The organism is Pantoea latae, from assembly GCF_002077695.1.
GTDB lineage: Bacteria > Pseudomonadota > Gammaproteobacteria > Enterobacterales > Enterobacteriaceae > Pantoea > Pantoea latae.
Map to the genome: position 1 here is coordinate 113,435 of NZ_MWUE01000007.1, position 101,905 is coordinate 215,339.

At 60.9% G+C, this 101,905-nt stretch carries 102 protein-coding genes and 1 tRNA gene (1 of these 103 only partly in view); 39 read left to right on the plus strand and 64 right to left on the minus strand.

Annotated features, from left to right (window positions below; translation table 11 throughout):
- On the minus strand, positions 1 to 831 hold the 5' end (the start) of the coding sequence (gene arcB / locus B2J69_RS04985; protein ID WP_081136976.1) for an aerobic respiration two-component sensor histidine kinase ArcB. The gene continues 1,512 nt to the left of window position 1, outside the view; the window shows 831 of its 2,343 coding nt (coding positions 1–831); the start codon lies at positions 829 to 831; its stop codon lies beyond the left edge, outside the window.
- Between the two features lie 848 nt (positions 832 to 1,679).
- Here arcB and gltB point away from each other — a divergent pair.
- Complete coding sequence (gene gltB, locus B2J69_RS04995; RefSeq protein WP_081136980.1) at positions 1,680 to 6,149, plus strand: glutamate synthase large subunit; 4,470 nt, start codon at positions 1,680 to 1,682, stop codon at positions 6,147 to 6,149.
- Positions 6,150 to 6,203: 54 nt separating this feature from the next.
- Positions 6,204 to 7,622: a glutamate synthase small subunit gene (locus B2J69_RS05000; protein WP_081136982.1), complete on the plus strand. Its 1,419-nt coding sequence runs from the start codon at positions 6,204 to 6,206 to the stop codon at positions 7,620 to 7,622.
- Positions 7,623 to 7,657: 35 nt separating this feature from the next.
- Here the strand turns inward: B2J69_RS05000 and B2J69_RS24470 are convergent, their stop codons facing one another.
- From B2J69_RS24470 to zapE, 7 genes are all read right to left on the minus strand, one after another.
- The gene (locus B2J69_RS24470; RefSeq protein ID WP_081136984.1) at positions 7,658 to 8,278 is read right to left on the minus strand and encodes an acyltransferase; all 621 of its coding nucleotides are present in this window, start codon (positions 8,276 to 8,278) and stop codon (positions 7,658 to 7,660) included.
- Positions 8,238 to 9,161 carry a glycosyltransferase gene (locus B2J69_RS05010; RefSeq protein WP_081136986.1) on the minus strand — a complete coding sequence of 308 codons (924 nt, stop codon included), beginning with the start codon at positions 9,159 to 9,161 and terminating at the stop codon, positions 8,238 to 8,240. The genes B2J69_RS24470 and B2J69_RS05010 overlap by 41 nt, the downstream gene beginning before the upstream one ends.
- A 205-nt stretch (positions 9,162 to 9,366) precedes the next feature.
- Positions 9,367 to 9,852, minus strand: a complete 486-nt coding sequence (sspB, locus tag B2J69_RS05015; protein WP_081136988.1) for a ClpXP protease specificity-enhancing factor — start codon at positions 9,850 to 9,852, stop codon at positions 9,367 to 9,369.
- A gap of 3 nt (positions 9,853 to 9,855) precedes the next feature.
- Entirely contained in the window at positions 9,856 to 10,497 is a 642-nt protein-coding gene (sspA, locus tag B2J69_RS05020; RefSeq protein WP_081136990.1) for a stringent starvation protein SspA, read from the minus strand.
- A gap of 327 nt (positions 10,498 to 10,824) precedes the next feature.
- The gene (rpsI, locus tag B2J69_RS05025; protein WP_031375459.1) at positions 10,825 to 11,217 is read right to left on the minus strand and encodes a 30S ribosomal protein S9; all 393 of its coding nucleotides are present in this window, start codon (positions 11,215 to 11,217) and stop codon (positions 10,825 to 10,827) included.
- 15 nt (positions 11,218 to 11,232) lie between these two features.
- Positions 11,233 to 11,661: a 50S ribosomal protein L13 gene (gene rplM / locus B2J69_RS05030; protein ID WP_081136992.1), complete on the minus strand. Its 429-nt coding sequence runs from the start codon at positions 11,659 to 11,661 to the stop codon at positions 11,233 to 11,235.
- A 228-nt stretch (positions 11,662 to 11,889) separates the two neighbouring features.
- Complete coding sequence (gene zapE, locus B2J69_RS05035) at positions 11,890 to 13,017, minus strand: cell division protein ZapE (protein ID WP_081136994.1); 1,128 nt, start codon at positions 13,015 to 13,017, stop codon at positions 11,890 to 11,892.
- Positions 13,018 to 13,192: 175 nt separating this feature from the next.
- Between zapE and zapG the strand changes: the two genes are divergently transcribed.
- The 3 genes from zapG to degS all read left to right on the plus strand — a co-directional run bounded on the left by zapG (position 13,193) and on the right by degS (position 16,235).
- Positions 13,193 to 13,594, plus strand: coding sequence for a Z-ring associated protein ZapG (zapG, locus tag B2J69_RS05040; RefSeq protein WP_033749631.1), 402 nt, complete (start codon positions 13,193 to 13,195; stop codon positions 13,592 to 13,594).
- A gap of 110 nt (positions 13,595 to 13,704) precedes the next feature.
- Positions 13,705 to 15,075, plus strand: coding sequence for a serine endoprotease DegQ (gene degQ / locus B2J69_RS05045; RefSeq protein WP_081136996.1), 1,371 nt, complete (start codon positions 13,705 to 13,707; stop codon positions 15,073 to 15,075).
- Positions 15,076 to 15,167: 92 nt separating this feature from the next.
- A complete protein-coding gene (degS, locus tag B2J69_RS05050) occupies positions 15,168 to 16,235 on the plus strand; it encodes an outer membrane-stress sensor serine endopeptidase DegS (RefSeq protein ID WP_081136998.1) in 1,068 nt (355 codons plus the stop codon).
- Between the two features lie 77 nt (positions 16,236 to 16,312).
- On the opposite strand, the gene epmA is transcribed toward degS, so the two are convergent.
- Positions 16,313 to 17,290: an elongation factor P--(R)-beta-lysine ligase gene (gene epmA, locus B2J69_RS05055; protein ID WP_081137000.1), complete on the minus strand. Its 978-nt coding sequence runs from the start codon at positions 17,288 to 17,290 to the stop codon at positions 16,313 to 16,315.
- A gap of 134 nt (positions 17,291 to 17,424) precedes the next feature.
- Between epmA and B2J69_RS05060 the strand changes: the two genes are divergently transcribed.
- Entirely contained in the window at positions 17,425 to 17,949 is a 525-nt protein-coding gene (locus B2J69_RS05060; RefSeq protein WP_081137002.1) for a lipocalin family protein, read from the plus strand.
- A gap of 33 nt (positions 17,950 to 17,982) precedes the next feature.
- On the opposite strand, the gene B2J69_RS05065 is transcribed toward B2J69_RS05060, so the two are convergent.
- From B2J69_RS05065 to efp, 3 genes are all read right to left on the minus strand, one after another.
- Complete coding sequence (locus B2J69_RS05065) at positions 17,983 to 18,117, minus strand: entericidin A/B family lipoprotein (protein WP_033749247.1); 135 nt, start codon at positions 18,115 to 18,117, stop codon at positions 17,983 to 17,985.
- Positions 18,118 to 18,220: 103 nt separating this feature from the next.
- Positions 18,221 to 18,352 carry an entericidin A/B family lipoprotein gene (locus B2J69_RS05070; RefSeq protein ID WP_081137004.1) on the minus strand — a complete coding sequence of 44 codons (132 nt, stop codon included), beginning with the start codon at positions 18,350 to 18,352 and terminating at the stop codon, positions 18,221 to 18,223.
- A 51-nt stretch (positions 18,353 to 18,403) separates the two neighbouring features.
- Entirely contained in the window at positions 18,404 to 18,970 is a 567-nt protein-coding gene (efp, locus tag B2J69_RS05075) for an elongation factor P (RefSeq protein ID WP_081137006.1), read from the minus strand.
- 41 nt (positions 18,971 to 19,011) lie between these two features.
- Between efp and epmB the strand changes: the two genes are divergently transcribed.
- Entirely contained in the window at positions 19,012 to 20,040 is a 1,029-nt protein-coding gene (epmB, locus tag B2J69_RS05080) for an EF-P beta-lysylation protein EpmB (protein ID WP_081137008.1), read from the plus strand.
- 55 nt (positions 20,041 to 20,095) lie between these two features.
- Here epmB and B2J69_RS05085 read toward each other — a convergent pair whose 3' ends face one another.
- The 4 genes from B2J69_RS05085 to B2J69_RS05100 form a co-directional block, all read right to left on the minus strand.
- Complete coding sequence (locus B2J69_RS05085) at positions 20,096 to 20,452, minus strand: DUF4156 domain-containing protein (protein ID WP_081137010.1); 357 nt, start codon at positions 20,450 to 20,452, stop codon at positions 20,096 to 20,098.
- Between the two features lie 194 nt (positions 20,453 to 20,646).
- Complete coding sequence (groL, locus tag B2J69_RS05090; protein ID WP_081137012.1) at positions 20,647 to 22,296, minus strand: chaperonin GroEL; 1,650 nt, start codon at positions 22,294 to 22,296, stop codon at positions 20,647 to 20,649.
- A gap of 45 nt (positions 22,297 to 22,341) precedes the next feature.
- Complete coding sequence (locus B2J69_RS05095) at positions 22,342 to 22,635, minus strand: co-chaperone GroES (RefSeq protein ID WP_021507766.1); 294 nt, start codon at positions 22,633 to 22,635, stop codon at positions 22,342 to 22,344.
- Between the two features lie 254 nt (positions 22,636 to 22,889).
- Complete coding sequence (locus tag B2J69_RS05100) at positions 22,890 to 23,348, minus strand: FxsA family protein (protein WP_081137014.1); 459 nt, start codon at positions 23,346 to 23,348, stop codon at positions 22,890 to 22,892.
- A 347-nt stretch (positions 23,349 to 23,695) separates the two neighbouring features.
- Here B2J69_RS05100 and aspA point away from each other — a divergent pair, with 347 nt between their 5' ends.
- The 6 genes from aspA to B2J69_RS05130 all read left to right on the plus strand — a co-directional run bounded on the left by aspA (position 23,696) and on the right by B2J69_RS05130 (position 29,411).
- Positions 23,696 to 25,132 (plus strand): aspartate ammonia-lyase, encoded by a 1,437-nt coding sequence (gene aspA / locus B2J69_RS05105; RefSeq protein ID WP_081137016.1) that lies wholly within the window; start codon positions 23,696 to 23,698, stop codon positions 25,130 to 25,132.
- 103 nt (positions 25,133 to 25,235) lie between these two features.
- Positions 25,236 to 26,537: an anaerobic C4-dicarboxylate transporter gene (locus B2J69_RS05110; protein ID WP_081137018.1), complete on the plus strand. Its 1,302-nt coding sequence runs from the start codon at positions 25,236 to 25,238 to the stop codon at positions 26,535 to 26,537.
- A gap of 76 nt (positions 26,538 to 26,613) precedes the next feature.
- The gene (gene cutA, locus B2J69_RS05115) at positions 26,614 to 26,928 is read left to right on the plus strand and encodes a divalent cation tolerance protein CutA (protein WP_081137020.1); all 315 of its coding nucleotides are present in this window, start codon (positions 26,614 to 26,616) and stop codon (positions 26,926 to 26,928) included.
- Positions 26,904 to 28,595, plus strand: a complete 1,692-nt coding sequence (locus B2J69_RS05120) for a protein-disulfide reductase DsbD (protein ID WP_081137022.1) — start codon at positions 26,904 to 26,906, stop codon at positions 28,593 to 28,595. The genes cutA and B2J69_RS05120 overlap by 25 nt, the downstream gene beginning before the upstream one ends.
- 54 nt (positions 28,596 to 28,649) lie before the next feature.
- Positions 28,650 to 29,228, plus strand: coding sequence for a division control transcriptional repressor DicD (dicD, locus tag B2J69_RS05125; RefSeq protein WP_081137024.1), 579 nt, complete (start codon positions 28,650 to 28,652; stop codon positions 29,226 to 29,228).
- 107 nt (positions 29,229 to 29,335) lie between these two features.
- Positions 29,336 to 29,411 (plus strand) — tRNA-Phe (locus B2J69_RS05130).
- 569 nt (positions 29,412 to 29,980) lie between these two features.
- Here B2J69_RS05130 and argE read toward each other — a convergent pair.
- From argE to B2J69_RS05160, 5 genes are all read right to left on the minus strand, one after another.
- The gene (gene argE / locus B2J69_RS05140; RefSeq protein WP_081137026.1) at positions 29,981 to 31,132 is read right to left on the minus strand and encodes an acetylornithine deacetylase; all 1,152 of its coding nucleotides are present in this window, start codon (positions 31,130 to 31,132) and stop codon (positions 29,981 to 29,983) included.
- Positions 31,125 to 31,799: a DUF1028 domain-containing protein gene (locus B2J69_RS05145; RefSeq protein WP_081137028.1), complete on the minus strand. Its 675-nt coding sequence runs from the start codon at positions 31,797 to 31,799 to the stop codon at positions 31,125 to 31,127. Before B2J69_RS05145 ends, argE begins: the two co-directional genes overlap by 8 nt.
- Positions 31,796 to 32,230, minus strand: a complete 435-nt coding sequence (locus B2J69_RS05150; protein WP_081137166.1) for a RidA family protein — start codon at positions 32,228 to 32,230, stop codon at positions 31,796 to 31,798. The genes B2J69_RS05145 and B2J69_RS05150 overlap by 4 nt, the downstream gene beginning before the upstream one ends.
- An 18-nt stretch (positions 32,231 to 32,248) precedes the next feature.
- A complete protein-coding gene (locus B2J69_RS05155; protein ID WP_081137030.1) occupies positions 32,249 to 33,514 on the minus strand; it encodes a flavin-containing monooxygenase in 1,266 nt (421 codons plus the stop codon).
- A gap of 144 nt (positions 33,515 to 33,658) precedes the next feature.
- Positions 33,659 to 34,579, minus strand: a complete 921-nt coding sequence (locus B2J69_RS05160) for a LysR substrate-binding domain-containing protein (RefSeq protein ID WP_081137168.1) — start codon at positions 34,577 to 34,579, stop codon at positions 33,659 to 33,661.
- Between the two features lie 463 nt (positions 34,580 to 35,042).
- Here B2J69_RS05160 and B2J69_RS05165 point away from each other — a divergent pair, with 463 nt between their 5' ends.
- From B2J69_RS05165 to B2J69_RS05180, 4 genes are all read left to right on the plus strand, one after another.
- The gene (locus B2J69_RS05165) at positions 35,043 to 36,563 is read left to right on the plus strand and encodes an amino acid ABC transporter permease/ATP-binding protein (RefSeq protein ID WP_081137032.1); all 1,521 of its coding nucleotides are present in this window, start codon (positions 35,043 to 35,045) and stop codon (positions 36,561 to 36,563) included.
- Positions 36,564 to 36,590: 27 nt separating this feature from the next.
- Entirely contained in the window at positions 36,591 to 37,463 is an 873-nt protein-coding gene (locus B2J69_RS05170) for a phytanoyl-CoA dioxygenase family protein (protein WP_081137033.1), read from the plus strand.
- Between the two features lie 19 nt (positions 37,464 to 37,482).
- Complete coding sequence (locus B2J69_RS05175; RefSeq protein ID WP_081137170.1) at positions 37,483 to 38,295, plus strand: ABC transporter substrate-binding protein; 813 nt, start codon at positions 37,483 to 37,485, stop codon at positions 38,293 to 38,295.
- A 62-nt stretch (positions 38,296 to 38,357) separates the two neighbouring features.
- Positions 38,358 to 39,089 (plus strand): class II aldolase and adducin N-terminal domain-containing protein, encoded by a 732-nt coding sequence (locus tag B2J69_RS05180; protein ID WP_081137034.1) that lies wholly within the window; start codon positions 38,358 to 38,360, stop codon positions 39,087 to 39,089.
- 4 nt (positions 39,090 to 39,093) lie between these two features.
- Here the strand turns inward: B2J69_RS05180 and fliR are convergent, their stop codons facing one another.
- The 14 genes from fliR to fliF form a co-directional block, all read right to left on the minus strand.
- Complete coding sequence (gene fliR / locus B2J69_RS05185; protein ID WP_081137035.1) at positions 39,094 to 39,879, minus strand: flagellar biosynthetic protein FliR; 786 nt, start codon at positions 39,877 to 39,879, stop codon at positions 39,094 to 39,096.
- The gene (fliQ, locus tag B2J69_RS05190; protein WP_081137036.1) at positions 39,879 to 40,148 is read right to left on the minus strand and encodes a flagellar biosynthesis protein FliQ; all 270 of its coding nucleotides are present in this window, start codon (positions 40,146 to 40,148) and stop codon (positions 39,879 to 39,881) included. Before fliQ ends, fliR begins: the two co-directional genes overlap by 1 nt.
- Positions 40,149 to 40,159: 11 nt before the next feature.
- Positions 40,160 to 40,882 carry a flagellar type III secretion system pore protein FliP gene (gene fliP / locus B2J69_RS05195; RefSeq protein ID WP_081137037.1) on the minus strand — a complete coding sequence of 241 codons (723 nt, stop codon included), beginning with the start codon at positions 40,880 to 40,882 and terminating at the stop codon, positions 40,160 to 40,162.
- Complete coding sequence (gene fliO, locus B2J69_RS05200; RefSeq protein WP_081137038.1) at positions 40,879 to 41,271, minus strand: flagellar biosynthetic protein FliO; 393 nt, start codon at positions 41,269 to 41,271, stop codon at positions 40,879 to 40,881. The genes fliP and fliO overlap by 4 nt, the downstream gene beginning before the upstream one ends.
- The gene (gene fliN / locus B2J69_RS05205; protein WP_081137039.1) at positions 41,268 to 41,666 is read right to left on the minus strand and encodes a flagellar motor switch protein FliN; all 399 of its coding nucleotides are present in this window, start codon (positions 41,664 to 41,666) and stop codon (positions 41,268 to 41,270) included. The genes fliO and fliN overlap by 4 nt, the downstream gene beginning before the upstream one ends.
- Entirely contained in the window at positions 41,667 to 42,665 is a 999-nt protein-coding gene (fliM, locus tag B2J69_RS05210; RefSeq protein WP_081137040.1) for a flagellar motor switch protein FliM, read from the minus strand.
- Between the two features lie 5 nt (positions 42,666 to 42,670).
- Positions 42,671 to 43,177, minus strand: coding sequence for a flagellar basal body-associated protein FliL (gene fliL, locus B2J69_RS05215; protein WP_081137041.1), 507 nt, complete (start codon positions 43,175 to 43,177; stop codon positions 42,671 to 42,673).
- A 143-nt stretch (positions 43,178 to 43,320) separates the two neighbouring features.
- On the minus strand, positions 43,321 to 44,514 hold the full coding sequence (locus B2J69_RS05220) for a flagellar hook-length control protein FliK (protein WP_081137042.1): 1,194 nt from the start codon (positions 44,512 to 44,514) through the stop codon (positions 43,321 to 43,323).
- On the minus strand, positions 44,514 to 44,960 hold the full coding sequence (fliJ, locus tag B2J69_RS05225; RefSeq protein WP_081137043.1) for a flagellar export protein FliJ: 447 nt from the start codon (positions 44,958 to 44,960) through the stop codon (positions 44,514 to 44,516). The genes B2J69_RS05220 and fliJ overlap by 1 nt, the downstream gene beginning before the upstream one ends.
- Complete coding sequence (gene fliI / locus B2J69_RS05230) at positions 44,957 to 46,342, minus strand: flagellar protein export ATPase FliI (RefSeq protein ID WP_081137045.1); 1,386 nt, start codon at positions 46,340 to 46,342, stop codon at positions 44,957 to 44,959. The genes fliJ and fliI overlap by 4 nt, the downstream gene beginning before the upstream one ends.
- The gene (locus B2J69_RS24475; RefSeq protein ID WP_330847870.1) at positions 46,339 to 46,902 is read right to left on the minus strand and encodes a flagellar assembly protein FliH; all 564 of its coding nucleotides are present in this window, start codon (positions 46,900 to 46,902) and stop codon (positions 46,339 to 46,341) included. The genes fliI and B2J69_RS24475 overlap by 4 nt, the downstream gene beginning before the upstream one ends.
- Entirely contained in the window at positions 46,811 to 47,044 is a 234-nt protein-coding gene (locus B2J69_RS24285; protein WP_236722687.1) for a FliH/SctL family protein, read from the minus strand. Before B2J69_RS24285 ends, B2J69_RS24475 begins: the two co-directional genes overlap by 92 nt.
- Complete coding sequence (fliG, locus tag B2J69_RS05240) at positions 47,031 to 48,017, minus strand: flagellar motor switch protein FliG (RefSeq protein WP_081137049.1); 987 nt, start codon at positions 48,015 to 48,017, stop codon at positions 47,031 to 47,033. The genes B2J69_RS24285 and fliG overlap by 14 nt, the downstream gene beginning before the upstream one ends.
- Positions 48,017 to 49,663 carry a flagellar basal-body MS-ring/collar protein FliF gene (fliF, locus tag B2J69_RS05245; protein ID WP_081137051.1) on the minus strand — a complete coding sequence of 549 codons (1,647 nt, stop codon included), beginning with the start codon at positions 49,661 to 49,663 and terminating at the stop codon, positions 48,017 to 48,019. Before fliF ends, fliG begins: the two co-directional genes overlap by 1 nt.
- Before the next feature lie 267 nt (positions 49,664 to 49,930).
- Here fliF and fliE point away from each other — a divergent pair, with 267 nt between their 5' ends.
- The 8 genes from fliE (at position 49,931) to B2J69_RS05285 (ending at position 57,073) form a co-directional block, all read left to right on the plus strand.
- Entirely contained in the window at positions 49,931 to 50,266 is a 336-nt protein-coding gene (fliE, locus tag B2J69_RS05250) for a flagellar hook-basal body complex protein FliE (RefSeq protein WP_081137053.1), read from the plus strand.
- A 127-nt stretch (positions 50,267 to 50,393) separates the two neighbouring features.
- Positions 50,394 to 51,248 (plus strand): CheR family methyltransferase, encoded by an 855-nt coding sequence (locus B2J69_RS05255; protein ID WP_081137056.1) that lies wholly within the window; start codon positions 50,394 to 50,396, stop codon positions 51,246 to 51,248.
- Entirely contained in the window at positions 51,245 to 52,288 is a 1,044-nt protein-coding gene (locus B2J69_RS05260; RefSeq protein WP_081137059.1) for a protein-glutamate methylesterase/protein-glutamine glutaminase, read from the plus strand. Before B2J69_RS05255 ends, B2J69_RS05260 begins: the two co-directional genes overlap by 4 nt.
- A gap of 42 nt (positions 52,289 to 52,330) precedes the next feature.
- A complete protein-coding gene (cheY, locus tag B2J69_RS05265; RefSeq protein WP_081137061.1) occupies positions 52,331 to 52,720 on the plus strand; it encodes a chemotaxis response regulator CheY in 390 nt (129 codons plus the stop codon).
- Between the two features lie 10 nt (positions 52,721 to 52,730).
- Entirely contained in the window at positions 52,731 to 53,366 is a 636-nt protein-coding gene (cheZ, locus tag B2J69_RS05270; protein ID WP_081137064.1) for a protein phosphatase CheZ, read from the plus strand.
- A gap of 70 nt (positions 53,367 to 53,436) precedes the next feature.
- Complete coding sequence (flhB, locus tag B2J69_RS05275) at positions 53,437 to 54,582, plus strand: flagellar biosynthesis protein FlhB (protein ID WP_081137066.1); 1,146 nt, start codon at positions 53,437 to 53,439, stop codon at positions 54,580 to 54,582.
- On the plus strand, positions 54,582 to 56,678 hold the full coding sequence (flhA, locus tag B2J69_RS05280; protein ID WP_081137069.1) for a flagellar biosynthesis protein FlhA: 2,097 nt from the start codon (positions 54,582 to 54,584) through the stop codon (positions 56,676 to 56,678). Before flhB ends, flhA begins: the two co-directional genes overlap by 1 nt.
- An 11-nt stretch (positions 56,679 to 56,689) precedes the next feature.
- A complete protein-coding gene (locus tag B2J69_RS05285; RefSeq protein WP_236722688.1) occupies positions 56,690 to 57,073 on the plus strand; it encodes a flagellar protein FlhE in 384 nt (127 codons plus the stop codon).
- A gap of 23 nt (positions 57,074 to 57,096) precedes the next feature.
- Here the strand turns inward: B2J69_RS05285 and fliT are convergent, their stop codons facing one another.
- From fliT to fliD, 3 genes are read right to left on the minus strand one after another with little or no spacing between them, the layout of a single operon-like run.
- Entirely contained in the window at positions 57,097 to 57,423 is a 327-nt protein-coding gene (gene fliT, locus B2J69_RS05290) for a flagellar protein FliT (protein ID WP_081137072.1), read from the minus strand.
- On the minus strand, positions 57,420 to 57,824 hold the full coding sequence (gene fliS / locus B2J69_RS05295; protein WP_081137074.1) for a flagellar export chaperone FliS: 405 nt from the start codon (positions 57,822 to 57,824) through the stop codon (positions 57,420 to 57,422). The genes fliT and fliS overlap by 4 nt, the downstream gene beginning before the upstream one ends.
- A gap of 43 nt (positions 57,825 to 57,867) precedes the next feature.
- A complete protein-coding gene (gene fliD, locus B2J69_RS05300) occupies positions 57,868 to 59,355 on the minus strand; it encodes a flagellar filament capping protein FliD (RefSeq protein WP_081137077.1) in 1,488 nt (495 codons plus the stop codon).
- A gap of 368 nt (positions 59,356 to 59,723) precedes the next feature.
- On the opposite strand from fliD, the gene B2J69_RS05305 reads away from it, so the two are divergent.
- Positions 59,724 to 60,539 (plus strand): flagellin N-terminal helical domain-containing protein, encoded by an 816-nt coding sequence (locus tag B2J69_RS05305; RefSeq protein ID WP_081137079.1) that lies wholly within the window; start codon positions 59,724 to 59,726, stop codon positions 60,537 to 60,539.
- 104 nt (positions 60,540 to 60,643) lie between these two features.
- On the opposite strand, the gene cheW is transcribed toward B2J69_RS05305, so the two are convergent.
- The 18 genes from cheW to flgB all read right to left on the minus strand — a co-directional run bounded on the left by cheW (position 60,644) and on the right by flgB (position 77,971).
- The gene (cheW, locus tag B2J69_RS05310; RefSeq protein ID WP_081137081.1) at positions 60,644 to 61,153 is read right to left on the minus strand and encodes a chemotaxis protein CheW; all 510 of its coding nucleotides are present in this window, start codon (positions 61,151 to 61,153) and stop codon (positions 60,644 to 60,646) included.
- 23 nt (positions 61,154 to 61,176) lie between these two features.
- Positions 61,177 to 63,108 (minus strand): chemotaxis protein CheA, encoded by a 1,932-nt coding sequence (gene cheA, locus B2J69_RS05315; protein ID WP_081137083.1) that lies wholly within the window; start codon positions 63,106 to 63,108, stop codon positions 61,177 to 61,179.
- Positions 63,095 to 64,081 carry a flagellar motor protein MotB gene (gene motB, locus B2J69_RS05320; RefSeq protein WP_081137085.1) on the minus strand — a complete coding sequence of 329 codons (987 nt, stop codon included), beginning with the start codon at positions 64,079 to 64,081 and terminating at the stop codon, positions 63,095 to 63,097. Before motB ends, cheA begins: the two co-directional genes overlap by 14 nt.
- Entirely contained in the window at positions 64,081 to 64,968 is an 888-nt protein-coding gene (gene motA / locus B2J69_RS05325; RefSeq protein WP_081137087.1) for a flagellar motor stator protein MotA, read from the minus strand. Before motA ends, motB begins: the two co-directional genes overlap by 1 nt.
- Before the next feature lie 118 nt (positions 64,969 to 65,086).
- The gene (flhD, locus tag B2J69_RS05330) at positions 65,087 to 65,542 is read right to left on the minus strand and encodes a flagellar transcriptional regulator FlhD (protein WP_081137089.1); all 456 of its coding nucleotides are present in this window, start codon (positions 65,540 to 65,542) and stop codon (positions 65,087 to 65,089) included.
- Between the two features lie 42 nt (positions 65,543 to 65,584).
- Positions 65,585 to 66,307, minus strand: a complete 723-nt coding sequence (locus tag B2J69_RS05335; protein WP_081137091.1) for an RNA polymerase sigma factor FliA — start codon at positions 66,305 to 66,307, stop codon at positions 65,585 to 65,587.
- 169 nt (positions 66,308 to 66,476) lie between these two features.
- Positions 66,477 to 68,156 (minus strand): methyl-accepting chemotaxis protein, encoded by a 1,680-nt coding sequence (locus B2J69_RS05340; protein ID WP_081137093.1) that lies wholly within the window; start codon positions 68,154 to 68,156, stop codon positions 66,477 to 66,479.
- Between the two features lie 39 nt (positions 68,157 to 68,195).
- Positions 68,196 to 69,119 carry a flagellar hook-associated protein FlgL gene (gene flgL, locus B2J69_RS05345; RefSeq protein ID WP_081137095.1) on the minus strand — a complete coding sequence of 308 codons (924 nt, stop codon included), beginning with the start codon at positions 69,117 to 69,119 and terminating at the stop codon, positions 68,196 to 68,198.
- A gap of 42 nt (positions 69,120 to 69,161) precedes the next feature.
- Complete coding sequence (flgK, locus tag B2J69_RS05350; RefSeq protein ID WP_081137097.1) at positions 69,162 to 70,805, minus strand: flagellar hook-associated protein FlgK; 1,644 nt, start codon at positions 70,803 to 70,805, stop codon at positions 69,162 to 69,164.
- Positions 70,806 to 70,908: 103 nt separating this feature from the next.
- Positions 70,909 to 71,823, minus strand: a complete 915-nt coding sequence (flgJ, locus tag B2J69_RS05355; RefSeq protein WP_407944733.1) for a flagellar assembly peptidoglycan hydrolase FlgJ — start codon at positions 71,821 to 71,823, stop codon at positions 70,909 to 70,911.
- Complete coding sequence (locus B2J69_RS05360) at positions 71,820 to 72,941, minus strand: flagellar basal body P-ring protein FlgI (protein WP_081137101.1); 1,122 nt, start codon at positions 72,939 to 72,941, stop codon at positions 71,820 to 71,822. Before B2J69_RS05360 ends, flgJ begins: the two co-directional genes overlap by 4 nt.
- A gap of 7 nt (positions 72,942 to 72,948) precedes the next feature.
- Positions 72,949 to 73,650 carry a flagellar basal body L-ring protein FlgH gene (locus B2J69_RS05365; RefSeq protein WP_081137103.1) on the minus strand — a complete coding sequence of 234 codons (702 nt, stop codon included), beginning with the start codon at positions 73,648 to 73,650 and terminating at the stop codon, positions 72,949 to 72,951.
- A gap of 32 nt (positions 73,651 to 73,682) precedes the next feature.
- On the minus strand, positions 73,683 to 74,465 hold the full coding sequence (gene flgG / locus B2J69_RS05370; RefSeq protein ID WP_081137105.1) for a flagellar basal-body rod protein FlgG: 783 nt from the start codon (positions 74,463 to 74,465) through the stop codon (positions 73,683 to 73,685).
- Positions 74,466 to 74,486: 21 nt separating this feature from the next.
- Positions 74,487 to 75,230, minus strand: coding sequence for a flagellar basal body rod protein FlgF (locus B2J69_RS05375; RefSeq protein ID WP_081137107.1), 744 nt, complete (start codon positions 75,228 to 75,230; stop codon positions 74,487 to 74,489).
- 12 nt (positions 75,231 to 75,242) lie between these two features.
- Positions 75,243 to 76,445, minus strand: a complete 1,203-nt coding sequence (flgE, locus tag B2J69_RS05380; RefSeq protein WP_081137109.1) for a flagellar hook protein FlgE — start codon at positions 76,443 to 76,445, stop codon at positions 75,243 to 75,245.
- A gap of 24 nt (positions 76,446 to 76,469) precedes the next feature.
- Positions 76,470 to 77,132, minus strand: coding sequence for a flagellar hook assembly protein FlgD (locus B2J69_RS05385; RefSeq protein WP_081137111.1), 663 nt, complete (start codon positions 77,130 to 77,132; stop codon positions 76,470 to 76,472).
- Between the two features lie 12 nt (positions 77,133 to 77,144).
- A complete protein-coding gene (gene flgC, locus B2J69_RS05390; protein WP_081137113.1) occupies positions 77,145 to 77,549 on the minus strand; it encodes a flagellar basal body rod protein FlgC in 405 nt (134 codons plus the stop codon).
- Between the two features lie 8 nt (positions 77,550 to 77,557).
- Positions 77,558 to 77,971, minus strand: coding sequence for a flagellar basal body rod protein FlgB (gene flgB, locus B2J69_RS05395; protein ID WP_081137115.1), 414 nt, complete (start codon positions 77,969 to 77,971; stop codon positions 77,558 to 77,560).
- Between the two features lie 236 nt (positions 77,972 to 78,207).
- Between flgB and flgA the strand changes: the two genes are divergently transcribed.
- The 8 genes from flgA to B2J69_RS05435 all read left to right on the plus strand — a co-directional run bounded on the left by flgA (position 78,208) and on the right by B2J69_RS05435 (position 88,205).
- Positions 78,208 to 78,942, plus strand: a complete 735-nt coding sequence (gene flgA, locus B2J69_RS05400; RefSeq protein WP_158083416.1) for a flagellar basal body P-ring formation chaperone FlgA — start codon at positions 78,208 to 78,210, stop codon at positions 78,940 to 78,942.
- A gap of 92 nt (positions 78,943 to 79,034) precedes the next feature.
- Positions 79,035 to 79,316 carry a flagellar biosynthesis anti-sigma factor FlgM gene (flgM, locus tag B2J69_RS05405; RefSeq protein ID WP_236722689.1) on the plus strand — a complete coding sequence of 94 codons (282 nt, stop codon included), beginning with the start codon at positions 79,035 to 79,037 and terminating at the stop codon, positions 79,314 to 79,316.
- 21 nt (positions 79,317 to 79,337) lie between these two features.
- The gene (locus B2J69_RS05410) at positions 79,338 to 79,781 is read left to right on the plus strand and encodes a flagella synthesis protein FlgN (protein WP_081137121.1); all 444 of its coding nucleotides are present in this window, start codon (positions 79,338 to 79,340) and stop codon (positions 79,779 to 79,781) included.
- A gap of 123 nt (positions 79,782 to 79,904) precedes the next feature.
- Entirely contained in the window at positions 79,905 to 80,948 is a 1,044-nt protein-coding gene (locus tag B2J69_RS05415; protein WP_081137123.1) for a methyl-accepting chemotaxis protein, read from the plus strand.
- A 294-nt stretch (positions 80,949 to 81,242) separates the two neighbouring features.
- The gene (gene flhD / locus B2J69_RS05420; protein WP_167376553.1) at positions 81,243 to 81,581 is read left to right on the plus strand and encodes a flagellar transcriptional regulator FlhD; all 339 of its coding nucleotides are present in this window, start codon (positions 81,243 to 81,245) and stop codon (positions 81,579 to 81,581) included.
- 10 nt (positions 81,582 to 81,591) lie between these two features.
- Positions 81,592 to 82,143 (plus strand): flagellar transcriptional regulator FlhC, encoded by a 552-nt coding sequence (gene flhC / locus B2J69_RS05425; RefSeq protein WP_081137128.1) that lies wholly within the window; start codon positions 81,592 to 81,594, stop codon positions 82,141 to 82,143.
- A 176-nt stretch (positions 82,144 to 82,319) separates the two neighbouring features.
- Positions 82,320 to 84,695, plus strand: coding sequence for an HAD family hydrolase (locus B2J69_RS05430; protein WP_081137130.1), 2,376 nt, complete (start codon positions 82,320 to 82,322; stop codon positions 84,693 to 84,695).
- A 9-nt stretch (positions 84,696 to 84,704) separates the two neighbouring features.
- Positions 84,705 to 88,205, plus strand: coding sequence for a glycosyltransferase family 2 protein (locus tag B2J69_RS05435; protein WP_081137132.1), 3,501 nt, complete (start codon positions 84,705 to 84,707; stop codon positions 88,203 to 88,205).
- Between the two features lie 15 nt (positions 88,206 to 88,220).
- Here B2J69_RS05435 and B2J69_RS05440 read toward each other — a convergent pair whose 3' ends face one another.
- The 7 genes from B2J69_RS05440 to B2J69_RS05475 all read right to left on the minus strand — a co-directional run bounded on the left by B2J69_RS05440 (position 88,221) and on the right by B2J69_RS05475 (position 95,625).
- Positions 88,221 to 89,066 (minus strand): LicD family protein, encoded by an 846-nt coding sequence (locus tag B2J69_RS05440; protein WP_081137134.1) that lies wholly within the window; start codon positions 89,064 to 89,066, stop codon positions 88,221 to 88,223.
- A 50-nt stretch (positions 89,067 to 89,116) separates the two neighbouring features.
- Complete coding sequence (locus tag B2J69_RS05445) at positions 89,117 to 90,319, minus strand: acyl-CoA reductase (RefSeq protein ID WP_081137136.1); 1,203 nt, start codon at positions 90,317 to 90,319, stop codon at positions 89,117 to 89,119.
- The gene (locus B2J69_RS05450; RefSeq protein ID WP_094078477.1) at positions 90,303 to 91,385 is read right to left on the minus strand and encodes a LuxE/PaaK family acyltransferase; all 1,083 of its coding nucleotides are present in this window, start codon (positions 91,383 to 91,385) and stop codon (positions 90,303 to 90,305) included. The genes B2J69_RS05445 and B2J69_RS05450 overlap by 17 nt, the downstream gene beginning before the upstream one ends.
- On the minus strand, positions 91,369 to 92,799 hold the full coding sequence (locus B2J69_RS05455; protein ID WP_236722690.1) for an AMP-binding protein: 1,431 nt from the start codon (positions 92,797 to 92,799) through the stop codon (positions 91,369 to 91,371). The genes B2J69_RS05450 and B2J69_RS05455 overlap by 17 nt, the downstream gene beginning before the upstream one ends.
- Before the next feature lie 24 nt (positions 92,800 to 92,823).
- A complete protein-coding gene (locus B2J69_RS05460) occupies positions 92,824 to 93,567 on the minus strand; it encodes an SDR family NAD(P)-dependent oxidoreductase (protein ID WP_081137140.1) in 744 nt (247 codons plus the stop codon).
- Positions 93,568 to 93,808: 241 nt separating this feature from the next.
- Positions 93,809 to 94,480, minus strand: coding sequence for a NeuD/PglB/VioB family sugar acetyltransferase (locus B2J69_RS05470; RefSeq protein WP_081137142.1), 672 nt, complete (start codon positions 94,478 to 94,480; stop codon positions 93,809 to 93,811).
- Positions 94,477 to 95,625 carry a DegT/DnrJ/EryC1/StrS family aminotransferase gene (locus tag B2J69_RS05475; protein ID WP_081137144.1) on the minus strand — a complete coding sequence of 383 codons (1,149 nt, stop codon included), beginning with the start codon at positions 95,623 to 95,625 and terminating at the stop codon, positions 94,477 to 94,479. The genes B2J69_RS05470 and B2J69_RS05475 overlap by 4 nt, the downstream gene beginning before the upstream one ends.
- A 426-nt stretch (positions 95,626 to 96,051) precedes the next feature.
- Between B2J69_RS05475 and B2J69_RS05480 the strand changes: the two genes are divergently transcribed.
- Together B2J69_RS05480 and B2J69_RS05485 are read left to right on the plus strand one after the other, a co-directional pair.
- A complete protein-coding gene (locus tag B2J69_RS05480) occupies positions 96,052 to 97,083 on the plus strand; it encodes a Gfo/Idh/MocA family protein (RefSeq protein WP_081137146.1) in 1,032 nt (343 codons plus the stop codon).
- A 21-nt stretch (positions 97,084 to 97,104) separates the two neighbouring features.
- Positions 97,105 to 97,989: a sugar phosphate isomerase/epimerase family protein gene (locus tag B2J69_RS05485; RefSeq protein WP_081137148.1), complete on the plus strand. Its 885-nt coding sequence runs from the start codon at positions 97,105 to 97,107 to the stop codon at positions 97,987 to 97,989.
- Here the strand turns inward: B2J69_RS05485 and B2J69_RS05490 are convergent.
- Positions 97,986 to 98,999: a Gfo/Idh/MocA family oxidoreductase gene (locus B2J69_RS05490; RefSeq protein WP_081137150.1), complete on the minus strand. Its 1,014-nt coding sequence runs from the start codon at positions 98,997 to 98,999 to the stop codon at positions 97,986 to 97,988. The two genes, B2J69_RS05485 and B2J69_RS05490, sit on opposite strands and share 4 nt — an antisense overlap.
- 98 nt (positions 99,000 to 99,097) lie before the next feature.
- On the opposite strand from B2J69_RS05490, the gene B2J69_RS05495 reads away from it, so the two are divergent.
- The 3 genes from B2J69_RS05495 (at position 99,098) to B2J69_RS05505 (ending at position 101,378) form a co-directional block, all read left to right on the plus strand.
- The gene (locus B2J69_RS05495; RefSeq protein WP_081137152.1) at positions 99,098 to 100,117 is read left to right on the plus strand and encodes a LacI family DNA-binding transcriptional regulator; all 1,020 of its coding nucleotides are present in this window, start codon (positions 99,098 to 99,100) and stop codon (positions 100,115 to 100,117) included.
- 89 nt (positions 100,118 to 100,206) lie between these two features.
- Positions 100,207 to 101,073 (plus strand): glutathione-dependent disulfide-bond oxidoreductase, encoded by an 867-nt coding sequence (gene yghU, locus B2J69_RS05500; RefSeq protein ID WP_081137154.1) that lies wholly within the window; start codon positions 100,207 to 100,209, stop codon positions 101,071 to 101,073.
- 11 nt (positions 101,074 to 101,084) lie between these two features.
- Complete coding sequence (locus B2J69_RS05505) at positions 101,085 to 101,378, plus strand: DUF1330 domain-containing protein (RefSeq protein WP_081137156.1); 294 nt, start codon at positions 101,085 to 101,087, stop codon at positions 101,376 to 101,378.
- The last annotated feature ends 527 nt before the right edge of the window (positions 101,379 to 101,905 follow it).

The following is a 101,905-nucleotide window of genomic DNA, read 5'->3' on the forward strand; positions in this document are numbered from 1 at the left end:
CTCCAGCGCGTCCTGATAGCGCTTACGCTCGGTAATATCGCGGCCGAAGCCCATTAGCCCGCTGCGTTTGCCAACGCGGTCGTAATAGGGCACTTTGCGGATCTCAAAGCAGGCCTTGCGCCCGTCTGGGTACTGCAGCCACTGCTCATAGGTGAGCGACACGTTGTGGCGGAACACCTTCTCGTCGGTCTCCAGCACTTTGGTCGCCGCATCTTCGTCGTAGATGTCGCGCGGCGTCAGGCCAATCAGCTGTTTTTCGCTTTTGCCGGTCAGCAGCTCCATGGCGCGGTTGCAGCCGGAGAACTGTTTGTCGATATTGCGGTAGAACACCAGATCGGGCGAGGCGTCGAGGAAAGAGCGCAGAAACGAGGATTGCTGCTCCAGTTCGATCTGCGCCTGCTCGCGGCGCGCCATCTCTTCGCGCAGCTTATCCATTACCTGCTCGCGCGCCTGCTCCGCTTTAATACGGTCGTTGATTTCCTGATTGAGCTGGGTGATGGTCTCTTTCATCTGCTGGTTTAGCTCGAGATCGCGGGTGCGCATCTCCTCCAGCTTGTCCACCAGCCTGGAAAGACGCTGACGCGACTCCTCAAGCTGATCGACCACCACCGAGAGAAAGTAGACCGCCCAGGGCGTAATCAGCAGGCCAAAGAACACCGAGCGCACCACGTCGATGCTCTCTACGTGGCCGCGCAGCACCATGGTCACCGCCATCTGCACCACCATCGCCAGCACCACCAGCGCCGACGCCAGCAGCAGCGAAAAGCGCACCAGTCCCAGCTTCACCATCAAATCAACATAATATTGCGCCAGCAGGCGGATCTGTTTCATACGAACTCCCTGGAAAAGAACAGGCTCATCATAGCGTAATTCCCTGCGCGATGGCGCTGCGCATGGCGGTAAAGCGCGCGTTGCGCCCCATAATGGTGCATCTGACCCCACGATCGCCGACGATAGCGGCCTGAGCGCTAAAAAACTTGACTAATTACGCCAGCTGAATAATCTGGAGGGCCGCCTGCTTATCGGCAAGTGGATGTTAAGCCCTCTCTTTTCTTTATCGGCAGCCTTTCGATGCCCCGGCCCTCCTTTTTCCTTATGAATTTAAATTCACTTTTCCTGCGTGAATAATCACCCCTTGCTTGATTAATTTTACTTATGACCACCCTCTGTTTGATTCAAATCTGCCGTTATAAGAAAAACAGATACATGATGTGCGGGTAATCTGCTATGCAGCATATCCTGCTGTTAAAGCCCCTCCAGCCAGCATTGTGCGGGGATATGACCGCATCATGACAGTGAGACAGTTCACATTTCCGGCGCTATGGGCAAATGGCTGATTGACAGTTTTTTACGGTTAAAAACCTTATTAATCATAATGATAACGCTGCAACACCGCTTAAAAAGACGACCAGGAACGCTATTTGACCTTATTCCGCTTTCCCGATAAGTTGGAAATCCGCTGGAAGCTTTCTGGATGGGTGCTCAGCCCGTCATATTTATGCAGTAACAGAGATTCCCCCTGTAACAAGACCTCGACGCTTGTGACAACGACGCCAACGGCCAGACAGATGGGGCGACACAGGAGTGCAGCGCATGATGCGCGCAGCCTGTCGCTTGATCCTTTCTGCGCCCGTAGCCCGACCAAAGGGAATCCACAGAGCCTGGGGAGGTTCACTGAAATGTTGTATGACAAATCCCTTGAAAAGGATAACTGTGGTTTCGGCCTCATCGCTCATATAGAAGGCGAACCAAGCCATAAGGTAGTGCGTACCGCAATCCACGCGCTGGCCCGTATGCAACACCGTGGCGCGATCCTTGCTGACGGCAAGACCGGCGACGGCTGTGGGCTGTTATTACAAAAACCTGACCGCTTTTTCCGCGTCGTCGCGGAAGAGAAAGGCTGGCGCCTGGCGAAAAATTACGCCGTGGGCATGCTGTTCCTCAGCCATGATGAGGAAGAGGCCCAGGCGAGCCGCCGCATTGTGGAAGAGGAAGTGGTCCGCGAAACCCTCTCTGTGGTCGGCTGGCGCGACGTGCCCGTCAATCAGGATGTGTTGGGAGAGATCGCCCTCTCCTCGATGCCGCGCATTCAGCAACTTTTTATCAACGCGCCGGCCGGCTGGCGCCCGCGCGATATGGAGCGTCGTCTCTATATGGCGCGCCGTCGCGCCGAGAAGCGTATGGAGCAGAGCGACGATAAAGCGTTCTACATCTGTAGCTTCTCCAACCAGGTCAATATCTACAAAGGCCTTTGCATGCCGGCCGACCTGCCGCGCTTCTATCTTGACCTTGCGGATCTGCGTCTGGAGTCGGCGATCTGCCTGTTCCACCAGCGCTTCTCCACCAATACCGTGCCGCGCTGGCCGCTGGCGCAGCCGTTCCGCTATATGGCGCACAACGGCGAGATCAACACCATTGCCGGTAACCGTCAGTGGGCGCGCGCCCGCGCCTATAAATTCAATACGCCGCTGATCCCCGATTTGCAGAACGCCGGTCCCTTCGTTAACGAAACCGGCTCCGACTCCAGCTCGATGGACAACATGCTGGAGCTGTTCCTGAACGGCGGTATGGATCTGGTGCGCGCGATGCGTCTGCTGGTGCCGCCCGCCTGGCAGAACAACCCGGATATGGATCCCGAGCTACGCGCCTTCTTCGACTTTAACTCCATGCATATGGAGCCGTGGGACGGCCCGGCGGGCATCGTGATGTCAGACGGCCGCTACGCCGCCTGTAACCTGGACCGTAACGGCCTGCGCCCGGCGCGCTACGTGATCACCAAAGATAAGCTGATCACCTGCGCCTCAGAAGTGGGCATCTGGGACTACCAGCCAGACGAGGTGGTGGAAAAAGGTCGCGTCGGCCCTGGCGAACTGATGGTGATCGACACCCGCATCGGCCGCATTCTGCACTCCGCAGAAACCGACCACGATCTCAAAAGCCGCCACCCCTATAAAGAGTGGATGGAGAAGAACGTTAAGCGGCTGGTGCCGTTCGAAGATCTGCCTGACAATCAGGTCGGCAGCCGCGAGCTGAACGATCCGCTGCTGGCGACTTATCAGAAGCAGTTTGGCTACAGCAGCGAAGAGCTGGACACCATTATCCGCGTGCTGGGCGAAAACGGCCAGGAGGCAGTCGGCTCGATGGGCGACGACACGCCGTTCGCCGTGCTCTCCAGCCGTCCGCGCATCATTTATGACTATTTCCGCCAGCAGTTCGCGCAGGTCACCAACCCGCCGATCGATCCGTTGCGCGAAAACCATGTGATGTCGCTGGCGACCAGCATCGGCCGCGAAATGAACGTCTTCTGCGAAGCGGAGGGTCAGGCGCACCGCGTCAGCTTTAAGTCCCCTATCCTGCTGTGGTCCGACTTTAATCAGCTGACCACGCTGGAAGGCGAATACTATCGCGCCGACACGCTTGATTGCACTTTCGATGCGGCGACACAGACGCTGGAGCAGGCGATGCACGCGCTGTGCGACGAAGCCGAGCGTATGGTGCGTAACGGCACCGTGCTGCTGGTGCTCTCCGATCGCGCCATTAGCGAAACCCGTCTGCCGGTGCCGGCGCCGATGATCGTCGGCGCGGTGCAGACGCGTCTGGTAGAGAAAAGCCTGCGCTGTGACGCCAACATCATTGTTGAAACCGCCAGCGCGCGCGATCCGCACCACTTCGCCGTGCTGCTCGGCTTCGGCGCGACCGCCATCTATCCCTACCTGGCGTATGAATCGCTGGCGAAGATGGTCGACAGCAACGTCATCGAGAAAGATTATCGCGCGGTGATGCTGAACTACCGTAACGGCATCAACAAAGGTCTCTACAAGATCATGTCCAAAATGGGCATCTCGACCATCGCCTCCTATCGCTGCTCGAAGCTGTTCGAAGCGGTGGGCCTGCACGCCGATGTGTCGGGTCTCTGCTTCCAGGGCGTGGTCAGCCGCATCAGCGGCGCCAACTTTGCCGATTTCCAGCAGGATCTGACCAATCTGGCGAAACGCGCCTGGCTGCAGCGTAAACCGCTGGACCAGGGCGGCCTGCTGAAGTACGTGCACGGCGGCGAGTATCACGCCTATAACCCGGATGTGGTGGGTACGCTGCAGCGCGCCGTCGAGAGCGGCGAATACAGCGACTACCAGGCCTACGCGAAGCTGGTGAACGAGCGTCCGGTGGCGACGCTGCGCGATCTGCTGGAGCTGCAGCCGGGCACCGAATCGATCCATATCGACGACGTCGAACCGGCCAGCGAGCTGTTTAAGCGTTTTGACACCGCGGCGATGTCTATCGGCGCGCTGAGCCCGGAGGCGCACGAGGCGCTGGCCGAAGCGATGAACTCGCTCGGCGGCTACTCGAACTCCGGCGAAGGCGGCGAAGATCCGGCGCGCTACGGCACCAATAAAGTGTCGCGCATCAAGCAGGTCGCGTCAGGCCGCTTCGGCGTCACGCCCGCCTATCTGGCGAACGCCGACGTGATCCAGATTAAAGTGGCGCAGGGCGCGAAGCCAGGCGAAGGCGGCCAGCTGCCGGGCGACAAAGTGACACCTTATATCGCGAAGCTGCGCTACTCGGTGCCGGGCGTGACGCTGATTTCGCCGCCGCCGCATCACGATATCTACTCGATCGAAGATCTGGCGCAGCTGATTTTCGACCTGAAGCAGGTTAACCCGAAGGCGATGATTTCAGTGAAGCTGGTGTCCGAGCCTGGCGTCGGCACCATCGCCACCGGCGTGGCGAAAGCCTATGCCGACCTGATCACTATCGCCGGCTACGACGGCGGCACCGGCGCCAGCCCGCTGAGTTCGGTGAAGTACGCGGGCTGTCCGTGGGAGCTGGGCCTGGTGGAAACCCAGCAGGCGCTGGTCTCCAACGGTCTGCGCCACAAGATCCGTCTGCAGGTGGACGGCGGCCTGAAAACCGGCCGCGACATTATCAAAGCGGCGATCCTCGGCGCGGAAAGCTTCGGCTTCGGCACCGGTCCAATGGTGGCGCTGGGCTGTAAATACCTGCGTATCTGTCACCTCAACAACTGTGCGACCGGCGTAGCGACCCAGGATGACAAGCTGCGTAAGAACCACTACCACGGCCTGCCGTTCAAAGTGACCAACTACTTTGAATTTATCGCCCGTGAAACCCGCGAGCTGATGGCGAACCTGGGCGTGAAACGCCTGACGGATCTGATCGGCCGCACCGAGCTGCTGAAAGAGCTGGACGGCTTCACCGCCAAGCAGCAGAACCTGGATCTCTCGGCGCTGCTGAAAACCGCGACGCCGATGCCGGGCAAAGCACTGCACTGCACCGAAGGCAGCAACCCGCCGTTCGATAAAGGCGAGCTGAACAAGGCGCTGCATAGCCAGGCGATGCCGTTTGTCGAAGCGCGACAGAGCAAGACGTTCTACTTCGACATCCGCAACACCGACCGCTCGGTAGGCGCGACGCTCTCTGGCGCGATCGCGGCGATCCACGGCGATCAGGGGCTGGCGGCGGATCCGATCCGCGCGCACTTCTCCGGCACCGCCGGGCAGAGCTTCGGCGTGTGGAACGCAGGCGGCGTCGAGCTGACGCTGACCGGCGACGCCAACGACTACGTCGGCAAGGGAATGGCTGGCGGCATGCTGGCGATCCGTCCGCCGGTCGGCTCGGCGTTCCGCAGCCATGAAGCGACCATCGCGGGCAACACCTGCCTCTACGGCGCGACGGGCGGCAAACTGTTCGCCGCTGGCCGTGCGGGCGAGCGTTTCGCGGTGCGCAACTCGGGCGCCATTACCGTGGTGGAAGGGATCGGCGACAACGGGTGTGAATATATGACCGGCGGCATCGTCTGCGTGCTGGGTCGCACCGGCGTGAACTTCGGCGCCGGCATGACGGGCGGCTTCGCCTACGTGCTGGATGAAGACGGCGAGTTCCGCAAGCGCGTCAACCCGGAGCTGGTAGAAGTGCTGAACGTCGACGAGCTGGCGATCCACGAAGAGCACCTGCGCGGCTTGATCACCGAGCATGTGCAGCACACCGGCTCCAGCCGTGGCGAAGAGATCCTCGCCAACTGGCCGCTCTGGTCGTCGCGCTTCGCCCTGGTTAAACCCAAGTCCAGCGATGTTAAGGCGTTGCTGGGTCACCGCAGTCGTTCCGCAGCCGAGCTGCGCGTGCAGGCACAGTAATAGTTCGTCCCGTCTGGCGCCGTGCGCCGGACGGGATAGCCGTAAGAGGTTACGATGAGTCAAAACGTATATCAATTTATCGACTTACAGCGCGTTGACCCGCCAAAGAAGCCGCTGAAAATCCGTAAAATTGAGTTTGTCGAAATTTATGAGCCCTTTTCTGACAGTCAGGTGAAGGCGCAGGCCGACCGCTGTCTCTCCTGCGGTAACCCTTACTGCGAGTGGAAGTGCCCGGTTCACAACTACATCCCTAACTGGCTGAAGCTGGCGAACGAAGGCCGCATTATCGAAGCAGCCGAGCTGTCGCATCAGACCAACAGCCTGCCGGAAGTGTGCGGCCGCGTCTGCCCGCAGGATCGCCTGTGCGAAGGCTCCTGCACCCTGAACGATGAGTTCGGCGCGGTGACCATCGGCAACATCGAGCGCTATATCAACGATAAAGCGATGGAGATGGGCTGGCGTCCGGATATGTCGCACGTCAAGCCGACCGGCAAGCGCGTGGCGATCATCGGCGCGGGCCCGGCGGGCCTCGCCTGCGCGGACGTGCTGACGCGCAACGGCGTGAAGGCGGTGGTCTACGATCGCCATCCGGAAATCGGCGGCCTGCTGACCTTCGGCATTCCGTCGTTCAAGCTGGAAAAAGAGGTGATGATCAAGCGTCGCGAACTCTTTACCGGAATGGGCATTGAGTTTCAGCTCAACACCGAAGTGGGCCGCGACGTGCAGATGAGCGACCTGGTAAACGCCTATGACGCGGTTTTCCTTGGCGTCGGCACCTATCAGTCGATGCGCGGCGGGCTGGAGAACGAGGATGCACCGGGCGTCTATGACGCGCTGCCGTTCCTGATCGCTAACACCAAGCACACCATGGGCTTTGCGCAGCAGGACGATCAGCCTTACATCTCAATGGAAGGCAAGCGCGTGGTGGTACTGGGCGGCGGCGACACCGCGATGGACTGCGTGCGCACCTCGATCCGTCAGGGCGCGACGCACGTGACCTGCGCCTATCGTCGCGATGAAGCCAACATGCCTGGCTCAAAACGCGAAGTAAAAAACGCGCGCGAAGAGGGCGTAGAGTTTCAGTTCAACGTGCAGCCGCTGGGCGTGGAAATCAACGCCAACGGCCGCGTCAGCGGCGTGAAAGTGGCGCGCACCGAGATGGGCCAGCCCGACGCGGCAGGCCGTCGTCGCGCGGAGATCGTGCCGGGATCCGAGCATGTGCTGCCCGCCGATGCGGTGGTGATGGCGTTTGGTTTCCGTCCGCACAAAATGGAGTGGCTGGCTGACTTCAGCGTTGAGCTGGACGATCAGGGACGCATTATCGCGCCGGAGCGCGCCGAGAGCGCCCATCAGACCAGCAACCCGAAAATCTTCGCCGGCGGCGATGCGGTACGCGGCTCTGACCTGGTGGTGACGGCGATCGCCGAAGGACGTAAAGCGGCCGAAGGCATCATGGACTATCTGGAAGTGTAATCCTTATGGCTCCGGCTACGGCCGGAGCCATACTCTTATCGCAACCACTTCACGACCTGCGCCGGATGGCCAGTCGCCAGCGCATAGTCAGGCACGTCGCGGCTGACCACGCTGCCCGCGCCAATCACCGCATGGGCGCCAATCGTTACGCCCTTCAGGATAATCGCGTTCATCCCAATCCAGGCGTGCTCACGAACCCGCACCGGCGCAGTCACAATGCGCGCCGCCTCATCCGTTTCGCCGCGCCCTACCAGCGGATGGCCGCTGCTGTCCATCAGCGTCACGTTTGGCCCGAATGTCACATGATCCTCAATCGTCACCTGCTGGTAGGCCACGATGGCCGTGCCCTGTAGCACTACGCCGTCGCCGATAACCAGCCGCCCTGCCCGCTCCGCGTTGCGTTTGACCAGCGTCAGCTTGACCCGACCGCAGTGAAATGCCAGCCGGTCGCATGACTCCATATAGACGTTGGCGCCAATCTGGATACCCTCGGCGAAGTCAGCCAGATGGGTCGGCAGCTGGCGATACGCCTCATCCCTGACCCAGGTAAAAGTGATATCGGGCGCGCCGGAAATTGTCGCCGAGGCACCGATCCGCACGCAGCGCTGGCCTGCCTCACTCTCCGCTGCGATAGAGATGTTTTCGTATGAAGGCATGATTCTCTCTCCGGCTCTGGTCGGCGTATAACGCTATCACTTTATTTAAGGAAAACTTACTTTCGCCCAGATCACAGCCATAAAAAGCAGTTTGCCACAGCTGATATTTAGCATGAATTTTTTTACCGGCATTTTCCGATTCGCCCTTATGATCGGCGACCAGTTTTTTATGAGGCACATGCAGCGAGCAAATATCGGGATCGACCACGAAACGATTATTTTGCAGAAATAATCTGACACCCAGATCGACATCTTCACCGCCCCAGCCGTTAAACGCCTCATCAAATAGTCCAGCTTTGAGCAGCGCCTCTTTTTCCGCCGAAACGTGGCAGGTCCAGAATATATCGAACGGCGCGGGCCAGGCGGAAATATTATAGCCAAACTCATCATACTGTTTCTGACGAATATCTACGGCGTGACATTCGCGGCACTGTGCAATCGCCGCGCGCACATCTTCGCCGTTGCCGAAAGCGTTCAGGTTCTGCGTCAGCGCCTCTGGCGCTTCAAAGCCCCAGACGTAGCCGATACAGGCGACGGGTGCGGTGCTGTGACGATGCAGCTGCAGATGGCGCGCCAGCGCATCCTGCTGAAGAAGGACGCCAGCGTCGATAAAGACAATATAGCGTCCCTCGGCTGCGGCGACGCCGATGTTTCGCGCTTTACCCGCGCGAAAGCCATTATCATTCTGCCAGTAGTAACGAATATTTAGCTGTTCGCTAAAACGCTGACAAAGTGCGGCGGTATCGTCACGGCCGCCGTCATCGACAACAATAACTTCAAAGCGATCTTTTTTAATCGTCTGCCGAGTGAGTGCGCGCAAAGTGTTTTCCAGCAGTGCGCACCGATTAAATGTTGGGATCACAACGCTTATTTCATCGTACATAATCACATCCCTGTCGGTTATTCCAATGATTAGCCTGTTAACTAAATTTATTTAATTAACGCGGAAACGTTAGATTTTTTTAACCTTGAGTTCAATGCCTGTATCGGGCTGAGGAGGTAATTCGCGGGCTTTATTGATCGCTGTCAAAGAACAGGACGGAAAAGAAAATGCCAGCGCGCTTTCACGGGCTGGCATCGGCCTGGGCTTATTTCACCACGCGCAGTGACGGGCGATGGCCGCGCGGCGGCGGATCGTCATCCGGCGATGGATCCTCTTCGGTGGCGTCGTCAGGACGATCGCCGTCGATCACCGACATCACCGGATCGGCTGGCGCCTCTTCCGCACCCTGCGCGCCCAGCTCGTAGGCCGGTTCCGGCTCGAACATGGTGCCCGCGCCGTTTTCACGCGCGTAGATCGCCAAAATAGCGGCCATCGGCACGGAGACCTGACGCGGCACGCCGCCGAAACGCGCGTTGAAGCGCACTTCGTCATTGCCCAGCTCCAGGTTGCCGACCGCGCGCGGCGCGATGTTCAGCACGATCTGACCGTCGCGCGCGTACTCCAGCGGCACCTGCACGCCCTGCAGATTAATGTCGACCACCAGATGCGGCGTCAGCTGGTTGTCGAGCAGCCAGTCGTAGAAGGCGCGCAGCAGGTAGGGACGACGGGCTGAGAGTTGCGACATTTCCATAGCTTAGCCTCGGGCTTGCAGGCGCATTTCGCGTTCCGCTTCCGTCAGCGACGCGAGGAAAGAGTCACGCTCGAATACGCGATTCATATAGCCTTTCAGTTCTTTCGAGCCGGCACCGGCCAGGTCGATGCCCATAGAGGGCAGACGCCACAGCAGCGGCGCCAGATAGCAGTCTACCAGGCTGAACTCTTCGCTCATAAAGAACGGCGTGCGCGCAAACAGCGGCGCGATGGCCAGCAGCTCTTCGCGCAGCTGTTTGCGCGCGGCGTCAGCTTCCTGACCGCTGCTCTTTTCAATGCGGTGCATCAGGCTGTACCAGTCCTGCTCGATGCGGTGCATCATCAGACGGCTTTCGCCGCGCGCAACCGGGTAAACCGGCATCAGCGGCGGATGCGGGAAGCGCTCGTCGAGGTACTCCATGATGATGCGGGATTCATACAGCGTCAGTTCACGATCTACCAGCGTCGGCACAGTGCGATACGGGTTGAGGTCAATCAGATCCTGCGGCAGGTTATCCATTTCGACCTGCTCGATCTCCACACTCACGCCTTTTTCAGCCAGTACGATGCGTACCTGATGGCTGAAAATGTCAGTGGGACCAGAAAACAGCGTCATTACCGAACGTTTGTTGGCAGCGACAGCCATGAAAACCTCCAAGTTTGTTCACAAAAAGTTACTGCGAATAGCCAACCACACGGCGACTCACCTGCTCAATCGTTCGCTCACAGCCTGCGCTAGCGTTGTCGCTCTGACATCCTGACAGAGGAGCGGCATCACACGCCGACATATGGGCGCAAAGTGACACAGAGTTTACCAGATTTTGGGCAGCTTGTGGGCGGGGATTCGAGATTTGCGGGGATTTTGCGAGCAGCGCAGAGAATTTACGCGCCGTGCGGCACGCGGCGCGCGCAAATAAAAAACCCGCCGGAGCGGGTTTTTCGTGCCAATCGCAGCAGCCGAAGCCGCAAACAATTAACGCTTGGAGAACTGCGGACGACGGCGTGCTTTACGCAGACCGACTTTCTTACGTTCAACCTGACGTGCGTCACGGGTAACGAAGCCCGCTTTACGCAGTTCAGCACGCAGAGATTCGTCGTACTCCATCAGAGCGCGGGTGATGCCGTGACGGATCGCACCTGCCTGACCAGAAATACCACCACCTTTAACGGTGACGTACAGATCGAATTTACCAACCAGGTCCAGCAGTTCCAGCGGCTGACGAACGACCATGCGTGCCGTTTCGCGACCGAAGTACTGTTCCAGAGAACGTTGGTTGATTACGATGTTGCCACTGCCCGGCTTGATGAATACGCGAGCGGTAGAGCTTTTGCGGCGACCAGTGCCGTAGTTTTGAGTTTCAGCCATTGCCTGTAATCCCGATTAAATGTCAAGAACTTGCGGTTGCTGTGCCGCATGGGTGTGCTCGTTGCCCGCGTAAACTTTCAGCTTACGGAACATTGCACGGCCCAGCGGGCCCTTCGGCAGCATGCCTTTAACCGCGATTTCAATCACACGCTCAGGACGGCGAGCAATCATCTCTTCAAAGGTCGCCTGTTTGATACCACCGATGTGGCCAGTGTGGTGATAGTAAATCTTGTCAGAACGCTTGTTGCCGGTAACGGCGACTTTGTCAGCGTTCAGAACGATGATGTAATCACCAGTATCAACGTGCGGAGTGTATTCCGCTTTATGCTTACCACGCAGACGGCGCGCCAGTTCAGTCGCCAGGCGACCCAAGGTTTTGCCAGTTGCGTCAACAACATACCAGTCACGCTGTACGGTTTCTGGTTTAGCTGTAAAAGTTTTCATCGAAAAGCTTACCCAAATTAAGTTACACGTTGGTGAAAACCCAAACGCTTAAGTAAACGGTTGAGGCTCACACGACCATTTTGACCAGCAAGCCCACCCCTTCGGATAGAGTTACCGGAGCACAACGGATTCGGGAAATAAATCCAGTTGCTGTAACGTGGGGTCGCAAGATTATAGAGAAGTCGATTGCAAAAATCGAACCCTATTTGATCTTTTTCTTGCGCGCCCTTAAGGCAGATGCGGCAGGCGCAGATACTCTTCGCTCTGCATCTCCTGCAGGCGCGACAGGCAGCGCTGGTACTCGAATTTCAGCCGCGTGCCCTGGTAAATTTCAAACAGCGAGGTTTCCGCCGCGACCACCAGTTTGACGTGGCGCTCGTAGAACTCATCCACCAGCGCGAGAAAGCGCCGCGCCTGATCTTCGGTTTTGTAAATCATCACCGGCACGTCGTAGAGCAGCACGCTGTGAAAGCGGCGCGACAGCTCGATATAGTCGTGCTGGCTGCGCCCTTCCCCGCACAGCGTCAGGAAGTCGATCGCCAGCACCCCTTCGCTGACGCCCAGCGTCGCCATCTGACGATGGTTGATCTCCAGCACCGGCGCGTCATCGCGCGCGCTGCCCGCCAGCGCCTTAAACATGCGCTCCATTTCGGCGTGCGTCGCCTCGTTAAGCGGCGCGTTCCACAGGTGCGCCGAAGTCAGGGTGCGCAGGCGGTAGTCGATGCCGGCATCGACGTTCATCACGTCACAGTGCTGTTTGATCTGCTCGATGGCCGGCAGAAAGCGCGCGCGCTGCAGCCCGTTGCGGTAGAGATCGTCCGGCGGAATGTTTGATGTCGCCACCAGCGTGATGCCGCGCGCGAACAGCGCCTCCATTAGCGTGCCGAGCAGCATGGCGTCGGTAATGTCGGAGACGAAAAACTCATCGAAGCAGAGAATGTCCGTTTCCGCTTTAAAGCGGTCGGCGATGGTCAGCAGCGGATCGCTCTGGCCCTGCAGCTGGGTCAGCTCTTCATGCACGCGCAGCATAAAGCGATGGAAATGGAGACGCAGCTTGCGGTTGCCAGGAATAGACTGAAAAAACAAGTCCATGACCCAGGTTTTGCCGCGCCCTACACCGCCCCACATATAGAGGCCGCGCACCGGCGTTTGCGCCTCAGATTTCTCTTTGCCCATCAGGCGGGAGAGGCGGCCGAACAGCCCTTTGCCGCTGGCGGACGGCTCGGGTTGACGCGCAATCAGCGCCCGCTGAACGGCGTCCAGTCGGGTGATGGCGTCGCGTTGTACATCATCGGGTTTAAAGTCGCCCTGCGACAGCGCCTGCTCATAGCGCGCAAGCGGAGATGAGGTTTGCATGGTTCTCTCAGAATCCCTGAAAAGGTCTTATTCACAGTTCGGTTGATGAAAAAAAGGCCGCTCTACACTAAGGCATGCCGCCTCAGAGTTCCACATCCATAAGATTAACGGGTATAGTGACTACTATTGAAATGGTGGATGCCCTACAAACAACGGAAATTACATGGGAGTCATTATGACCTGGGAATACGGGCTAATTGGTTTGGTAATTGGCATTATTGTCGGCGCGGTTGCCATGCGTTTCGGTAACAAAAAGCTGCGCGAGCAGCGCAGCATGCAGTACGAGCTGGAAAAATCCAAAGCGGAACTGGCGGACTACCGCGAAGAGCTGACTAACCACTTCGCGCAGAGCGCCGAGCTGCTGGACAATATGGCACGCGACTATCGCCAGCTCTACCAGCATATGGCGAAAGGATCGAATGATCTGCTGCCGAACCTGCCGGGCGAGAAGAACCCCTTCGCCTACCAGCTGACAGAAGCGGAAGCGGACAACGATCAGGCGCCGGTGCAGATCCCGCGCGACTATTCTGAAGGCGCTTCCGGCCTGCTGCGTGGCGAACGCGCCGCGCGCGACTAATCTTATTGGGGCGTAATCGGGTTACGCCCCGCTTTTTTGCGAACCCAGACCCTGAATCAGCTGTCACAGACGTTTACTCCCCCACTTTTCGCAGCGAGAGCGTTGTAGCAATGAAAAAACAAGCACGACTGTTAAGCGCATTAGCCTTGAGCATCGGGATGAGCCTTGCCGCAACGCCTGCGGCGATGGCGACGTTGCCCGCGCAGATTCAGGGCCAGCCGTTACCTAGCCTGGCGCCGATGCTGGAAAAAGTGTTGCCGGCGGTGGTCAGCGTTCACGTTGAGGGAACGGAAGCGGCCAGCCAGGCGCAGGATATTCCCGAACCGTTAAAACGCTTTTTCGGTCAGGCGCCAGGCGGCGATCAGGCGCAGCCGTTTGAGGGCCTGGGCTCCGGCGTGATTATCGACGCCGCCAAAGGCTATATCCTCACCAATAACCATGTCGTCAACGGCGCGGACAAGATCAGCGTGCAGCTTGGCGACGGCAGTGAATATGACGCGAAGCTGATTGGCCATGACGAACAGACCGATATCGCGCTGATTCAGGTAGAAGGCGCGAAGAATCTGACGCAGGTGAAAATCGCCGACTCCGATCAGCTGAAGGTCGGCGACTTCGCCGTGGCAATCGGCAACCCGTTCGGGCTGGGTCAGACCGCCACCTCCGGCATCATCTCCGCGCTGGGGCGCAGCGGCCTGAATCTGGAAGGGCTGGAGAACTTTATCCAGACCGACGCGGCGATTAACCGCGGCAACTCCGGCGGCGCGCTGGTCAACCTGAACGGCGAGCTGATCGGCATCAACACCGCGATCCTGGCGTCGAGCGGCGGCAATATCGGCATCGGCTTCGCTATTCCTAGCGACATGGCGATGAACCTGGCGCAGCAGCTGATCAAATATGGCGAAGTGAAGCGCGGCCAGCTCGGCATCAAAGGCACCGAAATGACGGCGGATATCGCCAAAGCCTTTAACGTCGATGCGCAGCGCGGCGCCTTTGTCTCTGAAGTGCTGCCGCAGTCCGCCGCGCAGAAAGCGGGCGTGAAGTCGGGCGATATTATTACCTCGATTAACGATAAGCCGATCACCAGCTTTGCCGAACTGCGCGTGAAGGTGGGCACCACCGCGCCGGGCGAGAAAGTGAAGCTCGGCCTGCTGCGTGACGGCAAGCCGCTATCGGTCGAAGTGACGCTGGAGCAGAGCGCGCAGAGCACCGCCAGCGCGCAGCTGATGTCCCCGGCGCTGCAGGGCGCGACGCTGAGCGACGGCGCCACCAAATCGGGCGACAAAGGCGTGAAGATCGACAGCATCGATAAAGGCACGGCGGCTGAGCAGGTCGGCCTGCAGAAAGATGACGTGATTGTTGGCGTCAACCGCACGCGCGTCACCAGCCTGGCTGAAATGCGCAAGGTGCTGGAAGGCAAACCGCCGGTGCTGGCGCTGAACGTGGTGCGCGGCGACGAGTCAATCTACCTGCTGCTGCGCTAATCCCCTCTGACAGGCGAACAACACAAGCGCGTGTTTGTTCGCCTTTCTCGTGCTATTCTGCCCTGCGATCCCCTCTGGCGTAAGTTAACACCATGTTTCTTAAACTTTTGCGTTCAGTGGTGTTGGGCCTGATTGTCGCGGGCATCTTGCTTGCGGCGCTGCCCGCACTGCGTTTGGGCGGCACCGACGCCCTGCTCAACCATGACGACAGCGACGATAAAACGCCCTTCAGCTTCAACGCCGGCGTGCGCCGCGCCGTGCCCGCCGTCGTCAACGTCTACAACCGCAGCGCCCACGGCGGCAATAACAACCGCGGCATCACCACGCTCGGCTCCGGCGTCATCATGAACGCCAAAGGCTACATCCTGACCAACAAACATGTGATCAACAATGCCGATCAGATTATCGTCGCGCTGCAGGATGGCCGCTTCTTTGAAGCCAACCTGGTCGGCTCTGACGCCATGACCGATTTGGCGGTGCTAAAGATCACCGCCTCCAGCCTGCCGGTGATCCCGATTAATCCGCATCGCGTGCCGCATATCGGCGACGTGGTGATGGCCATCGGCAACCCCTACAATCTGGGACAAACGGTGACGCAGGGCATTATCAGCGCCACCGGCCGCGTCGGGCTAAGCTCATCGAAGCGCCAGAACTTCCTGCAAACCGACGCCTCGATCAACCAGGGCAACTCCGGCGGCGCGCTGATTAACTCGCTCGGCGAGCTGATGGGCATCAACACCCTGACCTTCGATAAAAGCAACGACGGCGAAACGCCGGAAGGCATTGGCTTCGCCATCCCGACCGCGCTGGCGAACAAAATTATGGATAAGCTGATCCGCGACGGCCGCGTGATCCGTGGCTATATCGGCATCACCGGGCGCGAGCTGCCTGCGCTGCATAATCAGGGCAGCGGCATCGATCATGTTCAGGGCATTATCGTCAGCGTGGTGACGCCAGACGGACCGGCGGATAAAGCGGGCATTCAGGTGAATGACGTGCTGCTGAGCGTGAACGGCAAACCCGCCGTCTCCGCGCAGGAGACGATGGATCAGGTGGCGGAGATCCGCCCAGGCTCGGTGATTCAGGTCGAGGTGCTGCGCAACGATCAGAAGCTGACGCTGCCGGTCACGATTCAGGAATTTCCCGACAGCGGGGACTAACCGAAGCTTTTACCGGCCGCACCGACATTAAAACGCGGGTAGCGGGAACCGAAGAGCAAAGCGTCCCGCTATCTTGTTTAACTGCGATCAACCGGAAACGCGATCACCTCGCTCAGCGAATCCGCCTTCAGCGCCAGCATAATCAAACGATCCACGCCGAGTGCCACGCCGGAACAGGCCGGCATGCCGTGGGTCAGCGCGTCCAGCAGCAGGGTGTCGACCGGATGCTGCGGCAGCCCGCGCGCCGCGCGCCGACGGTTATCCTGCTCGAAGCGCTGACGCTGCTCGCGGCTGTCGGTCAGCTCGCGGAAGCCGTTCGCCAGCTCCACGCCTTTGTAATAGACCTCGAAACGCTCCGCCACGCGGTGATCCTCGGTGCTGATCTCGGCCAGCGCCGCCTGGCTGGCGGGAAAATGGTAGACGAAGGTCGGCTTGTCGATGCCGATTTTCGGCTCCACGCCCAGCATAAACAGCAGCATCAGCAGAGTATCGCGATCCTCTTCGCGGTTCGCCAGCTCGCCCTCGCCCAGCTTTTCCGCCGCCTCGCGCAGCTGCGCTTTATCGGCCGACAGCGGGTCAAGATCGAGATGGCGAATAAACGCCTGCTGATACGAGAGCGACTCCGCGCTGTCGCACTCCAGCACCTGCTGCAGCAGATCGTCCACCTCGTTCATCAGACGGTACATATCATAGTGCGGACGATACCACTCCAGCATGGTGAACTCAGGATTGTGATGACGTCCCGCCTCTTCATTGCGGAAACAGCGCCCCATCTGGTAGATCGGGCCGCTGCCCGCCGCCAGCAGACGCTTCATATGGTATTCCGGGCTGGTCATCAGCCAGAGATCGCGTCCCTCGGTGGCGCCGGGGCCGACAAAACGGGTCTGGAACGGCACCAGATGAATATCGGTGACGGTCGCCTGACTCATTGCCGGGGTGTCTACTTCCAGCACGCCGCGATCGGCAAAGAAACGTCGAATTTCCGCAAGGATAGCGGCACGTTTCAACAAATTGGCAATGGGTGCGCTCGGCTGCCAGCTTGCCGTTTCGCTCATGTTGGTGACTCCGTATACAAATAAGGGGTGGAAGTCTACCTGCATTGCCCGCGGCAGACAATCGGCCACCTGAATCCAGGGAAAAATCGCGGCGGCAACTATACTTACTCTGTTCAATCAACAAGGAATCGCTTATGTCTCCATGGAAAACCTTCATCGCAGGCCTGGGCTCCATGCTCTCTGTCGCCTGCTCCACCACGCCGCCGAAAAACGTTACCGTCGTCGAAGGGTTCGACACCCAGCGTTATCTCGGCACCTGGTATGAGATCGCCCGCCTCGATCACCGCTTCGAACGCGGCCTGGAACAGGTCACCGCCACCTACAGCCCGCGCGACGACGGCGGCCTTAAGGTGATTAACCGTGGCTACAAGCCGCAGAAACAGAAGTGGCAGGAGAGCGTCGGCAAGGCCTACTTTACCGGCGACCCGCAGCGCGCGGCGCTGAAAGTCTCTTTCTTCGGCCCCTTCTACGGCGGCTACAACGTGATCGCGCTGGACAAAGATTACCGCTACGCGCTGGTGTGCGGACCGAATCGTCACTATTTGTGGATTTTATCGCGCACGCCGCAGCTGGATGAGGGCGTGAAGCAGCAGCTGGTGGATCAGGCGCGGCAGGCCGGGTTCCCGGTGGAAGAGCTGATCTGGGTAAAACAGAAATAACCGGTACGACAACAGCGTACCGGCTGGGAGAACTTACTGCGCGGTACGCTGAATAGCCTGGCCGCCTGCTTCTACGTCCTCGCCGACACCACGCGTGGTGTTACAGGCGGACAGCAGAGAAGAGAGCACCAGCACCGAAAAAATCGCAACAATACTTTTCTTTAACATGGCAATGTCCTTTTTGTGGTTGCAGTCAAGTACAGCGTTTTAAGCATAGACTGCTTATGGCTGAACGTACTGAAACGCAGCGAAAAAAGGTTATTGTCTGGGACTATTTCGCCGCGCGCGAGATGGCGCCGCCAAGGTGGGAGACATCTTCGCCGAAGCCGTGAAAGGTATTGCAGGCGTTCAGCGCGGAGCAGGCCAGCAGCACAAGAGTGAAAAGCGTTAGCTGTTTTTTCATTCTTCTTAACTCACCAAAGAAAAAGGCGCATCCTGGGATGCGCCTTCGCACTTATTTGACGCGCGACACGTATTCGCCAGAGCGCGTATCGACTTTTACCACTTCGCCGATCTGGACGAACAGCGGCACTTTCACCACGGCGCCGGTCGCCAGTTTGGCAGGCTTGCCGCCGGTGCCAGCGGTATCGCCTTTCAGGCCCGGATCGGTTTCAATGACTTCCGATTCGATAAAGTTCGGCGCCTGCACGGCGATCGCTTTGTTGTTCCACAGGGTGACGATACACTCTGCGTTGTCCTGCAGCCACTTCTGCACGTCTTCCAGCACTTTCGACTCAACCTGATACTGCTCGAAGGTTTCCGGGTGCATAAAATAGAAGAAGTCGCCGTCGTTGTAAGAGTATTGCAGCGTCATATCTACAACGTCCGCGCCTTCCGCTGAGTCGGTAGACTTGAAGGTTTTCTCAACGCGCGTGCCGGTCAGCAGACGACGCATCTTAACGCGTGCGAATGCCTGGCCTTTACCTGGCTTCACGAACTCACTGGATTCGATGGCATAGGGCTCGCCTTCGAACATGATTTTAAGACCGGAACGAAAATCGTTGCTAAGATAAGTCGCCATAAAGGCCCTCTGTAAATATTGAACTGGTAATAGCCAAAAAAATGGCACACATTGTAACCCTAAAAACCCCTTCCAGAGAAGGTTGGTTGCAGCAACTTGCTGATGTTGTCACCGAACCTGATGAATTACTCCAACTTTTAGGCCTTGACCGGCACGCGGAACTGGCGGCTGGCGGCGATGCGCGGCGGCTTTTCGCCCTGCGCGTGCCGCGCGCCTTTATCGCGCGCATGAAGCCAGGCGACGCACAGGATCCGCTGCTGCTGCAGGTGCTCACCCAGCGCGAGGAGTTTATACAGGCGCCGGGCTACAGCGCCGATCCGCTCGATGAACAGAGCAGCGTGGTGCCGGGCTTGCTGCATAAGTACCGCAACCGCGCGCTACTGCTGGTAAAAGGCGGCTGCGCCGTCAACTGCCGCTACTGCTTCCGCCGTCATTTTCCCTATCAGGATAACCCCGGCAACAAGCGCAGCTGGCAGACCGCGATCGACTATATCGCCGCTCATCCTGAACTGGATGAGATTATCTTCTCCGGCGGCGACCCGCTGATGGCGAAGGATCACGAGCTGGCGTGGCTGATTGACGCGCTGGCGCAGATCCCGCACCTGAAACGCCTGCGCATCCACAGCCGCCTGCCGGTGGTGATCCCGGCGCGCATTACCGACGCGCTGTGCCAGATGCTGGCGGAAACGCGTTTGCAGGTGCTGCTGGTGACCCATATCAACCATGCGCAGGAGATCGACGCGTCGCTGGCGGCCGCCATGCAGCAGCTGAAGCGCGCCGGCGTCACCCTGCTGAACCAGAGCGTACTGCTGCGCGGCGTCAACGACAGCGCCAGCACGCTGGCTAACCTCAGCAACGCGCTGTTCGACATCGGCATTCTGCCCTACTACCTGCACGTGCTGGATAAGGTTCAGGGCGCGGCGCACTTTTACGTCTCCGACGACGAGGCGCGCGCGCTGGTGCGCGCGCTGCTGACGCAGGTCTCTGGCTATATGGTGCCGAAGCTGGCGCGCGAGATCGGCGGCGAGCCGAGCAAGACGCCGCTCGACCTGCAGCTGCGCCAGGAATAGCAGGCAAAAAAAAGGCCGGTAGCAACCGGCCGTTATCATCAGGGGCGTGCCGCCATCAGGCTTTCACCGGGCACTTATAAACCTGACCGTTCATTTTGCTGTCCAGAGGCGCGAAAGCGGACCACAGATTTTGCGTCGGGCTGGTGGCGCCGTAAATCACGTTGCCGCCCATTTCCGCCGCGCGGTTGCGCAGATCGTTGGCCGCGCCGCGCAGGGAGCTGCCCTCGCCGCCGGAGCCGCTCAGCCAGTTGCTTTGCGAACCGGTGACGTTGCCCAGCAGCTGACAGTCGCTGCCCGGCTGTTGATCGGTGAAGGTGACACGTTCGCCGCCGGCGCTCAGCTGGTGAGAACTGCTGCATCCCGCCAGCAATAAAGTACCGACCGCCAGTCCGAGCAAGAGGTTAATCCGCATTGTAATCCCCATTTATTATCATCAGTATCGGGCGGCAGCGTAGCAGAAAAGTATCTCTTTTTTCTGAACATTCATTGCCCTGAGCCCGCAAAGCCGAAGGTTTGCGCCCTTACTTATACCCTTTTCATCCGCAAAAGAAAAACCCCCGACCGTTTCCGATCGGGGGTTTTCACTGCGCAAAAGCGTCAGGGCAATTACATCATGCCGCCCATACCGCCCATGCCACCCATGCCGCCAGCGCCAGCACCTAAATCAGGCGCGTCGCCTTTCGGCAGGTCGGTCACCATGCACTCGGTGGTGATCATCAGACCAGCAACAGAGGCCGCGTACTGCAGCGCAGAACGGGTCACTTTGGTTGGGTCGAGGATACCGAAGTCGATCATGTTGCCGTATTCTTCAGTCTGCGCGTTGTAACCGTAGTTACCGTCGCCCGCTTTCACGTTGTTCGCCACAACAGACGGCTCTTCGCCGGCGTTGGAGACGATCTGACGCAGCGGCGCTTCCATTGCGCGCAGCGCAACTTTGATACCGACGTTCTGATCTTCGTTCTGGCCACGCAGGTCGCCCAGCTGTGCAGCAACACGCACCAGCGCTACGCCGCCGCCCGCTACCACGCCTTCTTCTACCGCAGCACGGGTCGCGTGCAGGGCATCTTCAACGCGGGCTTTCTTCTCTTTCATTTCAACTTCAGTGGCTGCGCCCACTTTCAGTACGGCTACGCCGCCTGCCAGTTTCGCTACGCGCTCCTGCAGTTTTTCTTTGTCGTAGTCAGAGGTCGCTTCTTCGATCTGCTGACGAATCTGGGTTACGCGGCCCTGAATCGTCGCCTCTTCACCCACACCGTCGATGATGGTGGTGGTGTCTTTGTTGATGACCACGCGTTTCGCCTGGCCCAGATCTTCCAGCGCCGCTTTTTCCAGCTCCATACCGATCTCTTCAGAGATCACGGTGCCGCCGGTCAGGATAGCGATATCCTGCAGCATCGCTTTACGACGGTCGCCGAAGCCCGGCGCTTTCACCGCAGCCACTTTCACGATGCCGCGCATGGTGTTGACCACCAGGGTCGCCAGCGCTTCGCCTTCCACGTCTTCAGCAACGATCAGCAGCGGTTTGCCTGCTTTCGCCACGGCTTCCAGCACCGGCAGCATTTCGCGGATGTTGGAGATTTTTTTGTCAGCCAGCAGGATGAACGGTGATTCCAGCTCAACGGCGCCGGTTTCCGGCTTGTTGATGAAGTACGGAGAAAGGTAGCCGCGATCGAACTGCATACCTTCAACCACGTCCAGCTCGTCCTGCAGACCGGTGCCTTCTTCAACGGTGATCACGCCTTCTTTACCCACTTTTTCCATCGCCTGGGCGATCAGGGTGCCGACGCTTTCATCGGAGTTAGCGGAAATGGTGCCGACCTGAGCGATAGCTTTGGAGTCGGAGCAAGGCACGGAGAGCGCTTTCAGCTGTTCAACCGCGGCGATAACCGCCTGGTCGATACCGCGCTTCAGATCCATCGGGTTCATGCCCGCTGCCACAGCTTTCAGGCCTTCGGTGATGATTGACTGCGCCAGTACGGTTGCGGTGGTGGTGCCGTCGCCTGCAGCGTCGTTCGCTTTAGAGGCCACTTCTTTCACCATCTGCGCGCCCATGTTTTCGAACTTGTCTTCCAGCTCGATTTCACGCGCAACGGACACGCCATCTTTCGTGATGGTCGGTGCACCAAAAGATTTATCCAGAACCACGTTACGGCCTTTCGGGCCCAGGGTAACTTTTACTGCATCTGCCAGTACGTTCACGCCGCGCAGCATTTTTACGCGAGCGTCATTACCGAATTTTACGTCTTTAGCTGCCATTTCAATTGTCCCTTAAATTCGTTTCGTTCAGTGAGTTCCGCGTAATTACGCTTCAACAATCGCCAGAATGTCGCTTTCAGAGATGATCAGCACTTCTTCGTTGTCGATCTTTTCGGTTTTAGCGCCGTAACCTTCGCTAAAGATCACCAGGTCGCCCACTTTGACGTCCAGCGGCTTCACATCGCCATTTTCCAGGATGCGACCATTGCCCACGGCCAGCACTTCACCACGGGTTGATTTGCCTGCTGCAGAGCCGGTCAGAACGATGCCGCCAGCCGATTTTGCTTCAACTTCTTTACGCTTGACGATAACGCGATCGTGCAACGGACGAATTTTCATTAGATAGCTCTCCTTTGAGAAGTCCAATCATTCATTTTTGGGTTGAACGCCGGGCTGCAGGGCTTCCGGCCTCGTGGTGCAAGAGATAGGGTCGACCAAAATCCCTTTCAAGGGGCAACAGGACAAATTTTTTACCTGGCGGCGACAACTGCCTGTTTTTTGCGCAATGGCGCACATTTCGCTGCGCGCTTAAAAAAGTCGCCGCGCGCATAAAAAAAGCGTGACCTCAGGTCACGCCTTTTTACCCCATGCCCTTAGCGATCGCGGCGATCGTCATGGCCGATGCGATCGTTGTCCTTGCGCTCATATTCGCCGTCGACGGTAAATCCGCTGTCGGGACCGGCGCCCGGCCCGCGCCAGACGCGCAGGTGCGGCATCAGCCTCAGCGTCAGCAGCTTTTGCACCGGCGGCAGCAGCAGCAGCAGGCCGAGCAGATCGGTAAAGAAGCCGGGCAGCAGCAGCAGGAAACCGGCGATGATCAGCGACACGCTTTTAATCATCTCTTCCGCCGGGCTTTCGTTACGCGCCAGCTTCTCCTGCATCAGCATAAAGTTTTTCATGCCCTGGTTTTTCACCAGCGACACGCCAAGCGCCGAGGTGAAAATCACCAGCAGCATGGTCATCAGCACGCCCAGCGCGTGAGCCACCTGAATAAACAGGGTGATCTCAATCCAGGCGAGCGCAAAAATTACGATTAACGGTAACCAGCGCACCGTATTCTCCTTTTAGTCGGGCTGCTCTGCGTCAGGCAGAGAGCGATAAATGCCCTGTCAGAGGGCACAGCCATGAGATGGGCTTGCCGCAACGGGAATTCAACCGCTGCTTTCAAATATTTACAGTAGGGTTAAATTTGTGCTCGCTATCACATATCGTAGTTATTACGACGATAATAGCGGCATGAACCGGTCTCCAGACTCGCGCTTTAACCTGACGGCAGCATATGATCGTGCGCGCCGGAGCCCGGGCGGATACACTGTCGGCTTCGGCTTTCCACGACAAATCAACACATCACCTGTGATGGATGGCGCCAGCGCAAGCGGCCAATAACAAGAAGGTTATCATGGCGAACAACATTCGTATCGAAGAAGACCTGCTAGGCATGCGTGAAGTCCCCGCCGATGCCTACTACGGCGTTCATACTCTGCGTGCGATTGAAAACTTCCGTATCAGCAACAGTAAAATCAGCGACATTCCCGAATTCGTGCGCGGCATGGTAATGGTGAAAAAGGCCGCCGCGCTCGCCAACAAAGAGCTGCAGACCATTCCGCGCAACATCGCCAACACCATTATTCAGGCCTGCGACGAGGTGCTGAATAACGGCAAGTGCATGGATCAGTTCCCGGTTGACGTCTATCAGGGCGGCGCGGGCACCTCGGTTAATATGAACACCAACGAAGTGCTGGCCAATATCGGGCTGGAGCTGATGGGCCACCAGAAAGGGGACTATCAGTTTCTCAATCCCAACGATCACGTCAATAAGTGCCAGTCCACCAACGACGCCTACCCTACCGGCTTCCGCATCGCGGTCTACAGCTCGATCCTCAAGCTGCTGGAGGGCATCAGCGCGCTGGGCGAAGGCTTCGAGCGCAAGGCGGCGGAGTTTGAAACCATCCTGAAAATGGGCCGCACCCAGCTGCAGGACGCGGTGCCGATGACGCTGGGCCAGGAGTTCCACGCCTTCCACGTTCTGCTCAACGAAGAGACGCGCAGCATCCTGCGCACCGCCGAACTGCTGCTGGAGGTCAACCTCGGCGCCACGGCGATCGGCACGCGCCTCAACACGCCGGACGGCTATCAGCAGCTGGCGGTGCAGCGCCTCGCCGAAGTGAGCAACCTGCCGGTGGTGCCGGCGGAAGATCTGATCGAAGCGACCTCCGACTGCGGCGCCTACGTCATGGTGCACTCCTCGCTGAAGCGTCTGGCGGTGAAGCTGTCGAAAATCTGCAACGACCTGCGCCTGCTCTCGTCCGGCCCGCGCGCCGGCCTCAACGAGATCAACCTGCCTGAGCTGCAGGCCGGCTCGTCTATTATGCCCGCCAAGGTTAACCCGGTGGTGCCGGAGGTGGTGAATCAGGTCTGCTTCAAGGTGATCGGCAACGACACCACCCTGACGATGGCGGCGGAAGCGGGCCAGCTGCAGCTCAACGTGATGGAGCCGGTGATCGGCCAGGCGCTGTTCGAATCGATCAGCATCCTGACCAACGCCTGCTATAACCTGCTGGAGAAATGCGTCAACGGCATTACCGCCAACAAAGCGGTGTGCGAGGCCTATGTCTTCAACTCTATCGGCATCGTCACCTACCTCAACCCCTATATCGGCCACCACAACGGCGATATCGTCGGCAAAATCTGCGCGGAAACCGGCAAAAGCGTGCGCGAGGTGGTGCTGGAGCGCGGTCTGCTGACCGAAAGCGAGCTGGACGATATCTTCTCGGTGCAGAACCTGATGTACCCCGTCTACAAGGCCAAACGCTACACTGACGACAACGAACAGTAAGTCGATCGGCTAAGATGAGAGAAAAGGCGCGCCGCGATCAACACGGCGCGCCTTTTTATTTGGTACATAGCCTGCTGTTTTTACCACTTGCATGAGGTGACGAATGATCGTCGTTGAATTAGCGATCGTCCTGCTGGCGATCTGGTTGGGCGCGCGGCTGGGCGGCATCGGCATCGGGTTTGCCGGCGGGTTGGGCGTGCTGGCGCTGACGCTGGTCTGCGGGCTGAAGCCGGGCGCCATACCCTTCGATGTGATTGAAATCATTATGGCGGTGATTGCCGCCATCGCCGCGATGCAGGTAGCGGGCGGCATGGATTACCTGGTCAGCCTGGCGGAACGGCTGCTGCGTCGCCATCCGCGCTACGTCACGCTGCTGGCGCCGCTGGTGACCTACACCATGACGCTGCTGGCGGGCACCGGCCATACCGCCTTCTCGACGCTGCCGGTGATTGCCGAAGTGGCGAAAGAGCAAGGGGTGCGCCCGTCGCGTCCGCTCTCTATCGCCGTGGTCGCCTCGCAGATCGCCATCACCGCCTCGCCGCTCTCGGCGGCGGTGGTCTTCTTCGCCTCGCTGCTGGAGCCGCGCGGCGTCAGCTATATCGCGCTGCTGGCGGTCGCTATTCCCTCGACGATGATCGGCCTGTTTCTCGCGGCGCTGGTGACCAACTTCCTCGGCAAAGAGCTGCATGAAGATGAGGTCTACCAGGCGCGCCTCGCCAAAGGCGAAGTGAAGCTGCGCGGGGCGAGCCGCTACCAGGAGAAGCCTGGCGCGAAGCGGTCGGTGCTGCTGTTTCTGGCGGGCATCGCCGCCGTGGTGCTCTACGCCACCGCCATCAGCGACGGCGTCGGCCTGATCGCCGATCCGCCGCTGCCGCGCAACGAGGCGATCGTGGTGTTTATGCTGACGATTGCGACGCTGATCGCGCTGTTTTGCAAGATCGATACCGGCGCCATTCTTAGCGCCAGCACCTTTAAGTCAGGGATGAGCGCCTGCGTCTGCGTAATGGGCGTCGCCTGGCTCGGCGACACCTTCGTCAAAGCGCATATCGGCGAGATCCAGCAGCTGGCGGGCGGCCTGCTGCAACAGGCGCCCTGGCTGCTGGCGGTGGCGCTGTTTTTCGCCTCAATGCTGCTCTACTCGCAGGCGGCGACCGCCAAAGCGCTGATGCCCGCCGCGCTGCTGCTGGGCGTCTCGCCGCACACCGCCGTCGCCTCGTTCGCCGCCGTCTCTGCGCTGTTTGTGCTGCCGACCTATCCAACGCTGCTCGCCGCCGTGGAGATGGACGACACCGGTTCGACGCGCATCGGCAACTATGTCTTTAACCACGCCTTTATCGTGCCGGGCGTGCTGGCGATTGTGCTGTCGGTGCTGTTTGGCTTTTTAATCGGCGGCGTGGTGCTGTAGCCTCGTTACAACCTGTAAAGCCTGCCGCGCGGCGAGCGTGCTATCATCGCCCCTTTCCCGCAACAGGAGCGACGCGATGAACGCCGTGATCATTCTTTGTACCGCGCCCGATGACGCCTGCGCGCGCCGGCTCGCCGCGCTGGCGCTGGAAGCGAAACTCGCCGCCTGCGTGACGCTGCTGCCCGGCGCCACCTCGCTTTATGTCTGGCAGGGCCAGCTTGAGCAGGCCAGCGAAGTCCAGCTGCTGTTAAAAAGCAGCGCCGCGCACCAGCAGGCGCTGATGGCGCTGCTGAAGCGCGAACATCCCTACGACGTGCCTGAACTGCTGGCGCTTCCGGTTCAACATGGAGACAGTGAATACTTGTCATGGCTGCACGCATCTCTTGCCTGATCGCCTCTCTGCTGGCGCTGTTTATCACGCTGCCGGCGCAGGCCTCGATTTTCTCCCCCAACGCTAACAGTCGGTTCGTGCCTGTGGATCAGGCGTTTGCCTTTGATTTCAGTCAGCAAGGCAGTCAGCTCAGGCTCAACTGGAAGGTAAAACAGGGCTACTATCTCTACCGACAGCAGATTCATATCACCGCGCAGCAGGCGCAGATAGCGCCGGTAGCGCTGCCGCCAGGCGAGCCGCATGAAGATGAGTTCTACGGTAAAAGCGAAATCTACCCGCAGGATCTCAGCGTGCCGGTTCAGCTGCAGCAGGCGGCGGCAGGCGCCACCCTTAGCGTGACCTACCAGGGCTGCGCGGCGGCGGGCTTCTGCTATCCGCCCGAGACGCGCGCCATTCCGCTCAGCGCGGTGGAGGCCAGCGCGACGCCGAGCGCGCCCAGCGCCCAGCCCGCGCCGCTGCCCTTCTCGCCGCTCTGGGCGCTGCTGATCGGCATCGGCGTCGCTTTTACCCCCTGCGTGCTGCCGATGTATCCGCTGATCGCCGGCATTATCCTCGGCGGCCAGCGCAGCGGCTCGCTGCTGCGGCTGTTTAGCCTGGCGCTGATCTACGTGCTGGGCATGGCGCTGACCTATACGCTGCTGGGCGTGGTGGTGGCGGCGGCGGGCCTGCGTTTTCAGGCGGCGCTGCAGCATCCGTACGTGCTGATCGGCCTGTCGCTGATTTTCACCCTGCTGGCGCTGTCGATGTTCGGCCTGTTCCAGCTGCAGCTGCCCGCCAGCGTGCAGACGCGTCTGACGCTGTGGAGCAACCGCCAGCAGGGCGGCTCGCTGCCCGGCGTCTTTTTTATGGGCGCGCTGGCGGGGCTGATCTGCTCGCCCTGCACCACCGCGCCGCTCAGCGCCATCCTGCTCTACATCGCCCAGAGCGGCAATCTGTGGGCGGGCGCGGGCACGCTGTGGCTCTATGCAATGGGCATGGGTCTGCCGCTGATAGTGGTCACGATGTTTGGCAATCGCCTGCTGCCGAAAAGCGGCCCCTGGATGGAAACGGTCAAGCAGGGCTTCGGCTTCGTAATCCTCGCGCTGCCGGTCTTTTTGCTGGATCGCGTGCTGGGTGAGCCCTGGGGCGTGCGACTCTGGAGCGCGCTGGGCGTCGCCTGCTTCGCCTGGGCATTTTGCAGCAGCCTGCGCGGCCACGGCGGCAGATGGCGCATCGTGCAAATTGCGATGCTGGGCGCAGCGCTGATCAGCGCGCGTCCTTTGCAGGAGTGGGTCTGGGGCGCGCCCACCGCCGCGCAGACGGCCACGCCGCTGCCCTTTCAGCGCATCGCCTCCCCGGCGCAGCTGGATCAGGCGCTGCAGCAGGCCGACGGTCGCGTCACCATGGTGGATCTCTACGCCGACTGGTGCGTGGCGTGCAAAGAGTTTGAAAAGTACACCTTCAGCGATCCCGCCGTGCGCGAAGCGCTGGGCCATCTGCAGCTGCTGCAGGCGAACGTGACCGCAAACAACGCCGCCGATAACGCGCTGTTACAGCGTCTTCAGGTGCTTGGCCTGCCGACCATCCTGTTTTTTGACGCGCAGGGCCATGAAATTCCCGCCTCGCGCGTGACGGGCTTTCTCGACGCTGAAGATTTCCGCGCGCATTTGCACAATCGGGCGCGCTAAACGACACTGGTGTAACCCCGCCGCAGGCGGAGGCGTACAGAGAGGAGACGTCATTTGCAGCGTGAACAGATACTCGAGCATGCGCTGAATGTGCTCGAAAAAAATGGACTGGCGGCGACGACGTCATTACCGCAGCTGGCCGGTCAAGGCGAACTGGCGCTGGCGCAGCTGGAGGGGCACTGGCCCGACCGCGACGCCCTGCTCTACGATGCGCTGCGCTATCACGGCCAGCAGATCGACAGCTGGCGACGCCAGGTATTGCTCAACGACCAGCTCGACGGCGAGCAGAAGCTGCTGGCGCGCTATCAGGTGCTGAGCGAGCAGGTGCAGAAAGGCCGCTATCCCGGCTGCTTGTTTATTGCCGCCTGCAGCTTCTATCCGCAGCCGGATCAGCCGGTGCATCAGATTGCCGAGCAGCAGAAACAGGCCTCCTGGCACTTTACCCACCGCATTCTGGTAGAGCTGGGGCTGGATAACCCAACGATGGTGGCGGACCAGCTGGAGCTGATCCTTGAAGGCTGCCTCAGCAAACTGCTGGTGAAGCGTAACGCGCAGGACGTGGCGACCGCCAGACGCCTGGCGGAAGATGTGCTGCGCATCGCGCTGTGCCGCGCTAACGGCGCGCTGGCTTAGCCTTTTGCCGCTTCTGCCTGAAAAGCAGGCAATCAGTCACGTTTTCCCACTTTTTTACCGGAAAGGCGTTGACGCGAAGCGGCCATTACGGTTTAATGCGCCCCGTTGCCCGAATAGCTCAGTCGGTAGAGCAGGGGATTGAAAATCCCCGTGTCCCTGGTTCGATTCCGGGTTCGGGCACCACAAATTAAAGAACCCAGCCTATGGCTGGGTTTTTGCTTTTGTGCAGAACCCATCATCGAACCGGTTCAATCTCTTCGCCGCGTCCTGCGGGTTTACCATGCAGGCGCAACAAAGCAAAAATGCTCCCGGCATTTTTATCCGGGTTCAGGCGCCACAAATTAAACAACCCAGCCTGTGGCTTAATGCTTATCAGTTAAGATTGTATTCAGATAAGGCCGCCTTTTTCTCAAAATGGCGGCCTTTTTTATACGCGTGTAAGCCTGCTGGTGCGGGCCACCGCGCACACGGAAGCTGGCCAGCAGGCTGGGGCCGCTCAGGGGCGGGCATTTCGCAGCGCTGAACAGAGTGAGGCTGCCAGGAGAGCCCGCAGGGAAGCGGGCGAAAGGTGGGGCTGGAACAGGGATGTTCCATCCCCGCCGGTCCGTCAGGCAGGCGAATGGCGTGAAGGTACCGCGTCAGCGGCGCGAGGACCGCCAGCCCCTGAGCGGCCCCAGACTGCGTTATCATCCCACGCTTAACTGACAAGCATTAAGCCTATGGCTGGGTTGTTGCTTTTTGCCCGTGATGACTTACTCACAACGCATCCAGTCGCAGAGATTGCCCAGCATCTGCATGCAGCGCTCCAGCTGGTCGACGGCGACGAACTCATCCGCCTTGTGTCCCTGCGCCATACTGCCCGGCCCGCACACCAGCGTCGCCATGCCGATCTCGTCGAACAGGCCGCCTTCGGTGCCAAAGGCGACGGTGGCAAAGCGGTCGCTGCCGCTCCACTGCGCCAGCCAGCGGGCAAAGTCGCCCTGCGGATCGGTCAGCAGGCCGGGATAGGCGCCCAGCGGCTGAAACGTCACGTCGCTCTCTGGCGCCTGCGCCTGCATGGCGGGCAATAGCTGGTCGCGCGCGAAGGCGGCGATGCTTTCCAGCACCGCCCCGGCATCGGCGTCTGGCAGCGTGCGCAGCTCAAAATCGAACTGACAATCCTGCGGCACGATATTCAGCGCCGCGCCGCCCTGAATAGTACCGACCTGCAGGGTGCTGAACGGCGGATCGAAGCGCGTATCCCGCGTCTGCCGCAGCGAGGCGCCGACGCGGCTGATATGGCCGATCAGCGCCGCTGCCTGTTCGATGGCGTTGACGCCGTCCGGCGCGTAGGCGGAGTGGCAGGCGCGGCCGCGCACCTGACAGCGCATCGCCACTTTGCCCTTATGGCCGTAAACCGGCGCCATCTCGGTGGGTTCGCCGATAATGCAGAGCGCCGGCTTCTGCGGCGACGCCTGAAGATGCGCCACCAGCGAGCGCACGCCCAGGCAGCCGACCTCTTCGTCGTAGGAGAACGCCAGATGCAGCGGCAGGCGCAGCGGCTCGGCCAGGAAGCGATCCAGCGACGCCAGCACGCAGGCGATAAAACCTTTCATATCGGCGCTGCCGCGGCCGTAGCAGCGCCCGTCGCGCTCGGTCAGGGCAAAAGGCGGCACCGTCCAGCGCTGCCCGTCGACCGGCACCACGTCGGTGTGGCCCGACAGCAGCACGCCGCCGTCGCCCGCAGGCCCCAGTCGCGCATAGAGGTTGGCTTTCGTGCCGCCTTCGTCATACAACAGCTCAGCCGCCACGCCGCGCTGCGCCAGAAAGTCGCGAATAAAGCCGATCAGCGCCAGATTCGACTCGCGGCTGGTGGTGTCGAAGGCGAGCAGCGCCGCCAGCGTCTCGCGCAGCGCGCTATTCATCGCCCGGCACGCCGTAGCTCGGCGCGTCGCGCGGGTCGAGCGCGCGCGTCACGTAGGCCTCCATCTGCGGTTCATAGGCGAGCCACAGGCGCGACAGCGCGTCGACCGGATCGGCGTCGACCCAGTCGACGCGCAGATCTACCAGCGGCCAGGTATAATCATCCACCACCTTTACGGCGGCGGAGTGCACCGGCCCCGCTTCGCCGCCGCGCGCGATGCCCGCCTGCAGCGCCGCGATCAGTCGGCTGGTCAGCTCGCCGGACGAGGCGTCAAACGCCGACACCATCGCCTCGATCACCGCTTTATCCGCCAGCATATTGCCCGCCGCCACGCAGTTCTCACCCTGCGCCACATGCCAGACGCCCAGGGTGTTGCTGCCGCTGAAGTGCGCCATCTCGCCGGCGGAGTCAATCACCGTCACCTGGCGGTAGTCGCTGAAGCGATCCTCCGCCAGCGCCAGCTTCAGCGCCTGCTGCGCCGAGGCGCCCGCTTCCAGCTGCGCCAGGATCTGCTGGCCCAGCGCGGGCAGCGTAATGTTCTGGCTGGACACCGCGCCCGTTCCCGCCTGCAGCCAGGGGCAGCGCGCCCCGACGGCGATGCTGGAGGAACTGATAGCGATGCCGAGCTGGCCGCTCTCCGGGCAGCGCGCGCTAATCGACAGCGTCATAGCGCCTCCTTGCCGTGCCAGCTATCCGGGATCACCGCGATCACGTCAATCTCCATCAGCCACTGCGGCTGCGCCAGCGCCGACACCACCAGCCCGGTCGAAATGGGAAACACCCCCTTCAGCCATTTGCCCACTTCCAGATAGACCGGCTCGCGGTAGCGCGGATCGGTGATATAGGTGGTGGTCTTGACGATGTGCGACAGGTCGCTGCCCGCCTCTTCCAGCAGCTGTTTGACATTCTTCATCGCCTGCTCTGCCTGCAGGCCTGGCTCGCCCAGCCCGACCAGCTTGCCGTCAAAGTCGGTGCCGACCTGGCCGCGCACGTAGACGGTGTTGCCTGCGCGCACCGCCTGGCAGAGGTCGTTGTCGAGCGCCTGATTGGGATAGGTCTCTTTGGTGTTGAACATGCGAATACGGGTATGGGTGGGCATCATTGCTCTCCTGCTCTGTTAAAGGGGCGCGGCGGTCGGGTAGCGCTGGTACTGACGCTGAATGGCAATCTGGTCGGCGATATATTTCGCGTCGTGCCAGACGCCCCAGATAAAGGTCGATCCGCGACGTGACAGCCACGGCAGGCCGAGAAAATAGACGCCCGGCTCGCTGGAGACGCCGCGATGGTGCTGCGGTTTGCCCTGCGCGTTAAAGGCGTCTACCTTCAGCCAGCGGTAATCCGCCTCGTAGCCGGTGGCCCAGATAAGGGTGGTAACACCCGCGTCTGCGAGGTTCAGCTCGGCGAGCGGCTGGGTGACGCAGGCGGGATCGGGCAGAAAATGCCGCGCCTCCGGCTCCTCCGGCAGATCAAGGCCGTTGCGGGCGATATAGGCATCCGCCGCGTCGAGCAGCGCCAGATAGCTGGCGTCGCCGCGCGCGATGTTGCTGGCCAGATCGCCCTGAAAGCGCACCGTTTCGCCGTCAAATGCCTGGGTCATGCCGACCAGATTGACGCCCTGATGCGCCAGCGCGCGGAAATCCACGGTATGGCCGCCCCGCGCCCCGCTCACCGCGATGGTGACGTGCTCTTTGCCCGGCTGGCTCGCCGCCGCGTCCCACATACCCAACACGCCCAGCCACCAGCAGAAGTCGCGGTTGCGATAGGCGCGCGGCGGACGATCGTGCGGGCCGACCGAGAGATAAACCGTTTTGCCGGCACGCTGCAGCTCGTCGGCGATCTGCACGCCGGAGGATCCGGCGCCGATCACCAGCACGCCGCCATCCGGCAGCTGCTGCGGGTTGCGGTAGTCGGCGGAGTGGATCTGCGTCAGGCGTTCGCTGCGCGGCGCGATGGCCGGGATCACCGGCTTCTGGAAGGGGCCGGTAGCCGCCACGACGCGCTGCGCCTCAATCACGCCCTCTGACGTCTGCACGGTAAAGCCAGGACGCCCGCTGTTGCGCGTCACGCTCAGCACCTCGACGCCGGTGCGGATCGGCGCATGAAATTTTTCCGCATAGGCGACGAAGTAGTCCGCCACCTGCTCTTTGCCGACAAAGCTGTCGGGCGCGCACGCCGGAAACGCCATGCCAGGAAAGCGGTCGTGCCAGGCCGGGCCGTTCGCCACCAGCGAATCCCAGCGCCCGCTGCGCCAGGCCTCGGCGATGCGGTTTTTCTCCAGCACCAGGTGCGGCACGTCGAGCCGGCTCAGGTGTTCGCTCATCGCCACCCCCGCCTGCCCGGCGCCGATCACCAGGGTATCAATCTCTGTTTTTATCTCTGTCATTTCCGCGTCCTTCAACCAGCCGCTGGCCGATATATTCACCATGGGGGAGGTTTCCAAGACTATTTGAGCCGACAGAGAGGGTAAAATATTATAAAGCTAACGACTGAATAGGAATTTATTAGGCTGCACGCCACGGCAGAAAAATTATTGTATCGCCGGCGTCGGGAAGAGTTCGGCGCGACGGCAATAATCCATAAATAACTGCGCCGGCCGGGTTGGCTCATTATTTTGCAGCCAGGCCATAATCAGCGTCGAGTCCGCCATCTCATCTTCTATTTCAAGATGAATTAATTGCTGCCCGTCGTAGGTCATGCTGGAACAGGGACGCGTCACCAGCACCGAAAACCCTAATCCCTGGCCTACCATGCAGCGCACCATCTCAATCGAGGGCGAGCTGTAGGCGACCTCCGGGTGATAGCCCCGCTCTTTAAAGATGCGGATAAAGTAGTTTTTGCTGGGGATGGCATCCAGCAGGATCATCGGTTCGCGGCTCAGCTGCTGTAGCGTCACCGTTGCCTGGCGCGCCAGCGGATGCGCGGCGGGCAGCAGCGCGTAGGGCCGGTGCGGCGCGTTGAGCGGCTCTTTTTTTATTGAGTGATCGAGGTCGAGATCGTAGAGAAACGCCAGGTCGAAGCGGCCGCGATGCAGCCCGTGCATCAGCTCATGCTGCTCGCCGTCATACAGTTCAATGGTGATATCGGGATAAATTTTTTTAAAGCCGGCGATCAGCTTTGGCAGATAGAGCGGCGCGGCCGACTCAAAGCAGCCGACGGCGATGGTGCCGGACACCAGCTGGTGTTCGGCGCGCGAGTTCTGCTCGAACTCATAAGAGAGACGCAGCAGGTCGCGCGCCTTTTCGTAAAAGCGGCGGCCGCCCGGCGTCAGGGAGACGCCCTGCGCGTGATGGCGGATAAACAGCTGCTGGTCGAAGGTATCTTCCAGATTTTTAATGGCGATTGAGATAGAGGGCTGCGCGATGTGCAGCTGGCGCGACGCTTCGGCGATGCTTTCGGTTTCAACCACCGTGACGAAGTACTTAAGCTGTTTTAGCGTAAAACGCATCATAAAACCCTTTCTGGTGGCGTGCAGCGCGCTCAGCTGGCGCGCTTTTTTACAGGTCAGCGGTTGCTGCAAGGGCCATGCCAGCTCTGTGCCCCATTAGCGCGCAGCCGCCGCACGCGCCATCACCGCGCTTTATTATTGATAGTTCAACCTGTCGCCTGAAATAATTTTCGCGAGAAAAACGTTTATTTAACCCGCTGCATCATTTTGGCACAGCGATGCGCTTAAAAAGAGCAAAGCGCTCGCCGCTTTTAATTTCACATCACCGCCCGATTCATTGCCCTTCTCAATTAATCAGCGCCGCGCATCATTCCCCCGCTTTTTTAGCTGGATAGTTTTTTTAAAGTCTGAAGCCAGCAATTTACTAATTGCCTCAAATTAGCGGCTGCCGCCATAGTGTCAATAACCGACAGCGGCGAATTCCTTTTTCTGAAATTCGCTTTTATTTAAGCGAGTGAAATGCCTGATGACTTTTAACTGGAACTATATGTTCAGCCTGTTCAGCGACGCCGAGTTCTGGCTGGCGACCTGGACCGTGATCAAACTGAGCCTGCTCACCTGGGGCATTAGCATTGTGGTGGGGTTTGTGCTGGCGCTGGCGAAACAGTCGAACCGCGCGCTGTTTAACCTGCCGGCGCGCGGCTATATCTGGCTGTTTCGCAGCCTGCCGCTGCTGGTGCTGCTGATTTTCGTCTATAACCTGCCGCAGGCCGCACCCGGCACCTCTGCGCTGCTAAGCGATCCCTTCTGGGCGGGCCTGATCGCCATGGTGCTGAGCGAAAGCGCCTATATCGCCGAAATCCATCGCGGCGGCCTGCTCTCGATTCCAAAAGGGCAGAGCGAAGCCGCCCGCGCGCTGGGGCTGCGCTTCGCCGGCATTCAGTGGCGCATCATTATTCCACAGGCGGTGCGCGTCGCCCTGCCGGCGCTGGCCAACGAATATATCGCCATCGTCAAGCTCAGCTCGCTGGTGTCGGTGATCTCCCTTACCGAGATCCTGATGGTGGGCCAGCGCCTCTATTCGCAAAACTTCCTGGTAATGGAAACCATGGCGGCGGTCGCCTGCTACTACGTGCTGATCGTTACGGTGTTCGACTTCCTGCTGAAACAGCTGGAGCGCCATCTCGACGTCACCCAGCGCCGCCCGTCGGGCAAGGTCGACGCGCAGCTTATGGCGCTGGCGCAGCGCGGCAGCGCGCCGCTCGCCCGACCGGCCGCGCAGGGCAATGGCCCGGCGCTGCAGGCGTCGCGCCTGCACAAGGCCTACAACAACGTAGAGGTGCTGGGCGCGGTCAGCCTGCAAATCCAGCCGGGCGAAGTGGTGTCGGTGATTGGGCCGTCCGGCTCCGGCAAAACCACGCTGATCCGCCTGCTGAACGGGCTGGAGCAGATCGACAACGGCGAAATCCGCATTAACGGCCAGCCCTTTATCCACCTCAGCCAGCAGGGCGAGCAGAAGCCGCGCTTTATCGAGCACGCCGAGCACCGCCTCAACATCGGCATGGTGTTCCAGAGCTTCAACCTGTTCCCGCACCTCAGCGTGCTGGACAACCTGATGCTGGCGCCGCGCTACCACCGGCTGGCGTCGCGCGACGCGCTGAAGCAGCACGCCTGCGAACTGCTGCACAAGGTCGGGATGCTGGAGCACGCGTGGAAATATCCGCATCAGCTCTCCGGCGGCCAGCAGCAGCGCGTCGCCATCGCCCGCGCCCTGATGATGCGTCCGCAAATCATGCTGTTCGACGAGCCGACGTCGGCGCTCGATCCGGAAAAGGTCAACGAAGTGCTGCAGGTGATCGAAACCCTGGCGCAGGAGGGCATCACCATGGTGATCGTCACCCATGAGATGAACTTCGCCTTTAAGGTCTCTGACCGCATCGTCTTTATGGAAAAAGGCCGCGTGGTCTGCGACGACGCGCCGCAGGCGATGCGCAGCGGACAGCATCCGCGCGTCGAAGCCTTCCTGAAAGATGTTTCTCTGGCTTAACGCCTTTAACCAGCACGAGGGAAAATCATGATTGAACAGTGGCAGATAGAGCAGTATCACCAGCAGGGCTTCCTGGTGGTGGAAAACGTCTTAAGCGCCGAGGAGATCGCCGCGCTGCAGCGCGATTTCGACGGCTGGGTGGAAGAGAGCCGCAGCCAGCAGGCGGCCTGGGGCGAGACGCTGGACGGCCGCGCGCGCTTCGATCTGGAGGGCGATCACCGCGCTGACCATCCGTCGCTGCGCCGCGTCAGCTCGCCGACAGAAATCTCCGCCGACTACCGCCGCGCGGCGCTGCAGTCGCGCATGGCGCAGATCGCCGGCCAGCTGACCGGCAGCCAGGGCGCGCGCTTCCACCACAGCAAGATCAACTCCAAGCTGCCGCACACCGCGACCAAAGTCGAGTGGCATCAGGATTTTCTCTTTACGCCGCACAGCAACGACGACATCGTCACCGCGCTGCTGATGGTAAGCGAAGTGACGCCGGCAAACGGCCCGCTCAACGTGGTGCCGGGCAGCCATAAAGGCCCGCTCTACTCCCACTGGCAAAACGGCCGTTTTACCGGCGCGGTGGATAAAAGCGTGGTGGACGAGCAGTGCGGCCAGCCCGCCGCCTGCTTCGGCCCGCCCGGCTCGGTCTGCTTTATGCACACGCGCCTGCTGCACGCCTCCAGCCCAAACGAAACCGAGCTGCCGCGCACGCTGTTTATCGCCGTCTACGCGGCGGAAGACGCCCTGCCGTTCGGCGATAACCCGCTGCCGAGCCTGGACGCCGGCGCGCTGGTGTCGGGCGAAGAGAGCGGCACCATCCGCAGCACCGCTAACCAGTTCCGTCTGCCGCAGAAGCCGAGCGGCGCATCCTTTTTTGTTCAGCAGGCCGGAAACGATCTTGCCCGCGCGTAATCGCCATCACGGAGGCTTTATGAAATCTGTTGCCCTGACTTTTTTGGCCGCCAGCGTCGCGCTGGGGTCGTTTAGCGCGTCGGCGTTCCAGCAGCCGGGTAAAATCGTCGCCGGTTCCGACATGACCTTTTTCCCCTATGAATATATTGAAAACAACAAACCCACCGGCTTCGATATCGAGTTTCTCGACGGGCTGGCGAAGGTGATGGGCCGTCAGGCGGTGAACCTCGACACCCGCTTTCCTAACCTGATCACCGGCCTGCAGGGCAACCGCTTCGATATTACCAACTCCTCGATGTACATCACCGCAGAGCGGCTGAAGGTGATCGATATGATCCCCTATCTGAAGAGCGGCGAGGCGATCCTGTCGCTGAAGGGCGGCGACTACCAGCCGAAAACCCCGGAGGAGTTTTGTGGCCACAAAATCGGCTCGATGGGCGCCACTTCCTGGCTGCAGCAGCTGCATAAGCTCTCCGCCGACTACTGCGTGAAGAACGGCAAGCCGCCGATCGCCATCAGCGAATACACCACCGATCCGCAGACCACTCAGGCGATGCTGTCGCACGCGGTGGAGGCGCAGATCACCGACGCCGCCGTGGCGCGCGGCGTGGTGCAGAAGCTGGGCAACCGCGTGCAGATCTCCTCGGAAACGCTGATCTACCCGGTGCTGAACGGCTTCGGCGTGAAGAAAGGCAACGACGAGGTGAAGCAGGCGCTGATCGACGGCCTGGAGAAGTACCGCAGCACGCCGGAGTACGCCGCGCTGCTGAAGAAATATAACTTCGAGGCGCCGAGCGCCGAGGATATTAAGACGCTGATGCCGCAGCCTTAATCCTGATATGGGCGGCAAACCGCTGTCGCCCGCTCCTTTCTCTCTCTTTTCCGGAGAACGCTATGGCGCTTTCGTTTGAAGAACAGACCCGAATCGATCTGGCCGTTACCTTTCGCATTATCGCCCATCTCGGCATGCACGAAGCGGTGGCGAACCACTTTAGCGCCGCCGTCTCGCCGGACGGCAAGCGGTTTCTGCTTAACCCGAAGTGGAAACACTTTTCGCGCATTCGCGCCAGCGACCTGCTGCTGCTCGACGCCGGGGATGGTGCCTGCGCGCAGCGCGACGACGTGGACGCCACCGCCTGGGCGATCCACGGCCAGATCCACCAGCGCCTGCCGGAGGCGCGCGTGGTGCTGCACCTGCACCCGATTTACACCACCAGCGTCGCCTGCCTGGCGGAGCCGCGTATCCCGCCGGTGGATCAAAACACGGCGCGCTACTTTAACCGCGTGGCGATCGATACCCTGTACGGCGGCATGGCGGACACCGCCGAGGAAGGCGCGCGGCTGGCGGCCCTGCTGGCGGGCAAAAGCCGCCTGCTGATGGGCAACCACGGCGTAATGGTGACGGGCACGGCGATCGGCGAAGCCTTTGACGATATCTGGACGCTGGAGCGCGCCTGTCAGATCCTCGTGACCGCCTGGTCCACCGGTCAGCCGCTGAAAATCCTCAGCGACGCGGTGGCGGAGAAGACGGCGCGCGCCTGGGAAGGCATTCCCGACTTCTCGCGCCAGCATTTCGAGGAGATGAAGGCGCTGATGATCGCCGCCGATCCGTCGCTGCTCGACTGATCCTTCAGGCAGGCTGCAAGCCCTGCACTATCGCCATCAGCTGATGGAAGGCGGCCTGCATCATCGCCGCAAATAGCGGCGCGAAATTCATCATCATCACCAGCAGCGCGCCCATGCCGAGGGTGATCGAGAGCGGAAAGCCGATGACGAACACCGAAAGCTGCGGCGTCAGGCGGTTAAGCAATCCCAGCGCCAGATTCAGCGCCAGCAGCAGCGTGACGATCGGCAGCCCCATCTTCAGGCCGCTGCTAAAGATGGCGCCGGCCGCCTGCGCCAGCAGATAAAAGCCGCCGTTGCCCAGCGGCGCGCCGTTGACCGGCAGCAGCCTGAAGCTCTCGGCGAGCGCGTCGAGCAGCAGCAGATGGCCGTTAAGGGTGATAAACAGCAGGGTAAACAGCACGTTGAAAATGCGCGCCAGCACCGGCATCGACTGATTGCCGGAGGGATCGTAGAAAGAGGCAAAAGAGAGCCCCATCTGCAGGCCGACGATCTCCCCCGCGCTGCGCACGGCGGCGAAAAGAAACTGCATCGTCAGCCCCATCGCGTAGCCGATCGCTATCTGCTTTGCGGTGATCCAGACGCCCGCCACCGACAGCAGCGCCACAGGCGTCGCCGGCAGCGTCTCTCCAATCAGCCAGGCCACCAGCAGCGCCAGGCCGATCTTCACCCGCTTAGCGGCGACCTTTTCGCTGAACAGCGGCGCGGCGGCGAACAGCGCCAGCGTGCGGGTAAACGGCCAGAAATAGTGGCCGATAGCGGCGTAAAGATCGGCGAGGGAGAGGCTCTGCATCAGCGAATAACGGTGGGGATATGCAGAAACACCGATCGCATATAGTCCATCAGCGTCTCCAGCATCCAGGGGCCGAGCACAATCAGCACCAGCACCAGCGCGATGATTTTGGGGATAAACGAGAGCGTCGACTCGTTTAGCTGGGTCGACGCCTGCAGAATGCTGACCAGCAGCCCGGTAAACAGTGACGTCAGCAGCAGCGGTGCGGCGATCGCCAGCGCCACCTTCATCGACTCATACCCCAGGCTCATTACGCTTTCCGGCGTCATGCCGCGTCTCCTTAGCTGTAAAAGCTCTGCGCCAGCGACCCGAGCACCAGCTGCCAGCCATCCACCAACACGAACAGCATCAGCTTAAACGGCAGCGACAGCGTGGCGGGCGGCACCATCATCATCCCCAGCGCCATCAGCACGCTGGCCACCACCAGATCGATAATCAAAAACGGCACAAAAAGGGTAAAGCCGATCTGAAAGCCGCTCTTTAGCTCGCTGGTGACGAACGCCGGCAGCAAAATGCGTAACGGCACCTCTTCCCGACTGTGCCAGGCGGGCTGCCTGGCGATGCGCGCAAACAGCGTCAGATCGGTTTCCCGCGTCTGCTCAAACATAAAGTCGCGCAGCGGCGTCGCTCCTTTCGTCAGTGCCTGCTCCAGCGTGATGCGATCCTGCGACAGCGGCAGCCAGGCGTCGTCGTAGACGCGCGACAGCACGGGCGACATCACGAAAAAGGTAAGGAACAGCGCCAGCCCCAGCAGCACCTGATTCGGCGGCGACGAGGCGGTGCCAAGCGCGTTGCGCAGCAGGCCCAGCACGATAATGATGCGGGTGAAGCCGGTCATCATCAGCAGCACCGCCGGCAGCAGCGTCAGCGAGGTGAGCAGCAGCAGGGTCTGCACCGGCAGCGACCAGCTTTCGCCGTGCGCGCCGTGGCCGATCAGGATATCGCCGCCGGCGGCCCAGGCGGGATGCGCCAGCAGCAGCAGGAAAAAACCTGTTTTTCTCATCCGGCTCGCCCTTTCTTGCGCAGCGCGTTACGCAGCGCCTGCTGAAACGCGCCCGCGGGCAAGGCGCGCGTCTCGGCGGCGTCGCGCTGGCGCGCGATCTCGCTGAGCAGCGTGACGTTGCCCGGCGTAACGCCCAGCAGCAGCCAGCGATCCTGCACCTCCAGCACCACCACCCGTTCGCGCTGGCCCAGCGTCTGGCTCTGCATAACGCGCAGCAGCGGCGCGTCCTGCGCCTGCGGGCGCGCCCAGCCGGCGCGGCGCGTCAGCCAGGCGAGCGCCAGAATCAGCAGGATCACCAGCGCCAGCGCGCCGCACAGTTTGAGCAGCATAGCGCCAAACCCCAGGCTGTGCGGCGCGGCCAGCGGCGTCTCTAACAGCGACCTCATCATCGGCTCAGCCGCTGCATTCTTTCAGAAGGGGTAATGATATCGGTGATGCGCACGCCGAATTTATCCGACACCACCACCACCTCGCCCTGCGCAATCAGATAGCCGTTGATTAAAATATCGAGCGGCTCGCCGGCAAGCCCTTCCAGCGGCACCACCGAGCCCTGGCTCAGGCGCAGCAGCTCTTTGATGGTCATCTTGGTGCGGCCCAGCTCCACCGTCATCCGCACCGGAATATCCAGCACCAGATTCAGATCTTCCGACAGCGAGAGCATGGTGTCGTTTTTATCAGGAACAGTGGCCGTGCCGGATTCGGTGGCGAGATGCTCGCTCATCGCCTCACCCCACAGATCCTCTACGGACGGATCCTCGACTTCAGACGGTGGATGGGTGGCCATTTACTTATTCTCCTTGGTGAAAGACGGCAGCGAAGGCGCGTAAATTTTTTCAACTTTAATGGCCAGCTGTTTATTCACCCGACCATATTGCCCGCTGAACACCGGGTGCCCGTCAGAATAGACCTCGACGATCTCCGGCTTATCGAGCGGAATAACGTCGCCTTTTTGCAGGCGTAGAATGCGGGACACCTGCGTCGGGATCTCCGCCAGCCTGGCCACCAGATCCAGTTCGGCGTCGCGAACCTGGTGCGCGATGGTTTGATGCCACTGCTCGTTTTCCTGCTTTGAATTTTCCAGCGGCGGATTGGTGAGCAATTCGCGCAGCGGCTCGATAATGCTGAAGGGAATACAGATATGCAGCTCGCCGATATGCGGCCCAATTTCCACCGAAAAAGGCGTGGTGATCACAATATCATTCGGCGACGAGGTAATATTGGTAAACTTGATTTGCGTTTCTGAGCGCACATATTCGGTCTGCACCTTAAATATGGAACTCCAGGCTTCATCGTAAGAGAGCTGCGCCATAGACATAATGCGGCGAATAATGCGCTGCTCCGTCGGCGTAAATTCGCGCCCGTCAACTTTAGTGGGAAAACGCCCGTCGCCGCCGAACAGGTTGTCGATCGCCATAGAAACCATCTGCGGCGAAAAGGCGAACAGCGCCGTGCCGCGCAGCGGATTCATATGCACCAGATTTAAATTGGTCGGCACCGGCAAATTACGCGCGAACTCGTGATAAGGCTCAATTTTAATCTGCCCGGCGGTGACGTCGGGATTACGCCGCAGCAGGTTGAACATATCCATACGAAACTGGCGCGCAAAGCGTTCGTTAATAATCTCCAGCGAGTGCATACGCTCGCGGATCACGCGCCGCTGGGTATTGGGATCGTAAGGGCGGATCGCTTCCGTCTGTGCGGCTGTCGCGACGACTTCACTCTCCGCGCCGCCGCCATTCAGCAGGCGGTCAATTTCGGCCTGAGATAAGAGGCTGTCAGACATCGTATTTACCGTAAAATAAATGCATTAAATAGTACGTCCGTGACGGAAACGCTCTGCCCGTCAGCCAGCGGCTGATTCACCACCTGTTTAATATTATCCCTCAGCGCGATTTTGCCGCTGTCTGTCGCCAGCGCCGCACCGGTTTGCTGAGAAAAAAGCAGCAGAAGGCGGCTGCGAATTTCCGGTAAAAACGGTTGCAGCGTTGCTTTTGCCTTTTCATCTTTCAGGCGCAGCGTCAGGCCGATATATAATACCCGATCGCTCTCGTTCTCTTCGGGCAGCAGGCTAACGGTAAAAGGATCGAGAGGCATATAGATCGGCGGCGCAGGCGGCACCGCTTTTTTAGCTGCCGCCGGATCGGCGTCGGTTTGCAGCGCCGACCTCATATTATGCAGCTGATAACAGGTATATCCAGCCAGCGCCGCAACGCCGACAACAATAACCGCCAGCAGCAAAAAAACCAGCGCGCGTTTCTTTCCGCCTCCGGCAGCTTTCTGTTTTGTTTTAGGCATTATAGTGAACGTCCTGTATTCATTCTTTCCGGCCCGATTAATCGGCATGACGGATGAGCGAACTATTTTAATATATCCGCCGCGACAACAAATGTTTTATAAAGTCGAATTAATGACAATATTTTCCCAGATAAATTACGCCGTCAGGCAAAGGTATTAATTCCCCGTCCGTCCGTCAGCGGGCGCGTCATGCTGTCGCTTCGCTCCTCGCTCTGCGTCAGGCTCTCCTGCGCCTCCGGTGCCGCCACGGCGTGTCGGGGCGAAGGGGCGGAGCCGTCGGGCTGCTGCCAGGAAGACGCGGTGTCGGCGCCGACGCTGCTTTGCCCCAGCTGAATGCCCGCTTCCGCCAGCGACGTGCGCAGATGCGGCACCGCCGCTTCAATGGCGGCACGCACCTGGTGACTCGCCGAGACGAAGTGCAGCTGCGCCTGTTCATTTTTTAACTGCACATTGATTTGCAGTGAACCTAACTCCGCCGGATGCAGCCGCAGCTCGGCGTGCTGCACGCCGTTGCGGGTAAAGCAGGCGATCTGTTGCCCCAGCGACTGCTGCCAGGCGGGCGTGCCCATGGTCTCGCTCAGCGCGCCTGTCTCCAGCGCCTGTTCGCGCGGCGGTACGCGGTCCGCCGGCGACGTGGTGAGCGGCGGCGCGTGCGGCACCAGCGCGATCGCTTCGGCGCTGTCGCCGTGCGGCGCGCGGCTCTCTTTAGCCGGTAAGGCGCTGCTGGTCAGCTCTGGCGGCGAAGCGGTGCGCGCCGTCGCCCGCGCGGGCGCGTCGTCAGCCGGCTGCGCCGCTGGCTGCGCGTCGGCAGTTAAACGCGTCTGTCGCGCCGGACGTGCGGAGGCCTCAGGCGCGACGACAGCACCGCTGCGGTCGGCGGCGGGCAGCGCGGCCGTGAGCGCCTGCGGCGCGCTTTCCGCCGACGCCTCGGTCGCGACCGGGCCAGCGTCAGCGACGAGCGCCGCCGTTAGCGGTAGCGGTCCCGCCGGCTTGTCAGCCGACGTCGCGTCCTCATCGCTGTTATCCGCCTGCGGCGGCGCATGCTCCCCCGCGCTGGCGGGCAGCATCGCGGGCGGCGTAAGGTTTAACAGCGCCAGCAGCGCCGCATCCGCCTCCGCCTCCGCGTCGCGTTTATCCGCGTCATCGCACGTCGCGGCCGTCTCAACAACCTCCGGTTCAGCCGGTGCAGCGCGAGCAAGGTCGGGCAGCACGGCGTCGGGCAGCGTCAGCTGTTTTTCATCCAGCAGCGCGGCAAACGCCGCCTCATCCGCGGGCGCGTCGCGCGTCGCGGGGGCAGAGGCGGCCATCGGCGTCAGCGCCGGTAAGGTGGCTATCATCAGGTTCGTTTCCTTGCAAAGCGTTGACTGGCGAATTCATCCATTAGTTTCTGCTGCTGGCGGCGCTCTTTTTCTCTCGCCGCCTCTTCGGCGCGGCTGCTCAGGGTAGTCAGGGCGTTCAGGCGGCGGCGATCGTCTCGCCAGTCGCCCAGCGCTTGCTCCACCGCCTGCTCGCAGGCCGCCACATGGTCGCCGTAACGCTGCGCCACGCCCGTTAACGACTGGATAAAGCCCTGATAGTTAACCAGCTGCGCCACCGGAATACCGGCGCCTGCCGCTCTGCTGACCAGCTGCTGCTGATACTCCTGCTGATACTGCCGCAGCTGGCTAAGCTGCGCCTGCGCCTGCTGGCAGCGTTGCCGCAGCCTGCCGAGCTGACGCGTGGTCTGGTTAAGCTTCTCTTCCGCCTGCTCGCACAGCCGCGTCATGGGGGAAACGGCGCTCATGGCTGGTCGCTCCCCTCTTGCGCCTCATCGGCGAACAGGCCGCTCAGCGCCGCCAGCGAGGCGTCGTAGTCGCCGCGCTCCTCAATGCCCTGCTGCAGATAGCGCGCTATCTGCGGATAACGCGCGATGGCGTCGTCCAGCACTGCGTCGCTGCCGGCGGCATAGGCGCCGACGCTGATCAGGTCGCGGTTGCGCTGCCAGGCTGAGAGCAGCTGCTTCACGCGCTGCACGTGCCGGTAGTGCGCGGGCGTAATCAGCTCAGTCATGGCGCGGCTGATCGAGGCTTCGATATCGATCGCCGGATAGTGCCCCGCTTCAGCCAGCCGACGCGACAGCACCACGTGGCCGTCGAGGATGGCGCGCGCGGCATCCGCCACCGGATCCTGCTGATCGTCGCCTTCGGTCAGCACGGTATAGAATGCGGTAATGGATCCGCCGCCCTGAATGCCGTTGCCGGCGCGCTCCACCAGCGCCGGCAGGCGGGCGAAAACCGACGGTGGATAGCCTTTGGTGGCGGGCGGCTCGCCGATCGCCAGCGCAATCTCGCGCTGCGCCATGGCGTAGCGCGTCAGGGAATCCATAATCAGCAGCACATTCATGCCGCGATCGCGGTAGTCCTCCGCGATGCGCGTCGCGTAGAGCGCGCCCTGCATACGCAGCACCGGCGAGACGTCCGCAGGCGCGGCGATCACCACCGCGCGGCGCAGCCCCTGCTGGCCGAGAATATTTTCAATAAAGTCTTTGACCTCGCGGCCGCGCTCGCCGATCAGGCCGACCACGATGACGTCCGCCTGGGTAAAGCGCGCCATCATGCCGAGCAGCACGCTTTTGCCGACGCCGGATCCGGCGAACAGCCCCATGCGCTGGCCGCGGCCGACGGTCAGCAGGCCGTTAATGGCGCGCACGCCAACGTCCAGCACGCTTCTGATCGGGTCGCGCAGCAGCGGATTAAAGGGCGCGGTAAACAGCGAATCCGCGTGCTGTCGCGAGGGCGCGGGCAGCCCGTCCAGCGGACGCCCGCTGGCGTCCAGCACGCGCCCGAGCAGCGTCGGGCCGAGCGGCAGCTGCTTGCCGCCGTCCTGCGTGCCCGGCGAGGCGTAGACGCGCGCGCCGGGCAGCAGGCCATCAACGTTTTCCAGCGGCATCAGAAACAGAATATGGTCGTTAAAGCCGACGACTTCGCCTTCGACGGCGCCACGGCTCTCGCCGCGCGCGCGTTCCACCAGACAGATCGCGCCGACCGGCAGCGTCAGGCCGGTCACCTCCATCACCATGCCGGCGACGCGGATCAAGCGGCCATAGCGCTGGCAGGCGGGCAGCGTCGCCATCTGTCGCTCCTGCCGATCGAGGCGGTCGAGCCACTGGGTAAGAGATCGGCTCATGGCGCGTCATCTTCCCTGCTCAGATCGCAGAGCATTTTCCAGCGTGTCGCCAGCGTCGCGTCCAGCTCGCCCTCTTTGGCGGTCAGACGACAGCCGCCGGGCGTCATCTGCGCATCGACGCGCAGCGTCCAGCCGTGCGCCTCCAGCACCTCCCCCAGCCGTTCGCTGACCAGCGCAGCATCCTGCTGGCTGACCCACAGCTCGATATGCCGGGTAAAGCGCAGGTTCTCCTGCATCAGCTGGCGAATGGTCTCCAGCAGCAGCGAGGTGTCGCACAGCACCTGCTTGCCCAGCAGCGCGCGCACCGCGCTAAGGGCCAGCTGCATCAGACGCGCGGGGATCACGCTGTCGAGGCTCTCCAGCGCCGTCTGAAACCCATCGACCAGCTGCGTAAAACGCTGCGCCTGCGCCTGCTGCTCCGCGCTGGCCGCTGCCGCGCCCTGCTCGCGTCCCGCTTGCTCTCCCTGGCTAAATCCCTCCTGGTAGCCGCGCGCGTCCCTCTTCCAGCCCGCGCTGTTCGCCGACGGCGTAGCCCGCCTGCTCCGCCTGCTGGCGCAGATGAGCGAGCGCTCGCTCGCGTTGCGCCTCCGCGGCGGCGTCAGGCGGCGAAGAGGCCGCAGGCGGTTCTTCTACCCTCTCCAGCAGGCTTTCCGGCTGCCAGACGCGCCACGACGGCAGCGGGTCGCGATCAGACGTAGACATCTTCGCCTCCGCCGATCACAATCTCGCCGCTTTCCGCCAGTCGGCGGGCAATCATCAGAATATTTTTCTGCTCTGCTTCGACCTGCGACATGCGCACCGGCCCACGCGATTTCAGATCTTCCATCATGATATCCGCCTGACGCTTCGACATATTGCGGAAGAAGGCGTCGCGCAGCGGCGGCTCCGCGCCCTTCAGCGCCACGATCAGCGACTCGGAATCGATCTCCTGGATCAGGCGCTGCATGCTGCGATCTTCGATATCGACCAGGTTCTCGAACAGGAACATCTCGTCGATGATCTTCTGCGCCAGCTCCTGATCGAATTCCCGCACCGCGTCGATCGCCGCCTCTTCCTGCTGCGATTTCATCAGATTGAGGATCTCCGCCGCAGGACGCACGCCGCCCATTTTGCTGCGCTTCATATTCTGACCGGTGAGCAGATTGTTCAGCACTTCGGTCAGCTCCTGCAGCGCCGCTGGCTGCACGCCGCCAAAGGTGGCGATGCGCAGCATAATGTCGTTGCGTTCGCGCTCGTCGAACTTCGCCAGCACATCGGCCGCCTGATTGCGCTTCAGGTGCACCAGAATGGTGGCGATAATCTGCGGATGCTCTTCGCGGATGACGTCGAACACCGCCTGCGGCTCCATAAAGTTGAGGGTTTCAAGGCCGTTGACCTGGGTGTTGGCGTCGAGCAGATCCTCCAGCAGGCTGGAGGCGCGCTCTTCGCCCAGCGCTTTGACCAGCACGTTGCGCAGGTAGTCGTTGGTGTTGAAGCTGAGCGCCGTGAAGTCGGCGACCTCGCGTTCAAACTCCTTCATCACGCTTGCCAGCGTCTCATGGCTGATGCCGCTCATATGAAACATGGCGCTGCTGATCTGCGTCACCTCGTGCGAGTTAAGGTGCTTGAACACCTCTGCCGCGCACTGATCGCCAAGGGTGAGCATCACCATGGCGCATTTTTCCGCTGCATTCATTACGACTTTTGCTCCCTGACCATCCACTTACGGATCACCGCCGCCAGCACATGCGGCTCCTGCTCGGCGATGCTGCGCAGGTGTTGGGTGGTGATTTCCGTGTCCACGCGCTGCTGCGCTTTGGCTTTTTCCAGGCTCTCTTTCTTGCGCTGCTGCGCCTCCAGCTCCGCCTGGCGCGCCTCTTTCTCCAGCTCCAGCCGCTGTAACGCCAGCTCATGGTGACGGATCCAGAACGGCTGCACCGCTTTGCGCCACAGCATCCAGGCAATCAGCGCCACCACCAGATAGCGGCCAATCTCCAGCAGCAGGCTGATGGTGCGCGGCTGCTGCCAGAACGGCGTATCGTCCTCTTCATCAGGCGCGGTAAACGCCGAGTTGACCACGCTCAGGCTGTCACCGCGCGCCTCAGAGAAGCCCATCGCCTCCTTAACCAGCCCGGTGATCTGCGCCATCTGCGGAGCACTCAGCGCCGCCGGCTTGCCCGAGGCGTCGGGCAGATAGTTGATTACCACCGCCGCAGAGAGCTTTTCGATGGTGCCTGGGCTATGGCGGATATGCGTCAGCGTGCGATCCAGCTCGTAGTTCACCGTCTCGTCATGCTGCGTGTTGTAAGGCTCGCGCGGGGTCGCGCCGTCGCGGGTTGCGCTCGTGCTCTGGGTGAGCGGCGCGCTGGCGGGCGTCGGCGGCTGGTTGCTCAGCGCGCCGGGCACGCCGCCGACGGCCGCCTGGCCGCCCTGCTCGCTGCTGTTGCTCTGCCGACTGCGTATCGATTTTTTATCGGGCGCATCGTTCGGCTGATAGCGCTCGGCCGTCTGCTCATTGCTGGAAAAATCAATGCTGGCGGTCACCTGCGCGTGAACGTTTTTACTGCCGACGATCGGCGCCAGAATCGCCTGGATGCGCTGCTGGTAATCCTCTTCAACCTTGCTGGTGTAGCTGAGCTGCGACGCCTGCGCCGCGCCTGCGCCACTCTGCGTCAGCAGATGGCCGTTTTGATCGACCAGCGTGACGCGATCTGCCGTCATGCCGGGCACGGCGCTGGCGATAAGATGGGTAACGGCGTTGATCTGCCCCTCATCCAGCGTCCGGCCGCCGATCAGGCTGAGCGTCACCGAGGCGGAGGGCGGTTTCTGATCCTTGATAAACAGCGAGGCCTTCGGCAGCGCCAGATGCACGCGCGCGCTTTTCACCGGCCCCAGCATGGCGATGGTGCGGGAGAGCTCTCCTTCCAGCGCGCGCTGGAAATTGATCTGTTCGCTGAACTGGCTGATGCCAAATTTCTCATTGTCGAGCAGCTCGAAGCCCACAGAGCCGCCTTTTGGCAGCCCCTGCTGCGCCAGCCTGAGGCGCAGATCGTAGACCTGATCCTCCGGCACCATAATGGCGCCGCGCCGCTCGTCAAAACGGTAAGGAACATTCATCTGGGTGAGCTGGGCGACCACGGCGCCGCCGTCCTGGTCGCTGATATTGCTGAAAAGCACCCGATAATCTGGCGTTTTCGCCCAAAAGATCAGCGCAATGACTATAGAGAGCGCCGCGGCGGCAGAAATAAGAAACACCATTCTGGGACTGGAACGCAGACGCGCCAGAACCGCTTTCACATCGGGCGCGCTTTTTTGAGTATTACCGTTAATTGCGGCAGTCATGCCATGTTCCTGTAAAAAATAATGACATTATGTAAACGCAGTTTTAATTATTAATGCGTACTACGCTAATAAGCATTCATGCCGTGAAGCATCTGAGAACAGATAAACCAGGTCGCATATTATGAACAATGTCAGCGCAACCTTAATCGGTAATAAGCTAAAATTTCTGACAGCTAATCAAATTATATTTATTGGGGTTCTCTGCTATCATGCTGCGATTGAAACGGCAAGTTAAACCAGCCGAAAAATGAGAGGGAAATAGCCGAAATGTCGATTAATTCTATGGCAGGGATCATTAATCAAATAGCGTTTCAGGCGCGTCAGGCGTCTGGCCTGAATAATAGTGATGCGGCCGACAGCGCAAATATCGCCGACGCGGGCGTATCCTTTTCCGACCTGCTTTCCAGCTCGCTTTATTCGCTGAACCAGGTGCAGAACAGCGCGAAAAATCAGGCGGAAGCCTATATAAGCGGCGCGCCGGATATTGGCCTGAATGATGTGATGGTCTCGCTGCAAAAATCCACGCTGGCGCTTAACCTGGGCATTCAGGTACGCAATAAAATGGTCAGCGCCTATCAGGAGATCATGGGGATGTCGGTATAACCTCTGCCGTTGTTGCTCCCTGATATTCTGCTGTTTATTTCCCGCTTCCGGCTGAGCCATGCGTCATCCGGCGCGTTATAGTTATTGACGGCGAGCGTTTACGACCGTCAGCGTGGATTCCTCTGGCATGACCGAATTAATAAAGAATAACGCCGCGCTCAGCCGCCAGCGTCAGCTTACCGAACCCGAGCTAAATAAGATCATCACGCTTATTTATCGGCGTGCCGGCATTGTCATTACCCGTCAGCGACGAGATATGGTGTATAACCGCCTGATGCCGCGTTTGCGCGCGCTGGGGCTAACGCGCTTTAGCGACTATTTGCAGCTGCTGGAGCACTCCGCCACCCATCCGGAATGGCAGGCTTTTATTAATGCGCTGACCACTAACCTCACCTCTTTTTTCCGCGAAGCCTATCACTTTCCAGTGCTGGCGGAGCACGCGCGCCAGCGCGGCGGCAGCTATAACGTCTGGTGCACCGCCGCTTCAACGGGCGAAGAGCCCTGGTCCATCGCCATCACGCTGGATGAAGCGCTGGGCAGCAGCACGCTGGCGCCGCGCGTGCTGGCTACCGACATCGACACCGAGGTGCTGGAAAAAGCGCGCCGCGGCACCTATCGCCTGGCCGATCTCAAAACCCTTACTCAGCACCAGAAGAAAACCTATTTCCTGCGCCGCAACGACAGCGGGCCACACACCCAGGTCAAGGTGGGACGCGTGCTGCAGCAGGCCGTGCATTTTCAGCCGCTTAACCTGATCGCCGCTGAATGGGATATCCCGGCGCCTTTCGACGCCATCTTCTGCCGCAACGTGATGATCTACTTCGATAAAGAGACCCAACGCCGGCTGCTGAACCGCTTTGCGCAGCGGCTTAAACCCGGCGGCCTGCTGTTTGTCGGCCATTCAGAACATTTCAGCCATATGGAAAGCCCTTTTCGCCTGAAGGGGCAGTCGGTCTATTGCCTGGCTAAGGAAGAGGTATGAGCAAGATAAAGGTACTCTGCGTCGATGATTCCGCTCTGATCCGCAACATCCTGACCACCATCGTCAATCAGCAGCCGGACATGGAGATGGTGGCCACCGCGCTCGATCCGCTGATCGCGCGCGACCTGATCAAACAGCATAACCCGGACGTGCTCACCCTCGATGTGGAGATGCCGCGCATGGACGGCCTCGACTTTCTCGAGCGGCTGATGCGGCTGCGCCCGATGCCGGTGGTGATGATCTCCTCCCTGACCCGCAAAGGCTCCGATATTACGCTGAGCGCGCTGGAGCTGGGCGCGGTGGATTTTGTCACCAAGCCGCAGATGGGGCTACAGGAGGGGATGATGCAATACAGCGAGCTGATCGCCGACAAGATCCGCACCGCAGCCCGCGCGCAAATCCGCCGCCGCGAACCGCAAACCACGCCGAAAATCATCGCCTCTCCGCTCGTGGGCAGCGAGAAAATTATCGCCATCGGCGCGTCGACGGGCGGCACCGAAGCCATTCGCCAGGTGCTGATGCCGATGCCCGCCACCTGCCCCGGCATCGTGATCGCCCAGCATATGCCGCCGGGCTTTACCCGCTCCTTTGCCGAACGGCTGGATAAAATCTGCCAGATTGCGGTGAAAGAGGCGGAGGATGGCGAACGGGTGCTGCCCGGTCACGCCTATATCGCGCCGGGTGGACGCCATATGGAGCTGTGCCGCAGCGGCGCCAACTATCACGTCCGGCTCAACGATCTGCCGCCGGTCAACCGCCATCGTCCCTCGGTAGATATGCTGCTGAGTTCCGTCGCCCGCGCGGCCGGCAAAAACGCCGTCGGCGCCATCCTGACCGGCATGGGCTACGACGGCGCGCAGGGGCTGCTGGAACTCTATCAAACCGGCGCGCGCACCCTGGCGCAGAGCGAAAAGAGCTGCGTGATCTACGGTATGCCGCGCGAGGCGGTCGCCCTTAACGCCGTCAGTGAAATCGTCGATCTCGAGCAGATCGCCGCCGCGCTGCTGAAAAATATCGTCGGACAGGCGCGGCGCATTTAGCGCCCGCCTCTTTAGCTTTCCCTTAATCAGGATCTCCTTTTTATGGCTGATAACAATCTGCGTTTTTTAGTGGTGGATGATTTCGCCACCATGCGCCGCATCGTGCGCAACCTCCTCAAAGATCTCGGCTTTCATAATGTCGAAGAGGCCGAAGATGGCCAGGATGCGCTCCACAAGCTGGAGCAGGCCGCCTTCGATTTCGTCATCAGCGACTGGAATATGCCGAACATGGATGGTCTGCAGCTGCTGACCGCCATTCGCAGCCACCCTGAGTGGCGCACGATGCCGGTGCTGATGGTCACCGCCGAGGCGAAGAAAGAGAACATCATCGCCGCCGCGCAGGCGGGCGCCAGTGGCTACGTCGTCAAGCCCTTCACCGCCGCGACGCTGGAAGAGAAGCTAAACAAAATTTTTGAGAAAACGGGACGTTAAGCCAGTGGATATGCACTCTGATCGGCCTGAGGTCGATAACTTCAAAACGATATTTTCCCGTATCGGCCATCTGACGCGCCAGCTGCGCAACAGCATGGTCAGCCTGGGGCTGGATCGCGCCATTATGGACGCGGCCGAGGCGATCCCCGACACCCGCGAGCGCCTTAACTACATCGTCAGCAAAACCTCCCAGGCGGCCGATCGCGCCCTGACCAGCGTCGAGGCGGCGCGTCCTTTGCAGGATCGTCTGCACCAGCAGGCGTCTCAGCTCAGCGCGCGCTGGGATGCGTGGTTCGCCGAGCCGGTCGAGCTGCCGATCGCCAGAGAGCTGGTCGGCGAAACGCGCGATTTTTTACGCGAGGTGCCCGACCTCGCCAGCCGCACCAGCGCCGAACTGACAGAAATCATGATGGCGCAGGATTTTCAGGATCTCACCGGCCAGGTGATCAACCGCATGATGCAGCTGATCGAGAACATCGAAAACGAGCTGATTCAGGTACTGGTGGAAACGATGCCCGGCATGGCGAGCGAGCGCGGCGAAGAAGCGGAGAGCCTGAAAAACGGCCCGCCGATCCGCCATAACCAGCCCGGCGTGGTCGCCACGCAGGACCAGGTAGACGATCTGCTCGCCGATCTCGGCTTCTGAATGCGGCGCAGGCGGAGCGTGCCTGGCCTGATGCGGCCCGCTGCCGCGCTTTGCTGCCTCGGATCGGCGTATGTCTGAAGAGAGCGACGTAGAAAAAACCGAAGAGCCCACGCCTCAGCGACGGCAAAAAGCGCGAGAAGAGGACAATATCCCGCGCTCGAAAGAGCTGACGTCGTGGCTGGTGCTGCTGACGGGCTGGGCGCTGATCTTCCTCGGCGGCGCCGACACCGTGCGGCAGCTGGCGCAGCTGCTGCATGACGGACTGATGTTCGATCGCCGGCTGATCGCGGACAACGCCGCCATGCTGCACCGCGCCGGCGGCCTGCTGTCGCTGATGCTGACGGCGCTGCTGCCGATCGTGCTGGGGCTGTTTTGCGTCGCCCTCGCCGCCGGCGCGCTGATCGGCGGCCTGCACCTCAGCAGCAAATCGCTGAAGGTGGATATCACGCGCATGTCACCGCTGGCGGGCTTTAAGCGCATCTGCTCTTTGCAAACCCTCTCCGAGCTGGCGAAAAGCCTGATGAAGGCGCTGCTGCCTGGCATCGCCTGCGCGCTCTACTTCTGTCACTTCCGCCAGCACTTTATTTTGCTGGGAAGTGAATCGCTGGCAGAGGGGCTGCGCGACGCCTCGCGGCTGATTTCGCACTGCCTGCTGACCATCATCGTCGCCCTCGCGCCGATGGTGGGCTACGACGTTTTCTATCAGCTGACGAGCCACCTGAAAAAATTACGCATGAGTCGCCAGGAGATCCGCGATGAATTTAAACAGAGCGAAGGCGATCCCCATGTCAAAGGGCGCATTAAACAGCTGCGCCACGCGCTGGCGCGCAGCCGCATGATGGAAGAGGTGCCGAAAGCGGACGTCATTATTAACAACCCGACGCACTACTCCGTCGCCATTCGCTGGCAGCAGGGCGAGATGCGCGCCCCGGTGGTGCTGGCGAAGGGTGCGGGCGAGATTGCCCAGCGCATTCGCGCCAGAGGCGCGGCGCACCAGATCCCGATGCTGGAGGCCGCGCCGCTGGCGCGCGCGCTCTATCGCCACTGCGACATCGGCGACGCGATCCCCGCCGAGCTGTACAGCGTGGTGGCTGAAGTGCTCGCGTGGGTTTATCGCCTGCGGCGCTGGCGCCAGGCAGGCGGCTTTAAGCCCAGACAACCTGAAAACCTGTCCGTGCCTGCGGCACTGGATGTTACCCATGAGAGCCTGCAGTGATGGCGAATTTATCCTCCCGACTTCGTTTACCCAACCTGAAAGAGACGCAGTGGCAGATGCTGGCCGGCCCGGTATTGATCATGATGATCCTGGCGATGATGGTGCTGCCGCTGCCGGCCTTTGCGCTCGACGCGCTGTTCACCTTTAATATCGTGCTGGCGCTGATGATCCTGCTGGTGGCGATGTTTACCCAGAACACGCTCGACTTCTCCTCGTTCCCTATCGTGCTGCTGTTCTCTACCCTGCTGCGGCTGGCGCTGAATATCGCCTCGACGCGCATCATCCTGATGAAAGGCCACACCGGCGCCAGCGCCGCCGGCCGCGTGGTCGAGGCGTTCGGCCACTTTCTGGTGGGCGGCAACTTCGCTATCGGCATCATCGTCTTCGCCATCCTGATTATCATTAACTTTATGGTGATCACCAAAGGGGCGGGACGCATCGCCGAGGTGGGCGCGCGCTTCGTGCTGGACGGCATGCCGGGCAAGCAGATGGCCATCGACGCCGATCTCAACGCCGGCCTGATCGGCGAAGAAGAGGCGAAACGGCGGCGCAGCGAGGTCACCCAGGAGTCCGACTTCTACGGCTCGATGGACGGCGCCAGCAAGTTCGTGCGCGGCGACGCCATCGCCGGGCTGCTGATTATGGCGATCAATATTATCGGCGGGCTGGTGATCGGCATGCTGCAGCACGACCTGTCGTTCGCCGACGCGGCGCAGACCTACACCCTGCTGACCATCGGCGACGGCCTGGTGGCGCAGATCCCGGCGCTGATCATCTCCACCGCGGCGGGGGTGATCGTCACCCGCGTCGCCACCGAAGCCGACGTCGGCGAGCAGATGGTCGGCCAGCTGTTCAACAATCCGCGCGTCATGCTGCTGGCGGCCGGGGTCGTCGGCCTGCTGGGGATTATTCCCGGCATGCCCAATCTGGTGTTTTTACTCTTTACCGCCGCGCTGCTCGGCCTCGCCTGGTGGCTGCGCGGCCAGCAGATGCAGGCGCAGCCCGGCGCGGCGCGTCCGCTTAGCCCGCAGAGCGGCGCGCTCGCCGAGTCGGCTCAGGCGCAGGAGGCCTCATGGGCGGATGTCGAGCTGGAGGACGTGCTGGGGCTGGAGGTGGGCTACCGCCTGATCCCGATGGTAGACAGCGCGCAGGACGGGCAGCTGCTGACGCGCATTCGCGGCATCCGCAAAAAGTTTGCGCAGAGCATGGGCTTTCTGCCGCCCGCCATCCATATTTGCGACAACCTCGACCTTAAACCCACCGCCTACCGTATCTTGCTGAAAGGGGTGGAGATCGGCGGCGGCGAGGTCAACCCTGAGCGCTGGATGGCGATCGATCCCGGCTGCGCAGAGGGCGAGCTGGAGGGCGATCGCGGGCTGGATCCGGCGTTCCAGCTGCCCGCTATCTGGATCGACGCGGTACAGCGCGATCGGGCGCAAACCATGGGCTATACGGTGGTCGATCCGCCGTCGGTGATCGCCACCCATTTAAACCATGTGATCGATATGCACAGCGACGAACTCTTCAGCCGCCAGGAGACGCAGCAGCTGCTGGATCGCGTAAGCAAAGAGATGCCTAAGCTGGTGGAGGATTTTATCCCCGGCACCCTTTCGCTGTCGCTGTTTCATAAGGTGCTGCAAAACCTGCTGGCGGAGCGCGTCGCCATCCGCGATATCCGCACCATTATCGATACCCTGGCGGAACAGGCCGCCGTGCACAGCGACGCCGACGCGCTGACCGCGCAGGTGCGCATCCGGCTGGGACGCGCCATCACCCACCAGTGGTTCGGCAGCCAGCGCGACATAGAGGTGACGGGACTGGATCCGCAGCTGGAAGGGCTGCTGGTGCAGGCGGTGCAGAACGGCAGCGCGCTGGAGCCAGGCATCGCAGAGAAGATTATCGAGCAAACCGGCGACGCCCTGCGCGAGCAGAGCGCCAGGGGCGCCGCGCCGGTGCTGCTGGTCAATCCGGCGCTGCGGCTGATGCTGTCGCGCTTTCTGCGCCGCGTCTATCCGCAGCTGGCGGTGCTGTCGAACGTCGAGATCGCCCCCGATCGCACGCTGCATATGATCGCCACTATCGGCGGTGCGCAGTGAGGAGGCTGCCGTTGACGCTGCTCTGCGCGGCGCTGACGGCGCAGGCGGCAGGCGGCAGCTGGAGCGCCAGCAGCGTCGGCGGCCGCGTCAGCGTCGGCCAGCAGCTGCTGGTCAGCCGACCGCTTGCGCCGCCCGGCCCGCTGCCCGCGGCGGCGCGCGTCACCCGCATCGCCTGGCGCATCGATCTGCTGGATGCGCCGCCGCCGGGCCTGCGCATCAAACTCTGCGCGCCCGCGCGCTGCTTCTCTTTAGCCGGGCTGTCGGGCGCGCAGACGGTGACGCAGCCGCTGTCGCCCGGCGAGACCTTTCGCTTTCTCTATTCCGTGGAGAGCCGGGGCGCGCTGGCGCCCGCGCTACAGGTGGTGAGCAACCGGCTTACCCTTAACTATCGTTAACGGCAAGCCAGCGGATGAAGGGATTAGAAACGGGCGGGAAAAGGCGAGCGTGGCATTTGCGCGGCGTAGCGCTGACAGCAGGTTTTTCCCTGCTGTAGCCGCGCCATCGATGCGCTGAGCGTGGCGAGCCGCGCCTGCAAGTGCCGGGTCATCTCCCTGTCCTTGAGCTGCAACTGCCGCAGCAGCAGACGCGCGTCATCGCGGCTCGCCTGCCGCGCCTCCGCGAGCAGCGCCTCCAGCGCGGCGAGATAGTCCGGGGCCAGCGCGCAGAACGCCTCCCACTCCTGCTGCTCCTGCAGCGCCAGCAGACGCAGGCTCAGCTGCATCGCCGGATGCTCCGCCGCGTTCATGGCTGGCCCGCCTGGTAGTGCGGCGCGATTGCCTGCCATACCTCGGCGATATCACCAATCAGCTTATCGGCCTGCTGTAGCTTGTCAGGGCTGTTGTGCAGATTAGCCTGCATCAGCAGCCGGGAGATGTAGTCATAAAGGCGCTCGAGATCGGCGGCGATCGCCGGTCCCTTGCGGTGATCCAGCGCGGCGCGCAACCCGTTATCCACGATATTAATCGCCTTTGAGATCATCTCGCCGCGCCTGGCGACATCCCCCTGCTCGAAATAGATGGCGGCGCGCGCAATCGCGCTGCGCGCCCCCTCGAACAGCATGGCGATCAGCTGGTGCGGCGTCGCGCCGGCCAGCCTGCTTTCCAGAGAAATCCGCGCGTAAGCCTGCGGACCTTGTTGGGTATACATAGGGCTTTCCTGAAAAAAACAGGGCATGGCGCCCTGTTGAGCCTTAGACAGAAGACATCAGCGAGGTGATCGAGCTGCTCATGCTGCTCAGTTTCGACATTACGCTGTCGAGGTTCTGAAACTGCAACTTGTAGCGGTTCACCTGGGAGTCGATCAGCGTCTGGGTTTTGTCGATCTGGGTGCCGATATTTTTGAGCTGGGTGTTGAGGTTATCGGTCGCCGTCTGGATGATGCCTTCCGATTTGGTGTCGGTGTCGCCGACATATTTGGTCAGCACCGTGCCCAGCGCGGTGGCCAGCCCGGTGGTCTCGCCGCTGCCCTTAAACATCTTGCCGATATCGTCGGCGCCGGCGGCGATAGCGTCGTCCAGTTTGGTTTCGCTCAGCGTCATCTGGCCGCTTTGCGCATCAATGGTGATGCCCAGATCCGCCAGCGCGCCGTAGGCGGTGTCGCCGCTGGCGTCGCCGTACCAGCCGTTAACCGTCGAGCGGATCTCGCTGACCATGCTGCGCAGCGTGGCGTCGCCCATCAGCGCGCCGCTGTCGCTGCTGGTGGTCGCCACGTCATCGCTGCTCAGCCCGCTGGTGTCCGCCGCCACATATTTGCTGTCGGCGGTGGTGCGGGTCAGCAGCGCGTTGTACTGCTTGACGAAATCCTGTAGCGCGGTCTTGATGGCGCTGTTGTCCACGGTCAGCGTCAGCTGCTCAGGCGCGTCATCTTTCGTCACCGAGTTCAAACTCAGGGTGACGCCGTTGATAATGTCGGTAATGTTGTTGCTGGCGCGCGTATAGTCGGCGCCGTCCACGGTCAGCTTCGCATCCTGCGCCGCTGTCACCATGCTCATGCCGTCCGCCTCGGCGCCGCTCTCGCCGGAGCCTTTGCCGCCGTGGCTGGTGTTAAGCACGCTCGCCAAATCGCTGTCGCCCTCAACGCTCACCGTCATCTCCCCTTCCGCGCCGGTTTTTTTCGAACTCAGCATCAGCTGGTAGTTGCCGTCGCCGTTGCGCTGCACCGAGGCGGTGACGCTGCCGTCCTGCTTGTTGATCGCTTTAGCGATCTGATTCAGCGAGGTTTCGTCATCTTTCAGCTCAATGGTCATCGCCTTGCCGTCGCCCTGCTGGATGGTCAGGGTGCGGCTGCCGCCCTCGCCGGTTGCCGCGCCCAGCTGCTCGTCGGCGCTGCTGTAGCCGGCGGAGCGCAGCTTGTGCGCCGTGGCCAGCTGGCTAATCGACACCGAGTGCGCGTCGGCGCTCGCTTTATCCGTCGCGGTGGCGGTAAAGGCGCTGTTTTTGCTCACCGTCAGGGTGTTGAAGGCCTGGCCGCTCAGCGTCTTCACCGACGTCTGTAGTTTGGTCATCAGGCTGGAGATGCTGCCCCATGACGAAATTTTGTTTTTATAGCTGGTCTGTAGGTTTTGGTAGGGGGTCAGACGCAGCTGCTCGGCGCTCTGTAGCTGCGTCAGCATGCTGGCGGTGTCGATGCCGCCGGTGCCGATGCCCATGGCTGAAAAAGAAGTGGTCACTGCCGCCATATGTGCTCCTTAACGGGTTCAAGAAAGCCTGATATTTATTTCTCTTAATAAATATCGGCGGCGCCAGGGAAAAATAAATCGTCGCCTGAAAAATATTCACTCTTTCGCGCAAAAAAGGGCGAAAATAAACAATAAGATAACGGACATGCCTTTTCAGGCAAAGAAAAATACACATTATAAAAACAATTTCGCGGTTATTATCGGCCTGATAACCTGTTATTTCCCTGCGCCGCGCTGAAACTATTAGCAGAAAGGTTAACGCGGCGAAAAAATAATTTCAGAACATTTTCCTCGCACCGATATTTATTGTTATGCGAGCCACTGACGCATATTCATGACAACCAACACCATGAAAGAGGAAAATAAATATGGCACAGGTCATTAATACTAACGCACTGAGCCTGATGGCGCAGAATAACCTGAACCGCTCTCAGTCTTCTCTGGGCACCGCTATTCAGCGTCTCTCTTCCGGCCTGCGTATTAACAGCGCCAAAGATGACGCCGCCGGCCAGGCGATCAGCAACCGCTTCACCGCCAGCATCAACGGCCTGACCCAGGCGTCACGCAATGCCAACGACGGCATCTCTATCGCGCAGACCACTGAAGGCGCGCTGAACGAGGTCAACGACAACCTGCAGAATATCCGTCGCCTGACCGTGCAGGCGAAAAACGGCACCAACTCCGAAAGCGACAAATCCTCTATCCAGGATGAGATCAAACAGCGCCTGGCGGAAATCGACCGTATCTCTGCGCAGACCCAGTTCAACGGCGTGAAGGTGCTGAGCAGCGACCAGACCCTGACTATTCAGGTCGGCGCTAACGATGACGAAACCATCGATATCTCGCTGAACAAAATGGACTCCACTGAGCTGGATATGGACACCTTTGACGTCAGCACCGCCGACGCCAGCGACAAGATGCTGGAAAAAGTCGATAAGGCGCTGGCGAAAGTGGACTCGCTGCGCTCCAGCCTGGGTGCCGCGCAGAACCGTTTCGACTCGGTGATCAACAACCTCAACAGCACGGTGAATAACCTCTCTGAGTCGCGTTCGCGCATTCAGGATGCGGACTTCGCCACCGAGGTCTCCAACATGAGTCGCGCGAACATCCTGCAGTCTGCGGGCACCACGGTGCTGGCGCAGGCGAACCAGGTGCCGCAGAACGTGCTGTCGCTGCTGCGCTAATCCTTTTCCCCTTAGCCTTTTCGCCCGGCCGGTTGGCCGGGCTTTTTTATGGCTGACAGACAGATAAAAAAAAGCCAGGCGCCTTCGCCTGGCCGGTAAAACCGTTAATCGCAGGCCGCCAGCGCGGCGCTCTTTTCTACCAGCGCCATCTCTTCGCTGTTGAGCAGCTTTTCGATATCGACCAGGATCAGCATGCGTTCGCCAAGCGATCCCAACCCCTGCACATACTCCGTCGCCAGGATCACAGAGAAGTCCGGCGCCGGGCGGATCTGCTCAGCGGCCAGCGTCAGCACGTCAGAGACGCCGTCGACAATAATGCCCACCACCCGGCTGCCGAAATTGAGCACGATCACCACGGTGTTGTCGTCGAAGGGCGCCGCGCGCAGGCGGAACTTCACCCGCAGATCGACGATCGGCACGATGACGCCGCGCAGATTGGTGACGCCGGCGATAAAATCAGGGGAATTGGCGATACGGGTCACGCGTTCGCAGCTGCGGATCTCCTGCACCTTCAGGATATCGATGCCGTACTCCTCATCGCCCAGCCTGAACACCAGATATTCATGACCGGCGATATCGCCGGCCCTGTTTGTTTCCGAACCAGATAGAGTCATATTTTCACCTTAAACACGCGCGGTTAATCCGCGTTTTCCGCCTGTCGCTTCTCTTTCGCCAGCGTCGCCAGCACGGCGACGTCCAGAATCAGCGCCACGCTGCCGTCGCCCAGAATGGTCGCTGCCGAAATGCCCGGCACTTTTCGATAGTTACGCTCAAGATTTTTTACCACCACCTGATGCTGGCCAATCAGCTGGTCCACCAGCAGCGCGTAGCGACAGCCGGCGCTCTGTACGATAACCGCAATCCCCTCGCTCACCTCGCCTGCTTCGCCGGGCAGATCGAACACCTTACGTAGCTCGATCAGCGGCAGGTACTCTTCCCGCACCTGTAACATCAGCTCGTCGCCCGCCATGCGGTAGAGCGCCTTCTCCGACGGCAGACGCGACTCCATCACCGTGCCGAGCGGCAGCACGTAAATCTCTTCGCCGACGCGCACCGACATGCCGTCGAGGATCGCCAGCGTCAGCGGCAGAATGATGCGAATGGTCGAGCCCTTGCCCTGTTCAGAGCGGATCTCGACGTAGCCGCCCATCTCCTGAATATTGCGCCGCACCACATCCATGCCGACGCCGCGCCCCGACACGTCGGTGACCTTTTCCGCAGTAGAGAAACCCGGCGCGAAGATCAGCATCCACACCTCTTCATCGCTCATGGTGTCGCTGACCGACAGCCCCTGGGCGCGGGCGCGCGCCAGAATTTTCTCGCGGTTCAGCCCGGCGCCGTCGTCGGTAACCTCAATCACGATATTGCCGCCGTGATGTTCGGCGGAGAGGATCAGGTTTCCCTTGTCCGCTTTGCCGCTGGCGCGCCGCGCCTCAACCGGCTCAATGCCGTGATCGAGGCTGTTGCGCACCAGATGCGTCAGCGGATCGACGATCTTCTCAATCAGGCTTTTATCCAGTTCGGCCGAGCCGCCGAGCAGGGTCAGCTCGACCTCTTTGTTTAGCTTGCCCGCCAGGTCGTGCACCAGCCGCGGGAAACGGCTGAAGACGTACTCCATCGGCATCATGCGGATTGACATCACCGCCTCCTGCAGATCGCGCGCGTTGCGCTCCAGCTGTCCGACGCTGTTGATCAGCGCGTCGTGATGAGCTGGATCGAGCCGCGAACTGAGCTGCGTCAGCATCGCCTGGGTAATAATCAGCTCGCCGACCAGGTTGATGATCTGATCGACCTTGTCCACCACCACGCGAATGGTGCCGCTCTCCGCCGTCGGGCTTTTGGTTACCGCCTTCGGCCGCGCGGCGGCGGGACGCGCCGCTGTTGCAGGCTGCGCCGCGACGGCGGGCGTAATGGCGATTTGCTGCGGCTCCAGCACAAAGCACATCACGGCGGCAATATCCTCGGCCGAGGCGGTGGTGCGCAGCGTCACCGTCAGCCGATCCTCCTGCTGCTGCTGGTCGATTACCGTGCCCAGATTGGCCAGCTCGTCAATCAGCGGCGCCTGCGCCTGCGACCCGAGCTGGCTCAGACAGACCTGGAGCAACACGGCCTCGTCCGGCGACGGCTGAGAGGCGACCGCTGGCGGCGCGGCAACCGCTGCCGCCGACGCAATCTGCACTGAGCGGCTCTCCTGCGCAATCTGACGCAGCGCGGCGCAAATATAACGAAACGCCTCCTCGTCCGGCGGCTGGGAGGCTTTATAGGCATCAAGCTGTTCCTGCATAATATCTTTGCTCTCAAGAAACAAATTAATAATCTCCGCGGTGAGCGTTAATTCACCGCAGCGCGCCGCATCCAGTAAATTCTCCAGAATATGCGTGGTTTCTTGCAGCACGGTAAAACCGAAGGTGCCGGCGCCGCCTTTAATTGAGTGGGCGGCGCGAAATATCGCGTTTAGCCGATCCTGGTCAGGGGCGAGGCAGTCCAGATCCAGCAGATGTTTTTCCATATCCGCCAGCAGCTCATCCGCCTCGTCGAAAAAAGTCTGATAAAAATCACTGATGTCCATCTTTTCCCGTTTTCTCCAGGTTGCGCTTTTCAGGTGGAAGCGGTCGGTCTGCGGCCGCTTTATTAGCCGGGGTCAGGGTTAACGCCTTTTTTAACGGCGCGGTTTGCGGCGTCGAAGTGAGTCGGTTCAATAGCGAATCTTCTTTCAGGATCGCATCCGCGCTGGTTTTGCTGTGCACCAGAATGGTAATGCGGCGGTTAAGGGGATTATCCTGGCCGCTGCTGTCGACGCTGACGCTGTCGGCCATGCCGATGATGCGCACGAACTTGCCGGCCGCCAGGCCGCCGCTGATTAAGGCGCGGCGCGAGGCGTTGGCGCGATCGGCCGACAGCTCCCAGTTGCCGTAGGCGGCGTCGCCGCCCGCGTAGGGCAAGGAGTCGGTGTGGCCCGAGAGGGTAATGCGGTTAGGCAGCTCGTTAAGCGCGGGCGCCAGCGCCTGCAGAATGGCGCGCATATAGGGTTCCGGCTCGCGGCTGCCGATTTTGAACATCGGCCGCTCCTGACTGTCGGTGATCTGAATCAGCAGGCCGTTGTCGGTGAGTGAGAGGCGGAGATTAGACTGGAAATTACTGAGGCGCGGATCCTGTTGGATCAGGCTTTGCAGCTTATTGAGCAGGCTTTGCAGCGAGTCGTCGCGATCCTGTTTGCGCGCGTCCAGCTTATCCAGCGTCTTCTTCAGCACCTCGCCCTGTTGGCTGATCGGATCCTCGCCGCCGCCGGGGATCACGCTGTGGCTCAGGCTCGACTTATCGCCGTGCGCCAGCGCCACGTTGAGCGGCATTTTGAAATATTCCGCAATCTGCTCGCGCGTTTCCGGCGCGGCGGAGGAGAGCAGCCACATCACCAGAAAAAACGCCATCATCGCCGTCATAAAGTCGGCGTAGGCGATCTTCCACGAGCCGCCATGATGGCCGCCGTGCTTGCCGCCCTTTTTTTTCTTCACCACAATCGCGGCGTGATCTTTTTTACTCATCAGCTCGGTTCCGTCGCCGCGCTTTGCGCTGCGGATTTCACCTGGCGTATATGCTCTTCCAGCTGGTGAAAAGTGGGCTGCACGCTGGAGTAGAGCGTCTTGCGGCCGAACTCCACGGCGATCTGCGGCGCCGCGCCGTTTACCGCCGCCAGCAGCACCGCTTTGATGCAGAAGAAGATTTTGATGTTTTCCGCGTTTTTCTGCCGCAGCAGCGCCGCCAGCGGCGACACGAAGCCGTAGGCCAGCAGGATGCCGAGAAAGGTGCCGACCATCGCGTGGGCGATCAGCTCGCCCAGCTCGGCGGCGGGCCGATCGGCCAAGGCCAGCGTATTGACCACGCCCATCACCGCCGCGACGATGCCGAAGGCGGGTAGCCCGTCGCCCAGCGCGTTGATGCTGTCCGCCGGCATATCCGCCTCATGCTCTCGGGTCTCTATCTCCTCGTCGATCAGCGCCTCCAGCTCAAAGGCGTTGCTGCTGCCGCTGATCAGCAGGCGCAGATAGTCGACGATAAAACTCATAATGGCGGCGTCGGCCAGCAGGCGCGGATAGAGAGTGAAAATGGCGCTGCTCTGCGGCTCTTCAATCTCCGCCTCCAGCGACATCATGCCGTTCTGACGCCCTTTGCTCAGCAGCAGATAGAGCAGCGCCAGCAGATCCAGATAGGTGGACTGACTATAGCGCGCGCCGCTAAACAGGCGCGGCAGCGCTTTGCCTGTCGCTTTGAGCGCCTTCAGGGTATTGCCGACGAAAAACGCGCCGACGCCCGATCCGCCGATAATCAATAACTCCAGCGGCTGAAACAGCGCGCCCAGCTGGCCGCCCGATAACACAAAGCCGCCAATAACGGAGGCGCACACCACCACATAGCCCAAAACAACCAGCACAGTAACCTCTTTACGCTAACGGCCGCTTTTAAACGCTCGGAAGGGGGACGCGAAGATATAAAAACGGCATGGATTTTTATCCGGCCGTCCGCCGGATAACAGAGAAAGGAACGCGATTTCACATCCGTTTATGGCCCGGATAGCGCAGGCTTAGCCGCTCGGTCACGCCGCAGGCATAGTGAGAATGCGGGTTGCGGCCGCGCCGCGCAGGCGCGTCCGACGTTGCCCCTGACGCAGACGACTCGCCCTCTTTTTTTTCCAGCGACTTAAGCAGATTGGTCGATAAAATAATGCCGGTATGAACGCCCTGCAGCGCGTCGAGACGCGAACTTTTGGTCACGGAATTGAGCGTTGCGCTATTATCCACGCGCAGCTGGCAAATAAGGCGATCCATCGACGCCAGATGAATAAGCTGCGGCAGGGTGAGATCCTGCAGAATATCAATGCGCTCATCGTTAATCCCTAAGGTAAAACAGGCGGCGTAGCGGTCCTGCTTAATCAGGCGCTGCGCCAGCAGTAAATAAGAGAGGTTGAGTTCATAAATTTTTTGCAATCGATCGCCATAGCTCGCCATGCTCTTCTCCTGTTCTTATTTGCTGAGTAAATGTCGCTTCGGCTAGCGCGATAAATCCAGCCGCGCGCGTAAACGCTTAATTGTCTGGCTATGCAACTGGCTGACGCGCGTTTCCGTCACGCCGAGAATATAGCCCACCTCTTTCATATTTAATTCCTGCTGATAATAGAGATTAAGCAGCAGCTGCTCTCTTTCCGGCAGGTTTTTAATCTCGTCGCCGATCTGCGCCGTCAGGCGAGAAACCAGCGTTTCGTTCAGGGGATTAAGCGCTTCATGGGCGCTGTCTGGCTGTTCGAAGCTGTCGCCGTACTCCTGCTGCAGCTCATCCAGCGAATAGATCAGGCTGTTGTTGCTCTCCGCCAGCATCGACTGATACTCCGCCAGCGAGACGCCCATCTCCTGCGCGATTTCCGCTTCGGCGGCCGGCGCGCCGGTCTGCTGCTCGACGCGCTGTATCGCCGCGGCCAGCTGACGAGAGTTGCTGCGCACCCGTCTCGGCACCCAGTCGCGCTCGCGCAGCTCGTCAATCAGCGCCCAGCGCACGCGCTGGCTGATATAGGTGCTGAGCGCGACGCCTTTTTTGGCGTCGTACTGATCTATCGCATTCAGCAACCCGACCACGCCAGCCTGAATAAGATCGTCAAGCTCAACGCTGGCTGGCAGTCTGGCGTGTAAATTCAGCGCTTCCCTGCGCACCCAGTAACGATATTTCAACCACAGCGCGTGTTTATCGATAATACCTTCGGAGGTATAGATGCCGTCCAAAATAAACGTTTCCAGCCCAGTAAAACAGAAAGCTATTATTATCGAGTAGGCGCTAATCAAATAGAGCGATAAGCGGAAACAAATAAGCGCACTTCAACCTCATCCGGTTTATCCCGCTGGGAAATAAAAGCAGGGGTGCTCAGCCAGTTATTATTCGCTTTGTGCGCTTTTAAAAACTGACCCAGTCTGCTTCCGCGTCCGCTTTATTTTTCGCTCTGGCTGGCTCGCTTTGCCGCGCCCCTTTAGCGGCGAGCGGCGAGGTTTTCTGCGGCTTTTCCATCGGCGAGGCGCCCGCCTGTAAAGAGAACTGCGACACCGAACGCTCCAGATGATGCGCCTGCTCCTCGACGAAGCGCGCCACGTTGGCAGCCTGCTCCACCATGCTGGCGTTTTGCTGCGTCACCAGATCCATTTCGTTGACCGCCTGGGCGATCTGGTTAATGCCGGTGCTCTGCTCGTCGGAGGCGGAGGTGATTTCCGACATGATATCGGTCACCTGGGTCACCGACTTCACCACCTCCTGCATGGCGGCGCCAGCCAGTTCAACCTCCTGCGAGCCGGTATTCATATTGCTGACGCAGACGTTGATCAGCTGGCGGATCTCCTTCGCCGCGTCCGCGCTGCGCTTCGCCAGATTACGCACCTCGCCTGCCACCACGGCGAAGCCGCGCCCCTGTTCGCCCGCGCGCGCCGCTTCGACGGCGGCGTTCAGCGCCAGGATGTTGGTCTGATTGGCGATGCTGTCGATGACGCCATTGATGTCGGCGATCTGGCGCGAGTTCTCGGTAATCTCGCGCATAATGCCGTCAAGATTGACCATCACCTCGCCTCCTTTGCGCGCGCTGCCGCTGGCGCTTTCCACCAGCTGCCTGGCGCTGTGCGCGTTGTCGGCATTCTGCCGCACGGTGATTTTCAGCTCTTCCATGCTGGCGGCGGTCTGCTGCAGCGCAGAGGCCTGCTGCTCGGTGCGGGAGGAGAGATCGTTGTTGCTGGTGGCGATCTCCTGCGCGCTGCCGTAGATGCTGGTGACGCCCTGGCGAATATCGGAGACGGTGGCGATCAGCGACAGGCGCATCTTCTCCAGCTCGGCCAGCATTTCGCCGATTTCATTGGCCGCGCCGATATCCACTGGCTGGCTCAAATCGCCCGAGGCCAGCACGGCGAAGGCTTCCCGCGTCTGGTTCAGCCGCTGAAACAGCGATCGTTTCAGCCACAGACGGATCACCACCACCATTGCCATCGAGGCCGCGAGGATGAAAAAGGCCAGCACCATCATCTGCCTGTTTTTGCTGTCCGCCTGCTGCTGATGATCGGTCAGAATGGTGCTTAACACCGCGTCGTACTGGTCGATATGCGTCTTCAGCGCCGTGCGCAGGTCGCTCACCTCTTTGCCCTGCTCCACCAGGCTGAAGCTGTTCTGGGCTGGTTTGGTCAGCGCCTCTTTATGGCGCAGGGTGAAGGTCATCAGGTTGTCGAACGCCTTGCAGACGCGCAGCCGCTGCTCATGCTCTGCGGCTGAAAGCTGCGGCTGATTGAGGAAGCGCCGGTAGCTCTGACTCGCCTGACCTACCAGCGTATCGATCTCCTCCAGCAGCTTTTTATCCAGCGCGACGTTATTCATTTTGCTGAGCGCCAGATTTTCCGCCACCACCATACCGACGGCGTTATTCAGCAGCGCGGCGGCATCCTGCAGTTCATTATCAGAGGTGGCGATGCTAATGGAATCTTTTAGCTCTTTGTCGAAACGGTTGGCGCTGTTGAAATTAAACAGAGAGATGATCGCCAGAAACAGCACAAAAACGATCATCAGGGCATTCAGCCCGGTGGCAATCTTTATGTTTTTAAACATGTCGGCCCTACGGAATTAAAATGGATAAGTGTGAAAATCTCAGCTGACGAAATTAAACAGCGACATTTTCTGCATGGTCTGAAATACCGTCATCGACGAGCTCAGGGCGAATTCCGCCATCTTCGACTGCGAAATCAGGCTGATTTGCGTGTCGGGATCGGAGCCGACCGTCTGCTGCAAGCGCGACTCGAGGGTAATTTTCTGCGTGGCGGCGCTAAAGCCGAGCGACTCCAGCTGCTGCAGGCTGGTGCCCACCTGCGCCTGAATCTTGCCCAGATTATCGATGTTGTTTTTTACGCTCTTGTTGACGCTGTCCAGCGTCTCTTTAAGCGACTGGCGATCCTCGTCGCTGGCGACCGGCTTATTCAGGGCGTCGATCGCCTTGTCGATGGACGCCAGCAGATCGTCGTCGCTGCCGCTCATAAACAGCGCCTGGCCGGTATCGCCAACCTGCATCGTCACGCTGTCGCTGACCTTTTGCGTCATCGCCGTGTCGCCGCCATGATAGCTGCCGTCCTGCGCGAAAGGTTCGGTGCCGGTCTTATAGCCGGAAAAGAGATAGCGGCCGCTGCTGTTGCGGCTGTTGCCCAGATCGCGCAGGCTGCTGCGGATGCCGCTCAGGGTGGTGGCCAGCGCCTGACGATCCTGGTCGGAGTAGGCGCCGTTGCCGCCCGCAACGATGGTCTCGGAGAGGTTGCCGGTCAGGAGGTTGGTGATGCTGCTCAGGGTGTTGTCTTCCTGACTCAGCGCATCCTGCGCATAGGTTCTGGCCGTGTCGTACTGATCCATATCGGCCAGCGCGGTTTGCCAGCTTACCGCCTCCGACGCCCCGGCGGGATCGTCAGAGGGTTTCAGCAGCGTCTGGCCGGCGGAAAGTCGCGTATAAATATCATTTCCGCTGGTCATCGCCTGAGAAAGCGTGTCGATATTATGCTGATACATATAATAAGTGCTGATACGCATCGCGCGATCCTTATTTAATAAGCAGAGAGTAGCGGCGGCGAATTATTTAATACTGAGCAAGGTGTCAAACAGGGTGGTCGCCGTTTGTAATACCTGAGAATTAGCCTGGTAATATTGCGTGTACATTTGCAGGTTTATATATTCTTCGTTGATATCAACGCCGGCCACCGACTGCTGCTGCTGCTGCCACTGCGACACCACGCTCTCTGTCGTGGTGCGGTCGGCATTCAGGGTGGTCATCGAGGATCCCACCGAGCTGACCAGGCTGGCGTAGGCTTCACTTAAGGTGGATTTGCCCACCACCGGCTGGTTTTTGATATCGAGCATCTTCTGGATATTTTCATTATTGCTCTCATCGCTGGGGTCCGCAGAGCTGGAGGCGGCAAGTGCGTCGCCGTCGCCGATCGCGACGCTAAGCGAGTCCGCCACGCCGGCGGTCGGGTTAAACAGAAAGCTGTCGCCAGCCTGCGGCGCCCCCTGCGGCGTCACGGTGACGCCTTCGAAGCTGAGCGAGCCGTCGTCACCGACCGTCGGGGTAATGGCGCGGCCGTCGGCGGTGGTGATCGTCCAGTCGCCGCTGTCGGGGCCGGTAAAGGTCATCTGGTAGCTTTCGCTCTTGATCGCCGACAGGTCGCTGCGCGCAATCGCCAGCGTCGCCGAGCCCTGGTTGTTGCGGTTGGCGATCGCCTGCGGATCGGCGAGGGTGAAAATATCGCCGCCCGCGTTGCCGTCCAGATCGTAACCGCCGCGGTTTACCTGGTTGAAGGCGTTGGCCATCTGCAGCGCCAGCTGGTTAAGCTGGTTGCGCGCGTCGCTTAAGTCGTGATGGCGAAAGGTGAACAGCCCGCCCAGCGTGCCGCCATCTAGTTTCTCTTCATCCAGCCGCGTGGCGTTGCCGGAGGCGTCGGTGTAGGAGACCACCGTTTTGCTGGGATCCTCCTCCGCAGGCTGCGCCTTGAGTTCGCACAGGCTGTCGCCGTTCACCAGCGACAGGCCGTTCGCCAGGGTGACGTCGACGCGCCCGGTGACGCTGTTTTCATTGACTTTGATGCCGGTCAGGCCGCTGAGCTGCGCCAGCACGCGATCGCGCTGATCGAGCATATCCGCCGGCAGATTGCCGCTGCCCGCCTGCACCTTCGCCATCTCTTTGTTCAGCGACGCCAGCTGTTTCGCGCAGCTGTTGATATCGTCCACCGCCTGGCTGATTTTGCTGTTGGTGCTCTTTTCCAGCCCGTTCAGGGTGCTGCTGTTGCTGCGATACTGGTTGGCGAGCGCCTTGAACTGCGACAGCACCTCCTGACGCGCCGCCGGGCTGACCGGATCGCTGCTCATTTTTTCCATCGCGGAAAAGAGGTTGCCCTGGGTGACGGAAAGATTGCTGGTGTCGTCGCCGAGCAGGTCGTCAATCTGGCTGAGCTGCTCATAGCGTCCTTCGAGCGCCTGAAACTGCGTCGTTGCGCCGCGCACCTGATTATTTAAAAAGCCGTCATAGCAGCGCTTGACGTCGTCAGTCTGCACGCCATAGCCAAAAAAGCCGTTGCGCGTGGTGTTGCCGCCCGCCTCGCCCAACATAATCTCCTGTCGGCTGTAGCCGCTGGTCATCGCATTGCTTAAATTATTCCCCACCACATTTAACGCCGACTGGGCGGCACTTAATCCGCTCTGGGCAATATTAAACAGGTTCATCGTTAATCCACCTCGGCTGGATGCGTAAAGGGCGCAGGTTTGCCTGACACCCCGGCTCTTTGTTATCTATCGTGATTTGTGCGAAAAACTAAAACCAGGCGCGTTAAAACAGCGCGTCAAAGGCGCTTTTATTCGCCTGCGCGCTTTTTTCACCCCGCTTTTCAACCTGTCTGATGATATTGATTAACTTCTTCGCATAGTCAGGATCGCTGGCATAGCCGCTGGCCTGTAAGGCGTGCGCCGCCTTTTCCACCGACTCGCTGTGCATCACCTTCTGGTAGCGCGGATTGTCGGTGAGAAAATGGATGTAGTCCGTCAACGCCTCGGCATAATCGCGATAGACGCGGAAAGCCGCCTTAACGCGCTGCGCGACGCCGTGGCTATATTCGGTGGTGACGATGTCGGTGCTTTCCCCTTTCCAGTCGGGCGTGGCCTTAATGCCGAACAGGTTATGGCTCGGACGGCCGTCAGGGGTGAGGATCTCATGCTTGCCCCAGCCCGACTCCAGCGCGGCCTGCGCGACGATCAGCTGATGCGGAATGCCGCTGTGGCGCGCCGCCGCCATGGCGGGCGCCAGCAGGCGCGACAGAAAAAGATGATTCGAGGCGGCGGGAGACGCGTCGTCGTCGCGCGGCGCGGTCGCCGCGACGCGCGGGCTGCCCGGCACCAGCGGTATCGCCTGAGCGTTCGCCGCCAGCGGATGGGCTGGCGACGCCGCCGCGCCCGCGCCCTGCCGCTCGATCAGATCGGCAAAGCCGAGCCGGCCCTGGGCGGCGATGTTTTGCGCAATCTGCTGATCGTAAAGCGAGGTAAAAAGTCGCGACGACGCGCTGTCGAACGGCCCGCCCTGGAACGTGGCGTCGCGCATGCTTTTCAGCATCATCTGCACGAACAGCCCCTCCATCTGCTGCGCCGCCGCATGCAGCGCCTGCTGCGGCGCGCGCGTTGCCGTGCGCTTCAGGGCGTCGAGGCTGTGCAGATCGAAGGCGGCGCCGGGCGCAAGCGGCTGGCTCATCAGCTGGTCTCCAGCCGTGCATGCAGGCAGCCCGCGCTTTTCATCGCCTGCAGCACCGACATCAGATCGTTCGGCGTGGCGCCCAGGCTGTTGAGCGCCCGCACCACGCTGTTGAGATCGGCGCTGGTTTTCAGCTGCTGTAGCGAGCCGCCGCTGGCGCGCACCGACACCCGGCTGGCGTCGGTCACCACCGTCTGCCCGCCCGCCAGCGGCGTGTTGGGCTGGCTTACCTGGCTGCTGCGCGCCACCTCTACCGTCAGATCCCCCTGCGCCACCGCGCAGGCGTCGAGCATCACATGGCGATTCATCACCACCGAGCCGGTGCGCGCATTAACGATCACCCGCGCGTCGCCCGCGCTGGCCTGCACCGGCAGGTTTTGCACCGCTGCCAGAAAGCGCACGCGCGCGCCGCTCTCCTGCGGCGCCTGCAGGCGGATCACTCTGGCGTCCTCCGCCACGGCGGTCGCGGCGCCGTAGCGTCGGTTGATGGCGTCGCTGATCTGCTGCGCCACGGCGAAATCCTCGTCGTTCAGCTGCAGCCTGAGCACCCGCTCGTTGGCGAACTGCGTCGCCACTTCGCGCTCCACCGTCGCGCCGCCGCTGATGCGCGCGCCGTTAAGCTGGTTAATCTGCGTGCGGCTGCCGCCCGCCTGCGCCCCTGCGCCCGTCACCAGCAGGTTGCCCTGCGCCATGGCGTAGATCTGGTTGTCCACGCCTTTCAGCGGCGTCATCAGCAGCGTGCCGCCGCGCAGGCTTTTCGCATTGCCCAGCGAGGAGACCACGATATCGAGGCGGTCGCCGACGCGGGAAAAAGGCGGCAGCTCGGCCGTTACCATCACGGCAGCGACGTTCTTTAACTGCATGCTGGTGCCGCTGGGCACCGTAATGCCGAGCTGCGACAGCATATTGCTCAGGCTTTGCGTGGTGAACGGGGTCTGCATGGTCTGGTCACCGGTGCCGTCCAGCCCCACCACCAGCCCATAGCCGATCAGCGCGTTGCTGCGCACCCCGGCGACAGTGGTGAGATCGCGGATTCGCTCGGCGTGCGCCAGCAGGGAGAAAAGCGCCAGGCAGAGAGCCAGCAGGCGCAGAGAGCAGGATAAGGGTGCGGTTTTCATCATCGCCGTCTTAAAAGGGAGAGAGTGAGAGAAACAGGCGCTGCAGCCAGCCCATCTGCTGCGCGTCGTTGATATAGCCGTTGCCGACATACTCGATGCGGGCGTCGGCCACCTGGGTCGAGGCGACGCTGTTGCTGCCGCTGATGGTGCGCGGATTGACCACCCCGGAGAAGCGGATAAATTCCGTGCCCTGGTTGATGGCGATCTGCTTCTCGCCCACCACCAGCAGGTTGCCGTTTGCCAGCACCTGTTTCACCGTCACCGTCAGGGTGCCGCTGAAGGTGTTTTTCGCCGCCGCGCCGCCTTTGCCGGCAAAGGCGTTTTTGCCGCTGACGTCGGTATTGGCGCGGTCGCCGCCGAACAGGCCGGCGAGAAAGTGCGGCACGGCGCTGAACGCCAGCGAACCAGAGCCGTCGCGGCTGGCGTTAGCCGACGAACTTTTACTGGCGCTGACGTTTTCCTGCAGCACGATAGTCAAAATATCGCCGACGTTGCGCGGCCGGCGATCTTCGAACATCGGCTGATAGCCGTAGTTCATCGCCTGGCCCGACTGGAATATCGACCCGCTTACCGGCGTCGGCGTCATCGGCGCAGGCGCGGCGCTGGTGTCGCCAGCGATCAGCGGCTGACGCGGGAGAATGGCGCAGCCGCTAAGCAGCAGCGCGAGGCAGAGCGGCGCGCGGCGCAGAGAGAGCAGAACAGGCTTCTTCATGATCGGGTCACCAACAGGAGGAGAGTGCGGGTCTAAAGATTCGCTAGCCGCTGCAGCATCTGATCGGATGTCGAGACCGCCTTGCTGTTGATCTCGTAGGCGCGCTGCGTCTGGATCATATTGACCAGCTCTTCGGCGACGTTAACGTTGGAGGTCTCGACATAGCCCTGGCGCAGCGTGCCGCCGCCGTTCAGCCCCGGCGTGGTTTCATTCGGCGCGCCGGAGGACTGGGTTTCGCGGTAGAGGTTTTCGCCAATGCTCTCCAGCCCCGACTCGTTGATAAAGGTGCTGAGCGTCAGCTGCCCCACCTGCTGCGGCGCCGTCTGTCCCGGCAGCGTCACGCTGACGATGCCGTCGTTGCCGATGGTAAGAGACTCGGCGTCCTGCGGAATGGTGATGGTCGGCTGCACTGGGTAGCCGCTGGCGGTGACCAGCTGGCCATTCTGATCGAACTGAAAGGATCCGTCGCGGCTGTAGGCGGTGGTGCCGTCCGGCAGCTGGATCTGAAAGAAGCCGCCGCCCTGAATCGCCACGTCTTTGCTGTTGCTGGTTTGCGTCAGGCCGCCCTGACTGTGGATGCGCTCGGTGGCGATGGGCCGCACGCCGGTGCCGATTTGCAGGCCGGATGGAATGGTGGTCTGCTCGGAGGATTGCGCGCCGGGCTGACGCAGGGTCTGATAGAGCAGATCCTCGAACACCGCGCGCTGGCGCTTAAAGCCGTTGGTGCTGACGTTTGCCAGGTTGTTGGATATCACATCCATATTGGTCTGCTGTGCTTCCAGACCGGTTTTCGCAATCCATAAAGAACGGATCATAGCTTTTCTCCTCTCCGCCCGTCAGCCCAGGGTAAGCAGCTGGCTGGCGCTTTTTTCATTTTCGTCGACGCTGCTGATGACCTTCATTTGCATATCAAACAGGCGCGCGGCGGCGATCATATCGACCATACTGTTGACCGGGCTGACGTTGCTGCTCTCCAGCATGCCCGGCATGAGACGCAGATCGGGGTCCGCCGACAGCGGCGCGGCGCTGCCCGACGCGGGGTGAAACAAACCGTCGTCGCCCATGCGCAGGCTCTGCGCCTGGGCGTTGACCATCTTTATCCGCCCGATCTGCGCCAGCGCTTTTGGCTCATCGCCCGCGCCGCGCGCCGTCAGGGTGCCGTCCGGCCCGATGGTCACCTTTGCCTGCGGCGGCACGCTCAGCGCCCCGCCGTCGCCCAGCAGCGGCAGGCCGCGCACCCGCAGCGTCCCTTCGCTGTCCACCTCGATATTGCCGTCACGGGTGTAGCCTTCGCTGCCGTCGGGAAGCTGCACCGCCAGCCAGCCGTTTTGCGGCAGCGCCACGTCGAGATCGCGGCCGGTCTGCTGCACTGCGCCCATCGTCATGTCGTTGCCTGGCGTCGACTCCGCCACCAGCGTGCGCGTGGCGAGCGAGGGACCGTTGACCGGCACCGCGCGCCACGCCGCCAGCTGGGCGCGAAAGCCGCTGGTCGAGGCGTTAGCCAGGTTGTTCGCCGTTATCGCCTGGCGATTGAGCGCGGCGTTCGCCGCCCCCAGAGCGGTATATATCGCGCGATCCATAGCGTTCCGCCGTTATCCGAGGTTAACCAGCGTCTGCAACAGCTCAGACTGGGTTTTGATGGTTTGCGAGTTCGACTGATAGTTGCGCTGGTAGACGATCATATTGACCATCTCTTTGCTCAGATCGACGTTGGAGGCCTCCAGCTTGTTGCCGTAGAGCGTGCCCAGGCTGCCGGAACCAGAGACGCCGGTGACCGGCTGGCCCGACTCCGGCGTCTCTGTCCAGCAGTTGTTGCCCTGCGAGGCGAGGCCGCCGGGGTTGGTGAAGTTGCTCAGCACCACCTGCCCCAGCAGCTGCTTCTGCCCGTTGCTGTAGGAGGCGATTACCTGGCCGCTGTCGCCCACGGTGTAGCCGTTCATCTGCCCTGGCGCGTAGCCGGTGGTGGTCGGGCTGTTCATGGCGGTATCCGAGGCCTGCTGCGTCATGCCGGCGAGATCGAAGTCGAAGTTCAGCGCCTCGCCGCCGTTGTAGGCCGCCCCCTGCACGTTAAGCTTCGCCGGGCTGGTGGTGAGCTGGCCGGCGCTGTTGAACTGCAGCGCAATCTGCTGATAGCCGTCGCCCGGTGCGGTGGCGTCGCGCGAGTAGGCGGTCCACTGGTTATCTGCGGTTTTAGCGAAATAGATATTGATGGTGTGCTTGTTGCCCAGGCTGTCGTAGGCGTCCGCCTGAGTCACCGAGCTGTAGCTGGTGTTGTCGGCGGGATCGAAGGTGGTGTTGGTCACCGCAGCGGTGCCGGAGTCGAGGTTGCCGTTAAGGGTGCCGCTGTCCGAGGCGCGCGCCGACATCTGACCGGTGGGGATCTGAATCGGTCCCACGGCGGCGCCCGGCTGGATGGCGGGCGGCGTGCCGCTGGCCTGATAGCCGGTTAAAAACATCCCCTGGTTGTTGATGATATTGCCGCTGGCGTCGCTTTTAAACTGGCCGTTGCGGCTGTAGAAAACGCGTCCCGCCTCGTTGACCAGACGAAAAAAGCCGTTGCCCTGGATGCCCATATCCAGGCTGCTGGTACCGGCGCCGAGCACACCGTCGGTAAAGCTCTGGTTGACGCCCGCCACCTGCACGCCCATGCCGACCTGCGAACCGGCGAAGACGTCAGCGAAGGCGATAGAGCCCGATTTAAAGCCGACGGTCTGCGAGTTGGCGATATTGTTGCCGACGACGTCCAGCGCCTGAGAGGCCGCATTTAAGCCGCTAAGTCCTTGTGAGAAGCTCATTGCTGTTTATCCCTGAAGCTAAGATTATTCGATTTCATACACCTGACCGAGGGTGGCGCTGCCGTCGATCCCCAGCTGCAACACCGAGCCGGACGAGGAGAAGGCGACGCTGTCAACCTTCGCCTCTTTCAGCGCCACGATGCCCGGCGCGTCGCCGCTGCTGTTGGTCGCCGCGAAAGAGAGGCTGTAGGTCGCATCGGTCGGCGGATCGCTGGGCTGAAAATCGCTTAACTCATCCAGGCTGACGTGATGCACGCCCGCCTTGACGTTATGCAGCTCGGCGCGCCAGGCGTTGCCCTCTTTGTCGGTCAGGGTCACCTCGACCTGATCCGCATCGCTCTCCAGCGAGAACGCCGCGCGGCTGCTGGCGTTGTCGATCACCGGCGTGCCGGCGATCATCACCTTGCGTCCCACCCACGACGCCGCGTTCATCTGCTGCATGCTGGAGACCAGCGTGCCGACGTTGTTCAGCGTGTCGTTCAGCTGCTCGACGCCCGAGGCGGTGTTGAACTGCGCCAGCTGCGAGGTCATCTGATTGTTGTCCATCGGGTTGGTGGGATCCTGGTTCTTCATCTGCGCCACCAGCAGCGTCATAAAGTTATTCATCAGATCCGCCGCGCTGGTGCCGCTGTTCGCGGTCGCGTCGCCGAGCGTCGCCGTCTTGCTCATTACTGGCGTCACTGCCATGTTCTTCTCCTGTTACTGGCCGAGGGTAAGGGTTTTCAGCATCAGGTTTTTCGCCGTGTTCATCACCTCGACGTTGGCCTGATAGCTGCGCGAGGCGGAGAGGGTGTTGACCATCTCCCCCGCCACGTCGACGTTCGGCATATGCAGATAGCCTCTGCTGTCCGCCAGCGGATCGCCGGGCGAGTAGACCAGCCGCTCCGGCGCGTTGCTCTCTACCACCTCGCTGACGCGCACCCCGCCGGTCTGCTGGCCCGGCGCGCTGTCGAGCCGGAATACCACCTCTTTCGCCCGGTAGGGTTTGCCCGCTGGCCCGACAACGCTGTCGGCGTTGGCCATATTGCTGGCGCTGACGTTGAGCCGCTTTGACTGCGCCGCCATCGCCGAACCGGAAATAGTAAATATTGAGAACAGAGACATAGAACGTATTACCCCTGATTAATCGCACTCATCATATTTTTAATTTGCGTGCCGAGAATGGTCAGCCCTGACTGATAGCGCACGCTGTTATCCGCGAAATTAACCCGTTCGCGATCCATATCGACGGTATTACCATCGGCGGCGGGCTGATCCGGAATGCGATATAACAGCGCGCCGTTATTGCTGGCCGATGCGGTGGCCGCAATATGTCTGCCGGACGTGAGCGTTAGCGTCAGCGGCGCGCGGTTATTATTATCTTCAGCGACCGCCGCTTTTAACTGCGCGGCAAAATCAATATCCCTGGCGAGATAACCGGGCGTGTCGGCGTTCGCTACGTTTGACGCCAGAATATCCTGACGCTTATTGAGAAGCGCCAGCGCCTGCTGCTGAAAACGCAACGCCCTGTCGAGTTTATCAAGCATAAATAAGGAGTCTCATCATTCGGGAAACAGGATTGCGGCATCTTAGAGGAGAGTAAAAAATATCTATAATTAAAAAAGGAAACAAAATCAGGGTTACTTGCCTGCTTTACGCGGCAGCAACAAAGCGGCAATAAATAATAGCGTTAAACGGCCGCAGAAATGACGCTATTTCGTCTCAATAAAATAACGCGCTTTCGCCTAAAATAATGGCGCCTCTTGATGCTGGAAAGAATGCGATGCTAATGCGCTACGCCGATTTATTTTTTAATCTGCCTGTTCGCCGCCCTGGCGCGCTCGCCAGCGCCGTTATCGCGGCGTGGATAGCCGCCTTTTTCTTGCCCGCTGCGGCAGAGGCCGACGGGTTATCTGAGGATATTGCCGCACTCTTTACCCGGGCGATGCGCTTTCCGCCGCAGGCGCGTCCCGTACTGCAGGTGACGCTGCTGACGCCGCCCGCGCAGCTGGCAACGCTCTGTCCTGCTCCCGCGCTCGCGCTGAGCGGCGGCCTGAGCCGGCTGGCCGGCCTGCACAGCGTGATCGCACAGTGCGGCGCGCAGCACCATTTTTTGCAGGTGAACCTGACGGTGACGGCGAGCTGGTGGCAGGCGGCTGGCCCAATCGCACCGGGGCAAATCCTCCGTGCAGAGCAGATCCGCGCGCAGCGTGGCTCCCTTGCCCATGCGCCTGCCGGCCTGATCTTTGATCCTCAGCGCATTATCGGCCGCGTCGCCCAGCGCGCCATCCGACCGGGCGAGGCGCTGGTGGAAAGCCAGCTGCGCCAGCAGCGTGCCATCCGCGCCGGGGAGAAAGTAGAGATGATCTACAACGGCGACGGCTTCTGCATTCGCGCGGCGGGCAAGGCGCTGGACAATGGTGCGCTGCATCAGCGCGTGCGTATTCAGACGCCCTCCGGCGAGATTATTACCGCGACCGCCGTCGCGCCCGGCCAGGCCAGAGTCACGGCGGACTAGCAGGATAATTTTTCTTTCGCCTTTAGTATTTTTTGCCGCAACCGATAGTTTTAGTAAGGGAAAAAATCGCCTCTCTTTTATTGTCGAGGAACATGATGAGCATAGACCGCACGCCAAAAATTACGCCCACGACGCTGTCGCCGATTCGCCAGAACGCAGCGAAACGCGCCGACAAGGGCGCCACGCCGCAGGCCGCGCGCGCCGGCACCCGAGTCAGTCTGAGCCATCAGCTCCAGGCGCTCCAGCGCGACGAGAGTCAGGATCTGGATTATGCGCAGCTCGACAAGATTAAATCCGCGCTGGCGAGCGGGGAATTGCCGATCGATACCGATAAAATCGCTCACTCGCTGGTGCGGGATATATTCTCTCTTTAATCAACAAAGCGTAACGCCTCAATGGATAATTTACGTCATACGCTGATGAATATGCAGCAGCTGCTTGAAGAGCTGCGCGCAATTCTGTCAGACGAGCTGGCGCAGCTGCAATCTCCTCAGGTGAATCCCGTCTCTCTGCAAAGGCTGTCCGATAATAAAAGCCGCCTGCTGTCAGCGCTGAATTTTTATGATGAACAGCGCAAACTGGCAGAAAGCGCGCTGCATATTGCGGCGCCCTATCGCCAGCTGCCGCCGTTAACGCCGCACTGGGAGAAAATCGCCGCCGCGGTTCGCCTCACTAAAGAGATTAACGACCGCATTTATCCGCTGATTGAATTACAGATGAAAAAGGCAGCCACGCTAAATAAGCTGGTCGCGAAAGCGGGAGCCGGCGCGTCGCTTTATTGCGCCGACGGCAGGACGCAGAGCACTCTAAAAGGAAAGGCGTATAACATTAATATCTGATGCCTCAACAGCCGCACCTTTTTTTTACCCCGCCATCGCCCCTGAACCTGTCACTCTATTCTGCGCCTTCCAGGCCGCACGTCAGGTTAGCCCGATCGGCGAATATCACTAAAAGGCTTATTTATGAAAGCAGTGCTAAAAAAAATAACGGCAGTGATTCGGCCTGGTCGTCGGCGACCCGCCGTCTGCACGCCTGCGCCGGTTAAGGTGGTTTCTGACCGCGCAGCGCAGCCGGTCTATGAGCGCATTATCTGTACACAGCTGTTGAAAGGCGTGGCGACGCTGGAAGCGGTGCGTGACGCGCTGCTTCAGTCGAGCCAGGATCTCCGTCACGAGCAGCAGACCATCGACGCGCTCAACAGCCGCAACAGCAGCGCCAAGACGTCGCTGGAGAACCTGGTCAGGCTCATTGCTCAGATCGACCTGAGCGTCGCGCAGAGCAGCGAGTCGCTGGCGCAGTTCCAGCTCTCTTTTGCCGAGATCAATAAATATATTAACGAAATCAACCAGCTTTCCCGACAAACTAATCTGATTGCCGTCAACTCCGCCATTGAAGCCGCCCACGTCGGCAGCAAAGGTGCCGGGTTTAGCGTGATCGCTAAAGAGATCAAATACCTTTCCGACCAGGTTAACCTCAGCGCCGACAATATCTCGGCGTTGACGCGGACCATTGAGCAGCGCGCCGGCAACGTCTGCAACGTGGTGTCCGATCAGCGGCCGGTGATTGAGCATATCAATCGGGATATCAGCCATATCGTTGAGTCGATTAAGTTTGTTATCTCGCGCTCGGTCAGAATGCAGTCGATTATCGCCTATATCTCGACGCTACAGTTTCTCAACACCGTAAAGCTGGATCATGTGATCTGGAAACTCCAGATCTATGCGCTGCTGCTGGAAAAGCAGGCTGACTATCGCGTCAATGCCCATACCGACTGCCGCCTGGGCAAATGGTACTACGAAGGCGAGGGGCGCGACTTTGCGCAGCTTGACGCCTACCGTCGGCTAGAGGCGCCTCACGCCAGCGTGCACGCCAGCGGACGGGCGGCGCTGGAGGCCTTTTTCAACCAGGATAGCCAGGGCATGACGGCGGCGCTGGAAAAAATGGAGTCGGCCAGCCATCAGGTGGTGCGACTGGTCGATGAGCTGGCGGCCAGTATCAAATATTAATGAACCGACGCGGCCAGCATAAAGCGCTGTTAATAAAAAACGACACATAATATCAGGCTACCTCTATCGGCAGCGGTTAATTATCTTAACTAAAGAGGACAAATGTTATAAAAATCCTTTTCTGTCTGGGAAAACGCTGAAAAGCCAACTGGTTATAAGTGTTTGATTGCGATCGGTATTTTCCCTTTAACCCAGGGTTCATTGAATATTCATTAAGTTTCCAGATGCTACTTTATATTTATCATGAATAAATCGACAACAGCATGATATCAATCGAGAAAACAAATGCAAAACATTCCTGAACAAGATGATAACGTCCAAAATATTAACGACCTGAATCTCTCCTATTTACTTTTGGCGCAATCGCTTATCAAAGAGGATAAAGAGGCGGCGCGCTTCCGACTGGGATTAACGGAATCCTTAATGGACAGTTTGAGAAATCTCTCTGTTCCCCAGTTGATAAAACTCGCCTCAACCAATCAGTTAATCTGCCAGCTACGTATTAACAGCGAGGCAGTGATTGATTTCCTGACTAAAGATTCGCGTATCGATGCGCTACAGCACGTACATACCGGTATTATTTTGTCGACCGATCTCCTTCATACTCTTCCTGCCGCAGAGTCGGTAAAGTGATGGCCATGCGATGAACGACCAAAGTATTCTTAGTGAAGTTAATGATATCCATATTGCGATGGCGTTAATTTCCGCCGGCGCGCGTATGCAGGTGTTAGAAAGTGAAACCGCCCTCAGCCGCAGAAAACTGCTGCGCCTGTATAAAGAGATCAACGGCTGTTCGCCGGCAAAAGGCATGCTGCCGTTTTCACCCGACTGGTTTATGGCGTGGGAGCAAAATATTCACTCTTCGCTGTTTTATAATATCTATCTTTATCTGCAAAAAATGGAAAAACAGCGCCCGGTGTTAACGCTGCTGAAAGCCTATCGCCTTTACAGCGAACAGTGTCCGTGCGAGCCGGGCGAAAAACCGGTGCTGGAATTTACCCGCGCCTGGACGCTGCTGCGTTTTATTGACTGTAATATGCTGGAGCAGGTTGCCTGTTCCGTTTGCGGCGGCAACTTTATTTCCACTTCGCGCTACACCAATGCGCTGTTCACCTGTAGCCTGTGTCATCCGCCTTCGCGCGCCAGCAAAAAAAGTCCCGTCAGAAGCGAAATATTTTCTGAAGCGATGACGTGACCAACACGCCAGCGAATCCACGCCTGACGCGCAACTCGACCGGAGGTCACCGCCAAATAATAAATAAGCCATCATTCGTTTTTGATTATTGCGTCATAGCGAAAGCGATAATTTCGCTAGACTGCGCCGGACTCTATTAACGCTTCCAGACGTGACGTCGACTCCGGTAAAAACTAATGAAAAATAACGCTGCCTCATTTAAAGAAATTGAACAGCAATTTCTGGCAAGCCGCGCCAGCATATTCTCGCTCGACTGCTTCGATACGCTTTACTGGCGCAAGGTTTCACGTCCTTCCGATATATTTACGCGCTTGCAGCATGGACTCTGCCCGGCGGCGCGCATGCGCGCCGAAGCCAGCGCCAGAGGCCATCAGTTTATTACCTGCGGCAGAGAAGAGGTAACCCTCGCCGAGATCTATACGCAGCTGGCCGAGCACTTCAGCCCGGACGCGCAGCGCCAAATGGTGGAGCGCGAGCTGGCGCTGGAAATCGAGCACGGCTTTCTGTTTCCCCCGGCGCTGGCGCTGCTGCGTCAGGCGAAAGCGCGCGGTATGCGCACCCTGATCGTCAGCGATACCTGGTACAGCGCAGCGCAGCTGGGGCGAATACTGGCGGCGCACGACGCGACCCTGCCGCAGCTTATCGACCATATTTACTGCTCGGCTGACTATGGCTACGCAAAATCGATCCAGCTCTGGCCTGCGATCCTTCAGCGCGAACAGGCGGCGCCGCAGACGATTTTTCACATTGGCGACCATCCCGTGGCCGACGCTGCGGCGCCCGCGGCGCTGGGGATTCACGCCGTACACTTCCAGCAGAACGACGCGGCGATCCTGAATCTGCTGGAGCAGCGCGTGCTGGCCGCCAGCCTGCTGTTTCCCGCCAGCCGCCATACCGCCCCAATCCCTTCGCTTTTTCACCCCTGCTACTCCGTGGCGCTACGCGGCGAGATCGACGGCGAGACGCTGACGGCATGGGGCGTGCTCGGTCCGGTTCTCTACGCCTTCGCGCGTTTTATTCAGCAGCAGCGCGAGAACATTCCTGGCGTGAAGCTGGGATTTTTGCTGCGCGACGGCTATATGCCGCATCGCGCCTATCAGACGCTCTATCCAGACCAGCCCTGCGCCCAGCTGCATATTTCGCGGTTTACCTCGATATGCAGCGCCTTTCACGACAAAGCCAGCATCGTGGCTTACCTGAATAAAACCCTGTGCGACGGGGCGAGCGTTGCAGCGAAGCGCATCACGCCCTCGGGCTTCGCCATGATAGCGCGCCACCTCATGCTGAGCGCCGGACAGACCGAGCGGCTCAGACGCCAGCTGGAAAAGCGGCACTACGCCAGCGACGCTCTCTGCCAGGCGCTGCTCGCGCCGGAACAGGTGCAGCATACCCTGGCGCGCTCGGCCGCGATGCGCCGCCGCCTGATCGCCCATCTGCAGCAGGCGCTACAGCTTCAGCCCGGCGACACGCTGATGCTGATCGATCTCGGCTATAGCGGCACCACGCAGAATTTGCTCGCCGGGCTGCTGGAAAAAGCGCTCTCTATCCGGGTGCGCGGCTGCTATCTGATCGCCGCCTGGGTGCCGGGCTGGCGGCACAACCGCACCGCGATGATCGATCCCGATCGCGCTGAGTATCGGACGATCCGCGCGCTGACCCAGTTTATTACCCCCTTTGAGATGCTCTGCTCCTCCCATGCGCGCTCTGTCGTCGACTATAGCGCGACGGGCGAGCCGGTGACCGAAGGCGATCCGCTGCCGCCCTCTCTGCTGGCGGCCCTGCGCCATATCCAGCAGCAGGCGCTGGCGTGCGTGCGGCTGGCCGACGAGATGGCGATCCCCGCGTCGCAAAGTCTGTGGGACGCGGCCGCGATCGATCTGGCCCGCTACGCCTACTTTCCGCTGGCCGATGAGACGCGCCTGCAGTCGCAGATGGCAGGCGACATCAATATGGGCACCCGCGTGGTCAGAACCCTGGTCGACGTGCCCGCAGCGATCGACTTTATGCGCCGCTTCGGCGTTACGCGCCTGTCGATGAGCGAAAGCGATCGGGCGCGCACCAATTTTCCTTCGGAGCTGCGCAGCTGCGGCGTCGAGTATGCGCTGTCGATGTTCGCCAGCACCCGTTTTGCCCTGAACTGGTCACTGACCAGCAGCACCCCGCGCCAGCAGACGCTGGAGGCGCTGTTTATCCAGGATGCGCAGCGCGCGCAAAGCGAAACGCTGACGGCCAGCAGCACCTTTGACGGCTACTTTTCACTCTATATTCCGCTGATTACCCCGGAAGTGGCGCTGCTGGTGGGCAAAACGCTGCGCGACATGGAGATTTATCGCGTCAGCCTGACGCCTCAGCGCGCACTCTGCCGCGAAAGCGAGGCAGATCAGGCGCAGCCGCTGCTGCAGGACCATGACTTTTTTATCGATGGCGCGACGGTGATCAATAACCTGGCGCTGAATCTGCAGGAGGAGGGATTTCTCTATTTCCGTCCGCAGCAGCAGCCGACCACGCCTTCGGTGATCCAGCTGATTTACCGTCCCCTGCAGGAAAAATAAGGAATCATTGTGGCGACTGCCCAACTTGTCAGCATTATCATTCCCGCCTGGAAAGCGACCTGGTTTGAAACCGCGGTGCAGAGCGCGCTGCAGCAGGATTATCCCGCCTGCGAAATTATTATCGGCGACGACAGCCAGGACGACGCCATCGCCGCGATGGTGGCAAGGCTCAGGCCAACCGCGCGCTGGCCGATAGCCTATCATCGCAACCGGCCGTCGCTTGGGGAGAGTCAAAACGGCGCCGCCTGTCTGGCTAAAGCGCAGGGCGACTATATTAAGTTTCTGCACGACGATGACGTGCTGGAGCCGACCTGTGTCAGCCGGCTGGTGCAGGCGATGGCGCCCCATCCCACCATAGTCATGGCCACCGCGCAGCGGCTGCGCATCGACGCGCAGGGCGATCCGCTGCCGCCCAACGAAGGCAATACTCCCCTGTTTCAGCGCGACAGCGTGCTGCACGGCGGCGACATCATAAATTTTACCGCTGGCCGCCCGCTTAACTTTATCGGCGAGCCGAGCGTCGTGCTGTTTCGCGCGGCGGCGCTGCGCGCCACGCTACAGCAGGATGCGCTGCATATGCTGGCGGGGCAGAGCATGCCCTTTCTGGCGGATCTGGCGCTGTATATTAAAGTGCTGCGCTTCGGCCATCTCGCCTTTGTCAGCCAGCCGCTCGCGCGCTACCGTATCTCCCGCAGCCAGACGCTGTCGACCTCGCGCAGCAAAGAAGAGCGGGTGCTCGCCAGCTGGCGCAATTTGCCGCAGGCGATCAAGCAGCGCGGCTGGCACGATCCCACCCGATCGCCGGACCAGATCCGCGTCGCCCCGCTTGCTCAGCCGACCGCGTTTAGCGAGTGCGATCTGATTCAGGCGATCCGCGCCTCGCTGCGCCAGAGCCAGCTGACGCTCTGGCTGGACAGCCGTGCGCTCTGCCCTGCACGGCAGGCGCTTAGCCAGCAGTTTTTTACCGCCCGCGCGGCGGCGCGCTGCACCCTGTTTATCGACGCACGCGGCGGCGATGGCCTCGCCTGGGCGCGGACGCTGGCGTCGCTACCGGCCAGCACGCCGGGGCTGAGCTGGCAGCTTATCGCGCTGACGGACGGGGGCGTTGACGCTCTGCCAGCGACAACCGAACGGCTGTCACTGGCGGGAGCCGCCGGCATCCACGCGCTTAACGCGCGCTGCCGCACGCTCGACAGCGACTGGCTGCTGTTTGTCGCGGCGGGAAGCCGTCTACTGCCGAGCGGGCTGAACGCGCTGGCGGGCGCGCTGACCGCTGCCGAGGGCTGTCAGGCGATCTACGCTGACGGGTTGTATGCCGCGGAAGGCGCGCCCTCGGCACTGCTGTTCCGCCCCGATTTCAGTCTGGATTTCTTTCTGAGTTCGCCCGCGCAGATGGCCCGACACTGGCTGTTCCGGCGCGAGTGGGTGGTGGCCGAAGGCGGATTTGATCCCGCCTGTCCGCAGGCGTTCGAACTGGCGTGCCAGCTGCGCCTGATTGAATCGGCGGGCGCGGCGGCTATCGGACACTTAACCGAGCCGCTGGTCGAGCACGGCGCGCCACCGACGCCCTGGCCAGAAGAGCGCGCGCTGCTGCTGGCGCACTTGCGCCGCCGCGGCTTCGAGCACGCGCAGGTCGAGCCCGCTCCGCACGGCCTCTGGCGCCTGCATTATCGCCAGGCGGCTACTCCGCTGGTGACTATCGCGCTGCTGGCGTACAGCGCCGCCAGCGCCGCTCGCGGCCTGTCGAGCCTGCTCGCCACCACCCGCTATGCCCACTATGAGGTGCTGATTGTGGCGGCCGAGTGCGATGACGCCGGAGCATTGGCCGGGCTGGTCCAGCTGGCGCCAGCGCGCATCCGGCTGGTGCCCTTTGCAGGGCGCTGGCGGCGGGCCGCAATGGCCAACAGCGCCATCCTGAACGCGCGCGGCGACTACCTGCTGTTTTTACACGCCGATATTCAGGTCGCTGAGCCAGACTGGCTGGAGGCGATGCTCAATCACGCCCTGCGGCCAGAGGTCGCCATCGTTGGCGCAAAACAGCTCTATCCCGGCGATCGTGTGCGCCACGCGGGCTATCTGCTGGGGATGCGCGGCGCGGTGGCGGGCGAACCCTTCTACGGCGCGCACGACGCCAGCGCCGGCTATATGCGGCGTCTGCACGCCGATCAAAACTACAGCGCCGTGTCGGCAGATTTTATGCTGGTCAGCAAGGCGACCTGCCTCGCGGTGGATGGTTTCGATGCGGATCTCGCCAGCCATGACGATGTCGATTTTTGCCTGCGCGTTGCCGCGCTGGGTGGGCTGATCGTCTGGACGCCCTACGCCAGAGGCTATCGTCAGCCCGAACGCGCGCCCTCAGCCGTAACGGCGGCGCAGCGTGAGGCGGAGACCGACGCGCTGTTCGCCCGCTGGCTGCCGATCCTCAGTCAGGATCCGGCCTATAACCGCAACTTCTCTCTCGCCAGCGACTTTGCGCTGCCGGCTGACCTGCGGCAAAGCGCGCCGCCGCTTGCCTGGCGGCCGCTGCCGCTGCTGATGGCGGTGCTGCACGGAGAGTGCCGGACGCGCGACTGGCGGCTGGTTGTCCCCTTTAACGCTCTGCGCCGCGCGGGGCGTCTCGACGGAAAAATGGGCTACGGGTTGCCCGCTTTGCCCGAGGTGGCGCGCGATGATCCTGACGTAATGCTGATTGAACTGCAGCAGGGCGAGGCCTTTGCGCGCTGGCTGCGTCGGCTGTCGCACGCTGGCTCCGCCTTTCGCATCGCCGCCGTGGGCGCGCCTGCGGTCGCTGACGCGCGCTCTCAGGCGGAAATCGACGCGCGCTATGCGCGCGACCTCGCTAACGCCCGGCGTCACCTTGCCTGTTTCGATCGGCTGGTGGTGCCGGACGCGCAGATGGCGGATCTGTTCGCCCATGATCACCCGAATATTGCGGTGCTGCCGACGCGTTTGCCCGCCCGTTTCTGGACCGCGCCGCCGCGCCACGACCGGCTGGCTGGCAAGCCGCGCATCGGCTGGCAGGCCGCCCTCTGTCACGGCCGCACGCTGGCGTTGATCGCCGAGCTGGTCAGCGCCTTTGCGGACGAGGTGGAATGGGTGGTCTATGGCGACTGCCCCGCCGCGCTGCGATCGCAGGTGCAGCGGGTTTATCCCGCCACGGACACGGAGAGGGTTCCTCAGGCGCTGGCGCTGCTGGATCTCGATCTGGCGCTGGTTCTCCATGACGGCCATGCGCTGACGCACGCGCTGGCCTCTGCCCAGCTGCTTGAGTATGGCGCGACCGCCATTCCGGTGATCTGCAGCGACAGCCTGCGCATCGCGTCTTTATATAGGGTTACCGCCGTCGCTAACCGCATGGAGTGCTGGCGTGAGGCGATTCGTGGCCATCTTGCCGACCTCGACGCCAGCCGAAAACAGGGGCGAAGGCTGCAATGCGATGTTCGCCAGCACAGCCTGCTGGATGAGGCGGGTCTGAGCGCCTGGCTCAGCGTCTGGGCGACGCCGGGATAGCGGCCCGCAGACCGCTCAGCGCGGATCGCTGTCTAAAAAAGAGCGACTGAGATCGATATGGCGGATGGCGTGTTTGGGGCGGCGCTGCTCCACGGGCGGCAGCGTCATATAGTCGCCATACAGCCCGGTGAGATAGCGGTGGTAGTCCGCTGGCCCCCAGCATGAAAGCGGGCCGAACGCATAGCGGCTCTGCGCGTGAAAAATCGCTGCGGGAAAGATCTCTTTATGTTTATAAACGCCAAACAGCGCGCCCGCCATCGCACCCTCGCTTTTGGCGCAGAGGGTCGCCACCCGGTGCGTCGCGGCGAACAGCCACTCGCGGCGGCAGAGGCGAGACAGCGCGGCGTAGATCCCGAACTTAATCCTCTCTCCTGGCCTGAGTTTTCTTCTTACGAAGCCGCCAGCTTTACTGGCGATCAGCGCGTTCAGGAAGGTGATGGTTTGCAGATGAAGGCGCTGTAATCGCGGATGGCGGAACGTTTTGTCTATCGGTACGACATCAATCCAGAGTCCGCGCGTCATCGGCGAGGCGTAGCCCAACTCAACGGCGGACGCTCCGTCGTAGACGCGGGCGAAGGGAAAAATATGCCTGCTGTCGCTGTTGGCATCGGCAATCACCAGCGGAAAAGGCGCGGACGACGTCAGCGCGACAAACCGCTCGTAGTCGTCCCGCATCATGCCGATATCAATATCATCATCCCAGGGAATAAAGCCCTGATGCCTGACCGCGCCGAGTAGCGTGCCGCCGACCAGCATATATTTTATCTGGTGTCGGGCAAGAAACGCGTCTAACGCCGCCAGCAGACCATAGAGCCTTTCATGAAGAGGCTCGAGCGCGATGTCCGTTTGCATGACCGTCATAAATTTGTCCTGTGTGTTGAAAAGGCCCTCATTGCCGTGTCGCGGTGCGGTTAAAGGGCGAAGGTAATGCACCGCGATAAGGCGGAGATAAGGTCGAAGCCATCCCAGCGCAGACTGAACGCCAGCGTCTGCCCCAAAGGCACCACCCGGTCGATGCCCGCCGGGCGATGCGCCGCCAGAAACTGCTGGATAGCGTCCCGGTCGACGCCCAGCACCGCCAGCGTCTGACAACCGCTGCCGCACACCGGCAATATCTCCTCCAGCGCGCTGGCCAGATATTCCAGGAAATAGCCGCCCGCTTCGCGCTGCGCCAGCGTCTCACCATCCAGCTGACTCAGCTCTGCGCGAAAAACCAGATTCGCGCTCGACGCCTGTTTCAGCTGGCCCGAGCGCGCGCTGTGCTGGCAAAAGCGGCTGAATTTGTTGAGGGCCACCATCGGCTGAAGCGGATAGCGCGCGGCGGCGAGCGTTTCCAGCTCACACCAGAACAACCCGCGCGCCTGCGCGATCCGTTGCCTGTCGCCCAGCCAGACCACCAGGCGCGGCGAGGTGCAGGCATTTTGATCCAGCAGATAGGTGTCGTTATAAAAACTGGCCGCCACTGCCGCTTTGTCCGCGATCGCCAGGTAGCGATCGGCGTCGATCAGCGCCAGCGAGTAGCGATCCGCAAAGGCGAGATCCAGACTACGCGGCGGCAACGGCGACTGACGCAGCGTAACAATGGTGTTGTCGCCGCCCCAGATCAGCCGCGTCTGGCACCAGCTGGAAAAGAGATCGTTCAGCCGCCGGTCGGGCGGGTAGCGCACCAGACAGAGGTAAGGCGCCATCCCGGGATGGTGTTGCAGCACCTGGTTCAGCGCCTCGCAGATCAGCGCGGCCTGAGGAAACGCGCGCGACGGCAGCCGCACCAGGTTGCTGTTTCCGCTCAGCAGCCCCGCCGTCAGCGACCAGGCGAAACTGGTCGCCACGTTGCCTGGCGTAATATGAAACGCCAGCCCGCGTCCCAGCCGCATCGGCAGATCGGCATAACGCTGCTTTTCTCTCTCCAGCGCGCGTCGGCGACACCAGAAGGCGAGCGTCGCCACATCGGGCCAGCCGCGCGCGGCGGGATGCTGTAGCAGATAGCGAGAAAAATCGTCCAGAAACGCGATCGTCGCCTCGCTGAACAGCGCGCGCGCAGGCTGCGTGCGCATCGCCGCCAGCTGCGCGGGCGTGCCCACCTCAAACGTCACATCGTCAAAAAGCGGCTGCATAGGTATCGCTGCATCCTCTTATTTCCGCATCTTTGACCCGTCCCAGCACCCGAAAATAGTTGCCTTTGCGGCCGCAGGGGCAGTCATCGATGCCCAGAATCACGCCGCGATCTTCCGTCAGCAGCGAATGGCCGGGATAGGATCGCGGCAGCGCCGAAACCACCTGAATCAGCCCTGGCTCGCCCGTTTCGCACGGCGAGAAGTCCTGATGGCGGCGCATGATAATATCCGAGCAGAGGCTGGCATGGAGATGGCCGCTGGCGCACTGCAGATAAAGCGAGCCGGTCTGCTCGACCATGCCGTAATAATCATGGATGCGTGACAGGCCGCAAAGCTGCCGTAGCGCGTCAGAAAAGGCTTCGGCGGAGACCGCCGCCTCGCTTAATTTTTTCCAGCCGCCGCCGTGGATCAGCGTGGCGCACGAGAGATCCACGCGCTGCTTCCGCTGTAGCAGCGGCTGATAGAAATGGCGCCAGAGAATAAAGGTGAAACCGAAAAGCAAGACCGGACGGCCGTGATGCCGGCGCAGAAAGGCGTCAATAGCCTGCCAGTCCGGCATCATTTGCGGCGTCAGCGCGAAGGTGCGATCGCGGCCAAACAGCGAGAAGCCGAGAATGCCTGCGCCGCGCGCGGAAAACAGCCGCCGGTTGGTCAGAACGTCGGGCGAATCGATAATCAGCAGCGGCAGACGCGCCCGGCCGATAAAATCGCTGACAATATTGACCAGCGACCGCTGCTGGGCGATGGCCGTTTCCCTGTCCAGGTAGATTGTCGACACGCGCTGTCCCTGCGTGCCGGATGAGGTCAGCGTTTTAACGATCTGTTCCGGCGGCACGCTGAGCAGATCCATATGCTTAAACAGCGAGGCGGGAATAAAGGGTATCTGTTCGCTGCTCTGCGGCGCGACAGCCTCCTTTCCCTGCGCCTCAACCATGCGCCGATAAGGCGGGCATGCCTGACAGTGGAAGGCGGTCAGCTGCGCCAGCCGCTCGGCCAGTCGTCGCGCTTTCTCCCGCTGCGGCAGCGAAAAAGGCGGCAGCGCCAGCAGCTCATTCAGGCTGTCCACTGCATGCCTCCAGCGCCCGATAAAGGATTTTTCCGCTGGCGCTCCTGGGCAGCGCCGTCACCCTTTGCGCGACGATCGCCGAGGGCGAGAGCCGCATCTTTTGGCAGATAAAGCGTTTTATCTCGTCGGCCGGACAGGCAGGCTCCATAAAGAGACGCAGCTGGCGATCGTCAGAGAGACAGGCGCATTCCGCGCCGGGAAACGCCGAGCGGATCAGCATCTCCAGCTCGTCCAGCGCAATACGCCGGCCAAAAAGCTTGGCGAAACGGCTCTTGCGGCCAACGATAGAGAAAAATCCCGCCTCATCGCGGCGCGCGATATCGCCCGTGACCAGCCGTCCCTGTAGCTCGTCGCCTTTGCTTAAGTCCGCGCCGCACTGCGCATAGCCGAGCATCACGTTAGGGCCGTAGTAGACCAATTCTCCCGTCTGACCGCAGGCTTCGGTTTCCCTGCCCTGCGCATCCAGCAGCACCAGCCGTCCGCCGGGGATCGCCTGACCGATACTGCCGCATTTCGTCAGCGACTCGGCGGCTGGCAGCCAGGCCATACGCGCGGTGGCCTCCGCGGCGCCATACATCACAATAAACGCCTTGTGGTGCTGACGCGCATAGCGGGCAAACGCCTGATGCAGCGCCGGCGAGAGTTTTCCCCCCGCCTGCGTCAGGGTTTTTACCGTCGGCAGCGCCATCTGCATAAAGCCGATGCGCTGGAGCATCTGGTAGGTGTAAGGCACGCCGGCCAGCGAACTGCCCCCATAGCGCTGAACGAACTGCCAGAACGCGCGCTGCGCCACCGTTTTGCTGGTTAACAGCAGCGTCGCGCCGCGCAGCAGATGGCTGTTGATAATCGACAGCCCGTAGACGTAGTGCATCGGTAGATTTACCACCGCGCGCTCATGCTTATCTATCGCCAGATAGCGGGCGATGCTCTGCGCGTTGGCCTCAATGCTGGCCGCGCTCAACCGTACCAGCCGCGGGCTGCCGGTCGAACCCGAGGTCGAAACCAGCAGCGCCAGCGATGGGTGAAGCGGGAAAGGCGGCAGGCCTGTCGCCACCAGCTCATAGCGGCCCAGCGTCATCCGCGCGGCGGGATCGGGGCCGCTGTCCGCCTGCGGACGCCAGAGCCAGCCGGGATGATAGGTCGCTATCAGCCGTTCAAGCAGCTGCCGGTCTGGCTGGCTGTCGAGCAGCAGCGGCACGATATGGTGCGACAGGCAGGCGACATAGCCGATCAGCGCGCTGAGGCTGTTTTCGCACAAAATAAAGATCAGCGATCCCGCCGGAATGGCGCCTGCCAGCGCGGCGGCCTGGCGGTTTAATTCCCCATAGCTCAGCGCCTCTCCGGCGTCGTCAATGGCGGCGATCGCCTCTGGCGGATGCTGGTCGAGCGCCAGAAAAGGGTTTGTCATATCCATAGCGAGGTTCATGGCTCAACTCTGTCAGGCTCCGCCATCCACGCGGATCACCTGGCCGGTCAGGTAAGAGGATAAGTCGGAGGCGAGGTAAAGCGCCGTCGCGGCGACATCGACTGGCAGCCCGATGCGGCCGAGCGCCGTGTTCGCTTTCGCCTGCTGCACTACCCGGTTTGGCAGGCTATCGAGCAACGCGGTCTCAACCATGCCGGGCGCAATGCAGTTGACCCGAATATTCTGCGCGCCTAACTCAACCGCAAGCGACTTCGTCAGGGCGATAACCGCTGCTTTCGCGGCGCCGTAGGCGGTGTGTCCTGCGCTGCCCTTTTCGGCCACCGCAGAGGAGATATTGATAATATTGCCGCGCTGCTGGCGCAGCATCAGCCGTGACACCAGCTGCGTTAATTTGAAACAGGCGAAGAAGTTGACCTCAAACTGCTCGCGCAGCGCCGCGTCGCTCGTCATATGAAAAAGCGCGCTGTGCATCACCCCGGCGTTATTGATCAGCACATCGATAGCGCGCTTCTCCGCCGCCATTTGCCTGACGGCTTGCGTCATCGCCGCAGAGTCTGTGAGATCAAAACAGCACGGCCAGATCGCCACCCTGTGGCTGGCGGCCAGCGTCGACAGCTCACGCCGCCAGCGCGCGTCAGCGTGGCGCGCATGCGCGACGATATTCGCGCCACTGGCGGCGAAGCAGGCGGCGATCGCCTGGCCAATGCCGCGGCTGGTGCCGGTGATAAACACCGTTTTTCCCGCAAGCAGGCGCATGGTAACGGCATGCCCACGTTATATTTTTTCAGGATGTCGATGCCCTTACGCCACGACGAAAAATCAATAATGTCTTCGCTCTCCAGCATAATATCGAACGCCTCTTCAATGGCGGTGATCAGCGACATATGGCCGACGGAATCCCACTCGGGAATATCCTGATAGCGCAGCTCCGCGAGCGTTTCCGCATCCTGCGATAATATCTCTTTAAAAAGCGAGTTATATATTTCCAACGCATTCATTAACGCGATCTCCTTAAGCCAGCCGGGCGAAAAACCTTTTCATCTTCATTGCGGCGAATAATCCTGGCCGGGTTGCCTAGCGCTATTAGCCCATCCTGCACATCATTAAACAGGGCCGCGCCCATACTGATAATAACGTTATGACCAATACGCACTTTTTCTTTCACGCTGGCATTCATACCGATAAATACGCGCCTGCCGATGCAACATTCGCCGCCCAGCATAACGCCGGGCGAAATAATCGTGTGTTCGCCGATCTGACAGTCGTGGCCGAGGCAGCAGTGCGGCTGTAAATAGACGTTATGCTCAATAACGCAGTCACATGAAATAAAGGCGTGGCGGCAGATCACCACGCCCTCGCCCAGGGATGTCGAATCCGGCAGCATGACGTCCGGGTGAACCAGCGTGGCGAACGAGAGGCCCGCGGCGCGGATCTTTGCGCTGAGCCTGGCGCGCAGCGCTGGTTCGCCGACGGCGATCACCACTTCGACTGCGTCAACGCCTTGCGCGCTGGCGAGGTCAGTCACCGGCGTACCGTCCAGCATGCGCTGCGGATGAATATCATCAATGAAAAACAGCCTGTCCCAGCGGTGCTGACGCGCATTGATGGCGCACGCCAGCTGCCGCACTTCGCGCCCGAGGCCGCCAGCGCCGTAAATTGCCAGTTTCATCGGCGTTGCCGCCTGTGGTGGGAAGCCCTCTCGTCCGCCAGCGCCAGGATAAGCTGAATCACGCGCTGCTGCTGCGACGCCGCCAGGCCTGGATAGATCGGCAAACAGATAACCTGATCCGCCAGCCGCCGCGCCACGGGCAGATTTCCGGCGCGCGCGCTGGGATGCGAAGCATAGAGCGGGAAGTCGCTGATCAGCGGATAAAAGTAACGGCGCGCCATAATGCCGTCGTCGCGCAGGCGCGCATAAAGCGCATCGCGGGAACAGGGAAAATCTGCTCTGACGTACAGCGGAAAATAGGCGTAATTCCAGCTGATGTGCGGCGCTGGCGTGACCATCTCCAGCCCCGCTACCGCACTGAGCGCCCGGCGGTAGCGCTGATAAATCGCTTTACGCTGGCTGAGCGCCTCGTCAATGCGCTGAAGCTGTAGCAGGCCAAAGGCCGCCTGCAGCTCGTTCATTTTGCCGTTAATGCCCAGCGACTCGACGGCGGTTTCACCTGCGAAGCCAAAATTTTTTAGCCGATCGATCGCCTGCTTGCTTTCCCGGTCGGGGCAAACGATCGCGCCGCCTTCGAAGGTGTTAAACACTTTCGTCGCATGGAAGCTCAGCACCGAGAGATCGCCCTGATTCAGGATCGACGCGCGGTTGCGCTCGACGCCGAAGGCGTGTGCGGCATCGTAAATCACCTTTAATCCCCGGCGCCTGGCCAGCGCGTTAATACGCGTCACATCGGCTGGAATACCATAGCAGTGAACCGGTAATATAGCGGAGGTGGCGGGCGTAATTGCCTGTTCTATTTTTTCCGCGTCGATATTTCCCGTCAGCGGATCGATATCGACAAATACCGGCTGCAAATTATTCCACACCAGCGAATGGGAGGTGGCAACAAAAGAATAAGGGGTGGTAATAACTTCGCCAGTCAGTCCGAGCGCCTGAATAGCGCACAGCAGCGCCAGCGTGCCGTTGGCGAACAGCGAAATATGCGGACAGCCCAGGTAATTTCCCAGCGCCTGCTCCAGCTGCTGATGAAAAGGCCCGTTATTGGTCAGCCAGCGATTTTGCCAGATATTTTCCAGATAGGGCATGAAATCAGCCAGAGGCGGTAGCAGAGGGCTAGTGACGTAAACGGGATTATTCTTCATCTCACTGCCGTTTCTCTTTTCATTAATTAACCCGCAACCTCAGGCATGGTGATCGGCGGTGTTGGTTTGCAGACAGAATTATAACGACCGGCCCGATTTATCAAAATTGCAAACAGCGCGCACTCCTGCGCGTATTACCTTTAATAAGCCGCACGCGCTTAGCAGAACGAAATCTTTGTTTCACCACCCTGCGGCCTCGCTTTGGGCGATCCGCTTTCCCCTCCCTGATTTGATCTTCTTCGCAAAATGAAACATTCATTCCTTTCTCTCTTCATTTTAGAAAAAACATTTGCTAAAAATAGCCCAGTCCGCCAGCAGAACGGCTGATGGAATTCCATCAGCAAAAGGTTAGAGAGGGCAGCGCAAGGCTTTCTATAGTGGAAACTCGCCGCCGTGGCTTAACAGACGAATAACGATGGAGATGTTATGTTCCCCTCTTCCCTGCCCGTTCCCCGACTGCCCGATGCCAACACGCTTCCCACGCTGCGCTGGGGCATCGTCGGCCCCGGCTGGATCGCCGATCGTTTCGCCAGCGCGCTCTGTGGCCACACCGGCCAGCAGCTCGTCGCCGTTTCCTCGCGCAGCGTTGATAAGGCGCAGGCGTTCGCCGATAAATGGTCTGTTCCCCACGCCTGCGGCGGCATCGATGCGCTGCTGGCGCGCGACGACGTCGACGCCGTCTACATCGCCACGCCCCATAATCATCACTTTCCCGACGGGCTGCGCGCGCTGCAGGCGGGAAAACATGTGCTGATTGAAAAACCACTGGCGCTCAACGCGCAGCAGGGGGCGGCGCTGCAGCAGGCGGCGCAGCAGGCGCGGCGGCTCTGTATGGAGGCGATGTGGTGCGACTATGCGCCGAAATATGACGTTATCCGCCAGCTGCTGGCGGATGGCGCGCTGGGCGAGGTGCACAGCCTGATCGCCGATCACGGCGAGTTTTTTACCCCGGATCACCGCATTTTCAATGCCGATCTGGCCGGCGGGCCGATGCTGGATCTCGGCAGCTATCTGATCAGCTTCAGCATTCTGGTCGGCGGCGCGCCCGAGCGCATCATGGCGCAGGGCGAGCCGGCGCCAGGCGGCGTCAACGGCCAGACTGCCATGCTTTTTACTCACAAAGGCGGCATGCAGTCGGTGCTGCACACCACGCTGTTCAGCAACACGCCGGGCACGGCGGTGATTGCCGGACGCGACGCCACGCTTTACCTCGACGGCCAGTTCTACGCGCCGGGCAACTTCCGCCTGGTCTCCAGCGACAGACGCCAGACGCTGCACTGGGAAGAGCCGGCCAGCCGCTACCAGCAACTCTGCCATGAGATCAACCACTTCGCCTGGTGCGTCGGCCAGAGCCTGACGGACTCGCCGCTGCGCTCGCTGGCAACGTCGCTGCTGACGCTGCGCGCGATGGATGAAGTGCGTCGCCAGATCGGCGTGGTATTCAACGAAGAACGCTAAATCAAGCCAGGAGCCATAAAGATGAAAATCGCTTTTGACGTGGATGTCATCAGAGACATGGGCATTACCCGCATGGTGCATCAGGTGGCCGAGTGGGGCTATAAGTATATCGAGCAGTCGCCCCATCCGCAGATCAACCCGTTTTACAAGCACCCGAAGGCGAGCCGGGAAATCATGCGCGAATATAAAAACGCGCTGAACGCCACCGGCGTGGAGATCTCGTCGTTTATCACCGTCTACCGCTGGTCCGGCCCGGATGAGCTGCGCCGTCAGGCGGCGGTAAAAAACTGGAAGCGCATGATTGAGATCGCCGTGGAGATGGGCGTGCAGGTGATCAACACCGAGCTTTCCGGCAACCCTAACGAGCCGGAGATCTGCGAAGAGATGTTCTACCGCTCGATGGAGGAGCTGCTGCCGATTTTCGAACGCGAGAATATCCGCGTCGAAATCCAGTCGCATCCGTGGGACTTCTGCGAGAACAGCAACGAAACCGCCGATATGGTGAAGTCGTTTCGCAGCGACAACGTGAAGTATGTTTACAGCGTGCCGCACACCTTCTTTTACGACAACGGCAAGGGCGACGTCCGGCCGATGCTAGAGTACGCCGGCGAAGATCTCTCCCACGTGCTGATCGCCGACACCATGAACCACACCAAGCACTGCCGCTATATCGTTAACCCGCCGGGCGTGGACGCCACTATCCACCAGCACGTCGGCGTCGGTGAAGGCGAGGTCGATTTCGACACCCTGTTCCAGACGCTGCGCGAGATGGATTTCGCCAACCGCACTTACAAAGTGGGCGGCGAATCCATTATCGCCTCCGCGCTGTTCGGCTATCCCGAAAAGATGAAGACGCAGGCGGTGGAGACGCGCGAGCTGATCGAGCGCGAGCTGCTGAGCCGCTAAATCAGCCGTTCGACCTGCACGAAGCGGCCGCTGGCCAGCGACTCGCACGCCGCTTCGGCAATCGCCTGCGCCTGCAGGCCATCCATCAGACCAGGCAGATCCGCCACCGTTTCGCCGCCCAGCTGGCGCAGGAAGGCGTCCAGCTGCGCGTAATACGTGTCGCGCACGCGGCTGAACCAGTCCGGGAACAGGCCGGGCTGCGTGACGCCGCTCTGCTGATAGAGCGTGGCGCCGCGCGTCGCCTGCGGCTCCGAGGCGATCATGCCGGCCGAGCCGACCACGCTGATGCGTTCGTCATAGCCGTAGGCGGTGCGGCGCGTGTTATCGAGCTGCGCCAGCGCGCCGCGCGACAGCCGCATGATCAGCACCGAGGTGTCGACGTCGCCCAGCTCGCGCAGCGCAGGCTGTGCCAGCGCCGCGCCCAGCGCGCCGACGCTCTCTACCTCGTCGCCGGTGAGGAAGCGCAGCAGATCGAAAAAGTGGATCGCCTGGTCGCGCATCTGGCCGCCCGAGGCGCGCAGGTAGTCGAGCGACGGCATCTCCGAGGCGCGGCACGCCATCTGGATCAGCTCCGGCGCGCCGATGGCGCCCTGCTGGATGTGCTGCTTCAGCTGCTGATGGCTGCGGTCGAAGCGGCGGTTAAAGCCGACCGTGACCGGCACCTGCAGCGGCAGCAGGCTTTCGACCACCGCGCGCGCCTTCGCCAGCGACAGGTCGATGGGCTTTTCGCAGTAGACCGCCTTGCCCGCCCGTACCGCCTGCGCCAGAAAGTCGGCGTGGGTCGGCGTTGAGCTGGCGATCAGCACCATGTCGATATCCTCGCGGCTAAACGCCTCGTTCACCTGGCCTGCGCGCGCGCCGTAGCGCCGCGCCAGCGCCTCGGCGCGCGACGCGTCGATATCGCACACCAGCGCCAGCTGCGCGCCGGGATGCGCCGCCAGGCTGGCGGCGTGAACCTGACCGATAAAACCGCTGCCTATCAGGGCAACGCGTTGCGTAACAGGCGACATTTCCGTTTTCCTCTTCACAGTTCGGGATGGATGACGTTGTCAAAATAGCCCGTTCTGTCAGGCTGGCTAAACGCAGAAATTGATGGAATTCACTCAGCATGAAGCGAATGACGCTCAGTCATCTGGCGCGCGTGGCAGGCGTCGGCGTGGCGACCGTAGACCGGGTATTGAACGATCGCGGCGGCGTGTCGCCGGCGATGACGAAAAAGGTGCTGGAGGCGGCGCGCGCGGCGGGCCTGAACCGCATCCTGCCGCAGGAGCACCGCCAGCCGTGGCAGATTGAGGTGATCCTCAGCGGCAACGACTCTTTTTTCTTTCAGCAGCTGGCGCAGGATTTTCAGCAGCTGGCCGACGCGCTCGGCTATCGCCGTCTGCGCCTGCAGCGCACCTTTATTGCCGAAGACGCGCCGGAGAAGCTGGCGGCGCACCTGCTCGCCAGCAGTTGCAGGATGGACGGGCTGATGGTTTTCGCCCATGAGCATCCGGCGATTTACCAGGCGCTGCGCGACTGCAAAGCGCGTGAAGTGCCGGTGATCACCCTGGTGTCCGATCTGCCCGACGCCGAGCGCCTGCTGCATGTCGGCATCAACCAGCTGCAGGCCGGACGCACCGCCGGGCTGATGATGGGCAGCATGCTGGCGCGCGCGGGCGAGGTGCTGATGGTCAGCGGCCGCGTCGACTATCGCGCCCATCGCCAGCGCATCGACGGCTTTCGCGACGTGCTGCAGCAGCGTTTTCCCCACTTGACGCTGCGCGAAGCGCTGGCCGGACAGGAGGATCGCCAGCGCATCAGCCGGCTGCTGGAGAAGGCGCTGGTGGCGTCGCCCGGCATCGTCGGCATCTACAACACCGGCCTCGGCAATCGCGAGATCGCCGAGGCGCTGGCGCGCCACCGCCGCGAGCGCGACGTGGTGTACATCACCCATGAGCTGTACGCCACCACGCGCCAGCTGTTGCAGCAGCGCATCCTCACCTTAACCCTCGATCAGCATACCCAGCGCCACGCCCAGCTGGCGCTGAACCTGCTTTTGCAGCATCTGGAAAAGGGCGACCATTTTTCCACTTATGCAGACGGGCGCGTCGACTTTATGCTCTATACCCAGGAGAACGTCGATTAGCGAACGCCAGCAGGGTTAAACCGCGTTTTTTCGCCCTGCTACACTCAGAGACGTCTGACACACTCACATCCACAAGGCGAACCCACACTATGTCGGAAAACAGTTATCAGCCCGCAACAGTCTGGAAATGGGATCCGGAAGCCAAAGGCAACGGCGCGAAAACCAACCGTCCCATCGCGGGCGCCACCCATGAAAAAGCGCTGCCGGTCGGCAAACACCCGCTGCAGCTCTACTCGCTCGGCACGCCGAACGGCCAGAAAGTGACGATTCTGCTGGAAGAGTTGCTGGCGGTTGGTGTTAAGGACGCCGAGTATGACGCCTGGCTGATCCGCATCGGCGACGGCGATCAGTTCGGCAGCGGCTTTGTTGATATCAACCCCAACTCCAAAATCCCGGCGCTCAGCGATCATTCGGTGACGCCGCCGCAGCGCGTGTTTGAGTCTGGCAATATCCTGCTCTATCTGGCGGAGAAGTTCGGCCATTTCCTGCCTGAGGATCCGGCGGGCCGCACCGAAGCGCTGAACTGGCTGTTCTGGCTGCAGGGCGCGGCGCCTTTCGTCGGCGGCGGTTTCGGCCATTTCTATCACTACGCGCCGGAGAAAATCGAATACGCCATTAACCGCTATACGCTGGAGACCAAGCGTCTGCTCGACGTGCTGGATCGCCGTCTGGCGGAGAGCCGCTTCCTCGGCGGCGACGCCTATACCATTGCCGATATCGCCACCTGGCCGTGGTTCGGCGGGCTGGTGCTGAGCAATCAGTATGGCGCCACCGAGTTCCTCGACGCCAAATCCTACAAGAACGTGGCGCGCTGGGCGCAGGAGATTGCAGAGCGTCCGGCGGTGATCCGCGGACGCAAAGTGAACCGCGTGATGGGCGACCCCGCCGACCAGCTGCACGAGCGTCACGACGCAGCCGATTTTGACACCCACACCGAAGATAAACGCCAGGCGTAAAGGAGCCAACAATGAGCGCATATGTAGTCTTTATTCGCGACAAAATTACCAATCCGGAAGAATTCGCTATTTACGGCGAGAAGGCGGGCAAAGCGCGCGGCGATCACCCAATTACGCCGCTGGCGTTTTATGGCCAGCTGGAGACGCTGGAAGGGCCGGAAGCAGACGGCGTCGTGGTGCTGGAGTTTCCGTCGGTAGAGGCGGCGCACGGCTGGTATGACAGCCCGGAATATCAGGAAGCGAAACAGCACCGTCTGAAAGGCGCGGAGTACCGCGTGGTGCTGGTGCAGGGCGTAGAGAAGTAACAAAAGGGACGCCGTTCGGCGTAATGATTGTCAGTTAAGGTCGTGTTCAGACAAGGCCGCTGTTTTTTCTAAATGGCGGCCTTTTCATTTGCGCGTGTGAGCATGCTGGTGCGGGCCACTGCACCTCCTCTGCTGCCGGGCCGTCCTCGCGCCGCTGCGCGGTGCCTTCGGCTGCAACGTCGCGCCGGCCGGACCGTTCGGGTACGGCCATCCAGGCCTACCCGAACTGCCTGTCGCATCCCTGCGACCGGCTCCTGGCACAACGTCTCCGCCTCAGCGCTGCGAATAGCCCTTTACAGCAGAGGAGGCGCTGTGGCCTCAGACAGGGTGCCCTTTGTAGCCGTAAAAACGCAGCCGTCCTTTTCCAGCCGCGCACGCGGAAGCTGGCCAGCAGGCTGGGGCCGCTCAGGGGCGGGCATTTCGCAGCGCTGAACAGAATGAGGCTGCCAGGAGAGCCCGCAGGGATGCGGGCGAAAGGTGGGGCTGGAACAGGGATGTTCCATCCCCACCGGTCCGTCAGGCAGGCG

Excerpts from the sequence above, each read along its gene's own strand:
- B2J69_RS24285 (WP_236722687.1), bottom strand. The coding sequence starts at position 47,044 with ATGTCTACGTCTGATCGCGACCCGCTGCCGTCGTGGCGCGTCTGGCAG.
- B2J69_RS05340 (WP_081137093.1), bottom strand. The coding sequence starts at position 68,156 with ATGTTTAAAAACATAAAGATTGCCACCGGGCTGAATGCCCTGATGATC.
- B2J69_RS05475 (WP_081137144.1), bottom strand. The coding sequence starts at position 95,625 with ATGAAGAATAATCCCGTTTACGTCACTAGCCCTCTGCTACCGCCTCTG.
- epmA (WP_081137000.1), bottom strand. The coding sequence starts at position 17,290 with ATGAGCGAAACGGCAAGCTGGCAGCCGAGCGCACCCATTGCCAATTTG.
- B2J69_RS05260 (WP_081137059.1), top strand. The coding sequence starts at position 51,245 with ATGAGCAAGATAAAGGTACTCTGCGTCGATGATTCCGCTCTGATCCGC.
- fliI (WP_081137045.1), bottom strand. The coding sequence starts at position 46,342 with ATGAGCCGATCTCTTACCCAGTGGCTCGACCGCCTCGATCGGCAGGAG.
- B2J69_RS05220 (WP_081137042.1), bottom strand. The coding sequence starts at position 44,514 with ATGATAGCCACCTTACCGGCGCTGACGCCGATGGCCGCCTCTGCCCCC.
- B2J69_RS05060 (WP_081137002.1), top strand. The coding sequence starts at position 17,425 with ATGTCTCCATGGAAAACCTTCATCGCAGGCCTGGGCTCCATGCTCTCT.
- cheW (WP_081137081.1), bottom strand. The coding sequence starts at position 61,153 with ATGACTCTATCTGGTTCGGAAACAAACAGGGCCGGCGATATCGCCGGT.
- fliS (WP_081137074.1), bottom strand. The coding sequence starts at position 57,824 with ATGTATACCCAACAAGGTCCGCAGGCTTACGCGCGGATTTCTCTGGAA.
- flgE (WP_081137109.1), bottom strand. The coding sequence starts at position 76,445 with ATGAGCTTCTCACAAGGACTTAGCGGCTTAAATGCGGCCTCTCAGGCG.
- B2J69_RS05495 (WP_081137152.1), top strand. The coding sequence starts at position 99,098 with ATGAAGCGAATGACGCTCAGTCATCTGGCGCGCGTGGCAGGCGTCGGC.
- fliJ (WP_081137043.1), bottom strand. The coding sequence starts at position 44,960 with ATGAGCGCCGTTTCCCCCATGACGCGGCTGTGCGAGCAGGCGGAAGAG.
- B2J69_RS05010 (WP_081136986.1), bottom strand. The coding sequence starts at position 9,161 with ATGTACGATGAAATAAGCGTTGTGATCCCAACATTTAATCGGTGCGCA.
- cheA (WP_081137083.1), bottom strand. The coding sequence starts at position 63,108 with ATGGACATCAGTGATTTTTATCAGACTTTTTTCGACGAGGCGGATGAG.
- flhA (WP_081137069.1), top strand. The coding sequence starts at position 54,582 with ATGGCGAATTTATCCTCCCGACTTCGTTTACCCAACCTGAAAGAGACG.
- cutA (WP_081137020.1), top strand. The coding sequence starts at position 26,614 with ATGAACGCCGTGATCATTCTTTGTACCGCGCCCGATGACGCCTGCGCG.
- fliF (WP_081137051.1), bottom strand. The coding sequence starts at position 49,663 with ATGACTGCCGCAATTAACGGTAATACTCAAAAAAGCGCGCCCGATGTG.
- degQ (WP_081136996.1), top strand. The coding sequence starts at position 13,705 with ATGAAAAAACAAGCACGACTGTTAAGCGCATTAGCCTTGAGCATCGGG.
- fliE (WP_081137053.1), top strand. The coding sequence starts at position 49,931 with ATGTCGATTAATTCTATGGCAGGGATCATTAATCAAATAGCGTTTCAG.
- B2J69_RS05000 (WP_081136982.1), top strand. The coding sequence starts at position 6,204 with ATGAGTCAAAACGTATATCAATTTATCGACTTACAGCGCGTTGACCCG.
- B2J69_RS05385 (WP_081137111.1), bottom strand. The coding sequence starts at position 77,132 with ATGGCAGTGACGCCAGTAATGAGCAAGACGGCGACGCTCGGCGACGCG.
- B2J69_RS05505 (WP_081137156.1), top strand. The coding sequence starts at position 101,085 with ATGAGCGCATATGTAGTCTTTATTCGCGACAAAATTACCAATCCGGAA.
- zapG (WP_033749631.1), top strand. The coding sequence starts at position 13,193 with ATGACCTGGGAATACGGGCTAATTGGTTTGGTAATTGGCATTATTGTC.
- B2J69_RS05120 (WP_081137022.1), top strand. The coding sequence starts at position 26,904 with ATGGCTGCACGCATCTCTTGCCTGATCGCCTCTCTGCTGGCGCTGTTT.
- B2J69_RS05160 (WP_081137168.1), bottom strand. The coding sequence starts at position 34,579 with ATGATGCGTTTTACGCTAAAACAGCTTAAGTACTTCGTCACGGTGGTT.
- rpsI (WP_031375459.1), bottom strand. The coding sequence starts at position 11,217 with ATGGCTGAAACTCAAAACTACGGCACTGGTCGCCGCAAAAGCTCTACC.
- flhC (WP_081137128.1), top strand. The coding sequence starts at position 81,592 with ATGAACGACCAAAGTATTCTTAGTGAAGTTAATGATATCCATATTGCG.
- B2J69_RS05375 (WP_081137107.1), bottom strand. The coding sequence starts at position 75,230 with ATGGATCGCGCGATATATACCGCTCTGGGGGCGGCGAACGCCGCGCTC.
- flgL (WP_081137095.1), bottom strand. The coding sequence starts at position 69,119 with ATGCGTATCAGCACTTATTATATGTATCAGCATAATATCGACACGCTT.
- flgA (WP_158083416.1), top strand. The coding sequence starts at position 78,208 with ATGCTAATGCGCTACGCCGATTTATTTTTTAATCTGCCTGTTCGCCGC.
- B2J69_RS05470 (WP_081137142.1), bottom strand. The coding sequence starts at position 94,480 with ATGAAACTGGCAATTTACGGCGCTGGCGGCCTCGGGCGCGAAGTGCGG.
- B2J69_RS05070 (WP_081137004.1), bottom strand. The coding sequence starts at position 18,352 with ATGAAAAAACAGCTAACGCTTTTCACTCTTGTGCTGCTGGCCTGCTCC.
- fliD (WP_081137077.1), bottom strand. The coding sequence starts at position 59,355 with ATGGCGGCAGTGACCACTTCTTTTTCAGCCATGGGCATCGGCACCGGC.
- argE (WP_081137026.1), bottom strand. The coding sequence starts at position 31,132 with ATGAATAGCGCGCTGCGCGAGACGCTGGCGGCGCTGCTCGCCTTCGAC.
- B2J69_RS05440 (WP_081137134.1), bottom strand. The coding sequence starts at position 89,066 with ATGACGGTCATGCAAACGGACATCGCGCTCGAGCCTCTTCATGAAAGG.
- flgG (WP_081137105.1), bottom strand. The coding sequence starts at position 74,465 with ATGATCCGTTCTTTATGGATTGCGAAAACCGGTCTGGAAGCACAGCAG.
- B2J69_RS05085 (WP_081137010.1), bottom strand. The coding sequence starts at position 20,452 with ATGCGGATTAACCTCTTGCTCGGACTGGCGGTCGGTACTTTATTGCTG.
- B2J69_RS05365 (WP_081137103.1), bottom strand. The coding sequence starts at position 73,650 with ATGAAGAAGCCTGTTCTGCTCTCTCTGCGCCGCGCGCCGCTCTGCCTC.
- B2J69_RS05415 (WP_081137123.1), top strand. The coding sequence starts at position 79,905 with ATGAAAGCAGTGCTAAAAAAAATAACGGCAGTGATTCGGCCTGGTCGT.
- epmB (WP_081137008.1), top strand. The coding sequence starts at position 19,012 with ATGGCACACATTGTAACCCTAAAAACCCCTTCCAGAGAAGGTTGGTTG.
- B2J69_RS05360 (WP_081137101.1), bottom strand. The coding sequence starts at position 72,941 with ATGATGAAAACCGCACCCTTATCCTGCTCTCTGCGCCTGCTGGCTCTC.
- rplM (WP_081136992.1), bottom strand. The coding sequence starts at position 11,661 with ATGAAAACTTTTACAGCTAAACCAGAAACCGTACAGCGTGACTGGTAT.
- yghU (WP_081137154.1), top strand. The coding sequence starts at position 100,207 with ATGTCGGAAAACAGTTATCAGCCCGCAACAGTCTGGAAATGGGATCCG.
- flhD (WP_081137089.1), bottom strand. The coding sequence starts at position 65,542 with ATGGCGAGCTATGGCGATCGATTGCAAAAAATTTATGAACTCAACCTC.
- degS (WP_081136998.1), top strand. The coding sequence starts at position 15,168 with ATGTTTCTTAAACTTTTGCGTTCAGTGGTGTTGGGCCTGATTGTCGCG.
- B2J69_RS05305 (WP_081137079.1), top strand. The coding sequence starts at position 59,724 with ATGGCACAGGTCATTAATACTAACGCACTGAGCCTGATGGCGCAGAAT.
- flgB (WP_081137115.1), bottom strand. The coding sequence starts at position 77,971 with ATGCTTGATAAACTCGACAGGGCGTTGCGTTTTCAGCAGCAGGCGCTG.
- B2J69_RS05460 (WP_081137140.1), bottom strand. The coding sequence starts at position 93,567 with ATGCGCCTGCTTGCGGGAAAAACGGTGTTTATCACCGGCACCAGCCGC.
- B2J69_RS05175 (WP_081137170.1), top strand. The coding sequence starts at position 37,483 with ATGAAATCTGTTGCCCTGACTTTTTTGGCCGCCAGCGTCGCGCTGGGG.
- B2J69_RS05410 (WP_081137121.1), top strand. The coding sequence starts at position 79,338 with ATGGATAATTTACGTCATACGCTGATGAATATGCAGCAGCTGCTTGAA.
- fliG (WP_081137049.1), bottom strand. The coding sequence starts at position 48,017 with ATGAATGCAGCGGAAAAATGCGCCATGGTGATGCTCACCCTTGGCGAT.
- sspB (WP_081136988.1), bottom strand. The coding sequence starts at position 9,852 with ATGGAAATGTCGCAACTCTCAGCCCGTCGTCCCTACCTGCTGCGCGCC.
- B2J69_RS05095 (WP_021507766.1), bottom strand. The coding sequence starts at position 22,635 with ATGAAAATTCGTCCGTTGCACGATCGCGTTATCGTCAAGCGTAAAGAA.
- fliT (WP_081137072.1), bottom strand. The coding sequence starts at position 57,423 with ATGAACGCGGCGGAGCATCCGGCGATGCAGCTGAGCCTGCGTCTGCTG.
- cheY (WP_081137061.1), top strand. The coding sequence starts at position 52,331 with ATGGCTGATAACAATCTGCGTTTTTTAGTGGTGGATGATTTCGCCACC.
- B2J69_RS05170 (WP_081137033.1), top strand. The coding sequence starts at position 36,591 with ATGATTGAACAGTGGCAGATAGAGCAGTATCACCAGCAGGGCTTCCTG.
- fliO (WP_081137038.1), bottom strand. The coding sequence starts at position 41,271 with ATGATGAGGTCGCTGTTAGAGACGCCGCTGGCCGCGCCGCACAGCCTG.
- B2J69_RS05145 (WP_081137028.1), bottom strand. The coding sequence starts at position 31,799 with ATGACGCTGTCGATTAGCGCGCGCTGCCCGGAGAGCGGCCAGCTCGGC.
- B2J69_RS05155 (WP_081137030.1), bottom strand. The coding sequence starts at position 33,514 with ATGACAGAGATAAAAACAGAGATTGATACCCTGGTGATCGGCGCCGGG.
- flgM (WP_236722689.1), top strand. The coding sequence starts at position 79,035 with ATGATGAGCATAGACCGCACGCCAAAAATTACGCCCACGACGCTGTCG.
- B2J69_RS05150 (WP_081137166.1), bottom strand. The coding sequence starts at position 32,230 with ATGCCCACCCATACCCGTATTCGCATGTTCAACACCAAAGAGACCTAT.
- zapE (WP_081136994.1), bottom strand. The coding sequence starts at position 13,017 with ATGCAAACCTCATCTCCGCTTGCGCGCTATGAGCAGGCGCTGTCGCAG.
- flhB (WP_081137066.1), top strand. The coding sequence starts at position 53,437 with ATGTCTGAAGAGAGCGACGTAGAAAAAACCGAAGAGCCCACGCCTCAG.
- B2J69_RS05485 (WP_081137148.1), top strand. The coding sequence starts at position 97,105 with ATGAAAATCGCTTTTGACGTGGATGTCATCAGAGACATGGGCATTACC.
- groL (WP_081137012.1), bottom strand. The coding sequence starts at position 22,296 with ATGGCAGCTAAAGACGTAAAATTCGGTAATGACGCTCGCGTAAAAATG.
- fliQ (WP_081137036.1), bottom strand. The coding sequence starts at position 40,148 with ATGACGCCGGAAAGCGTAATGAGCCTGGGGTATGAGTCGATGAAGGTG.
- fliN (WP_081137039.1), bottom strand. The coding sequence starts at position 41,666 with ATGGCCACCCATCCACCGTCTGAAGTCGAGGATCCGTCCGTAGAGGAT.
- gltB (WP_081136980.1), top strand. The coding sequence starts at position 1,680 with ATGTTGTATGACAAATCCCTTGAAAAGGATAACTGTGGTTTCGGCCTC.
- flgC (WP_081137113.1), bottom strand. The coding sequence starts at position 77,549 with ATGTCTCTGTTCTCAATATTTACTATTTCCGGTTCGGCGATGGCGGCG.
- fliM (WP_081137040.1), bottom strand. The coding sequence starts at position 42,665 with ATGTCTGACAGCCTCTTATCTCAGGCCGAAATTGACCGCCTGCTGAAT.
- B2J69_RS05110 (WP_081137018.1), top strand. The coding sequence starts at position 25,236 with ATGATCGTCGTTGAATTAGCGATCGTCCTGCTGGCGATCTGGTTGGGC.
- efp (WP_081137006.1), bottom strand. The coding sequence starts at position 18,970 with ATGGCGACTTATCTTAGCAACGATTTTCGTTCCGGTCTTAAAATCATG.
- B2J69_RS05255 (WP_081137056.1), top strand. The coding sequence starts at position 50,394 with ATGACCGAATTAATAAAGAATAACGCCGCGCTCAGCCGCCAGCGTCAG.
- B2J69_RS05445 (WP_081137136.1), bottom strand. The coding sequence starts at position 90,319 with ATGCAGCCGCTTTTTGACGATGTGACGTTTGAGGTGGGCACGCCCGCG.
- motB (WP_081137085.1), bottom strand. The coding sequence starts at position 64,081 with ATGAGTAAAAAAGATCACGCCGCGATTGTGGTGAAGAAAAAAAAGGGC.
- aspA (WP_081137016.1), top strand. The coding sequence starts at position 23,696 with ATGGCGAACAACATTCGTATCGAAGAAGACCTGCTAGGCATGCGTGAA.
- fliR (WP_081137035.1), bottom strand. The coding sequence starts at position 39,879 with ATGCAGAGCCTCTCCCTCGCCGATCTTTACGCCGCTATCGGCCACTAT.
- B2J69_RS24470 (WP_081136984.1), bottom strand. The coding sequence starts at position 8,278 with ATGCCTTCATACGAAAACATCTCTATCGCAGCGGAGAGTGAGGCAGGC.
- B2J69_RS05455 (WP_236722690.1), bottom strand. The coding sequence starts at position 92,799 with ATGGATATGACAAACCCTTTTCTGGCGCTCGACCAGCATCCGCCAGAG.
- B2J69_RS05480 (WP_081137146.1), top strand. The coding sequence starts at position 96,052 with ATGTTCCCCTCTTCCCTGCCCGTTCCCCGACTGCCCGATGCCAACACG.
- fliP (WP_081137037.1), bottom strand. The coding sequence starts at position 40,882 with ATGAGAAAAACAGGTTTTTTCCTGCTGCTGCTGGCGCATCCCGCCTGG.
- B2J69_RS05430 (WP_081137130.1), top strand. The coding sequence starts at position 82,320 with ATGAAAAATAACGCTGCCTCATTTAAAGAAATTGAACAGCAATTTCTG.
- B2J69_RS05180 (WP_081137034.1), top strand. The coding sequence starts at position 38,358 with ATGGCGCTTTCGTTTGAAGAACAGACCCGAATCGATCTGGCCGTTACC.
- B2J69_RS05165 (WP_081137032.1), top strand. The coding sequence starts at position 35,043 with ATGACTTTTAACTGGAACTATATGTTCAGCCTGTTCAGCGACGCCGAG.
- B2J69_RS05065 (WP_033749247.1), bottom strand. The coding sequence starts at position 18,117 with ATGTTAAAGAAAAGTATTGTTGCGATTTTTTCGGTGCTGGTGCTCTCT.
- sspA (WP_081136990.1), bottom strand. The coding sequence starts at position 10,497 with ATGGCTGTCGCTGCCAACAAACGTTCGGTAATGACGCTGTTTTCTGGT.
- cheZ (WP_081137064.1), top strand. The coding sequence starts at position 52,731 with ATGCACTCTGATCGGCCTGAGGTCGATAACTTCAAAACGATATTTTCC.
- B2J69_RS05490 (WP_081137150.1), bottom strand. The coding sequence starts at position 98,999 with ATGTCGCCTGTTACGCAACGCGTTGCCCTGATAGGCAGCGGTTTTATC.
- flgK (WP_081137097.1), bottom strand. The coding sequence starts at position 70,805 with ATGAACCTGTTTAATATTGCCCAGAGCGGATTAAGTGCCGCCCAGTCG.
- fliL (WP_081137041.1), bottom strand. The coding sequence starts at position 43,177 with ATGCCTAAAACAAAACAGAAAGCTGCCGGAGGCGGAAAGAAACGCGCG.